Origin of the sequence: Aureimonas altamirensis (genome assembly GCF_001463885.1) — a bacterium.
Lineage (GTDB): Bacteria > Pseudomonadota > Alphaproteobacteria > Rhizobiales > Rhizobiaceae > Aureimonas > Aureimonas altamirensis.
Genome location: NZ_BBWQ01000018.1, coordinates 226,872 through 340,058, shown reverse-complemented (window position 1 = coordinate 340,058; position 113,187 = coordinate 226,872). Strand labels below are relative to the sequence as shown.

The following is a 113,187-nucleotide window of genomic DNA, read 5'->3' as shown; positions in this document are numbered from 1 at the left end:
TCAACTTGTTCCCCAGCGTCGGCGGCCATGCCCCGGATTACCCGTCCGCAGACATCTGCGTCGCATGGATTTGCCGAAGGTCAGGGGCCTGGCGATGGTCGGTGCGCGGGTTGGATTGAAGGCAAAAGTCCAACCCGGCTCCGGGCACCGACGAAGCGATTATTTTTTCTTGGCTGGCTGTGTACTGGAAATGCCGCCCTTGAGGCTTGGCGCCGCGGCTATGACCTTTTCCTTCACCTTTTTCGGCTTTCGGGCCTCTTTGGAACCGCGTGATTTCTCGCCCATTGGTCCATCCCTTTGCAAGTTGAGACTGATCCTTGCACAGATGCTGCAAGCCAACCCCATCAATTCGTCACAGCGCACCGGGAGCGGGGCTTTTTGATGGCCGCGCTACGCCCCTAGCGCGCACGTGATCGCAACGGTTCGTCGCCCCGCCTTGAGGGGGGCGTTCCGGGAAGCAATGTCGGTGAAGAGGAGAGTAGGGGCCTGGCATACTGCCCGGCGCTGACGCCGAATCAGCGCGGCGGTAAACCGTCCTGGCGCTGTTGCAACGAAATCATTTCAAAAGGGTGTCGGTCGTCACGCCGATCGCGGCGCAAATCGATCGGTGGCGATGCGCTGGACACCGCCACCGACCTTGAAACTAAAGGAGCTTAAGGTTTACGGCCTTATCGCCCTTGCCGCGACGATCCGGCTCGGTGTCGTAGGAAACCTTCTGGCCGTCGTTCAGGGCGTTGATCCCTGAATTCTGTACCGCCGAGATGTGAACGAAGGTGTCCGGACCCCCATTGTCCGGGGTGATGAAGCCGAACCCTTTGTCGGCGTTGAAGAATTTAACAGTGCCAGTAGCCATGAGTGTCTTTCGGTAACGACCGCGAACGTGCGGCAGACCTACAATGGCATGATTTTGTGGTCAGATACAAATTGTGGCTTGAATCCGTCATGAACCGTCCCAAGCCGCGCCGCACGCAAGCCATCGGACAGCAGAGTATTCCTGTAAACGATATCTGAAAAGATGAATCTTTCTGTACGGTAGTGTAATGCACTTTATACTCCATACATTCATCTTGCTTCCTTGCGCGAAAATTTACCCACGATCAACCCGGAAACACGCGTTTGTCATTACCGGCTTGCCTTGCGTGTTAATTTGTTGGTAACAATTTCCGCAGAGGGATGGCCGCGTTCCAGTTGGCCGGTATCTGCAGGCGTCACATCTGAGGGGACAAAAGATGAAAATGACTGCCGATGCGTCACGTTCCCGCGTGGCGCCTGTCGTTATCGCCGTATGTGCCACCGCGCTGCTGGCAGCCTGCCAATCCGGGTCTTCCACCCATGCGGAGCTGGCGCCCGAACCGGATGCGCCGGCCTTTACGTCCGCCGAATACGGCGTCGATGCAAGCCCGCGGGTAACCAACCTGAAACAGGTGCGCAAGGGCGGTGGCCGCGACCATGTCGGCAAGCCCTACAAGGTCAAGGGCAAGTGGTATTACCCCAAGGAAGACGAGGGTTACGCAAAGGCCGGCAAGGCTTCCTGGTATGGGGCCAATTTCCATGGCCGGCTGACGGCCAACGGCGAAGTCTACGACATGTACCATTTGTCGGCCGCGCATCCGACATTCCCGCTTCCGTCCTATGCCCGCGTGACCAACAAGAGCAACGGCAATTCCGTGCTTGTCCGCGTCAATGACAGGGGCCCGTTCTCCCACAACCGTATCGTCGACGTTTCGTCCAAGGCCGCCGATGTGCTCGGCTTCAAGAACGCGGGCATCGCCGACGTGCACGTCGAGTATGTCGGCCGCGCGCCCGTGGATGGAGACGACACCTCGATGCTGATGGCTTCGTTCCGCCCGGGTGGGCAGGGCGGAGAGCAGGATGGCCTGCCGCAAGGCGTCATGGTGGCCTCTGCCGAGCGCCCGAGCGACGAGATGCTCGTTGCCGCGGCCTTTGCCTCGGCCGGTCACGATGCGCCCGCCACCACGGCAGCCGCCGCAGGCAGCGGCGTGCCGGGCGTGCGGTCCATGCAAGCCATCCAGCAGGCTACGGCAGCAGAGCGCGCAGCGCGCAGCGAAGGCTTCGCAATGCCCGTCGCAGCCCCCGCGCCGTCGGCGCCCGCTTTTGCGCCCATGCCGACACCGCGCTCCGGCATGCTCTCCTATGCGCCGGCGCAAACGCAGAGCAACGCCTTCAGCGCCCTTGCCGCCATCGCTGCCGGCACGGAGACGATCGAGCTTGGGGTCCTGACCGACGCAACCGTGCTGGCTGGCGTAGAGGCTCTTGCCGCACAACACGGCAATGTGACGCGTGAGGCAGTACCGGCAGAGTTCGGCGGCGGCGTTTCCCTGACGCTGGCGCTAGCGCCCGGCGAAAGCGCCGACACCGTGTTGCAGGCCCTGTGGACCAGCGGCGCCGAGGATGCCTTCGTCGTCAAGGATTGAGTTAACGATACCGCGAAGCTTTTGAAGATGCGGCCGCCCTGTCATAGCGGTCGGCTCCGGGTTTGCTACACTGCCGGTTGAATACTTGCAGCGGAGGAACCCATGATCAGCTTCAGCGCGGCGCGTGCGCCGATCCTTTCCTGCATGTCCGCCCTGTTGCTGATCGCGCTTGCGGTGCCTGCCGCCGCGCAGGATGCGCAACCATCCTTCTTCAACCAGACCAAGGCACGCCAGGCGCTGATCGTCGACGGCGAAACGCGCGCCGTCCTGTTGGAAAAGAATGCCGACATCGCCTTCGGGCCTGCCTCGCTGGCGAAGCTGATGACGATGGAAATCGTCTTCGATGCGCTGAAGCGCGGCGAACTTTCGCTCACCGACAGTTTCACCGTCAGCGAACATGCCTGGCGTACCGGAGGCGCGCCTTCGCGGACATCGACCATGTTTGCGGCGGTCAAATCCAGCGTGACGGTGGATGCGTTGCTGCAGGGCGCCATCGTGCAGGCTGCCAACGACGCCTGCATCGTGCTGGCGGAGGGCATGGCCGGCTCCGAGGATGCCTTCGCCCAGCGCATGAACCGGCGTGCCGCCGAAATCGGGCTCACGGGCAGCCATTTCGTCAACCCGACGGGCCTTCCGGCCGAGGGGCAAAGCGTGACGGCGCGAGACCTGGTGACGCTGGCGCGGCATATCGAGACGACCTATCCCGAATACTACCGGCTTTATTCGCAACCCGAGTTCGAGTGGAACAAGATCCTGCAGCGCAACCGCAACCCGCTGCTGCGTCTCGATATCGGCGCCACGGGCATGGGCACCGGTTTCACCGAGGCCTCCGGCTACTCCCTCGTCGGGGTAACCGACCATGGTGGCCGCAAGACCTTTATCGCGCTCGGCGGCCTTGCCAGCGATGCGGAGCGCGCCCGCGAGGCTGAGACGTTGTTGAAGTGGGCCAGCGAGACATTCGAAAGGCAGGAAGTGTTTGCGGCGGGCGAGATCGTCGGCCATGCCACGGTATACGGCGGGACGGCGCCACGCGTTTCGCTGCGCACCGCCGAAGACGTCGTCGCCTATGTTCCGAATGCATCGCCCGATCTCGTCAAGGCTGTGATGATCTATGACGGGCCCTTGCGTGCGCCGATCGAGAAGGGGCAGAAGATAGGCCGGGTCGAGATGCGGATCGAGAATCAGGCCAGCATCGTGCGGGACCTGTTCGCCGGCGAAGACGTGCCGCAGGGCACATTCTCGAGCCGGGCACTGGATGCCGCGCACGAACTGGCCTTCGGCTGGATCCGCGCATTGTAGAAAGGCGCGACTTGGCGGGGCTGTTCATCACTTTCGAAGGCGGAGAAGGCAGCGGCAAGTCTACGCAGGTTGCACGGCTGGCCGAGGCGCTGCGAAAGCTTGGGCGCACCGTCATCACCACGCGGGAGCCGGGCGGCACCACCGGCGCCGACATGATCCGCGAGATGGTCCTTGGCGGCGACGCCGAGGCATTCGGAAACGATGTCGAGGCGGCCCTGTTTGCTGCAGCGCGCGCCGACCACGTAGACAGCGTGATTGCGCCGGCGCTTGCCCGTGGCGCGGATGTCATCTGCGACAGGTTCCACGATTCAACCAGAGTGTATCAGGGGCGTGGCGACAACACGCGCTATCTGGAAGCGCTGGAAGACGCCGCCATGGGCGATTGCCGCCCCGAAATGACCTTCATACTCGACCTGCCGGCGGAGGAAGGGCTGCGCCGCGCCGCGGCACGGCGCGAGAGCGCTGCCGCCGACCGCTTCGAGGCAGAGGCGTCGAGCCTCCACGAAGAGCGGCGCATGGCCTTTCTGGCGATCGCCACGCGCGAGCCGGAGCGCTGTCATGTGATAGACGCGCGGCGCCCGGCCGATATCGTTGCCGACGATGTATTTGCCCGCGTCGCCGAGCATCTCGGCCTGACGGAAGCCTGATCCATGCCGGATGCGGAACTGGTCGCGCAGCAGCGGCACGACGATATGGACGGCATTCCGCCGCCGGCGGCGCAACTGGATGTCGTCGGGCATGAGGCGGCGTTTGGCGCGTTGACGCAGGCGCTGGACGGCGGACGCATGCATCATGCCTGGCTGCTGCAAGGGCCGCAGGGCATCGGCAAGGCAACGCTTGCCTTTGCCTTCGCACGCACCCTTTTGGCCTCCACCGGCGAAGACCCCGTTGCGGTGGCGCGACAGGTGGCGCAAGGCAGCCATCCCCGCCTGATCCATCTGAGCCGCCCGCTGGCTGACAGGGGCGGTGGCTTCAAGACGCAGATCACCGTGGATGAAACGCGGCGGCTGATGCACTTCTTTCACACGACGGCGGGCCTCGGGTGGCGTGTCGCCATCGTCGATCCGGCCGACGACATGAACCGCAATGCCGCCAATGCGCTGCTGAAGATCCTGGAGGAGCCACCGGCGCGCTCGCTGTTTTTGATCGTCAACCACATGCCCGGCCGCCTGCTGCCCACCATCCGCTCGCGTTGCCGGGTTCTGCGGCTGGGTGAGCTTCAGGCCTCGGATATCGCGGCCCGGCTGCGTAAGGAAGTTCCCGACGCTTCGGACGACGAGATCGCACAGGCATCGGCGCAAGCCATGGGCAGCATGCGGACCGGCTTCCAGAATCTCATCGGTGGCGGCGGCGAGGTGAATGCGCAGGTGCGCCGCCTGTTCGCGCTGTCCACGCCGGACTGGGCCGGCATACAGGCACTGGCCGACGCCGTCACCGCAAAAGGGCGCGAGGCGTCCTACGGGGTAATGGTGCGCGAGTTGTTCCGGGCGCTGGGCGCGGAATCGGAAGCGGCGCTGGCCGCCGGAAACCTGCGTGCCGCCGAGCGGCTCGCCGCATTCTGGCAGTCGGAAGATGCCCGCTGGCGAGAGGGCGAGGCCTATAATCTCGATCGCAAGCAGATGCTTTTGACCTTCTTTACCGGGCTTTCCGCAGCGCGAAACGATTGAGCCCATGGCCCGGATGCATTATCTCGCTTGGCATACGACTTATCGCGACTGGATACCGGAACAATCATGGCCGAACGCTACTACCTGACGACCGCCATTTCGTACCCGAATGGCCGTCCGCACATCGGCCACGCTTACGAGTTGATCGCCACGGATGCCATCGCCCGTTTCAAGCGGCTCGACGGGGCGGACGTCCTTTTCCTGACCGGCACGGACGAGCATGGCATCAAGATGCTGCAGACCGCCCGCAACCTCGGCATCGAACCGCTGGAACTGGCTACCCGCAATGCCGACGAGTTCCGCGCCATGGGCCGCGCGGTCAACGCCTCCAACGATGATTTCATCCGCACGACCGAGGCGCGCCACAAAATTGCCAGCCAGGAGATCTGGCGTCGCATGGTAGATGCCGGCGATATCTACAAGGGTTCCTATTCCGGCTGGTACTCGGTGCGGGACGAAGCCTATTACGCCGAGGACGAGACCCGCGTCACCGACAATGGAACGCGCCTCGGCCCGCAGGGCAGCCCGGTGGAATGGGTGGAGGAGGAAAGCTACTTCTTCCGCCTGTCCGCCTTCCAGGATCGCCTTCTGGCACTCTACGAAGACAATCCGGGCTTCATCGCCCCGGCCGAGCGGCGCAACGAGGTCGTGTCCTTCGTCAAGTCGGGCTTGCGGGATCTTTCCATCTCGCGCACGACCTTCGATTGGGGCATCCCGGTGCCGGGAGACGAGCGGCACGTCATGTATGTCTGGGTCGACGCCCTGACGAACTATCTGACGGCGACCGGCTTCCCGAACGAGGGAGAGCGGAGTGGCTTCTGGCCAGCCGATCTGCATGTCGTTGGCAAGGATATCGTGCGCTTTCACACGGTCTACTGGCCGGCCTTCCTGATGTCGGCGGGCATACCGTTGCCCAAGCGTGTCTTCGTGCACGGCTTCCTGTTCAACCGGGGGGAGAAGATGTCGAAGTCCGTCGGCAACGTCATCGATCCGATGGCGCTGATCGACACCTATGGCCTCGACCAGTTCCGCTACTTCCTGCTGCGCGAAGTCCCCTTCGGGCAGGATGGTAACTATTCGCATGAAGCCATTGTAAATCGTACCAATTCCGAACTTGCAAACGATCTTGGAAACCTGGCGCAGCGCTCGCTTTCGATGATCGCCAAGCATTGCGAGGGCCTGGTGCCGCAGCCCGGCGAATTCACCGCCGAGGACAAGGCGATCCTGTCCGCTTCGGGTGCGCTGCTGGCGCAGGCGCGCGAGGCGATGGCGCGGCAGGAACTGCATGTCATGCTGGGGCAGGTGGTTGCCGTCATCTCGGAGGCGAACCGCTACTTCGCCGGGCAGGAGCCATGGGCGCTGCGGAAGTCCGATCCGGCGCGCATGGCGACGGTTCTTTATGTCACGGCGGAAGTCGTCCGCCGTGCGGCCATCCTGTTGCAGCCCTTCATGCCCGACTCCTGCGCACGGCTGCTGGATCTTCTGGCGGTGACGGCGGACGAGCGTGATTTTACGGCTCTATCCGAAGGGAAAGGCCTTAAGCCCGGCCGCGCGATGCCGGCGCCGCAGGGCGTGTTCCCGCGCTACGTGGAGGCGGAAGGCCAGGCGGCATCATGACCCTGCCATTCATCGTCGACAGTCATTGCCATCTCGATTTCCCGGATTTCGACGGGGAGCGCGATGCCCTGATCGCCCGCGCTGCCGATAAGGGCGTGCGCCTCATGGTGACGATCTCCACCAAGGTCGAACGCCTGCCGGTGCTGCTGGAGATCGCCGAGGCTTATCCCAACGTCTACGCCACGGTCGGCACGCATCCCAACAGCGCGGCCGAAGAGCCGGACGTGCCGACGGAGCGCCTGGTAGCGTTGAGCGCCCATCGCAAGATCGTCGGTATCGGCGAGGCGGGGTTGGACTACCACTACGACAAGGCCGGGCCCGCAGTGCAGGAGGCGGTGTTCCGCCGCCATATCGACGCGGCGCGTGAAACCCGCTTGCCGTTGGTCATCCATGCACGGGACGCAGACGCGGACATGGAGCGCATCCTTGCTGAGGAAACGGCAAGGGGCGCCTTCCCATTCCTGCTGCACTGCTTTTCGTCCGGCCCACGGCTTGCCGAGGCCGGACTGGAAATGGGCGGCTACATTTCCTTTTCGGGCATTTTGACCTTCAACCGCTCCGAGGAAATCCGTGCCGTCGCCGCGGCCAGCCCCATGGACCGGATCCTGGTGGAAACGGACGCGCCCTTCCTTGCGCCGCCGCCTTTCCGGGGCAAGCGCAACGAACCGGCCTACACCCGCTACACCGCCGAAGTCCTTGCCAAGGTGAAGGGCCTGACGCTGGACGAAGTCGCAGAGGCCACCAGCGACAATTTCTTCCGGCTGTTTGCAAAGACACCGGACCCGCGCGCAGCCGAGGCGGCGTGAGCGACCGATTGGAGTTCACCATCCTGGGTTGCGGCTCATCGCCCGGCGTGCCGCGCGTCAACGGCGATTGGGGCGCCTGCGACCCATCCCAGCCACGCAACCGGCGCAGGCGGGCTGCCGCCCTTGTGCGCCGGTACGGCGCGAGTGGTGTGACGACGGTTGCCATCGACTGCGGGCCGGATTTCCGCAATCAGATGCTGGATGCCGAGGTGCGACACCTGGATGCCGTCGTTCTGACCCATGCGCATGCGGATCATATCCATGGGATCGACGATGTGCGCGGCTATGCGCAGGACAGGCGCGGCCTCGTGCCGGTCTATGCCGACGAGCCGACATTCGCGCGGGTTTTCGAGGCGTTCGGCTACTGTTTCCGAACACCGGAAGGGAGCAATTATCCCCCCATCGTCGAGCATGTCCCGATATGGGCGGGGCAGCCTTTCGCCATCTATGGCGCCGGCGGGCCGATTACGCTGCGGCCTTTCCATCAGGTCCACGGCCGCATCCTGTCGCTCGGCTTCCGCATCGGCGACATTGCCTACTGCAGCGACGTTTCGGATTTTCCGGAGCCCGCCATCGCGGAGATTGTCGGCGCCCCGATCCTGATCATCGATGCTCTCCAGCGCCGGCCGCACCCGAGCCACCTATCGCTGGACGAAGCCTTGCAGTGGATCGGCCGCCTGGATGTGGGGCAGGCGGTGCTGACGCATATGCACACCCCGCTCGACTACGACACGCTGTGCGCGGAGCTGCCGCCGCATGTGCGCCCCGCCTATGACGGACAGACATTCACGATCCCGATCGGCTGAGCTGTTGCCCTGCCACGATGTTCCCTTTATGTTCCGTCTGGAGATAGACGGGAGGGGCAGGGATGAAGGGTAAGATCAGCATCGTCACACTGGGCGTAACCGACTTGGCCCGTGCAACAAATTTCTATGAAGCGCTTGGCTTCAAGCGCTATCCGTTCGACGCCCAGGGCGTTGCCTTCTTCGAGCTCGATGGAAGCTGGCTGAGCCTCTACCCGCGCGAGGCGCTGGCCGACGATGCAAGCGTTGCGCCCGCCGGAGTGGGGTTTCGCGGCATCACCCTTGCGCATAACGTGGCCGAGAAGGGCGATGTCGACACCGCCCTTGCCGAGGCGGAGCGCGTCGGCGCCCGCATCGTCAAGCAGGCGACCGACGTCTTCTGGGGCGGGCGTTCCGGCTACTTTGCCGATCCGGATGGCTTTCTGTGGGAAGTCGCCTGGAACCCGCTGATCGACCTGACCTGACGGTCAGTCGAAGATGACGCCCTTCTTCAGGATGAAGCAGCCGTAGGGGCGCGCTTCCGTCGTGCGGACGACGGCGTAGGCTTTGGCCGCCGCCTCGTAGAAGGCGAAGCGCTCTACCGTTTCCATACGGATGGGCCGCCCTTCGGCCTCGTCGATAACCTCTTGCATGGCGGTGTGGACCTCCAGCACGGCGCTGAAATCGTCCACCACGCCCATCCGCCGCACCGGCGCTTCCACGAAGGAGTCGAGCGGATACAGTTTCAGGATTTCGCGCGCGGCCTCGGTCGTGTCCACGTTGGACAGGCGGATGCAGCGTCCCGTGACGGTGGAAGCGGCCACCGACTCCGCCGGGAAGTTGCGGTCGGCAATGACGAGATCGTCGCCATGGCCCATTTCGGCGAGTGTCAAAAGAAGCTCGGGTGAAATGAGCGGCGGAATGAGTTTCAGCATCCTCGGTCGTCCTTTAGAGGCGCGTGGTCACGCGTGTGGCTTCTCTAAACCATGGACGCTTGCCGTACCATATCGGAGATTGCGCACACCTTTCGTCTGAGGCAAGGTAAGTTCATGTGGGCTTCATGCACCGCCACGCCGCACGGCCGGTGGCTGCAGGAGCGCATCCCTCGGCGATGATGGTTTCATGCACCTGGATCTGACGACCCTGCTGACTGCTGCTGGGCTTTCCAGCGCCGCGCTTGCGGTCGCCTTGCTGTCGTCGTGGATACTGTTTCGCAACGAGAAGCATCTGCTGGTGTGGGCCGTCGGCCTTGCAGCCATCATCACCTCGATCGTCCTGTATAATAGCGGCGATGGATACCCGACGCTGCTGCGCCTGCCGGCCATGGTGTTGCTGGTTGTCGGCTTTGTCGCCATCGACTGCGGTTCGAGCCTGTTTTGCGCGCGGCGGCTGTACTGGCGGCTGCCTTGCGCCATCGGCGTCGTCGGCGTCGTCGCGGTTACGCTTCTGTTCATGGAGGGTCTGTCCGGCCTCGCCACGGCATGCGCCAATGCGGCGGTCGCGATCCTGATGTCGCTGACGGGTTGGCGCTTCTGGGTGCATCGCCACGAGGCGCTGCTGGGTATGGGCGCAATTGCCATGCTGTATGGCGCAACGGCCCTGTCCTTTGTGGCATGCGCCGCCGTATTGTTTATCGAGGGGCCGGCCATACTGACGGCTCGCCCGTCGAGCTGGGCGGAAGAGTTCAACGCCGTTGCGTCCATCGTGGGGTTGACGAGTATCGGGGCGATCTCCTTTGCGCTCATGCAGTTCCGGACAAGTCAGCAGCATCGCCGCGCATCGTTGACCGACCCGCTGACACAACTTCCGAACCGGCGGGCGCTGACCGACAATTTTCTGGAAATGCACGCGGCGCCGGGCACCTGCCTGATCCTGTTCGACCTGGATCATTTCAAGCAGGTCAACGATCGGTATGGCCACGCGGCCGGAGACCTGGTCCTCGTCCATTTCGCCGGCATTCTTGCGCAACACGTGCCGGACGGCGCCATTGCGGCCCGCCTGGGCGGCGAGGAATTCGGCATCATGATACGCAACGCCGCCGCGCCACAGGCGCATGCGCTGGGCGAAGCGGTTCGCCGAACACTGGCTTTGACACCTGTTTCCAATGAAGGCGAAACGATTGCAGCCACGGTGACGGCAGGCTTCGCCATTGCCTCCGACGGCAAGGAAACCGGGGTAACCCTGTTCAGCCGTGCGGACCGCGCCCTTTACGAGGCGAAAAGGGCAGGGCGCAATCGGGTTCTGGGTGCCCAGCCGGAGCTTGTCCGCACCATCGGGGGGCTATCCGAAACCGCTTGACGGACCATCTTCCACTGCATCGGTTTTCTGGCCACGGGTACGGATTGCATGGGTGATGGTTCGGCAAGGGAGATGCCCGGCTTGATTGGCCGTCTCGGCCGCTTCGAAAAGGCAGCGATCGCCGCTCTCGCGGTCGGGATTGCCCTGTTTGCGTGGACATTCTGGTCATCGTCCCAGAAGACGGACGCGATCGCGGCGCAGGTACGCCTGATCGACGAGACGCAGAAGGTGCTGTCGACGCTTCTGTCGCTGGAATCCGGGCAGCGCGGATATGTTCTGACGGGGCTTGAGAATTTTCTGGAGCCTTATGAAGGCGCGCTGGCGGCGCTGGGCGCGCAGATCTCCCAGCTCGAGACCGCATGGTCCGACGCCCACGCCGACGGCGCGGCACTGGATGAGCTGCGATCCGCCATCGGCGCGCAGACGCAGTTTGCGGAAGAGGCGGTACGAACGCGCGCCGTGGACGGCTTCGAGGCAGCGGCCCAGATGGTCCGCTCGGGCGAAGGCAAGGCGCGCATGGATGCCGTGCGCGCCATCATCAATACCGTACAGGAAGGGGCATCGACGCAGATCGCCTCGATCACGATAGAGCGGCGGCAGGTCGAGCTTGTCTCCGGCATCGCGTTTGCAATCGCGGCCGTCGCGGCACTGGCGCTGGCCTGGCTGGCCCTGCGGCGGCAGGCGCGGCTTCGGGAGACCAACGCCCAGTTCGAGGCGCTGGCCGAGAATATCCCGCAGATGGCATGGATGGCTCAAAAGAACGGGGACATCTTCTGGTACAATCGCCGCTGGTTCGATTACACCGGTCGCTCCCTGGAAGACCTCGGAGACCATCGCTGGCTCGAGGCAGTGCATCCCGACCATATCGACCGTGTCCGGGCCGGGTTCGACGCTTCGGTGGCTGCGGCGCGGGAATGGGAAGACACCTTTCCGCTGCGCGGCGCCGACGAAACCTATGGCTGGTTCTTGACGCGCGCGGTGCCGATCCGTGGGGCGGATGGCGCCGTTCTGCGCTGGTTCGGCACCAATACCGACGTAACGCACCAACGCGCGCAGGAGCGCGAGTTGGAAACCGCGCGTGACATAGCCGAAAATGCCAACCGGGCGAAAAGCCAGTTCATTGCCAATATGAGCCACGAGCTTCGCACGCCGCTGACGGCCGTCATCGGTTATACCGAGATGCTCGAGGAAGAAGTGACCGACATGGGCGAGCAGAGTTTGCTTGCGGATCTCGGCAAGATCAACGCCAATGCTCGCCACCTTCTGAGCCTCATCAACGACGTGCTCGACCTGTCGAAGATCGAGGCCGAGCGGATGGAGGTCTATACCGAAAGCTTTTCCGTCGACACGGTCGTGGAAGAGATCGCGGCCACCGTCGGAAGCCTCATGGACAAGAAGGGCAACCGCTTCGTCATCGACGCGGGGCCTGGCCTTGGCGAGGCCCATACCGACCAGGTCAAGCTGCGGCAATGCGTCATCAACCTTCTGTCCAACGCGGCCAAGTTCACCGAAAACGGAACGATCATCCTTCGGGTGCGGCGCGAGGCGGCGGACAAGCGCGACTGGCTTGTCTTCGAGGTGCAGGATGACGGCATCGGCATGACGCAGGAAGAGCTGGGCCGGCTGTTCCAGCGCTTCACGCAGGCCGATGCCTCCACCACCCGCAAATTCGGCGGCACCGGGCTGGGCCTTGCCATCACCAAGGCGTTCTCCAAGATGCTGGGGGGCGACATCGCGGTTGTCAGCCGGTCGGGCGAGGGCACCACCTTCACCATCAAGATTCCCGCCATCGCGACGGCCAGCGTCGTGGAGGCGCCGGCCATGCAGCCGATCGCCGCGGCGGAGCGCAATTCCTCGTCCGGCGTGGTGCTGGCCATCGATGACGATCCGAACGCACGCGACCTTGTCGCACGCTTCCTGACGCGCGAAGGGTTTCTTGTCCGCACAGCGGCCGATGGTCTGGCGGGGCTGGAGATGGCGGCGCTGGTGCGCCCGGATGTCATTCTTCTCGATGTGACGATGCCGCGCATGGACGGATGGTCGGTGCTGTCGGCGCTCAAGGCCGATGCCGACCTGTCACGTATTCCGGTGGTGATGCTGACGGTGATCGACGAGCACAGCCTCGGCTATGCGCTGGGTGCTTCCGATTACCTGCTCAAGCCCGTGGAATGGGGGCATCTGCGCAAGGTTATGGACCGGTTCCGCACGGCCGCCAACGCGCTGGTTCTGGCTGTCGACGACGACGAGGATTTTCTGGCCCGCACGCGTGAAATCTTGGAGCGCGAGGGATATGGGGTCATGACGGCGTCCAACGGGCGCATGGCGCTGGACGCCCTGACCGAAAAGACACCCGACCTGATCCTGACCGACCTGGTGATGCCGCAGATGGATGGCTTCGCCTTCATCCGGGCTGCACGCGCCCGTCCGGAGACGGCGCAGACCCCGATCATCGTACTGACATCGAAAGACCTGACCCGGGATGAATTCCGCCGGCTTCGTGCCGAGACGGACGAGGTCATCGTAAAAAAGGAGATCGAGTTGCCGGAGCTTGCCGCCCAGATACGCGTTATCGTTTCGCCAGCACAGGAGACTTCCGAATGACGCGCATCCTGCTTGTCGAGGACCACGAGGAAATCTGGGATTTCCTGTCGCGTCGCTTGCAGCGCAAGGGGTATGAGGTGATCCTGGCCCATGATGGGCAGGACGGCATCGACAAGGCGCGCATCACCAATCCGGACATCATCCTGCTGGATATGAACCTGCCTATCGTCGACGGCTGGACAGCGGCGCGCACCATCCGCGCCGATGCCTCCCTGCCACGCATGCCGATTATCGCTTTGACGGCGCATGCTATGTCCGGCGACCGTGAAAAGACCATCGCCGCCGGCTGCGACGACTACCATGCCAAGCCTGTGGATTTTGCCAGGCTGCTTGGCCAGATCGAGGCGCTGGTGGAAAAGCAGGGCAGCGCCGCGCCGGCCGCGTAAGGGCCGCGCGTTACTTCGCGGCCAGCTTCTGTGCCTCCACCAACGCTGCCGAGAATGTGGTGACGAGTGCGTCCGTGTGCAGACGCGTGGCAAGCTGCGCCACCATGGCCGGATCCCGTTGACGCCATATGCCAACGAAGACGTGGGCCTTCGGGGCAATCCGGTGCACCTGGCGCACCATCATGCGCAGGTGCACGGTGGAAAGCGGCTCCAGGAAGGACAGGCAGACCAGTCGGACGTCCGACGCGTCAGTGGCGGAAGGCGGGTTTTTCGCAAGGTCAGCCCAGGCCACCGTCTCGGCCGTCAGGCCATGCCGCGTCAGCACCTGGGCCAGCATCGCCGCCACCGTCGCATCGAGCGGATCGTTGCCGGATATGCAAACGACGGGGCGGGCGACGCGCCATTCGGGCTTGAGGTCTTCCGGGCGCTGCACCACCAGCGCACCTGCTCTATCCGGCCCGGCGGCTTCCACCGCCGCCTTTGCCTCTGTCCGCACCACGCCGCCGCGCGGCAGGGGGCTTTCCACCCTGTCGAGCCGCTCCACCAGCGCCATCGCCGCATGCTGCAGCGTCTCCAGCCGTTTGCCCTGCACGGCAAGGCGCGCGACGTCGTCATGCGCAAGCCGGATGCCTTCCAGCGCCACTTCGTCGTAATAGGTCACCAGTGCCCGCTCGCGCAGGAATTCGCGTGCCTGCAGCCCCGCCTCCTGAGGCTCTCCGGCCAGCATCCGCTGGTAGAATATCTGATGCGGCGACAGGGCCGGCTTGTCGCCGAACATGATGTCGATGATGCCGAGCGCCGGCACATAGCGCGCCAGCACGACAAGGCAGATCGTCAGCGGTGTCGCCAGGATCAGCCCGACAGGGCCCCACAACAGAGCCCATATCAGCGCCGCAAGGATGATCGCGACCGGCGACAGGCCGGACGAATGCCCATACAGGATGGGCTCCACGATGTTGGACATCGCCGTTTCGACGGCGATGTACAGAAGGGCCGTCCACAGGATCATGTTCCAGCCGGGATCGACTGCGAAGGCCAGCATCATCGGCAGCCCCGCTCCGATGAACCCGCCGACATAGGGAATGTATCGAAGGATGCCGCCGAGAATGCCCCACAGGAACGGGCTCGGCACGCCGATCACGTAGAGGCCGGCTCCGGTGATGAGGCCGAAGGCCGCGTTCATGCCGAACTGGAACAGAAGCAGGCGCGATAGCCGCAGGGCGGCGTCGTCGATGGCCGCCGTCGTCTGCTGCAGGTCGTCCGTGCCGGCAAGCCTGATGAAGCGGTTCCGCAGATCTTCGCGCTGCAGCAGAATGAAGATGGCGAAGACGATGACGATACCAAGCGTCGTCAGCGGACCGAGAAGCGGAGAGATTACCGCTGCCGCCGTGGCCAGCGTGCCCCCGCCGGACGAGACGATCGTCACCGGCATTGGCCGCGCGACACCCGGAACGTCCGCATCTTCGGGGACGCTGCCGCCGATCTTCTCGATGTCCGATGCAATGCCCTGCAGGGCCTCCAGCGCGCGGCCGTACGGGCCGCTGGGCCGTGACTCACCCTCGGCGACGCTGTCCAGCTTCTGCTGGATCGTGGCGCGGTAGCCTGGCAGGTCCTCGGCGAGGTTGGCGACCTGCGAGAAGATCAGCAATATCAGCGCGACGATCGCGCATGTCGCCGTCAGGATGGCGGCGGAGATGGCAAGGCTGCGCGGAACGTTCAGCCTTTGCAGCCCGATCACGATGGGCGCCAGCACGAAGGACAACAATATGCCCAGGGCGAAGGGCACGAAGATTTCCCGGCCGAGATACAGGATTGCCGAGATGCTCAAGACGAGCACGGTTACCGCAAGGGCGGTCAGCAGCGGCAGAAGCTTCCGCATCTGCTGGGATGAGATGATATCCATGAAGTTAAAGCCCCGACGGTGTACATCGCGAAGATAGAGCGTGCGGCCGTTCGGGGGAGGAGGGGCCGGCAGCCCGAATTGGACTGCCGGCCGTAAGCGTCATTCGCCGAAGAAGGCGAACTTGATGGCAAAGAGCGCCGCGATGATCCAGGTTGCGGGATGCACTTCTCGGCCGCGACCCGTAACCAGCTTCAACACCGCATAGGAGATGAAGCCGAAGGCGAGGCCGTTGGCGATCGAATAGGTGAAGGGCATGGCCAGGGCCGTCAGCGCCGCGGGCGCGGCGGTGGTGACGTCTTCCCATTCCACCTCGACCAGCTCGCGCATCATCAGCGTGGCCACGAACAGCAATGCCGGCGCCGTCGCCGCAGCGGGAACGGCCGCCGCCAGTGGCGAGAAGAACATCGCCAGCAGGAACAGGACGGCGACGGTGAGGGCCGTCAGGCCCGAGCGGCCGCCGGCCTGCACGCCCGATGCACTTTCGACATAGGCCGTCGTGGACGATGTTCCGAGCACCGAGCCGGCCAGGATGGCCGTCGAATCCGCCATCAGGGCGCGGCTGAGGTTCGGGTTCTGGTGGGTGGGCCCTTCCTTCAGCAGGCCGGCGCGCTTGGCAACGCCGATCAGCGTGCCGGTGGCGTCGAACACCTCCACAAGCACCATCACCAGCACGACATGGATGATGCCGAAGCCAAGGGCGCCCCAGATATCCAGTTGCAGGAAGGTCGGCGCCAGGGATGGCGGCAGGTCGACGATGCCGGAGAAGGTGGTGTCACCGGTCACCATCGCCGCCAGCGTAACCACGATGATGCCGATCAGGATCGCGCCCTTGACGCGCAGCGCATCCAGAGCCGCGATCAGGAAGAAGCCGAATATGGCCAGAAGCGTCGTGCTGGCGGTCAGATCGCCGAGGGTAATCAGCGTGGCCGGGCTGGCGACGACGATGCCGGCGCTCTTGAGCGCGATGATGGCCAGAAACAGGCCGATGCCGGCGGCGATGGCGCTGCGCATCGACGCCGGTATGCCGGCGATCAGCCATCGGCGGATGCCGGTTACCGACAGGAACAGGAAGATGAGGCCGGAGATGAAGACCGCACCCAGCGCCTGCTGCCATGTGAAGCCGAGGCCGGCGACGACGGTGAAGGCGAAGAAGGCGTTGAGGCCCATGCCGGGCGCCATGGCTACCGGCCAGTTCGCCCACAGGCCCATGATGGCCGAGCCGAGCGCGGCGGCAAGGCACGTGGCCACGAAGACCGCCCCGTGGTCCATGCCTGTCGTCGCCAGGATTTCGGGGTTTACGAAGATGATGTACGCCATCGTCAAAAACGTGGTGACACCGGCGATTACCTCGGTACGGACATTGGTACCCAATGCCTCGAGGTCGAACCATTTCCCTGCCATCATTCCTCCCGGGGTGTCGGGTTCAATCCCGCTCATGCGGGCCAGAATACGGAGATCGCGGCAAGGCGATTAACCAGAACTCGCGGACTCAGTTTCTACAGATGATTGAAAATCATGCCGCCTCGACTGACAACAATCGCTGGTGGGCTTTCTTTGCTTCACGCACCGCGAAGTCCACAAAAACCTTCAACTTCGGATTGCGCATGCGGCTATGGGGGTACAACAGGCCAAATCGCGCCGGCGGCGGCGCGTGCCCGGACAGCAGTTCCACGAGCCTGCCTGCCGCCAGATCGGCGGCCACCTCGAAGCGCGGCCGGTTGACGATGCCGGCTCCGGCCAGCGCCCATTCCAGGAGCAGGCCGCTGTCGTCGGCGTCGAAGCTGCCCTTGACCAGCATCTTCTGCGGTCCGTCCGCACCGGTCAGCACCCAGTAATATTCCGAGGAGCGCGGATAGCGCAGCAGCAGGCAGTTGTGTGCGGCAAGGTCTTCGGGCCGTTCCGGCGTGCCGTGGCGTGCAAGGTAAGAAGGGGCGGCGCAGATGACGCGGTCGCAATCCGCGATATGCGCCCAGCTCAGGCCGGAATCGTGCAGTTCCCCCAGAAAGAAGACAAGGTCGAGACTGTCGTCGAAGACGTCGATGGTCCGGTCGGTCAGCCGTACCCGCAGCTCGATGTCGGGGTAGGCGTCGGCGAAAGCCGGAATGATCGGCCCGACGATTGTCTTGCCGGCCACAAGCGGCGCAGCCACGCGGATGGTTCCGCGCGGGCGTCCGGCATAGCCGGCCATCTGGGCGTCGGCCTCCTCGACGGCATCGACGATGCGCCGCGCATGTTCGTAGTAGAGCTGTGCCGCCTCCGTCGGCTTCAGCTTGCGCGTCGTGCGGTTGAATAGCTGGATGCCCAGCGCCTGCTCCAGCGCGCGGATGCGGTTGGAAGCGACGGCCGGCGTCATGCGCACATCGCGCCCGCCGGCGGTGATGCTGCCCAGTTCGACGACACGGATGAAAAGCCTCAGGCTGTCGATATGCGTCATGCGATGTCCGACCCTGATGATGGGAGAACCGCGATTATCTACGCGATCTATAAAGTCTTCATCGAAACGATGCCTGTCGGCAAGGGGGCGCTCGGACTTAGTCTCACCGCAACGCAAGGGAGGAAGCCGAATGCGCGACGCCGATGGGATACGGTTCATTCTCAACGATCGCGATATCGAGGTGCGCGACGGCGCACCCGATGCGACGCTTCTGGATTTCCTGCGCCTGCAACTGCGCCTGACGGGGACAAAGGAGGGCTGCGCCGAGGGAGATTGCGGCGCGTGCACCGTGCTTGTCGGCCGTCTCATGGACGGTCGCCTCGTCTACGAGCCGGTCAACGCCTGCATCCGTTTCCTGGCGTCCTGCCACGCAACCCATGTCGTAACCATCGAGCATCTGAGGGGTGCACAAGGCGGCCTGCACCCCGTGCAGCTGGCGATGATGGAGCACCATGGCTCGCAGTGCGGCTTCTGCACGCCCGGCATCGTCATGGCGCTGTACGGCCTGTGGATCGGTAATCCCAAACCCGATGCCGTCGCGGTGGAGACGGCGCTGCAGGGCAATCTCTGCCGCTGCACCGGATATGAAAGCATCGTGCGCGCTGCACTGGCCGCAGCCGCCGCGGGCGGACAGGCCTTCGACAGGCTTGCCGTCGAACGGGAAGACATCATGGCGCGGTTGGCGAAACTGGCCGGCAGCGGCGCGCGGCTGGAGGGCCCGTCCGGCCTTGGCGTGGTGCCGGCCGATCTCGATCAGTTCGCGCAGATCTATGCCGACATGCCGGAGGCTACGCTGGTAGCCGGCGCAACCGATGTCGGCCTGTGGGTCACCAAGTTTCTGAAGCCGATTTCGCCCGCCATCTTCATCGGCGGCCTCGATGGATTGAAGGGCGTTACCCAGGACGGCGAATGGCTGTCCATCGGCGCCGGCGCCACCTACAGCGAGGCAGAGGACACCATCCGGCGGCTGGTGCCGGGCGCTGCCGACTACTGGTCGCGCATCGGCGGCTGGCAGGTGCGCAATGCCGGCACGATCGGCGGCAACATCGCCAATGGCTCGCCCATCGGCGAGACGCCGCCGCTGATGATCGCGCTGGGTGCGGAGATTACCTTGCGCCATCGCGGGCAGCGCCGCCGGATGAAGCTCGAGGATTTCTTCATCGCATACGGAAAACAGGACAGGCAGAAGGGCGAGTTCCTTGAGACCATCCATGTGCCCTTGCCGGCGGGCCGCCTGGTGTCCGCCTACAAGGTATCCAAGCGCCATCATGCCGATATCTCGGCCGTCGCGGCAGGCTTCTGCATCACCGTGCGCGACGGCATCATAGAAGAGGCGCGCATCGCCTTCGGCGGCATGGCGGGCACGCCGAAGCGCGCGACGGGCGCCGAGGTTACCCTGACCGGCGCGCCCTTCTGCGAGCGCAGCTTCGAAGCGGCCGCAGCCGCCATACCGGAAGATTTCACGCCCCTGTCCGACTGGCGCGCCAGCGCCGACTACAGGCTGCTCGTGGCGGCCAATCTCTTACGCCGTTTCTGGCTGGAGCACGGAACCGGCGACGTCCATCGGCTGGATCGCGGCGTGGACGCGACCATCATGGGGAGGGTGGCATGAAGGACGACAACGCAGCCATCGCCAACCGCATCGCGGGGGGCGTCCACCAGTCATTGCGGCATGACAGTGCCCACAAGCACGTCACCGGTACCGCCGAATATACCGACGATATCATGGAGCCCGTGGGTACGCTGCATGCGTGCCTTGGCCTGTCCACCGTTGCGCATGGCCATATCGAGGCGATGGACCTGTCGGCCGTCGAGGCCGCGCCGGGCGTTTGCTGGGTCATGACCGCCGCCGACATACCGGGCGTCAACGACATTTCGCCGAATGGCCTGCATGACGACCCCATCTTCGCGACTGAGACGGTCGAGTTCTGGGGCCAGCCGCTGTTTGCCGTCGTGGCGCAAACGCGCGAGTTGGCACGCCGCGCGGCAAGGCTGGCCAAGGTGCGCTACCGCAAGCTGCCGCACGCGCTGGATATCGAGAGCGCGACGGCGGCAGGCTACCCCTATGTTACGGCGCCGCTGACGCTGCAGCGCGGCGAAGTGGATACCGCGTTGGCCGGCGCGCCGCACAGGCTGGCCGGACGCATGGTCGTCGGCGGGCAGGATCACTTCTATCTGGAGGGCCAGATCGCGCTGGCCGTGCCGGGCGAGGATGCCGAAGTCACCGTCCACGTGTCGACACAGCATCCCTCGGAAGTGCAGCACATGGTTTCGCACGCCCTCGGCGTGCCGGCCAATGCCGTCACCGTTTCGGTGCGCCGCATGGGCGGCGGCTTCGGCGGCAAAGAAACGCAGATGAACCTGTTCGCCTGCGTTGCCGCCATCGCGGCGAAGCGGCTGAAATGCGCGGTCAAGCTGCGGCCGGACCGCGACGACGACATGGTTGCAACCGGCAAGCGGCACGACTTCGCCATCGATTACGACGTCGGCTTCGACGATACGGGCCGTATCCAGGCGGTGCGCGGCGACTATGCGGCGCGGTGCGGCTTCTCGGCCGACTTGTCCGGCCCGGTCACCGATCGGGCGCTGTTCCACGCCGACAACGCTTATTTCTATCCGCATGTGCGGTTGAGCTCGCATCCCCTGAAAACCAATACGGTTTCCAATACCGCCTTCCGCGGTTTTGGCGGACCGCAGGGCATCATCGCCGCCGAGCGGATCGTGGAAGAGATCGCCTATGCGACGGGACAGGACACGTTGGCGGTGCGCCGCCGCAACCTGTACGAGAACGGCCAGCTAACGCCCTATCACCAGACCGTCGAAGACCAGATCCTGCCCCGCCTGATCGACGAGCTGGAGGCCAGCAGCGATTATCAGGCGCGCCGGCGCGCCATATTGGAGGCCAACGCACGCGGCGGGGTCATCCGCCGTGGCATCGCGCTGGTGCCGGTCAAGTTCGGGATCTCGTTCACTGCGACATGGTTCAACCAGGCCGGAGCGCTGGTGCATGTCTATTCCGATGGCTCGATCCAGTTGAACCATGGCGGCTGCGAGATGGGCCAGGGACTGCACACCAAGGTTGCGCAGGTGGTGGCCGATGCCTTCCAGGTGGATATCGACCGCGTGCTGATTACCCGGACCCAGACCGACAAGGTGCCGAATACGTCGGCAACGGCGGCATCCTCCGGCACAGACCTGAACGGCATGGCGGCAGAAGACGCCTGCAGGCAGATCGTGGATCGGCTGCGCGCCTTTGCCGTGGAGGCCTACGACATCACCCCGGACGAGTTTGCGCTGACACCGGCCGGCGTGGTGCTTGGGCAAAGGGTGATGGCCTTCGACGCCTTCATCCGCGCAGCCTACATGGCGCGCATCCAGCTTTCGGCGGCCGGCTTCTACAAGACGCCCAAGATCCACTGGAACAGGCAGACGGGGCAGGGCCGTCCCTTCTACTACTTCTCCTATGGTGCGGCGGTCGCCGAGGTATCGGTGGATAGCCTGACGGGCGAATACGTGATCGAGCGTGCGGATATCCTGCACGATGTCGGCAAGTCGTTGAACCCGGCGCTCGACAAGGGGCAGGTCGAGGGAGCCTTCGTGCAGGGCACCGGCTGGCTTACCTCGGAAGAGCTGTGGTGGAACGCCGAGGGCGAACTGCGCACCCATGCGCCGTCCACCTACAAGATCCCCCTGGCCTCCGACCGGCCCAAGGTGTTCAACGTCGCGCTGGCCGACTGGTCGGTCAACAAGGAGCGCTCGATCAAGCGGTCCAAGGCCGTGGGCGAGCCACCCTTCTGCCTCGGCATATCGGTTTTCGAGGCCATCGGCATGGCCGTCGCCTCGTTCGCGGATTATCGCATCTGCCCGCGTCTCGACGCGCCGGCAACACCGGAGCGGGTGCTGATGGCCATCGACCGCATGAAGCGTGGTGCATGACATGTTCGTGCGTGTCGCCATCGTGCGGGTCCGTGGCTCTGCCCCCCGCGAGTCCGGGACCTTCATGGACGTGCATGCCGATCGCCTCGTCGGGACCATCGGCGGCGGACAGCTCGAATACATGGCCATCGCGGAGGCGCGACGCCTTCTTGCGGCCGGCGGCGGCGCGCTGCGGATGGAGGTTCCGCTGGGGCCGGCCATCGGCCAATGCTGCGGCGGACACGTCACGCTGCAACTGACCGGCACCGAGGGCGAGGATGCCCCCGCACCAAACCTGCCGACGGTTCTGATCTTCGGCGCCGGGCATGTCGGACGCGCCCTTGCACGGGCCCTGTCGCTGCTTCCGGTTGCCTTCCGCGTCATCGATCCGCGCACGGATGAGCTTTCGCTGCTGCCCGACGGGATCGAGCGGGTGCTGACGCCCATTCCGGAGGCCGAGGTGCGCGCCGCGCCGGCCAACACGGCCTACGTGATCCTGACGCACGACCATGCGCTCGACTTTCTCCTGGCTGCGGAGGCGTTGGGGCGCGGCGATGCGGCCTATGTCGGCATGATCGGCTCTTCCACCAAGCGGGCCAGCTTCCGCTCATGGCTGCGTCGGTCCGTGCCCGGCCTTTCGGACACCGGGCTGACCTGCCCTATCGGCGCGGGCTTCTCCAGGGACAAGCGTCCGGAAGTCATCGCCGCGTTTACCGCCGCCGAGTTGATGGGGCTGTTCGGCCCCGCTGATATGAAGGAAGAAAACCATGAAGACGTTGCTGCGCGGACGCCTGCTTGATTTCCACGGCGATCCGGAGACGGACACGAACACTCACCGGTGGATCGAGGATGGCGCAATCCTGATCGAGCATGGGCGTATCGTCGCCAGCGGTCCTTTTTCCGATATGGACGGACGCGGTGCGCGCGTGGTGGATCATCGCCCGCATATCCTGATGCCCGGCTTCATCGACGCCCATATCCACTTTCCGCAGGTGCAGGTGGTGGCAAGCTGGGGCGAGCAGCTTCTCGACTGGCTCAACAGCTACGTCTTCCCGGAGGAAGGGCGTTTTTGCGATGCGGCCCACGCCCAGCGGATGGCGGAGTTCATCCTGGACGAATTTTCGCGCAACGGCACCACGACGGCGCTGGCCTTCGGCTCCAGCCACGCGACGTCCGTCGACGCGCTGATGGCCGCCGCCGAGGCGCGCAACATGTGCCTGGTGGCCGGAAAGACGATGATGGACCGGAACGCGCCGGACAGCGTCCTGGATACGGCGCAGTCCAGCTATGACGATAGCAAGGCCCTGATCGCCCGGTGGCATGGGCGCGGCAGGCTTGCCTATGCGATCACGCCGCGCTTCGCGATCACGTCGACGCAAGGCCAGCTCGAAGCGGCCGGCGCCCTGGCGCGTGAACACCCCGATTGCATCGTGCAGACGCACCTTTCGGAAAACCTTGCCGAGATCGCGTATACGCTGTCGCTCTATCCGAAGGCTCGCGATTATCTGGATATCTACGAAAGCGTCGGCCTCCTGTCGCCGCGCCTGCATCTGGCCCATGCCATCCATCTGGAAGAGCGGGAGATAGAGCGCATGGCGGAAAGCGGCGCGCGCGCCGTCCATTGCCCGACCTCCAACCTGTTCCTCGGCTCCGGCCTGTTTGCCGGGCGGACGCTGGAAGGGCGCGGTATCGTCAGTGCCATCGCCACGGATATCGGTGCAGGCACCTCCTATTCGATGCTGCGCACCCTCGCGGCGGCCTATGATGTGCGGCAGCTTCGCGGCGACAAGCTGGGCATTCTGGCCGGGTTCCACAAGGCGACGCGCGGCAACGCGCTGGCGCTCGGACTGGCACACTATATCGGCACGCTGGCCGATGGCAGCGCCGCCGATATCGTCGTTCTCGATCCGGCTGCCACGCCCGCCATGGCGCTGCGGGCGGAGCGTGCCCGCTGCCTGGAGGATGAGCTGTTCATCCTGCAGACCATGGGCGATGACCGTGCCGTCGTCGAAACCTACGTCGCCGGCAGGGCTCTCAAGGGTGGCGCAGTCGACCGTGTGGAAGCGGTCAGTGCTCTGCCACCTGCGCCGCGGCACGCAGATCCGCTTCCGTTGCGCCGGCACCGTTGAAGAACGCGTTCAACGCCACGGCCGATATGCTGGCCAGCAGGATGCCGGATTCGATCAGCGGGTGCAGCGCATGCGGCATCCACATCAGGAAATGCGGCGCGACCATCGGGATCATGCCGAAGCCCAGGCTGACCGCAACGATGAACATGTTGTGGCGGTTACGGGCAAAGTCCGCACCGGCGCCCAGGATGCGCACTCCCGTCGCCGCCACCATGCCGAACATGACGATGCCCGCGCCACCCAGGACGAAGGTCGGAATGGCTTCGGCGAGGGCGCCCATCTTGGGGACGAGCCCCAGGCATATCAGGATGACGCCGCCGGCGGCGCAGACATAGCGGGAGCGGATACCGGTAACGCCCACAAGGCCGACATTCTGAGAGAAGGACGTGTAGGGAAAGGTGTTGAAGATGCCGCCGATGACGGTTCCGAGGCCATCGGTGCGCAGGCCGGCCTCCAGCATGGGCCGGGTCAGCTTGCGCCCGGTCAGGTCGCTCAAGGCCAGGAACATGCCGGTGGACTCGATCAGGGTCACGATCATCACCAGCACCATGGTCGCGATCATGACCGGCTCGAAGATGGGCGTGCCGAAGCTGAACGGCGTGACGAAGGCGAACCAGCCGGCACTTCCCACATGGGAAAAGTCCATCATGCCGGCAAGCGCGGCCACGACGCCGCCGAGCACGATGCCGATCAGGACGCAGATATTGGACAGGAACCCGCGGCCATACCGGGCGATCAGCAGCACTACGACCAGCACGAGGGCCGAAATGGCGATGTGCGAGGGCTGGGCATAGGCCGGGTTGTCCACGGTCGCGGCCAGCCTCAGCCCGTCCGGCATTGCCGGGGCATTGGCGGCGGCGGCCTGCAGCCACGCCGCATGCGCCGGGTCCACCACCTGGGGTGCGGTGGGGCCGCGCTGAATGCCGAAGACCCAGTCTATGCCGACGCGCATCAGCGTCACGCCGATGACGAGGATGATGGAGCCCGTCACCACCGGCGGAAAGAAGCGCAGCATCCGCGCCACCAGTGGCGCCAGAAAGATGGCGATGAAGCCTGCGGCGATGATCGAGCCGAAGATCATGCGTGCGCCGTCGACGCCGGGGTTGGCCGTACCGATGGCGACCATCGGGCCGACCGCCGCGAAGGTGACGCCCATCATCACCGGCATCTTGATGCCGAACCAGCGTGTCGCGCCGAGCGACTGGATAAGCGTGACGATGCCGCAGACGAACAGGTCCGCCGAGATCAGAAGGGCCACCTGTGTCGGCGTAAGCTGCAAGGCGCGGCCGACGATAAGCGGCACGGCCACCGCGCCGGCATACATGACCAGCACGTGTTGCAGGCCCAGCGTGAACAGCTTGGGGGCCGGCAGCATCTCGTCTACGGGATGAACGCCCGTCTGCGGGCCGGCGGTATCGGCGCCAATGGAATTGGGGGTCATCAGGAACGGTCCTCCCTGTTTGTCCTGATCATGATGCGCCATGCGGCGCATCTCGGCCATGCCCCCGTTTTGTTGTTATCTGGGGCAGGGCCGATCACAGCGAGCCTACTCTGGGTTCCGCTCGCGCATTTCCGTCAGTCGGTTTGAAAGTCTTTACGACAAGGGAATGTCGTTGCCGGCCTTGGACGCCTGATACGTGCCCGAAAGCCCGTCATATGCCGAACGGATGGCATCCGCGCGGGCCCGCAGCCGGGGCCGTGCGCCATCGGGCGCCGCCTCCACCGCGCCGGCAAGGGCGGTGCTTGTCCAATAGGCGTTGGTGCGGCGGTAGCCGCCCGGCTCCAGCCCGAACACTTCCTTCAGGATGGCAAGGTCATGCGGGATGGCGAAGGCATCCCGTGAATCCTCGTGGCTGAAGAAGTAGGAGAAATTGTCGAACCCGGCCCAGGTGATCGCCGACAGGCAAAGGGTGCACGGCTCGTGCGTCGACAGGAAGACGCAGTCCCGCGTGTCGGGCCTGTCTTCCTTGCGCATTTCGTAAAAGCGCTTCAGCGCATGCATCTCGCCATGCCAAAGCGGATTTTCCAGCTCGTTGTTGGTTTCCGCCACCACCACCGACAGATCGTCCTTGCGCAGGATCGCCGCTCCGAACACCTTGTTGCCGGCGGCGACGCCGGCGCGTGTCCTGGGGACGATGTCCTGCTCGATCACGTCGAACAGCCGGTCGATCATCTCACTATTCATGGGCCATGTCCTTCGGAAGCGCGATTGTGAAGGGCTCGTCCAGGGTGAACTCTTCAAGATTGTTGCCGCTTCCGCCCCGGTCGGCCACGATGAAGTTCTGCGGTTGCCCAAGCGGCGTCAGCACGCCGTGCCAGACATTGCGATGGTAGTTGACCCCTTGTCCCGGGGCCGTCACGAACGCCTCCGGACGGCCGGGCCGGCCATCCTCGTCCGGGCAGACGACCACCAGGAAAGGCCGCCCGTCCATCGGCATGAAGGCCTGGCTACCCAGCGGGTGCCGCTCCACCAGCGTCAGGGTGAGGGGCATGTCGTAGGGTGTGCCGCAGAAGATCGACAGGATGGCCCGCGCATCCTCGCCGATGGTTTCGATGCGCGCCAGCTCGTGGAAGCGCTCGCAGCGGCCGGCATTGATCGGATAGTGATTCGTCCAATCGGTATCCAGCACATCGCCATAGGGGGCAAAGGCCGCGCGTGTCAGCGGCCTGGCCGTCACGACGGGGCTCATGCCCGGCCCCGACGCGGTAGCGCCATGTGGCGGTTGACGTCCTTGTAGAGAAGATAGCGGAAATTGCCCGGGCCGCCCGCATAGCAGGCTTGCGGGCAGAAGGCGCGCAGCCACATGTAATCGCCGGCCTCGACCTCTACCCAGTCCTGGTTGAGGTGGTAGACGGCCTTGCCCTCCAGCACGTAGAGCCCGTGTTCCATGACATGGGTTTCGGCGAAGGGGATGACCGCGCCCGGCTGCAACGTGACGATGGTCACGTGCATGTCGTGCCGAAGGTCGGCCGGGTCGACGAAGCGTGTTGTCGCCCACTTGCCGTCGGTGCCCGGCATGGGCGTCGGCGCAATCGAGGCTTCGTCGAGGAACAGCGGCTCCGGCACGTCGATACCATCGACCGCCTCGTAGGCCTTGCGCACCCAGTGGAACCGCGCAACGCGATCGCCTCCGTTGGACAGGGTCCAGTTGCTGGATGGCGGCAGATAGGCGTAGCAGCCGGCATGCAGGCGATGGGCTTCCCCGTCTACGCTGACGGTGATCTCCCCCTCGACCACGAAGAGTACGCCCTCGGCGTCCGGGTCGCTCTCGGGCCGGTCGGAGCCGCCGCCCGGCTGCACTTCCATGATGTACTGGGAGAAGGTTTCCGCAAAGCCGGACAATGGGCGCGACAATACCCACAGACGGGTTCCGGTCCAGTGCGGCAGAAGGCTGGTCACGATGTCGCTCATCGTGCCCTTCGGAATGACGGCATAGGCCTCTGTGAACACCGCCCTGTCGGTCAGCAGTTGCGTCTGCGGCGGCAGCCCGCCGGTGGGCGCGTAATAGCTGCGGTTCATCGTCTTTGCGTTCATTGCGGGAGGATCTCCTTGAGGCGCAGGGTCGCGATCCGCTCCACCTGCCGGCAGGCGGTGGCCAGTTCGCTGTCGCGGTCGTTCGAAAGGCGTTGCTCGAAAGCCGACAGGATGGACGCCTTGTCGTGGTCGCGCACGGCAATGATGAAGGGAAAGCCGAACTTGGCCACATAGGCCTCGTTGAGCTGCGTGAACTTCGCCCTTTCGTCATCGGTCAGGGCATCCAGTCCGGCCGATGCCTGCTCCCGCGTGGACTCGTCGGTCAGCCGCTTTGCCGCGGCAAGCTTGCCGGCCAGATCGGGGTGGGCCTGCAGAACGCCCAGCCTTTCCTCTGCGCTGGACGAACGGAAGGCGCGGGCCAGGGCGTTGGCAAGGCCGGCCGCGCTGTCATGCGCGGGCCCAAGCTCCAGGTCGAAAGCCCGTTCGGCGATGAAGGGCGAATGCTCGTAGATCGAGCCGAAGCGGGTGACGAAATCCGCCCGCGCCATCCGCGATGGCCGCAGCGACGGTGCCTGGTAGGGATGTCCTGCAATCCAGTGCCGCGCAATGTCGATACGCCGGGCAATCCAGACGTCCTCATGGCCCCTGACATATTCCACGAAGCGGCGGAGCGCGGCAAAGCGGCCCGGCCGCCCGATCAGGCGGCAGTGCAGGCCGATGGTCATCATCGACGGGCGGCCTTCCGCGCCTTCGGCATAATGCGTGTCGAAGGCATCCTTGAGATAGGTGAAGAACTGCTCGCCGGTGTTGAAGCCTTGCGGCGTGGCGAAGCGCATGTCGTTGGCGTCGAGCGTGTAGGGCAACACGAGCTGCGGGTCTATGCCATTGCCGTGGCCATCATGGTCGAGCCAGTAGGGCAGGTCGTCGTCATAGGTGTCCGATATCCAGACGAAGCCCTTTTCCGCTGCGGCCAGCCGCACCGACCAGCTCGATGTGCGGCCGAGATACAGGCCGGTCGGACGCTCGCCCACGACTTCGGTATGCAGCCGGATCGCCTCGTCCAGGTCTTTCGCCTCGTCGGCCTCGGCATGGTCGCGATAGTCGATCCAGCGCAGGCCGTGCGATGCGATCTCCCAATCGGCGGCCTTCATGGCCTCGACCTGCTCGGGCGAGCGGGCAAGCGCGGTTGCCACCCCGTACACCGTTACCGGCACGGCACTCTGCGTGAACAGCCGGTGCAGCCGCCAGAAGCCGACGCGCGCGCCGTACTCGTAGATGGATTCCATGTTCCAGTGGCGCTTGCCCGGCCACGGCGCCGCGCCGACGATCTCGGACAGGAAAGCCTCCGAAGCGGCATCCCCGTGCAGCACGTTGTTCTCGCCGCCTTCCTCGTAATTGACGACGAAGGATACGGCCACTTTGGCGCCCCCCGGCCAGCGCGCATCGGGCGGGTTTGGTCCATAACCCCGCATGTTGCGTACATAACGGTCGGCGGTGCCCATAGCGTCGTCTCCATTCCACTCGAAATCGAGGTTAGAATAGCTTGCCCGGCCGCATTCACCCCCACGAATTTGAAAGTCTTTCCTGCCGGACAGCATCCATGAGGTTTCGGTTCCGGCGTTAGGGTATCCTGTGCAAGTCGAAAAGAGAGAGGATCCCATGGCCGATACGACAGGACGGTTGACCACGCATGTTCTGGATACGGCAACCGGGCGTCCGGCCGCCGGCATGCGCATAGAGCTGTTCCGGCTGGACGGGGATAGCCGCGTTCACCTGAAGACGGTCGTCACCAATGATGACGGCCGGTGCGATGGGCCCATCCTGTCCGGCGCGGACTTCTCCACCGGTGTGTACGAGCTGCTTTTCCATGCCGGCGATTATCTGAAAAGCACCGCGCCCGGCCTTTCGGAACCGCTGTTCCTGGACCGTGTGCCGATCCGCTTCGGCATGGCAGAAGCGGCGCATTATCACGTACCGCTGCTGATCTCTCCGTTCAGCTACTCCACCTACCGGGGTAGCTGACGGCCTCGCCATCACGCGGCTGCCAGCGCATCGCGCACCATGCGCTGGCAGCGCGCTACCATGAACTCCAGAAACAGCCGCAGCTTGGGGTCCTGGAACTTGCGGTGCGGATAGACCGCCGCAAGCTGTACGGCAGGCGGGGGTGCCTGCGGTAGCACGACCTGCAGCCGGCCGGAGCGCAAATAAGGCTCCACCTCGAAGCGGGGCTTCATCACGATGCCGCGCCCGGCCAGCGCCCAGTCGGTCAGAACGTCGCCATCGTCCGAATCGAACGGCCCGCTCACATCCACCTTCTCCGGTCCGTCCGGCCCATGCAGCGTCCAGAAGAATTCCCGCGATCCCGGAAAGCGCAAGAGCAGGCATTCGTGCCCTCCGGTAACCAGCGCAGCGGGAACCTCCGGCACGCCCTTGCGCGCCAGATACTCCGCCGATGCCACCAGCACGCGCTCGCATTCCAGTATGCCGCGCATCCGGAGGCTGGAATCTTCCATGAGGCCAAGCCGGAAGGCCAGGTCGATGCCCTCCTTCATCATATCCACATTGTGGTCCGACAGGCGCAGCCGCACCTCGATCTCCGGAAAGCGATCGTGAAATTCGGGAATGCCGGAAGCGATGAAGCGGCGGCCGAAGCCCAGCGGCGCCGTAACGCGGATCACCCCGCGCGGCCTGTCCGACAGCGAGGCCACGTTGGCCTCCGCCTCCGCGACCGCATCCAGAACCTTCTTGGCGCCCTCATAGAAGGCGCGGCCATGTTCGGTCGGGCTGACCTGCCGGGTGGTGCGGTTGAACAGGCGTACGCCCAGATGCTTCTCGAGCTCCTTGATCCGGTGCGAGGCAACGGCCGGCGATATGCGCAGGTCTCGCCCGGCGGCGGAAAGCGTGCCCAGCTCCACCACACGGACAAAGACGGCGACATTGTCGAGATAGATCATCCGGCACGTTTCTCCCTGATGCAGTCCGGCCCGCTATCATTTTCGTCTTTCGTTTGAAAGTCATCCCGAATGCGGCATGATTTCGCCGACGGGGCGGCAGCGTAGAGTGTCCGTCCTAGCCGAGAGGGGGTGCCCGTGTACGAATTTGCGATCTTCTGGGAGTGGTTGGCCTTTGCCGCCCGCTGGCTCCACGTGGTGACGGCCATCGCCTGGATCGGCTCGTCCTTCTACTTCATCGCCCTGGATCTTGGCCTTCGCAAACGCGAGGGGCTTCCCGTCGGCGCCTATGGAGAAGAGTGGCAGGTGCATGGCGGCGGCTTCTACCATATCCAGAAATACCTGGTTGCCCCGGCCAACCTGCCGGAGCACCTGACCTGGTTCAAATGGGAAAGCTACGCCACCTGGCTGTCCGGCTTCTTCCTGCTGGCTGTCGTCTATTACACCGGGGCCGACCTGTTCCTGATCGACCGGAACGTGCTGGACGTTTCCGTACCGGTGGCGATTCTGATTTCGATGGGGTCTCTGGCCCTCGGCTGGGTGGTCTACGACCAGCTCTGCAAGTCGCCTCTCGGGCGGCACGATACGGCGCTGATGCTGCTGCTTTATGCGGTGGTGGTCTGCGTTGCCTACGGCTACACGCATCTGTTCACCGGCCGGGCGGCGCTGCTGCATCTTGGCGCGTTCACCGCCACGATCATGTCGGCCAACGTCTTCCTGATCATCATCCCGAACCAGAAGATCGTGGTGGCCGACCTGAAGGCCGGCCGCAAGCCCGACCCGAAATACGGCCGCATCGCCAAGCAGCGCTCGACGCACAACAATTACCTGACGCTGCCCGTGATCTTCCTGATGCTGTCCAACCATTATCCGCTGGCATACGGCACGGAGTTCAACTGGATCATCGCGTCGCTCGTCTTCATCATCGGCGTGCTGATCCGGCATTATTTCAACACCATGCATGCCACCGGCGCCAAGCCGCACTGGACATGGTGCGCATCCGCCGTGCTGTTTATCGTCATCATGTGGCTGTCGACCGCGCCGTCGATCCTGACCGGGCAGGAAAGGGTGTCGGCGCGGGCCGAAACGCTGATGGCATCGGCCGAGTTCAACACCGTCAAGACGACGGTCATGGGCCGCTGCTCCATGTGCCACGCCGCAGAGCCGGTTTGGGAGGGGGTCCACCGCGCGCCCAAGGGCGTGATGCTGGACAGCGGCGAGGCGATTGCCGAACATGCACGGGAAATATACGTGCAGGCCGGGCGCAGCCACGCCATGCCGCCGGGCAACATCACCTCCATGACGCCGGAAGAGCGCCAGCGCCTCGTAGCCTGGTACGAAGGTAGCTGACAGCACGCAGTTTCATGCAGCGCCAAGCCGCCGCGACACCTCGGTCGCGGCGGCTTTTACATGGGCGCCGATTTCGTCCAGGCGTTCCGTGCCCATGCGGTGCGTTGGCCCGGACACGGAAATGCCGGCAACCGCTTCGCCGTGATGATTGCGGATCGGCGCGGCCACACACCGCATGCCGGGTGACTTTTCCTCGTCGTCGACGGCAAATCCACGCTGCCGCGCCAGCGCTATGTCACGGGCCAGATCCTGCGCACTTGTCAGGGTCTTATCGGTAAAGCGCACCATCGGCACCGTTGCACAGAACGTCTCGAAGCGCGGCGCGTCGTAGGTGGACAACAGCGCCTTGCCGATACCGGAGGCATGCAGCGGCGAGAGCGTGCCCGGCGGAAAGAAGGCGCGGATCGCCTCATGCGTTTCCACCTGACTGAGGAACAGCACGAAGCCTTCCTTTTCCATGCCGAGGTTGGCTGTCTCTCCGCACAACTGCATCAGCTGGCGGAGCGCAGGGCGGCTCTGCTCCACCACGTTTGTCCGGCGCAGGAAGGACGACCCCAGCCGAAAGGCGCCGCTGCCCACGCGCCATAGTTGATCGTCCGCACCGCATTCGACGAAGTCGCGGTGTTCCAACGTTCCGAGCACGCGATGGATGGTTGCGACGGATTCGTCCAATTGATCTGCCAGGCGGCTGAGGCTGATGCCGTCCGATGCCGCGATGGCGTCCAGCACATCCAGCGCGCGGTCCACCGCCTTGACGCGTGCTTCCCCCTCCGGCTCGTTGAAAGCCTTCGGACGACCGCGCCTCCTGATTTCACCCGCCATCGCCGCCCCATTGTCTGAAAAACTGCAACACGCTGATTTCACTATAGAAAGCGTCATTCCGACACAAATGAAAATGTTTTTCAAGAAAATTTCCAATGCCGATCACCGGTGTTAGGCTGACAGCATCGTCGAGGAGGGCGTTTGCCGATGTACATGCAGAACCCCGTTTTCATACCCGGCCCGACCAACATGCCGGAAGTGCTGCGCCGCGCGGCGGATATGCCGACGCTGGACCACCGGTCGCCGCGCTTTGCCGAAATCCTGCATCCGGCGCTGGCCGGTGTGCGCAAGGTCATCAAGGGCGCCTCGTCCGAGGTTTTCGTGTTTCCGTCCACCGGCACCGGCGGGTGGGAGACGGCCATCACCAACACGCTCAGCCCGGGCGATACGGTCCTTGCCGCCCGCTTCGGCATGTTCAGCCACCGCTGGATCGACATGTGCCGCCGCCACGGCCTGAATGTCGAACTGGTCGAGGAGGCATGGGGCAACGCGCTTCCCATCGAGGCTTATGAAGCGCGCCTGCGCGCCGACCGGCAGCATCGCATCAAGGCCGTTCTGGCCACGCACAACGAAACGGCCACCGGCGTTCGCTCGGACATCGCGGCGGTTCGCCGCGCGCTTGATGCCGCCAACCATCCGGCGATGCTGTTCGTGGATGGGGTAAGTTCCATCGCGTCGATGGATTTCCGCATGGACGAGTGGGGTGTCGATATCGCCGTCACCGGCTCGCAGAAGGGATTCATGCTGCCCGTGGGCCTTGCCATCGTGGCCTGCTCGCCGCGCGCGATGGACGTGATGGCGGATGCGAAACTGCCGCGCACCTTCTTCGACATCGCCGACATGCGTGCGCGCTACGCCGACGGCGCCTATCCCTATACGCCCAGCGTCGGCCTGTTGAACGGGTTGAAGCTGGCGACCGAGATGCTGCTGACCGAAGGGCTCGACAATGTCTTTGCTCGGCATCGGCGGATCGCCGAGGGTGTCCGCGCGGCGGCAAGGGCCTGGGCGATGCCGCTCTGCGCCACGCGTCCGGAGATCGCCTCCGATACGGTCACCGCCGTCATGACGCCGCAGGGCTTCGACGCAACGCGGCTGGTGGCCCATGCCAGCACCAAGTACGACGTCGCCTTCGGCGTCGGCCTCGGCGAAGTGTCAGGCAAGCTGTTCCGCATCGGGCATCTCGGCAGCCTCAGCGACGTCATGGCGCTGTCCGGCATAGCGACCGCCGAAATGGCGATGGCCGATCTTGGATTGCCGATCACGCTGGGCAGCGGCGTCGCCGCCGCACAAGAGCATTATCGCAGCACACAAGCCGCCGAAGCCCGGCTCGCCGCCTGACGGGGGAAACACAATGACCATACCCAGCTATCAGGACATGCTTGCGGCGCGCGAGCGGATCGCGCCCTACATCCATCGCACGCCCGTCCTGACATCGCAGCATATCGACGGCCTTGCCGGCGCCAGCCTCTTCTTCAAATGCGAGAACATGCAGAAGGCGGGGGCTTTCAAGGCACGCGGCGCATCCAACGCCGTTTTCGGCCTCAGCGACGAACAGGCCGCGCGCGGCGTTGCGACCCACTCGTCGGGCAATCACGGCACGTGCCTGGCCTATGCCGCCGGGCGGCGGGGCATTCCCTGCACCGTCGTCATGCCGCGCACCGCGCCGCAGGCCAAGAAGGATGCCGTACGCGGCTACGGCGCCGAGGTGGTGGAGTGCGAGCCGTCGACCACCTCGCGGGAGGCCGTCTTTGCCGAGGTCGTGGCGCGCACCGGTGCCGAGTTCGTGCATCCCTACAACGATCCGCGCGTCATTGCCGGGCAGGGCACCTGCGCCCTGGAGCTGAACGACCAGATCGACGGCCTCGACGCCGTGATCGCGCCCATCGGCGGCGGCGGCATGGTGTCCGGCACCTGCCTGACCTTGTCCACGCTGGCCCCGCATATCCGCATCTATGCTGCCGAACCGGAGCAGGCGGACGATGCCTACCGAAGCTTCAAGGCCGGGCATATCATTGCCGACGACGCTCCGGAAACCATCGCCGACGGCCTCAAAGTACCCCTAAAGGACCTGACCTGGCATTTCGTCAGCCGCAACGTGACCGATATTCTGACCGTTTCCGAGACGGAGATCGTCGATGCGATGAAGCTGATCTGGAAGCGGCTGAAGATCGTCATGGAGCCTTCCAGCGCCGTGCCGCTGGCGGCCATACTGAAGAACAAAGAGCTTTTCGCCGGCCAGCGTGTCGGCGTCGTGATCACCGGCGGCAATGTCGACCTCGACAAGCTGCCCTGGAACCAGCCGAACGCTCAGTGAGGAGAGAGCCCATGGATACGGAAACGAAATTCGCCGGCCTCGAGGTCGGTTACGACATTCCCGCCCTGCCGGGCATGAGCGCGGACGAAATCCAGACACCCTGCCTGATCCTGGACCTCGACGCGCTGGAAGCCAACATTCGCAAGATGGGCGACTACGCCAAGGCGCATGGCATGGCGCATCGCGCGCATGGCAAGATGCACAAGTCGGTCGATGTCCTGCGCCTGCAGCAGGAGCTGGGCGGCGCCATCGGCGTCTGCTGCCAGAAGGTTTCGGAGGCGGAGGTCTTCGTGCGGGCCGGCGTCAAGGACGTGCTCGTGTCCAACCAGGTGCGCGATCCGGCCAAGATCGAGCGGCTGGCGCGCCTGCCGCTGCATGGCGGCCGCGTGATCGTCTGCGTCGACGATGTGGCCAATGTCGCCGATCTGTCGCAGGCCGCACAGCGCAACGGCACGGTTCTGGACTGCTTCATCGAGATCGATTGCGGGGCAGGGCGCTGCGGCGTCACCACCACCCCGGCAGTGCTGGAGATCGCGCGCGCCATCGCCGGCGCACCAAGCCTTCGCTTCACCGGCATACAAGCCTATCAGGGGGCCATGCAGCACATCGACAGCTACGAGGAGCGCAAGGCCAAGCTGGATGCCGCCATCGCCCAGGTGCGCGATGCGGTCGAGGCGCTGAAGGCCGAGGGGCTGGAGCCGCAGATCGTCAGCGGCGGCGGCACCGGAAGCTATTATTTCGAGAGCAATTCGGGCCTGTACAACGAACTGCAATGCGGCAGCTATGCCTTCATGGACGCCGACTATGGGCGCATCCACGACAAGGACGGGAAGCGCATCGACAAGGGCGAATGGCAGAACGCGCTGTTCATCCTGACCAGCGTGATGAGCCACGCCAAGCCCGACAAGGCCATCTGCGATGCCGGCCTGAAGGCGCAATCGGTGGATTCCGGGTTGCCGTTCATTTACGGGCGCGACGATGTGAAATACATCAAATGCTCGGACGAGCATGGGGTCATCGAGGATGCAAACGGCGTTCTGAAGATCAACGAAAAGCTCAAGCTCGTGCCCGGGCATTGCGATCCTACCTGCAATGTCCATGACTGGTATGTCGGCGTGCGCAACGGCGTCGTCGAAACCGTGTGGCCGGTCTCGGCGCGCGGCAAGGCCTATTAAGCGGAGCGCATCGACTTGATTATCGTACCCGAACGCGACATTGCCGGCCTGATCGGGCCGGCAGACTGCTTTGTGGCCGTGGAAGGCGTATTCGCCGCCATGGCACGGCGCACCGCGCGCAACTTCCCGGTGGTGCGCGAGGCGCTCGGCCACGCCGACGCCCTCTACGGTTTCAAATCCGGCTTCGACGGCGAAAGCCTGGCGCTTGGCCTCAAATCCGGCGGCTTCTGGCCGGGCAACATGGCGAGGGGGCTGACCAACCACCAGTCGGCCGTCTTCCTGTTCGACGCCGATACCGGCCAATGCCGGGCCATCGTCGGCGGCAACCGGCTGACGGCCCTGCGCACCGCCGCCGCGTCGGCCATCTCCATCAAGTATCTGGCGCGCCAGGATGCCCGAACCCTCGGCATCATCGGGGCAGGGCACCAGTCCACCTTCCAGCTTGAGGCCGCGCTGGAGCAGCGCGCCTTCGAGAAGATCGTCGGCTGGAATGTCGAGCCGGAGATGCTGTCGAAGCTGGAAGAGGTTGCGGCCCGGCGCGGCCTGCCGTTCGAGCGCGTCGACCTCGACGGCCTCGGTGCGCAGGCCGACGTGATCATCACCATCACCTCGTCCTTCGCTCCGATCCTGAAGGTCGCACAGGTGCGGCCCGGCACGCACATCGCCTGCATGGGCACCGACACCGTCGGCAAGCAGGAGGTGGAGGCGGAGCTGGTTGCCCGCGCGAGCGTCTTTACCGATGAGGTGGCACAGGCGGTGACGCTGGGCGAAAGCCAGCACGCGGTTGCCGCCGGCCTTGTCGATGCCGGATCGATCGTAGAGATCGGCCAGGTGGTTACGGGCGGGCATGCCGGCCGCACCACGCCGGAGGAAATCACCCTCTTCGACGGAACCGGCGTCGGCCTGCAGGATCTGGCGGTCGCATCGGCAATCGTGGACCTGGCCGTGCGCAAGGGCATTGCGACAGAAGTGGAATTCTGACGCCCCTGCCGCGCGACCCTGGTCGCGCGGCGACAATGGATGCAGGCAAGTGCGTTCAGTACCGCGGGAAGTTCGCCTGCGTGAAGACGCCGCCGTCCACCCAAAGCGTCTGGCCGGTGACGAAGCCTGCGGCGTCGCTTGCGAAAAACAGCACCGGCCCGGCAATGTCTTCCACCGTGCCGACGCGGCCGAGCGGCGTGATGGCGCCCCAGCTTCCGGCATAGTCGCCCGTTTCCGCCGCAGTTCGCTCGTTCAGGATCGCGCCCGGCGCAACGCAGTTGACGCGGATGCCATAGCGGCCAAGCTCGACGGCGGAGACTTTGGTGAACTGCTCTATGCCGCCCTTTGACGCCGTGTAGGCGACAAGGTTGGCGAAGGCCAGCTTGTTGCAACCGGACCCGATATTGACGATCGCGCCGGCAATGCCGGCTTCGATCATCTTCTTGGCGGCCTCGCGCGTGTTCAGGAACGTCCCTTTGACGTTGGTGCGCAGGACCAGGTCCCAGTCATCCGAGGTCGTTTCGAGAAGGGGGCCCCAGGTCTGCACGCCGGCATTGTTGACCAGAAGATGCGGGGCCGTGCCGGCCCATTCCTGCACCGCGTCATAGAAGGCGACGACATCCCCCTCCTGGCCGACATCGCATCTGTGCCCGAAGCCGCGACGCCCTGTGGCTTCCACCTCGGCGATGAGGCTTTCGGTCATGTCGGGGCGGTCGATCCACGAAAAGGCAACGTCGTAGCCCGCGCCGGCCAAGGCCGTGACGAGGTGGCGGCCGATGCCGGTATTGCCGCCGGTGACGACTGCAAGTCTGCTCATGATGACAAAGCCTCTTTTCTCAATCCACCATCGCGCCGGGCCCCGGCTTGGCCCCCGGCGGGCATTTGCCCAGAATGATCATGCCGAGGACCTCGTCCTTGGTGACATCGGAGGTCAGCGCCTCGCCGACGACCTTGCCGTTCTTCATGACGACGACCCGGTCGGCAAGGTCGAACACGTCATGCAGGTCGTGGCTGATGAGGAAGATGCCGATACCGTCCTTCTTCAATTCCTTGACCAGTTCGCCCACCTGCGCCGTTTCCTGCGGGCCGAGTGCTGCTGTCGGCTCGTCCATGATGAGGATGCGGGCGTTGAACAGGATGGCCCGAGCGATGGCCACCGATTGGCGCTGGCCGCCCGAAAGGGCTTTCACCGGCTCTTTGAAGCGGCGGAAATTCGGGTTCAGGCGCCCCATCACCTTGCGCGCCTCGGCCTCCATGCCCGCATCGTCCAGCGTGCCCCAGGGCGTCAGCATCTCGCGCCCGAGGAACAGGTTTGCCGCCGCATCGACATTGTCGGCCAGCGCCAGCGTCTGGTAGATCGTCTCGATGCCGTGGGCCTTGGCATCGCGCGGATTGGTGATGGACGTAGCCTCCCCATTGACGCGGATTTCGCCGCTGTCGCGCCGATACGCCCCGGACAGGATCTTGATGAGGGTCGATTTGCCGGCGCCGTTGTGGCCCAGCAAGGCCACGACCTCACCCGGATACAGGTCTACCGAGGCGCGCTCCACTGCATGGATGCCGCCGAACGCGATGGAAATGTCTTCCATGGCCACCAGCGGCGCGCCGGACCGGTCGATGGCATCCGAAGTGCCGCGCCCATGGTCGGCGATATCCTCGATCGTCGTCGCGATCATGCCGTCCTCCTGCGGTAGACGCCGTCGATCCAGACGGCAATGACGAGTACGATACCCACGATGATCGCCTGCAGGGGCGAATCTATACCCAGCAGGACCATCCCCGATTGAAGTGACTGCATCACCACCGCGCCGATCATCGCGCCGGCCACCGTGCCGACGCCGCCGGCCAGCGACGTGCCGCCGATAACGGCTGCCGCGATCACGTACAGTTCGTCCAGCGTGCCCTGGGCATTGGTGGCGGCGTTGAGGCGCGCAGTGGAGATCATCGCGCCGAGGGCGGCAAGGCCTCCCATCAGCATGAACACCTTCGTCAGCACCCAGCGGGTGTTGATGCCGGCCAGCTCCGCGGCTTCCGGGTTGCCACCGATGGCAAAGACATAGCGGCCGAACCGGGTGCGCGTGGTCACGAAGGTCATGACGATGCCAACCACCACGGCGATCAGCACCGGAATGGCGATGCCGTAGCCGATGGACAGTCCGCCATCCGGCACGGTGATGCCGTTGGCCTCGGCATAGCGGTTGGCGATTGCCGATGGCCATTTGTAGGCGTTCAGCACCGCCGCGCTGACCAGGATGCCGCCGCAGGCGACACCGCCCAGCAGCAGCTCTGCCCAGATGGGGCGCTGCGGAAAGTTGAAACGGCGGCGGCGCCGGCGGCCGGCGACGAACGAGATACAGACGACCACGCATGCCAGCGCCGCGATGACCCAGGTCCACGTTTCGCCGAGCGAGCCGTCCGCTCCGCCACCCATCAGGCGGAACGTCGAATCCATCGGCGCGACCGTCTTGCCGGAGGTCAACCACCACGCCCCGCCGCGCCAGACCAGCAGCCCGCCGAGCGTGACGATGAAGGCCGGCACGCCGGCATAGGCGATGATGACGCCCTGCAATCCGCCGATGGCCACACCCACCGCCACGCCGGCCAGGCTGGCGATCAGCCAGTTGAACGGTCCTTCGAAGCCCAGAAGCGGCGGCAGGTACTGCACCTGCGTGACCGCCATGATCATGCCGGTGAAGCCCAGGATCGAACCGACCGACAGGTCGATGTTGCGGGTTACGATCACCAGCACCATGCCCGTCGCCATGACGGCGACGGACGCTGTCTGTACCGACAGGTTCCACAAATTGCGGGGCGTCAGGAAGATGCCACCGGACAGGACATGGAAGACCAGCCAGATAACCAGAAGAGCACCGAGCATGCCGAGCATGCGCGTATCCACTTCCGTGGCGCGCAGCGCGCGCGTCAGCAATCCGGCGCCGCCATCACGGCGGCGCTCCACTGTTGCATCGGACATGCGATCGGACTCCTCGTTACGTACGACCGTGAAGCGGCCGGCTTAGTCGCAGGCCGGCACGGAGCCGCTCGCGACACCCTGGCAGACGACATCCTTGGAGACCCAGCCGGAGTCGATGATGGTGCCGAGATTTTCCTTGGTGATCGCAACGGGCGTCAGGAAGAGCGAGTTCATTTCCACCCCGTTCGGACCGCCGTTGAAGGTGGTGGCGCCCTCGACATCGGTCATCGCCGTGCCGTCGGCCAACTGAAGGGCGATTTCGGTCGCCTCGCGTCCGAGCTCGCGGGAGTCCTTCCAGACCGATACCGTCTGCGTGCCGCGTGCGATGCGGTTGAGCGCGGCATGGTCGGCATCCTGGCCGGAAACCGGCACCGAGCCTGCAAGGCCCTGCGCTTCCAGTGCAGCGATGGCGCCGCCGGCCGTGCCGTCGTTTGCAGCCACCACCGCAGCGACCTCGTTGTTGTTGGCCGTCAGGAACTGCTCCATGTTGGCCTGCGCGTTTTCAGGCAGCCAGCCATCGGTATAGGCTTCGCCCACATTGACGATCTCGCCGGAGTCGATCTTCGGCTTCAGCACTTCCATGGCGCCGGAAAACAGGAAATCGGCATTGGGGTCGGCCGAGCTGCCCTTGATGAACACGTAATTGCCGGTCGGGGCGACCTTCTCGACCTCGCGGGCCTGGATGCGGCCGACCTCGACATTGTCGAAGGTGATGTAGAAGGCATCCGGATTTTCGATCAGCCGGTCATAGGCGATCACCGGGATGCCCTCGTCGACCGCGCGCTGCACGGCCGGGCCGATGGCGCTGGAATCCTGTGCCAGAACGATCAGGGCGTCCGCACCCTGGCTGAGCAGGCTTTCGACGTCCGTCAACTGCTTTGCCGCCGAAGACTGCGCGTCGGCGGAGATGTACTTGGCGCCGGCTTTTTCCAGCGCTTCCTTGATAGCGCCTTCGTCGACCTTCCAGCGCTCTTCCTGGAAGTTGGACCACGATACGCCCACGGTCTTGCCTTCCTGGGCCGAAGCGACCGAGCCCAGCACAAGGGAAAGCGCCGCGCAGCCAAGCGCGATACGAATGGTCTTCATCTGATCCTCCCATGCCGCCGATCCGGCGGCGAACCTCTCCCGACGAGTTTCCCAGCTCGTCACGCCTTTTTTCCACGGCGCGGAAAAAAGCTGACAGACTATTCCGCCTGTGTCAACTTGCGCTTAAGCACCGTCGAGAGTGCAGGGGATCGAAGGGGGGAGAGCCGCATGTTGCCGAAGGCTGATTCGGAGGCCGTCAGGCGTCAGAACCGGCGCATCGCGCTGGAGCATGTGCGGCGATGGCAGCGCTCTACCCGCCGCCGGCTGTCGCAGGAGACCGGGCTGTCCATGTCCGGCGCGGCGGCCATCGCCACCGATCTCGTCCGCGAAGGCTTGTTGAAGGAAAGTCTTGCGGTCCAGCAGGGCGCACGCCGGGGCCGGCCCGAGATCGAGCTGTCCGTCGATGGCGGCGCGGCGCGTATCGCTGCGATCAAGATCGCCGTCGGCGAGGTTTCGGTATCGGTGGCCGACTATGCGGGTTGCGTCCTTGCCACGCGCCACGTGTCGGTCGACTTGATGCCCATGGACGGGGACGGGCTCGTGGATGTCGTCGCCGGGCTGGCGGCGGCGGCCATCGCCGAGACGGCGGGGGGGCCTCTGAAGCTGGTCGTCGTTGCGGTGCAGGGCGTTTCGGATGCCGAAAGCCGGCGTCTTCTATGGTCGCCCATCGTCGGCACCCGCGACATAGACCTGGGTGGGCCGCTGCGGGACCGCCTTGGCGCTCCCGTCGTGGTGATGAACGACTGCGGGCTCATGCCCGAGCGTTTCCGCTGGTCCAGCGACGGCGCCATGCGCGACTTCGCGACGCTGTTTATCGGCTTCGGCGTCGGCATGGGGCTGCGCCTCGGCGGCACGACGTTTCGCGGCTCCCATTCCTCGGCGGTCGAGTTCGGCCACATGAACCATGTCCCGGGCGGCGCGCCGTGCCGCTGCGGCAATGCGGGATGTATCGAGGCCTATGCCGGCGACTATGCCATCCTGCGGGCGGCGAGGGGCGAAGACGCCGGGAAGGGGCTTTCGCGCCGTGTCAGCGACAGCGAGATGCAGGAGCTGGCAGACGCAGCCCGTGCGGGAGACGCGCGTGCACGCGCCGCATTCGAGCGTGCCGGCGAGGCGCTGGGCTATGGCCTTGGCCGCCTGTTTACGCTGATCGATCCGTTGCCCGTCGCCTTTGTGGGCTCAGGCGCGCATGCGATGGACCTGATCGAGCCGTCCATCCGGCAGGCGATTGCGCTGAGCGCCATCGAGGGCGTCGGCGCCGACATCCCGTTTCTGGTTTTTCCCGATGTCGACGCCATCGTGCTGGAGGCGTCCATCGCCTTCGGCCTTGCCGCCGTGGACGACCGGCACGCGGTGCCCGGCGCTCTAGAGACGGCCTGACGCAAGGCGGCCTACATGTCGCCGATCCGCTCCAGAGGTGCGGTCAGCTCGGCGACGAGGCCTTCGGGCCGGAAATCCATTTCCGCGTGGCCACTGCCCATCAGCCCCATCTCGATCAGGCGGGAGCCGAAGCCGCGCCGTGTGCGGGCAAAGACGCCGGGGCCGCCCTTTTCGGTCCAGCGGAAAACGAACGTGTCTACGTCGTTCCGCACTTCCGTCCACCAGCGGATTTCCACCGTGCCGTCGCTGTTGGACAGGGCTCCGTATTTCAGCGCATTGGTTCCGAGTTCATGAAGCAGCAGCGACATCGACAAGGCAACGCGCGCGCCCAGATGCAGCGGCGGTCCGTCTATGTCCAGCCGGTCCACCGCCTCGATGCTGGCAAGGGCCGCGCCGACGACATCGGCCACGGGCGCGCCGGACCAATTCTGTTGCAGCAGCACGTTATGCGCGGACGCCAGCGCGTGCAGCCGCTGCATGAACACATCGACCGCGGGTTCGTCCGCCAATCCCTTCAGCGTCCGCGAGGCGATCGCCTGCACCATGGCCAGCGTGTTTTTCAGCCGGTGGCTGAGCTCCTGGTTCAGCACATCCTGCTGCCGCCGTGCATTGGCGCGGCTGATCGAGGCCTGCGTCCTGTCGCCGACCTGCCGGATGAAATCCAGATCCTCGCTCGATAGCTCGCGCGCGTCCGGAAAATGGGCGAAGACGACAAGTTCCAGGACGCCATGCTCGCGGATCGGAACATTGACGAGAGCGCTGATGCCGATGGCCTTCAGCGCCTTGGCGGAGGCGCCGGTGCGAGGATCTTTCGCAACGTCCCCTATGATGACGGTCTGTCCCGCCTTCAGATCTTCGATGAAGGATCCATAGTCGCGGAAACGGTGCATGCCCATGACGGGCGCAACGCCTTCGGCGCACCAGTTGGGATGCATCAGCACGGTTTCACGCGCAGCGTCGACGGTGCCGAACCCCGCGCGCGATGCGCCGATCACACGGGCTACGATCTCGGCTGCCGCCTGGGCGATCGCCGGGACATCTTCCAGGTCGCGGATCCGGTCTCCAAGTTCGATCACCGCAGCCTGCCGCCTGACCTGAAGAACGCGGGCGGTGACATCGAAGCCTTCGACGAAGATGCCCTCAACCTTGCCGTTTTCGTCGACCATCGGCTGAAAGACGAAGTCGAGGTACAGATCGAGGATCGGGCCGTCCGGATTGCGCTGCTGACGGAAGCGGGAGCCCGATGTGCGGTAGGGAAGGCCGCTCTCGTAGACGCGGTCGAGAATGTCGACATAGCCCTGCGCCGCCGCGTCGGGCAGGGCATCCGCCACGCTCAGCCCGATGATGGGCCGGTCGCCCACGATATCGAGATAGGCCGGATTGGCAATCTCGAAGACATGCTCCGGCCCCCGCAGCAACGCCATGAAGCTCGGCGCCCTGTCGAACATGAAGCCAAGGCGCTCCAGCGCTTCAAGCCGCCTGCGTCCGGCATCGTCGAATTGCATTGGCAAGGAACTATCCAAACGAAGTGTGGGCGGGCGTCCTCTCTCCTAATGAGTCTCCGATGCCCTGTCGAGCCACTACGACCGGTAGAAGTCCGGAGCCTCGACCGCATCGATCGCCACGATCTGTCCCGTTCTCTTGGCTTCCACGCAGGCATCCGATGTCACGGCGGCGAAGTAGCCGTCCCATGCCGTCGGGCCTGTCACGCGGCCCTGGCGCGTGGCATCCACCCATTCCTGCAATTCGACGTCGTAGGAGTCGATGAAGCGCAGCTTCCAGTCCATCATGATGGCGCTGGAGGCCATCGAGGCCTGCCGCATCGGCACGGCGGGCGGCTCCGGCAGGCTGGCGGCGCCGTCCTCGCCAACCACCTGGCACTGGATGTCGTAGCCGAACTGGCAGTTCACGAATATTTCCGTATCGATGACGATGCCGGACCGCGTCTTGAGGATGACGAGGTACGGATCTTCGAGGTCCGGGCCCGCATGCCGGCTTTTGCGCCCCTTGATCACCTGCGCCGACACATAATCGTTACCCACCAGCCAGCGCAGCACGTCGATCTCGTGGATGAACGTATCGGTGATGCCCATGTCGCCGGTATAGTGCGCCGGTACGGTCGGGTTGCGGTGGGCGCAATGCAGCATCAGGGGTGCGCCGATGCGCCCGGTGGAGACGATCTCCTTCAGCATGCGGTAGCCGGCATCGTAGCGGCGCATGAAGCCCACCTGCACCAGCGGACGACCGGCGGCAACCTCTGCTTCCACGATGCGAAGACAGGCCTCTGCCGTCGTCGCCAGCGGCTTTTCGCAGAAGACGGGCTTGCCCGCGGCAATGGCCGCAAGCACGAATTCCTCGTGGCTCGGTCCCCAGGAGGCAACCACCACGGCCTTCACCGCCGGATCGGCTATGAGGGCCTGTCCGCTGTCGTGCAGCCTTGCTTCCGGACACAGGGCTGCCCCGGCAGCCCGTGCGCTGTCGCGGTCCATGTCGTTCAACGCAACGATGCGTGACCCGGCAAGCTTGCCGTGCAGCCGTGCGATGTGTTCCCGGCCGATGGCGCCGGTTCCGATAACGCCGATATCAAGTGTCATTGTTTCGATCCGAGTTCGATGCGGTTTCAAACGGCAACCCAGGCGCGCTCGGAATGCGAGCGCGCCATGGCGTGGACGGTATCCTCGATGGCCAGCCCCATATCGAAATCGACGATGCGGGCGGGTTTGCCTTCGATGGCGGCCATCACCTCATGCGCCTCGACGACCTTCAGGTCGTTGAAGCCCAGCCCGTGGCCGGGCGCCGGTACGAACCGGTCGTAAGGCGGGTGGATGGGGCCGGACAGGATGGTGCGAAAACCCTGCGTGGCCTCTGGCCCATCGCGGGTGAAGAGCTGAAACTCGTTCATGCGCTCCTGATCGTAGAGCATCGTCCCGCGCGATCCGAAAAGCTGTATGGCGATGCGTCCCTTGCGGCCCCATGCCGCCCGGTTGGCCACCAGCAGTCCCGACGCCCCGCCGGCCAGTTGCAGCAGGCTCGTCGCGATCTCGTGCGTTTCCACGGGCCGGTTCGAACGGCTGGCATAGGGGCGCGACTGATATGTCATCACCGCCGATACCGGCCCGGCCAGCCGCCACAAAAGCGACAGCGGATGCACGGCGAAATCGTCCAGCGCGCCATAGCCCGAATGCGCCTCGTTCTTGTAGGCGAAGGGGGCCTCCGCATCGGCCATGAAGTCTTCGTCCATCTCCAGCCGGACATGGTTGATCGCGCCGATGACGCCGCCCTCGACAAGGGCCTCCATCTGGCGGATCGCCGGGTTCTGGATGTAGTTGTAGCCAAGCGCCGCCACGCGGCCCGTTGCGGCGGCGGCGTCGCGCATCGCCTTGGCGTCGGCGCGGGTGGTGGCCATCGGCTTTTCGCACCAGACGTGCTTTCCCGCCTCGAGCGCCGCGATGGCGATGGCGGCGTGCAGCGGATTGGGCGCGGCGATGGAGATCACGTCCACCTCCGGATCGTCGATCAAGGCGCGCCAATCGCCGCTGGCCTTGGCGAAGCCGAGTTCCGCCGCCTTCTGATGTGCCAGGTCCGAGTCGGCCTCCGCCACATGCACCAGACGGGGACGCAGCGTTTCCGAGAAAGTTGCGGCCACCGCGTTCCATGCCAGCGCGTGGCATTTGCCCATGAATCCTGTACCGACAAGGCCAATGCCGAGCGTGGACATTCTGCTGCTCCTCCCCGCGACGCAAAATAGAAGTGGTCTATCACTTTCGCAACGGTTTGGAACGTGTATTCTTTCCGTGTTGCATTTTGGAATGGAGTTCATGGCCGAAGACGATGCTTCACCGCCGCGCAATTTCGCGGAACTGAAAGAGCGCCTCTCGGGCGGGCAGGTTCGGCTGCCGAAACGTCTGCGCCAGGTTGCCGGCTTCGTGATGTCGCGTCCCGACGATGTGGCGCTGGGCACCACGGCGCGGATCGCGGAGGAGGCCGGCGTCCAGCCCTCGGCGCTGGTGCGCTTCGGCCAGGCCCTTGGCTTCGCCGGCTTCACCGACATGCAGGCGCTGTTTCGCGAAAGGCTTCGCAACCACGTTTCCAATTACGACGAGCGCATGCTGGCGCTGCGCACCGGCGAGCTTGCGAAATCGGGTGCCGGCTCCGTACTGGATGGGCTTTGCACCGCCGCCGGCAAATCCGTGTCCGGCCTGCACGAGCGTACCGACCTCGACCTGTTGGACAAAGCGGCCAATCTGCTGGCCAAGGCGCAGACCATCTACCTTATCGGCCAACGCCGGTCGTTTCCGGTCACCTCTTACATGAGCTACGCGCTCGGCAATCTCGGGGTGCGCAATACGCTGGTCGGATCGGCCATGGGCACCGACCCGGAGACGATCTCGTTTGCCGGGCCGGGCGATGCTGCCATTGCGGTTTCGTTTACGCCCTATGCGCCGGCAACGGTGGAATGGGGCCGCAACCTCGCCAAGGCGGGCGTGCCTCTCGTCGCCATAACCGATAGTCCTTTCAGCCCCTTATGTGCCGATGCGGATATCTGGCTGGAAGTCGTCGAAGGCGACTTTCGCGGCTTTCGCTCGCTGGCGGCCACGATGACGCTCGCCTTGACGCTCGTGGTCACCCTGGCTGACCGTCGCGGCGGGTAACAAAAGGTTTTTCTGTTCCATTTTTATAAAAATGAAATGCTTGTATTGATTTCATAGCAGGGCGTGATACTGATTCCGGACGTGCCGCAAGCGAGCTGCAAAAGCCGCAGGCAGTTATTAGCGGGCCGAAACGGCTGCGCATTCGGGAGGAATGTCATGAAACGCTTCATCAAGGCGCTCGTCGTCGGCGCCGCCATGGCGGGCGCACTGGCCGCTACCGGCCAGGCGAGCAGGGCGCAGGACGCCGTCCAGATCATCGCAGTGACGCATGGGCAGGCGTCCGATCCGTTCTGGTCCATCGTCAAGAACGGCATGACGCAGGCCGCGGAAGACATGGGCGTCTCGGTCGACTATCGCGCCCCGGAAACCTTCGACATGGTGCAGATGGCGCAGCTGATCGAAGCCGCCGTCAACCAGAACCCGGCCGGTATCGTCGTTTCCAACCCCGATCCGGACGCGCTCGGCCCCGCCATAGAGCGCGCGGTGGCGGCCGGCATCCCCGTCATTTCCATGAATTCGGGCATCGCGGCGGTTCAGCAGCTCGGCATCCGCCTGCATGTCGGACAGGAAGAAGCGGCTGCGGGGCAGGCCGTCGGAGCGCGCTTCGAAGAGATGGGCCTGAAGAACGTTCTGTGCGTCAACCATGAAGTCGGCAACGCGGCGCTGGACCAGCGTTGCGCCGGTGTCACGGATGGGCTCGCCGGCGGCAAGGTCACCGTCCTGCCCACTACCACCGACCCGGCCGAGACGGAGGCAAAGATCCAGGCCGCGCTGTCCAGCGACCCGTCCGTCGACGCCATCGTCGGCCTGTCGGCGCCGCTGGTGGGCGAGCCCGCCGTTGCCGTCACCGAACGGCTGGGCCTGACCGGCAAGGTGCATGTCGCGACCTTCGACATGTCCCCGGGGTTCCTGCAGGCCATCGCCGACGGCAAAGCCGATTTCGCGGTGGATCAGCAGCCCTATCTGCAAGGCTATCTGCCGGTCTCCTTCCTGGCGCTCAACGCGCGCTACGGCACCATACCGGCCGGTAACGTGGCCTCCGGCCCGAGCTTCGTCACCAAGGATACGGCTTCCGAAGTGATCGAAAACGCAGCCAAGGGCATCCGCTGATGTTCGACGAAGACGAGCGTCTCAAGCGCACCTCCTTCGCCACGGCGCTTCTGCGCCGCCCCGAACTTGGCGCGGTCGCGGGCCTCGTGCTTGTGACGATCTTCTTCGTGCTCTACGCCAACCCGGCCATGTTCACGCTTGCCGGCGTCATGAACTTCATGGCTCCGGCGGCGCAACTGGGCATCCTCGCCATCGGTGCGGCGCTGTTGATGATCGGAGGAGAGTTCGACCTTTCCATCGGCTCGATGGTGGCTTTTGCCGGGCTGGTCTTCGGTGCGGCGCTCGTCGTCTGGGAGCTGCCGCTGCCGCTGGCCATACTGGTGGCCTTCGGCTTCGCCATTCTGGTCGGCAGCGTCAATGCGCAGATCGTGCTGCGTACGGGCCTGCCGTCCTTCATCGTCACATTGGCATTCCTGTTCATCCTGCGCGGGCTGACGCTGGTCGGTCTCAAATGGGCCAGCGGCGGCTCCACCCAGTTGCGCGGCATGCGCGAGGCGGCGTCTGGCAGCGTGCTGGCGCCCATCTTCTCGGGCGATGCCTTCGGCGGGCTTTTCCAGTGGCTGGCGGCACGTGGCGCAATCGCTGCCTTTCCCAACGGGCAGCCGACCGTACCGGGTGTACCGGTTGAAATTCTGTGGTTCGTGCTGTTCGCCATTCTTGCGACATGGCTTCTGCTGCGCACCCCGTTCGGCAACTGGATCTTCGCATCCGGGGGCGATCCGCGCGCCGCGCGCAAGGTTGGCGTGCCGGTGGACCGGGTCAAGACGATCCTCTTCATCATCACCGCTTCCTGCGCCACGCTGGTCGCCATCCTGACGGTGCTGGATGCCGGCTCCACGGATGCGCGTCGCGGCTTCCAGAAAGAGTTCGAGGCCATCATCGCAGCGGTCATCGGCGGGTGCCTGCTGACCGGCGGCTATGGCTCGGCGATCGGCGCCTTCTTCGGCTCGATTGTCTTCGGCATGGTCCTGATCGGGCTGACCTATACGAGCATCGACCAGGATTGGTACCTGGTCTTCCTGGGTGGCATGCTGCTTCTGGCTGTCGTGTTCAACAACGTCATCCGCAAGCGCGTTACGGGGGAGCGGTGATGTCCTCGGCTACGACGCCACTGATCGAGGTTCGAAACCTCGTCAAGCATTACGGCTCCGTCATCGCGCTCAACGGCGTGTCCATGCATGTCAGCGCCGGCGAGGTGCTGTGCCTGCTGGGCGACAACGGGGCCGGCAAATCGACACTCATCAACACGCTGGCCGGGGTGCACCGCCCCACCAGCGGAGATTTCCTGATCGACGGCAAGCCACGCATCTTCACCAGCCCGCGCGATGCGCTGGAGGCCGGAGTTGCGACCGTCTATCAGGATCTGGCGATGATCCCGCTGATGTCGGTGACGCGCAATTTCTTCATGGGGCAGGAGCCGACAAAGGGCTTTGGACCGTTCCGCCGCATCGACCTCAAGACGGCCGACGACATCACCCGCACGCAGATGAAGCGCATCGGCATCGACGTGCGCGAGCCGCAACAGGCCGTCGGCACGCTTTCCGGCGGCGAACGGCAATGCGTGGCCATCGCCCGCGCCGTGCATTTCGGCGCCAAGGTGCTGATCCTCGACGAGCCCACCTCGGCGCTCGGCGTGGCACAGACGTCGATGGTGCTGAAATATATCGGGCAGGTGCGCGCCGCCGGACTGGGTGTCATCTTCATTACCCACAACACCCGCCATGCCATGGCGGTGGGCGACAGGTTCACCGTGTTGAACCGCGGCAAGACGCTGGGCACCTTCGCCAAGGGCGGCATCACGACCGAGGAGCTGCAGAACCTGATGGCAGGCGGCAAGGAGCTTCAATCCCTATCCGAAGAACTTGGCGGAACGGTCTGAAGTCATGAACAGATCGCTAGACGTCATCACCATCGGCCGCTCCAGCGTCGATCTATATGGCGCCCAGGTCGGCGGCCGCCTGGAGGACATGGGCTCGTTCCGGAAGTATATCGGCGGCAGCCCCACCAACATTGCGTGTGGCGCGGCGCGGCTGGGCCTCAGGAGCGCCGTCATAACCCGTGTCGGCAACGAGCATATGGGCCGCTTCATCATCGAGCAGCTTGCGCGGGAAGGGGTCGATACACGGGGTGTCATCACCGATGCGCAACGGCTGACGGCCCTGGTGCTGCTGGGCATCCGCGACGAGGATTCGTTTCCGCTGATCTTCTATCGCGAAAACTGTGCCGACATGGCGCTCGGCGAAGACGATATCGACGCGGATTTCATCGCGCAGGCACGCGCCGTGGTAGCCACCGGCACGCATCTTTCCAACCCGAAGACGGAAGCCGCCGTCCTGAAGGCGCTGGACATCGCCCGCACAAGCGGCGCACGGACAGCTCTCGATATCGATTATCGACCAAATCTCTGGGGCGTTGCCACCCATGGCGACGGGGAAAGCCGCTTTGTGGAAAGCGCGCGCGTCACGCGCAAGCTGCAATCGACGCTGCATCTCTTCGACCTGATCGTCGGCACGGAAGAGGAATTCCATATTGCCGGCGGAACAACCGATACGCTTGCGGCGCTGCGCGCCGTGCGCGCGGCAACCGAAGCGACACTAATCTGCAAGCGCGGCGCAAGCGGCGCGGTCGCCATCACCGGCGCAATTCCGGACAGCCTGGATCTGGCGCAATCCGGGCCCGGCTTTCCCATCGAGGTCTTCAACGTATTGGGGGCTGGCGACGGCTTCTTCGCCGGCCTGCTGCTGGGCTGGCTCGGCGATGAATCATGGCCGCGCACTCTGGAATACGCCAATGCCTGCGGCGCCTTCGCCGTGTCGCGGCACGGCTGCACGCCGGCCTATCCCAGCCGGGGCGAGCTGGACTTCTTCCTGCGGCGCGGCGTCGTCAGGCCGGACTTGCGCAACGACGCGGAGCTGGAACAGCTTCACTGGTCCACCAACCGGGCGGGCGAATGGCCGACCCTCAGGGTTTTCGCCTTCGACCATCGTATCCAGCTCGAAGACATGGACGGCTATACCGTGGCCAGGGGCGGCGCCTTCAAGCGGCTCTGCCTTGCAGCCGCCCAGCGGGTTGCCCATGGCGGGGCCGGATACGGCATTCTGTGCGACGATCGGATCGGCCGGCAGGCATTGCAGGCGGCTTCAGGCACCGGGCTGTGGGTCGGCCGCCCTTGCGAGTGGCCAGGCTCTCGCCCCCTGACGCTGGAGCCCGAGCTGGGCCCCGATTGCGGCGGGCTGGAAGAGTGGCCACGCGCCCAGGTGGCCAAGGTGCTGTGCTTCTGCCATCCGGACGATACGGCAGAGATGCGTGCCACGCAGGAGGAAACGGTCACCCGCCTGTTTACCGCCGCGCGGCGCAACGGGCTGGAATTTCTGCTGGAGATCATCCCATCCAAGGTCGGCCCCGTCGACGAGGATACCAATGCGCGGCTGATAGAGCGCTTCTACCAGATCGGCGTCTTTCCCGATTGGTGGAAGCTGGAACCCCTGCAATCCCCATTGGCATGGGAGCGGGCGATTGCCGCCATCGAGCGGCACGACGCAAATACGCGCGGCATCCTCGTGCTTGGGCTGGATGCGCCGGAGGAAGAGCTTGTCGCCTCGTTCAGGGCGGCAGCATCCTTTCCGCTCGTGCGGGGATTTGCCGTCGGCCGGACGATTTTCGCAGATGCTGCCCGCGCCTGGTTGAAGGGCGCGATGAGCGATGAGGCGGCCATCGATGCGATGGCCGAACGATATGGCCGCCTGTGCGGGCTATGGGACGAGGCCCGCTCGGGCCGGCGCGAGGTTGCATGAGCGAGATTGGAAACACGATCCGCCTGACGGCGGCGCAAGCCATGGTGCGGTGGCTGGCCGCCCAGCGCAACGAAGACGGCGCGCGCTTCATCGCCGGTGTCTGGGCCATCTTCGGGCACGGCAATGTCGCGGGCCTCGGCGAGGCACTGGAAGGTGCGGGCGATAGCCTGCCGACCTGGCGCGGCCAGAACGAGCAGACCATGGCGCATGCAGCCATCGCCTACGCCAAGGCGAAAGCCCGCCGACAGGCAATGTGCGTGACATCGTCCATCGGCCCCGGGGCAACCAACATGGTCACGGCCGCCGCGCTGGCCCACGTGAACCGTCTGCCGCTGCTGCTGGTGCCGGGCGACGTCTTCGCCAACCGCCGGCCAGACCCGGTCCTCCAGCAGGTCGAGGATTTTACCGACGGCACGGTCAGCGCCAATGACTGTTTCCGGCCGGTGAGCCGCTATTTCGACAGGATCGCCCGGCCCGAGCAGCTTCTGACGGCCTTGCCCCGCGCCATGCGGGTGATGACCGATCCCGCCGAATGCGGCCCGGTTACGCTGGCCTTCTGCCAGGATGTCCAGGTAGAGGCGTATGACTGGCCGGCATCTTTTTTCGAGGAGCGGGTCTGGCGCATCCGCCGGCCCGAGCCGGATGCCGGCGAGCTTGCCGAGATCGCATCGCTGGTGCGCAGCGCACGCGCGCCCGTCATCGTCTGCGGTGGCGGCGTCATCTATTCCGGTGCGCAAGCGGCTCTGTCGCAGTTTGCCGAACGGCATGGCATTCCCGTTGTGGAAACACAGGCCGGTAAGTCCGCGCTGCCGCAGGCCCACGAGCTTAATTTCGGCGCGGCGGGCGTGGACGGCGCGGCCAGCGCCAACCAGCTATGCGAAGCTGCCGATCTCGTCATCGGCGTCGGCACCCGCTTCCAGGATTTCACCACCGGCTCGTGGACCCTGTTCCAGGCGCCGGGACGCCGCCTGGTGTCACTCAACGTGCAGCCCTACGATGCTGCCAAACACGGCGCCGTGTCGCTTGTCGCGGATGCCAGGGTAGGGCTGGAACGGCTCTCCGCCGCCCTTGGCGACCACCGGTCCAACTGGTTCGACCCGGCCCGGCGCAGCGCGTGGCTGGCGCAGGTGGATGCGCATTGCGCCGCGCCCGACGGCGCGAGCGTCAACAGCCTGCCCACCGATGCCCAGGTGATCGGCGCGGTGCAGCGGGCGTCAGGCCCGCAGACGACGGTGCTGTGCGCCGCCGGCACCATGCCGGGTGCGCTCAAGCTGCTCTGGCAGGCATCGGCGGGCGGCTATCACATGGAATACGGCTATTCCTGCATGGGCTACGAGCTGGCCGGCGCGCTGGGCACCAGGATGGCCATGCCGGACAGGGAGATCGTCTGCTTCACGGGCGACGGCTCCTACATGATGGCCAATTCGGAACTGGCGACCGCCGTGATGATGCGGGTGCCCTTTACCGTCGTCCTGACGGACAATCGCGGGTTCGGATGCATCAACCGCCTGCAGGCCGCTTCCGGCGGCGAGCCGTTCAACAATCTCTACCGCGATTGCCAGGGCATGGCCGAACCGGAGATCGATTTCGTTGCGCATGCGGCCTCGATGGGCGCGCACGCCGAAAAGGTGGATGGCATCGCGGCGCTGGAGGCGGCGGTGCGCGCGGCGCGCGGGCGTGACCGCCCCAGCGTGATCGTCATCGACACAGATCCCGCGCCGGGCCCGGGCGAGGCCGGCGGCGGCCATTGGTGGGATGTCGCCGTGCCGGAAGCGCCGCGCAGCGCGAAGGGCGAGGCGGCCCTTGCGTCCTACGGCGACAACCGCGCGCGACAGAACCTCGTCGACTAGACCATCCGGAGCATGACGCATGATCCTCTACGGCACCAACCCCATCGCATGGTCCAACGATGACGACCATTCCATCGGCGCGCATCTGACGCTGGAAGACTGTCTGTCCGATTGCCGGCGCATCGGCTTCGACGGCATAGAGCGCGGCCACAAGATGCCCGCCGGCGGTGCCGACGTCAGGGCGGTGCTCGGCGGATACGGACTCCGCTTTGCCGGCGGGTGGCACTCGACCAACCTGCTCGTCAACGACATCGACACCGAGAAGGCCGCGTTGCAGGCTTTCATCGATTTCGTAAAGGCGGCTGGCGGAGACCGCATCAATGCCTGCGAATGCTCCAACACGGTGCATGGGCGGGACGATATCGCGGTCAACGACAGGCCGATCCTGAACGACGCCGAGTGGGAGCGCTTTTCGGCCGGATACGAGGCGCTCTCGGAATTTGCCGCCGGGCAGGGCGTCCTGATGGCCTATCACCATCATATGGGCACCATCGTCGAATCCGCAGATGACATTCACCGCTTCATGGAGATGGCGGGCCCGTATACGCGTCTTCTGCTGGATACGGGCCATTGCACCTTCGGCGGCGCCGACCCAGCAGACATCGCGGCGCGCTACATGGACCGCGTCACGCACATCCACGCCAAGAATGTGCGCCGCCCCATCATGGAAAAGGTGCGAGCAGAAGGCTTGAGCTTCCTGGAAGGCGTTCGTCAGGGTGCCTTCACCGTGCCGGGCGATGCGGAAGGCTGCGTCGACTTCCAGCCCGTTCTGGAGATCGCCGCGCGGCACGGCTATCAAGGCTGGCTGGTGATCGAGGCGGAGCAGGACAGCCTGGTGCGCGATCCCTTCACCTACCAGGATATGGGGCTGCGCTCCTTGCGGGCCATGGCTTGCGAAGCCGGCCTGGACACAGCCTCCGCCTGATCGAGTTTCGTCAAGGAATTACAATACGATGGCGACCCTTCTTAACAAGCCGTTCGGCACGCATGGCAAGGTCCACCAGATCACGCCGGCTTCTGCCGGCTGGCGTTATGTCGGCTTTTCCCTGTACCGGCTGCGGGCCGGCGAGCTGGTCTCCGAAGCGACCGGCGGCAACGAAGCCATCCTTGTCATGGTAGAGGGCAAGGCCGCGTTCAACGCGGCTGGCCGGGATTGGGGCGTGCTTGGCAACCGCATGGACGTGTTCGAACGCACGCCGCCGCATTGCCTTTACGTGCCGAACGGGCATGAGTGGCAGGCCCGTGCCGAAACGGATTGCACGCTGGCGGTCTGCCTTGCACCGGGGCATGGCGGCCACGAGGCGCGCCGCATCGGGCCGAACGGCATTACGCTGACCGAGCGCGGCAAAGGGACGAATACGCGCTATATCAACAACATAGCGATGGAGGCCGACGATTGGTGCGACAGCCTCCTGGTGACGGAGGTGTTCACGCCGGCCGGCCATTGGTCGAGCTATCCCAGCCACCGCCACGACGAAGACGATTACCCGCGCATCACCTATCTGGAAGAGACTTACTATCACCGGCTGTCGCCATCCAATGGCTTCGGGCTGCAGCGTGTCTATACCGACGATCGCACGCTGGACGAGACGATGGCCGTCGCAGATGGCGACGTTGTTCTGGTGCCGCGCGGGAACCATCCATGCGCCGCGCCGTATGGCGTCGACATGTACTATCTGAACGTCATGGCAGGGCCGCTGCGCAAATGGCGTTTCGTGGCCGATCCGGACCTCGAATGGATCATGAAGCGCGACGCGTGAGACTTGTCAGCCGATCCAGCCCATTGCCGCGCATAAATAGCCAACCCATTTTGGTTCCATAATCTATCTTATGCCATTTTGGTACTGTGCCGTTGCCACGGTGTATCGTTCCATGCCACTTGCCCCACACGATATGCTCTCGCCCGGACAGAATGCCATGCTCGATATCAAGATCGACGACCTGACACATGAGCAGACGCGCTGCCTCCTCGCTTTGCATCTTGCCGGCATGCACGCGGAGTCCCCGCCGGAAGCTGTCTTTGCGCTGGATCTTTCCGGGTTGCAGTCACCGGACGTCACCGTGTGGACAGCATGGTCGGCAGACCGCGTAGCCGCCATCGGCGCATTGAAACTGCTTGGCAGCGGCATGGCCGAAGTCAAATCGATGCGCACGCATCCCGACTTTCTGCGCATGGGCGCCGCCGCGGCAATTCTGGATACGATCATCCAGACGGCGAAATCCAGTGGCGTGCGTCGATTGAGCCTCGAAACCGGCATGGGCCCCGCGTTCGAGCCGGCCATCGCGCTGTATCGCCGGCGCGGTTTCGTCGATGGCGGCCCCTTTGGCGCCTATACGGAAAACGGCTTCAGCCGCTTCATGCATCTCGATCTGGCCTGAGGACGCTCGTCCGTCGGCCTGACGCGCCGACTGGTCGCGCAAAGTTGATCGACGATCGCGGCGCCTGACGCGGCAGCCACGCCATGATGCCTCCAGAACACGCAACGCTCGTCTCAGGCAATTGTGCCCAAGCGCGACTGCGCGCTTTTCTATTGAGCGCCGGGACCCGAATTTTGCATATAATTTGAGCTTCAACCCGGGTTGACTACCATTTCAGCAATAGTGAGGATTACCTTGCGATGCGAAATAATCGTATCGCACAGCGATATCCTATTCTTCAAAGTACGGTCTTGCCGCCGTCGAGCAGGAGTTTTGAATGAACTTCTCCAGTCATCGCGTTTCGAGGGTTCTGGGCCTGGCGCTGGGCGCAAGTATTGCGACGATCGCTTTGCCGGCGACAGTCGGCGCGCAGGAAGTGCGTGCCGTCATGCATTCGGCGATCCGGGTGCTGGATCCGATCATCACCACGGCGCACATCACGCGCAACCATGGCTACATGATCTACGACACATTGCTTGGCATGGATTCGTCGTACCAGCCGCGTCCGCAGATGGCCGACTGGACCGTGTCCGACGATGGCCTCGTCTACCGCTTTACCCTGCGTGAGGGCCTGACCTTCCACGACGGCGCACCCGTCACGGCAGCCGATTGCGTGGCATCGCTGCGCCGCTGGGCAGAGCGCGATGCCGGCGGCCAGATGATGATGGAGCATGCGGCAAGCCTTGAAGCAGAGGGTGACGACACCATCGTCCTGACACTGGAGCAGCCGTTTACCTATGTCGCCGAACTACTGGCCAAGCCGTCCTCCGTGCCGGCCTTCATCATGCCCGAGCGGATCGCCAATACGCCGTCTACAGAGGCGATCGGCGAGCATATAGGGTCTGGCCCCTTCCGCTTCGTGGCCGACGCTTTCCAGCCGGGCGTGCAGGCCGTGTACGAGAAATTCGCCGAATATCGGCCACGCGATGAGCCGCCAAGCTGGACCGCCGGCGGCAAGACGGTCAATGTCGATCGTGTGGTCTGGGTGGCGATGCCCGATGCCCAGACGGCGATCAGCGCGCTGATGGGCGGTGAGATCGACTTCATGGAAGCCGTACCGACCGACCTTCTCCCGATCCTGGAAACAAATCCCGAGCTGACAGTCGGCGTGATCAACGAACTCGGCTCGCAGACCATGGGCCGGATGAATTTCCTGTACCCGCCCTTCGACAAGCCTGAAATTCGCCGGGCCGCCCAGAAGGCGCTCAGCCAGGAAGCGACGCTTGCCGCACTGATCGGCAATCCGGAATACTATTCCATCTGCGGCTCCTTCTACGGTTGCTCGTCCCCGTTGGCATCCGAGCCGGACCCCGCCTTTGTCGCTTCCGGAAACGCAGAGGAAGCCAAGGCCATGCTGGAGGCCGCAGGCTATGACGGAACGCCCGTCGTGATTTTGCAGCCGACCGATGTCGTGACGACGTCCGCCCAGCCGGTCGTCGCGGCCCAGTCTCTGCGCGCCGCCGGCTTCAATGTGGATATGCAGCCGATGGACTGGCAGACGGTGGTCACCCGCCGGGCCAGCCAGGAGCCGCCCGCAAGCGGCGGATGGAATATGTTCTTCACCAACTGGGTGATCCCGGAGGTCTGGAACCCGGTCGTTAACCCGATGCTGGGTGGCGGAGGCCGCGAAACGGGTTGGTTCGGCTGGCCGGGCGATCCCAAACTCGACGACATGCGCCGGGCCTTCGCTTCGGCGAGTTCCGATGACGAGCGCAAGGAGATCGCCACGCAGTTGCAGAACTATGCGCTCGAGAACGTCACCTACGTCCCACTTGGCGAATATCGAAGCCCCAGCGCCTGGACGGCCTCCGTCAACGAGGTGATCCGCTCTCCCATTCCCGTCTTCTGGGGCATGACCAAGAGCCAGTAGGAGCCTCAGCATGATGGCTTATGTCTCCCGCCGGCTTCTGGCAGCGATCCCCGTTCTTCTGGTCGTAGCCGTCTTCGTGTTCTCGCTGCTGCGCTTTTCGGGCGGCGATCCGGCGGCCATCATCGCCGGTGATATGGCAACGCCTGAACAGCTAGCTGCAATCCGGGCCCAACTGGGCCTGGACCAGCCCCTGCCCGTTCAGTTCGCCACCTGGACCGGGCAACTGCTGACGGGAGATTTCGGGACATCGCTCATCTCGCGTACGCCCGTCACCACCCTGATCGGCCAAAGGCTGGAGCCGACACTGTCTCTGGCGCTGGTGGCGATCGTCATCACGGTCCTGATCGCCGTGCCGCTGGGCGTGCTGGCAGCCTGGCGTCAAGGCGGTATCATCGACAATGTCGTCTCCGCCGCAACCGTGCTCGGGTTCTCCGTGCCGGTCTTCGTCGTCGGCTATGTGCTGATCCAGATATTCTCGAACGAGCTTCGCTGGTTTCCCGTGCAGGGGTTCAAGCCGATCTCGCAGGGCCTGGGGCCTTTCTTGTCGACCACCATCCTGCCCGCTCTGACCCTGTCTTCCATCTATATCGCGCTGATTGCGCGCATGACGCGGGCCTCCATGCTGGACGTCCTGAACGAAGATTACGTGCGGACCGCGCGTGCCAAGGGCCTTTCCGAGCGCCTCGTTCTCTTCCGGCATGCGCTGCGCAACGCCGCGGTGCCTATCCTGACCGTCATCGGCACCGGTTTCGCATTGATGATCTCCGGTGTCGTCGTGACCGAAAGCGTCTTCAACCTGCCTGGCCTGGGGCGGCTGACGGTGGATGCCATCCTGGCACGTGACTACCCGGTCATCCAGGCGCTCATCCTCCTGACCAGCCTCGTCTATGTGGCCATCAATCTGCTGATCGACCTGTCCTATGCCGTGCTGGACCCGAGGATCCGTTACTGATGAGCCTTGCGATGAAGACAAGCGGCGCGACCGGGGCCTCCGGGCGCGGCCTTTCGCTCCGCAAGGTGGGCCGGGCAATTGCGCCGGTGCTGGCCGGGCTTATCCTGGCAACCGTGATCCTGGCGGCCTTGCTGGCCCCGTGGATCGCTCCGCACGACCCCATCGCCATGTCGCCCATGGACCGGCTCAAGCCACCCAGTGCCGACTTTATCCTCGGTACGGATGCCTATGGACGGGACCTCTTCTCGCGCATCCTCTACGGTGCGCGAACCTCGCTCGTGGTCGGCGCCGGGGTTGCCGTCGCCGCACTGCTGATCGGCCTGCCGCTCGGCATCCTGGCGGGCTTCTTCCGGCCGGTCGATGCCGTACTGATGCGCCTCATGGACGGGCTCATGGCCATACCGGGCATCCTTCTGGCCATTGCCATCGTGGCGCTCGGTGGGTCGTCCATCCAGACGGTTCTCATCGCCATCACCATTCCCGAGATCCCGCGGGTGGTGCGGCTGGTGCGATCGGTGGTTCTGACCACGCGTGAGGAGCCCTATGTCGAAGCGGCCATCGCCCTCGGCACCAGCCTGCCGCGCATCATGTGGCGACACCTGATGCCGAGCACCTTCGCGCCGCTCATCATCCAGGGAACGTACATCGCCGCATCGGCGATCCTGACAGAGGCGATCCTGTCCTTCCTGGGGGCCGGGATCGGGACTGAAACCCCGTCCTGGGGCAATGTGATGGCCGAGGGCCGGTTGTACTTCCAGCTCAAGCCATCCCTGATCCTGTGGCCGGGTCTTGTCCTGTCCCTGTGCATCCTGTCGATCAACATTCTGGGCGACAAGGTTCGGGATCTGCTCGATCCACGCCAGAAACTCCGGGGAGCTTGACCCATGACGCGTTCGAGCGATCCAGTCCTGTCCATCCGCAACCTCGATGTGCGCACCACGGCAGATGTGCCCAAGACCATCCTGCGCGGCGTCGACCTGGACATAGCGCCCGGCGAAACCCTCTGCGTCGTCGGCGAAAGCGGTTCGGGAAAGTCCGTGACGTCCCTTGCCGTCATGGGGCTTCTGCCGCCCCGGAGCCTGGCCCTGCACGGTGGCTCGATCCGGCTGCTCGGGGAAGAGATCGCGCATGCCGGTGCGGCACGGCTGCGCAGCCTGCGCGCGACACGGATGGCGATGATCTTCCAGGAGCCGATGACAGCGCTCAATCCGGTCATTGCCGTCGGTCCGCAGATTGAGGAAGTGCTGAAGGCGCATTCCGATCTGGGTGCGGCAGCGCGCCGGGCGCGCGTCCGGGAGATGATGGAAAAGGTCCATCTGCCCGACGTCGACCGGGTCTATGGCGCCTTCCCGCATCAACTCTCCGGAGGACAGCGCCAGAGGATCATGATCGCCATGGCGCTGATCATGCAGCCGCAGCTTCTGATCGCCGACGAGCCGACAACGGCCCTCGACGTAACGACGCAGCGCCAGATCCTTTCGCTTATCGACGAGCTGCGGCGCGAGCAGGGAACGGCCGTTCTCTTCATCACGCACGATATGGGCGTGGTTGCCGACATTGCCGACCGCGTGGTCGTCATGCGCGCCGGTGCACCCGTCGAAACCGGGCCCGTCATGCAGATCCTGGAGCAGCCGCAGGCCGATTACACGCGTGAACTGCTGCGGGCGGTCCCTGCCCTAGCACCGCGTCCGGCACGTCCGGAGCGCGATCCGCAAGTCGTTCTCGAGGCGATCGATCTGACGAAGCGCTACGCCGAGAAGCGCATGTTCAGACCGGCCCGCGTCACGGTCGCGGCCGAGGAAGTGAGCTTCCGCCTGAAGCGGGGCCGAACCCTCGGCATCGTGGGCGAAAGCGGCTCGGGGAAATCCACCGTCGCCCGCTGCGTCATGCGCCTTGTCGATCCCACGTCGGGAAGCGTCCGCGTCAACGGCCATGACATATCCGAACTCGGCCGGTCGGCGCTGCGCCCGCATCGCCGACGCATCCAGATGGTGTTCCAGGACCCGAACCGGTCGCTCAATCCGCGTATCCCCGTCATCGACAGCATCATCGAGGGGCCCTTGAACTTCGGTGTGCCAAAGGCGGACGCAGTAAAACGGGCTTACGAACTTCTGGAGCTCGTCGGGCTTCCATCCGACGCGGGGAAGCGCCATCCCCATGAATTCTCGGGCGGGCAGCGCCAGCGCATCGCCATTGCCCGGGCTTTGGCCATGGACCCAGAAATCATCGTCGCCGACGAGGCCGTATCGGCGCTCGACGTGTCCGTCCAGGCGCAGGTCCTCAAGCTTCTCTCCGACATCCAGGAAAGGCTTGGCGTCGCCATCTTGTTCATCACCCACGACTTGCGGGTGGCTGCGCAGATCTGCGACGATATCGTCGTCATGCGCAAGGGATGCATCGTCGAGGAGGGTGCCGCAGGATCGGTCCTGTCCCAACCCACTCAGGCGTATACACGCGCCTTGTTCGAGGCGGCGCCGGGGCGTCACTGGGACTTTCCCAACTTCCGCCCGCTTACAGCCATGCCAGCCTCAGGAGCAGCTTCCGCATGACCGCTGACCGCATTGCCATTGCCGGATTTCTGCACGAAACCAATACATTCGCTCCGACCAGGGCAAGTCTGGATGCCTTCCGCAAGGGCGGCGGCTGGCCCGCACTTTCGCTGGGCGAAGAGGTTCTCGACGCCGTCAGAGACACCAATGTCGGGGCATGCGGCTTCATCGAGGCAGCGCGCGAGCGTGGCTGGGAAACCGTGCCGCTCATCTGGTGCGCGGCGAGCCCGTCTGCGCAGGTTACCCGTGAGGCGTTCGAATGGATCGCTCAGGAGTTGCTGCAACGCCTTCAGCAGGCTTTGCCGGTCGACGCCGTCTATCTGGACCTGCATGGGGCGATGGTGGCGGACCATCTCGACGACGGCGAAGGCGAAATCCTGGCCCGCGTGCGCTCGCTTGTCGGGCCCGAGGTGCCGATCGTGGCGAGCCTCGACCTGCATGGCAACGTCACGCAGCGGATGGTCAGCGAAAGCGATGCGCTCGTCGCCTTCAGAACCTATCCGCATGTGGACATGGCCGACACCGGACGACGCGCCGCGACGCTGGTTGCGGATCTTCTGGCCGGACAGCGCTTTACGAAGGCGTTTCGTCAGTGCCCCTTCCTCATTCCCATCGCCTGGCAGGGAACCGGTTTCGAGCCGTGCCGGACGCTTTACCGCGATCTAGCAGCGCTGGAAGGCAGCGGCGTCGCTTCGGTATCCTTCCTGCCTGGCTTCCCGGCAGCGGACTTTGCCGATTGCGGACCAAGTGTCGTCGCCTATGGGACGAACGCGACAAAGGTTGCACACGCCGCCGATACGATGGCCGAGGCGGTGATGGCGGCGGAGCCGATGTTTGCAGGCCGTGCATTCGAGCCGCAGGACGCGGTGGCCGAGGCGCTGCGCCTCAGCGCCGCGCAGAGCGGCCCGGTGGTGATCGCCGACACGCAGGACAATCCGGGCGCGGGCGGCAACTCCGATACGACCGGCATGTTGCGGGCGCTCGTCGCCGCCAATGCCCAGCATGCGGCGATCGGGCTGATCGTCGACGCGGACGCCGCGTCCGCCGCCCATTCGGCAGGGGTCGGCGAGACGGTCGATCTGACGCTCGGCGGACGGTCCGGCATTCCCGGCGACGCGCCCTTCAGCGGCCGGTTTGAAGTGGAAGCCCTGTCCGATGGGCGGTTGATCGCTCCCGGACCGTTCTACGGGGGTGCCCGGCTTCGGCTTGGCCCGTCCGCGTGCTTGAGGATCGGCGGCGTTCGCGTCATCGTCGCATCGTCCAAGACGCAACTGGCCGACCGGGAGATGTTCAGGTTCCTTGGCGTCGTGCCCGAAGAGCAGCGCGTTCTGGTTGTCAAATCGTCGGTTCACTTCCGCGCCGATTTCGAGCCGATCGCCGCTGCAATCCTTGTTGCCACGGCGCCTGGGCCGATGCCGCTCGATCCGGCTAGTCTGCCCTTCCGCCGCCTTCGGGATGGGCTTCGCCTGTCGCCTCGCGCGGTCGCCTCTTAAACTCAACGTCAGACAAAGGATACGACATGGCGGTACTGCCCCGGATTGAGGAATTTGCCGGTGATCTCGAGCGAATTCGCCACGATCTGCATGCGCATCCGGAAATCGGCTTCGAAGAGCACCGTACGTCCGACATCGTCGCAGCAGAGCTCGAGCGCATGGGTGCGCAGGTGCATCGCGGCATCGGAGGGACGGGCGTCGTCGGGCTGATCGCTGGCAAGCATTCCGGTACGGGAAAGATCGGTCTCAGGGCGGATATGGACGCTCTGCCCATGGACGAGGAAACCAACCTCACCTACCGCTCCACGACACCCGGACGCTTCCACGGCTGCGGGCATGACGGCCACACGACAATGCTCCTCGGGGCTGCTCGTTATTTGGCCGAGACACGGGATTTCGCCGGAACGGCGGTGTGCATCTTCCAGCCGGCGGAAGAGGGTCTTGGCGGCGCACGGGCCATGCTGGCCGACAAGCTGTTCGAGCGCTTTCCCTGCGACGAAATCTACGGCTTGCATAACGCCCCGCAACTGGCGCTCGGAGAGGTCGCCATCTTTCCCGGAAAGGCGATGGCCGGCGCCAGCTTCTTCGACATTCATATCCGCGCACGGGGCGCGCATGGCGCGCAGCCCCATAATTCACGCGATGCGGTGCTGATCGCCACCATGCTGGCCCAGAACCTGCAGTCGATTGTCAGTCGCAACGTGACGCCGATGGAGCCGGCGGTTCTGTCGATCACGCGGATCGAGTCCGGCTCGGCCTACAATGTCATTCCGGCCGAAGCCCGGATGAGCGGAACGATGCGATACTTCGACCGGGCAGTCGGTGCGCTGATGGCGCAGCGCATGCGCCAGATTGCGGGCGGAATGGCGCAGGGGTTCGAGGTGGAGATCGATGTGGACGTGCGCGATGTCTTCACCGTGCTGGAGAACGCCCATGCCCCGACCGCCTATCTGACCGAGGTGGCCGAAGAGATCGTGGGTCGCGAGGGCGTGCTGACGGAGCCCAAGCCGGTTACCGGCTCCGAGGATTTCGCGGATATGCTTTTGTCGGTGCCGGGTGCCTACTGCTGGGTCGGCCATGGTGGCGACGTGCCGGTCCACAATCCGGGCTTTATTCTGGACGATGCGATCCTGCCGATCGGCTCCTCGCTTCTGGCGCGGATCGTCGAAAAGCGGCTCGCCGCATGAACGAAGCTGTCCTGCCTCACGGCGCCGGCGCCCTGGCGTCGCCATTTAACGCGGACGGAGGCTTGCTGCCGCCATCCGCCATCGAGCCGCCCTGTACCGTCACCGCGCTCGGAGCGCGCGCGCTGGCCGAGGCGATCCGCCAGCGTCAGCTTTCCGTACGTGCGGTCGCGACGGCGTTCCTGGACCGGATTGAGCGGGTCAACCCCGCGCTCAATGCCATCGTGGCATTGCGGGATCGCGCGGACGTGTTGAAAGAAGCAGACGCGGCGGATGCAGCCCTTTCGAGGGGCGAGCCGACCGGGCCACTCCATGGCGTTCCGATTGCCATCAAGGATCTCGTTCCGACGCAGGGTCTCACCACGACCTTCGGCTCGTCGCTCTACACGGATTTCGTGCCGGATGCGGATGGGCTGAGTGCCGCCCGCATCCGCGCCGCCGGTGCGCTCATCATCGGCAAGACCAATACGCCGGAATTCGGCCTTGGATCGCACACGTACAACACGGTCTACGGCACGACCCTCAACGCATACGACCAGAGCCTGTCGGCGGGCGGCTCCAGCGGCGGCGCGGCTGTCGCGCTCGCGGCCCGGCTGTTGCCGGTGGCCGACGGAAGCGACATGGGCGGCTCTTTGCGCAACCCGGCTGCCTGGAACAACGTCTACGGGCTGCGTCCGACCATCGGCCGCGTGCCGCAGCCTGCACAGGACGATCTGTTTTCCGTACCGCTTGCAACCGACGGGCCGATGGCGCGCAGCGCCGGCGACCTGGCCCTGCTGCTGGACGTCATGAGTGGGCCCGATGTCCGTGCCCCCTTCGGCCTGCCGAAGCCCGATACGCCGTTTTCGTCGATCGCGCCTCTGGATCGCCCGCTCCGCATGATGTGGATGGGTGATCTGAATGGCCATCTCCCATTCGAACCGGGGCTCATGCCCGCGGCGCGGCAAGCGGCGCGCGGTCTGGAAGAAGCCGGGCACCATTTGCGGGACGGTGTGCCCGACTTCGATTTCGAATCCCTGTGGCAGGCTTTCGTGGTTCTGCGCCAGCACACCATCGCCACCCGTTACGCCGAACTTCTGCCCCACCCCAGGGCCACGCAGATGAAGCCGGAGATGCGGTGGGAAATCGAGGAAGGCCTGGCGCTCGACCTAACCCGCCTGCGCAAGGCGCTGCGGACGCGCTCCGCCTGGTATCGCACGCTGATGGGTCTGTTCGAGGAGACCGATATCCTGCTTCTACCCTCCACGGCCGTCTGGCCGTTTCCTGCCGAGCGGACATGGCCGGACAGGATCGGGGAGCACGCCATGGACAGCTACCATCGCTGGATGGAGATCGTCGCCGGCCCCACACTGGCCGGCCTTCCGGTACTGGCCCTTCCGGCAGGCTTTTCCAACGGGCTACCGCTCGGCATCCAGGCCATCGGGCGCCCGGGCAGCGAGGCACTTCTTCTGTCCCTCGCCAAGAGCGTCGAGGATGCGGCGCAGACACGGTGAACCGCGGTTCTGCAAACAAGGCCGACACGCCGTTCAGCCGGCTCCTTCGCCGCGACGCTGCGCGAGGTTGATCCGCCCATACCATCGCGCCAGCAGAAATGGCGTCAGGTACATCGGGATCTGGAAGCAGCCGACGAACAGCAGGACATCATCCACGGTTGCAGCCGGCAGGACGCTGAGAAAAAGCGCCATGTTGCGATTGCCTGCCGTAATGCCGATGGCCGCGGCCGCATCCGGATCGCTTCGGCGCGCCAGCCCGCTGGCCAAAAGCTGCGGCGCGAAGCCGACGATAAAGGCCGCGCCAAGCGTTGCCACGAAGATGGACGGCCGATCCAGCAACGCAGGCCCGATTGCCGACATCAGCCCCACCACGACGGCACCCAGCAGGAAGGCCGCAGAGGCGTCCATGACCAGAAGCGCGGCCGGCGTACCCCGCACCAGCCTGAAGTGCCTGAGTGCAAGCGCCGCCGCACCTGCCAGCGCGATCAACGCCAGCAGTTCGACGGCAGAGCGCATGACCGCCTGCGGCGAGCCGAAGGCCGGCACCATCAGGAACACCGGGACGATCGTCAGCGGCAGCAGCAGTGTGCCCACCACCAATTGCCGCAAGGCCGGACCGGGCTGTCCGCCCACCATCAGCGTTATGTTGGCGCTGCCGGTGATCGGCGGTGCGGCCAGCGCCAGCACGCACCCCATCGCAATCGGGTGAGCCAGCACACCGGCTGCAGTAAAAAGGGCCGCGACGGCCACCGGGACGGCCAGTTGAAAGACAAGGGTTCTGCCGATGGCGTCGGGCAACCCCCGCAGGCCAGCCAATACGCCCTCCGGGCCCATGCGGAGCACGGCGATGAACAACAGCAGGATGACCGTCGGGCCTACCGCCGGGCGCAGCAACTCGGCAAGGCTCGGGGCCAGGATGCCGACGACGAGCCCTGCAACAAGAACCAGCCGCGCATTGCGCGCCAGAAAAGACGCGACCAACATGCCCTACAACGACGCCGCGGCGCGCGACGCCTGGTCATAGGCGCCGGAAAGCGCCCGCATCAGCGCCGCCACGCGTGACAGCTCGCTTGCCTCGAAACCAAGCTGGCGTGCCGTCTGCACGACGAGCGCCTCCCGCACCTCGCGGTAGCGACGGCACAGCTCCGCGCCCTTGGGGGTAATCGAGACCGTCTTTTCCTTGCCGTCGCGCCCCGTCGCGACCAGCCCGTGCGCCACGAGTTTCTTGATCGCGTAGCTGGCCAGATGCGTATCCTCGATATTCAGCACAAGGCAGATATCGGCCAGCGTCTTGGGCCGGGCGCGGTGATGCACGAGATGCGCGATCAGCACTTCCATCGGCGACATGGTCGGGCCCCCGGCCGCCGCCGTGCAACGGACGATCCAGCGCTGGAAGGCATGGCTGGACATGGTCAGCGCAAACTCGAACTCCGACAAAGCCGGCAGGTCGGAATCGGCCAGATGCGCCGACGAGACGACCGGCCCGATGCCGACGCTCGCCGTCAATTGCTCATCATCGTGCCCGGAAGCCATAGCGCAATTCCCGGAAAGATCGTGATGATGGCGGTTGCCAGCACCAGAAGGAAGAAGAAGGGCAGCGCATAATACGCGATGCGGAAAATATTCTGCCCGGTGATCGACTGTATGACGAAGAGATTGAACCCGACAGGGGGCGTTATCTGGCTCATCTCCACCACCAGCACCAGGAAGATGCCGAACCAGATGGGGTCGATCCCGGCGGCAAGAACCATCGGCAGGATGACGGATGTCGTCAGGACCACGATGGAAATGCCATCCAGGAAGCAGCCGATGATGATGAAGAACACCAGAAGCACAGCGATCAGCGCATAGGGCGACAGGCCCATCTCGCCGATCATGCTGGCAAGGCTGCGCGGAATTCCGGTGAAGCCCATCGCGATCGTCAGGAAGGACGCGCCCGCCAGGATGAAGGCGATCATGCAACTGGTGATCGCCGCGCCGCGCAGGGCCGAAACGAAGCTTTCCCTGTCGAGCCCGCCCGACAGGCCGGCAATGAGGAGCGAGCCGACCACGCCGATGACGGCAGCCTCCGTCGGCGATGCAAGGCCCGCATAGATGGAGCCGATCACCGCTGCGATCAGAAGCACGGTCGGCAGCAGCATGCCCAGCGCCCGCCCCCGTTCGGCCCAGCTTGGCGCCGGCTCGGGCGGGGGCAGCTTGTCGCGATTGAGGCTCGCCCAGATCATCACGAAACCGGAAAACAGGATGGCCAGAAGGATGGCCGGACCGATTCCGGCCAGGAACAGCCGGGCGATGCTCTGCTCCGTCGCCGCGCCATAGACGATCATGATGATCGACGGGGGGATCAGGAAGCCGAACGTGCCCGACCCGGCAAGGGTGCCGATGGCGAGCGAATTATCGTAGCCCCGGCTTTTCAGCTCCGGCAGCGACATGCGCCCGACGGTGGCCGTCGTGGCCGCCGAGGACCCCGACACACAGGCAAAGAGCGCGCAGCCGAGGACGTTGACGTGCAGGAGGCCGCCGGGCAGCCGGCGCGTGAAAGGCGCCAGCCCACCGAACAGGTTGGCCGACAGGCGCGACCGGAACAGGATTTCTCCCATCCAGATGAACATCGGCAACGCCGTCAGGTCCCATGAGTTCATGGACCCCCAGACACGCCGCGCAAAGACGGAGGCGACAGGCGCGGACAACGCGATCTCCATGGCGACGAGGCCAACCGCCATCAGCGCGAAGCCGACCCAAAGCCCGCAAAGCAGCAGGCCGAACAGGACGACGACGAGAATGAGCGAAAGCAGACCGATATCCATCAGTGGGCCCCCTCGCCGGTCTCACGTTCCTTTTCGATGCGGCGGAAGGCAGGCTCCTGGCCCGACAGCGCCGTGACCAGCTCGTCCAGAAGGGCGATGACGAAGATCGTCAGGCCCAGCGTCATGACGGCTTGCGGAATCCAAAGCGAAATCGCGACCAGCCCATAGGAAACCGAACCGCGCTGGAAGGAGGCGAAGGTCTGGACGCCGATCGCCCAGGCGGCGAAGGCGGCAAGGCAAAGGCCGACGACCAGGACGAGGATGGACATGACCCTGTCTCCCCGGTCGCCGAACAGGCGCAACGCCAGCGTAACGCGGACATGTCCCGCCGAGCGCAGCGCGGCGGGCAGCGCCAGAAATGCCGAGGCCACGAACAGGAAGCCGCCGATCTCGGCCAGAGAAGGGATGGCAAAGCCGTATCGCGCCCCTCCGAAAAGCACGGCGGCCCTGTCCACAACCCGCCCCAGAACCTGGACGGAGACGAGAGCCGCAATCAGCACCATCGATAGACAGGCGCCGATAAGAGAGACGCCGTAGAGGGCGTCGAGTGCCTTGCGCATAGGGATGTCGTCTCCAGCAGGGGTCAGGGCTCGGACGGCCCGCAGGCCGCCCGCACGCTGAAATCAACGGTTGCGATAAGCCTCGACCACGGCGCGGCCTTCGTCGCCCGCCTGTTGCTCCCACTCGGCCGTCATCGTGGCGCCGACCTCCTGCAGCTTCGCGGCCAGTGCCTCGGACGGCTGCGACACGACCATGCCGCCGGCCTCGAGCTCGGCGATCTTCTGGTCGTTCTCGGCCCGCGACAAATCCCAGCCGCGGGTTTCCGCCGCAGCCGCCGCCGCCAGGATGGCGTCCCGGTCTTCCTGGTTGAGCGCGTCGAACATGTCGGTGTTGACCACGACGACATTCTTCGGCAGCCAGGCCTGAACGTCGATGAAGTTGCTGACGAAATCCCATGCCTTGGCGTTGGCGCCGGTGGACGGCGAGGTGATCATCGCCTCGACGCGGCCGGTGGAGAAGGCCGTTGCGACATCGGTTTCCTCCACCTGCGTCGGTGTCGCGCCGACAAGCGTGGCGAGGCGCTCGGTGGCAACGTTGTAGGCGCGGAAATTAAGCCCCTGGAGCTGCGCCGGATCGGTGATTTCCTGCTTGAGATACAGGCTCTGGCCGGGCCAGGGCACGGCATAGAGCAGTGTCAGCCCCTGCTCTGCCAGCTTGGCCGAAACGGCCTCGCGCGAGGCCGCCCACAGCGCTTCGGACTCCTCATAGGACGAGGCGAGAAACGGGATCGAGTCCAGCGCGAAGATCGGATCTTCGTTGGCCAGGCGCGACAGCAGAAACTCGCCGATCGGCACCAGCCCGTCGCGCACCGCATCGCGGATCTCGGCATGGCCGAACAGCGAGTTGGCCGAATGGACCGTGATGGTGACATCGCCATCCGTCGCCTCGCCCACGTCGGCCGCAAACTCCGCTATGTTCTGCGTGTGGAAGATGCCGTCTGCATAGGGCGTCGGCATATCCCAGTTTTCTGCCCGGGCGGAGGCCGCACCGAGGGTCAGGCAGGCGGCGCCGATGAGGCCGACACGAATGAGATTGGTCATGCGTTGCTTCCCTGTTCCGATGGATGGGGCACCCGGCGTCGTCGCCGATTACCAAATGTGCATGCTTAAAAACAGAGCTTGACTTACACGTCCGCATTTTGTCAACAAATTATCGACGTGATGTCGGCAGGTGGAGATTGGGGCTATGTCAGAGCGCATGTGGGATTTCTGGATCGACCGCGGGGGCACCTTCACCGACGTCATCGGCCGCGCGCCATCGGGCGAACTGCATCCGATGAAGCTCCTGTCCGAAAACCCGGAGGCCTACGAGGATGCAGCCATCGAGGGCATCCGCCGCCTGATCGGCGTCGAGGCCGGAGCCCCTATTCCAGCCGGGCGCGTCGGCACGGTGCGCATGGGAACGACGGTCGCCACGAATGCGCTTCTGGAGCGCAAGGGCGAGCGCACGCTCCTGCTGATCACGGAGGGGCTGCGCGACCAGCTCCGGATCGCTTATCAGGCACGGCCCGATATCTTCGCCAAGGAGATCATCCTGCCCGAGCAGCTCTACGAGCGGGTCGAGGAGGTGCCTGAGCGGCTGATGGCGGATGGCACGGTGGAGCGCCCGCTCGATCTGGATTCGCTGCGCCCGGCATTGGAGGCCGCGCGCAAGGATGGCTTCGACGCCGTTGCCATCGTGCTCATGCATGCCTGGACGAACCCGCAGCACGAGGTTGCCGTGGCCGAGCTTGTACGCTCGCTCGGCTTTGCGCAGGTTTCGGTCAGCCATGAAGTGTCGCCGCTCATCAAGCTGGTCGGCCGGGGCGACACGACGGTTGTCGACGCCTATCTATCGCCGATCCTCGGCCGCTATGTCTCACGCGTGGCGCGCACGCTGGGCGCCACTCCGGCCGGAGAGCCCGGCCCCACGCTGCAATTCATGATGTCTTCCGGCGGGCTGACGGCCGCCGACCGGTTTCGCGGCAAGGACGCCATCCTGTCTGGCCCAGCCGGCGGCGTCGTCGGCATGGTGCGCACGGCAGGCCAGGCCGGTTTCTCGCGCGTCATCGGTTTCGACATGGGCGGCACTTCCACCGATGTCGCCCATTCGGCCGGCGAGTATGAGCGCGCCTTCGACACCGAAGTCGCCGGGGTGCGGATCCGCGCGCCGATGATGCGCATCCATACGGTAGCCGCCGGAGGCGGCTCGATCCTGCATGCCGAAAAGGGCCGCTTCCGCGTCGGGCCGGATTCCGCCGGCGCCGACCCGGGCCCGGCCGCTTATCGGCGCGGCGGGCCTTTGACGGTGACCGACGCCAACGTGATGCTGGGCAAGCTCAATCCGCGGTACTTCCCTTCGATCTTCGGGCCAGGGCAGGACCAGCCCCTAGACCGCGAGACGGTCGCATCCAAGTTTGCCGAAATCGCCGCCACGGCCGGCGAAGGACGCTCGGCCGAAGAGGTGGCGGAAGGCTTCCTGACCATCGCCGTCGAAAACATGGCCAACGCCATCAAGAAGATCAGCGTCCAGCGCGGCTATGACGTGACGCGCTATCTGCTCAATTCGTTCGGCGGCGCGGGTGGGCAGCACGCCTGTCTCGTTGCCGATGCGCTGGGCATGGAGCATATCCTGCTGCATCCCCTGTCCGGCCTGCTTTCGGCCTATGGCATGGGCCTTGCCACCGTGACCGCCAGCCGCCAGCAGGGGCTTGTCCGGCCCTTCGGTGCGGCCAGCCGCGAGGCCGTTGCCGCCCTTTCGGGCGAGTTGCGCACAGCCGTCCTGACCGAACTTGCCGAGCAGGGCGTGCCAACCGAGGCAACGCAGACGCGCACCAAGCTGCACCTGCGCTACGACGGAACCGACACGACGCTGGACGTACCCTTCGATGGCGACGAGGACGCCGCCAGAACTGCTTTCGAGGCGATGCACAAGGCGCAGTTCGGCTTCATCACGCCGGGCAAGCCCATCACGGTCGAGGCCGTCGAGGTGGAAGGCTGGGACCGGCAGGCCGAGGACAGCGTGGCCGAGGCGGGGTCGGATGCCGAGCGCGAGGCGCATAGCGACGAGCGCGCCCGGTTCTTTTCCGGCGGCGCATGGCACGAGGCCGGGATCTTCCGCCGCGAGGGCCTTGCCGCCGGCGACGCCGTGCGCGGCCCTGCCCTGATCATCGAGCCGAACCAGACCGTGGTGATCGAACCGGGCTGGACGGCGCGCCTGACGGCGGCCGACCACATCGTGCTGAAGCGGCACGAAAAGATGGTGCGGGCCGGTGCCATCGGCACCGAGCAGGCAGACCCGATCCTGCTGGAAGTGTTCAACAACCTTTTCATGGCCATCGCCGAGCAGATGGGCGTGGCGCTGCAGAACACGGCCCACTCCGTGAACATCAAGGAGCGGCTGGATTTCTCCTGCGCCGTTTTCGATGCCGGCGGCGCGCTCGTGGCCAATGCGCCGCATATGCCGGTGCATCTGGGTTCGATGGATCGTTCGGTGGAAACCGTGATCCGGCTGAACGAGGGCGCGATCAGGCCGGGCGACGTTTACGCGCTGAACGCCCCCTATAATGGCGGCACCCATCTGCCCGACATCACGGTGGTCAGCCCGGTCTTCGACGATGCCGGAAAGCGGATCATCTTCTGGGTCGCCTCGCGCGGTCACCATGCCGATGTCGGCGGCACGGCGCCCGGTTCGATGACGCCGCTGGCCACGACCGTGGACGAGGAAGGCATCCTGATCGACAATTTCCGGCTTGTCGCGGACGGTGTCTTCCAGGAGGACGACCTGCGAAAGCTGTTGACCGAACATCCCTACCCGGCCCGCAACCCGGCGCAGAACATTGCCGACATGAAGGCGCAGATCGCCGCCAACGAGCGCGGCGCCGCGGAACTGCGCCGCATGGTGGCCGAGTTCGGCCTGCCTGCCGTGGAAGCCTATATGGGCCATGTGCAGGACAACGCCGCCGAAGAGGTGGCGCGGCTGATCGGGCGGCTCGACGACTGCGAATACAGCTACGACACCGACACAGGACAGACCATCAAGGTCAGGATCACCGTCGATCGCGACAGCCGTACCGCGACCGTGGACTTCACCGGGACATCGGACGCCATCGCCAACAATTTCAATGCACCGGAGCCGGTTACACGCGCCGCCGTCCTGTACTGCTTCCGCGTCATGGTGGAAGCGCCGATCCCGATGAATGCCGGGTGTCTGCGGCCAATCCGCATCATCGTGCCGGAAGGCTCGATGCTCAAGCCCGCCTATCCGCGCGCGGTGGTGGCCGGCAATGTCGAGACCTCACAGCATGTCACCAACGCCATCTTCGGCGCGCTGGACGCGATCGCCAACAGCCAGGGCACGATGAACAACCTGACTTTCGGCAACAACGAGTACCAGTATTACGAGACGATCTGCTCGGGCTCGCCCGCCGGGCGCACCAATGACGGGCGCGGCTTTTCCGGAACGTCGGGCGTGCACGTGCACATGACCAACTCGCGCCTGACCGACCCGGAAATTCTGGAAATGCGCTATCCGGTGATGCTGGAAAGGTTCGGCCTGCGCCGGGGTGAGCGCGGCGACAGCGCCTTCGAACCCGGCCAGGGCACCACGCGCACCATCCGCTTCCTGCAACGCATGGATTGCGCAATTCTGTCCTCGCATCGCTCCATCGCGCCGAATGGCATCATGGGTGGCGCTGCCGGCGAATGCGGGCGCACCGAGGTGCGGCGGCTGGATGGGTCGATCGAAGTGCTGAAGGCCTGCGACCAGACGGTGCTGGAGGCCGGCGAGGCGGTGACGGTCGTCACGCCCATTGCCGGCGGGTTCGGCGCCAGCAAGCGCTGACCGGCGTTTCAGGATTCCTGGTGTGCCGACGGCCGAAGCATGAACTGGTGCTGCACCAGCCTGTCCGCCGGACGTGTCGGCTCGACGTCCGCGTCGGTTATCGGCCGCCCGGCCGCAACCGCCTCGTAAAGCACCAGCATGCGGCTGATCTTGTCGTCCCAGTCGAAGTTGCGCAGCGCCCTGTTGCGCCCGGCCTGCCCCATGGCGGCACGCCGCTCCGGCTGGGAGGCCAATTGCCCTATGGCCGCGGCAAAACCGGCCACGAGATCGTCGCGGCTGGTGGGCTCGATCAGGATACCGCAGCTTGCATCCAGATAATCCAGCGGCCCTCCCCACGCGGTGGCGATCACCGGAACGCCCGCCGCCATAGCCTCCAGCACCACCGCGCCTCCGCACTCGTAGAGGCTCGGCAAGACGAGCGCGTCGGCGTTGCGCATCGCCGCGGCGCATTCGGGTTGCGGCAGGAAACCGTGGAAGCGGACCCGTTCCTTGAGGCCGAGTTGCTCCGTGAGAGCCTGCAGAGGCTGGCGCATGGGCCCATCGCCGATGATATCCAGCGTCACGCCGCCATGCGGCGGCAGACGCCCCACCGCTTCCAGGACGATGTCCACCGCCTTCCAGTCCACCAGCCGGCCAAGAAACAACAGGCGCATGCCTCCCGCTGTGCCGGACAAGGCCACGCTTCGCGGTTGCCAGAGTTCGGTGTCGATGCCGTTCTCCACCAGTTCCACCACCGCGCCACGGCATTTCGGCGGCAGGCCCAGGCGCGTACGCTGGTTGGCCACAAGAAGCAGCGCGGCCTCGCGCTTGCCGCGCATCAGGCCATGCACATGGTTGGAAAGGGTCCGTGCCGAGCCCAGTATCTTCTGCACCGCGCCCCCGGCCTTGGCCTTCATCGCCGGCGGGTAGGACATGTTGCCGTTCATCGGCCCCATCACCACCGGCGCCCCGACATCGACCATCAGCGACGGCTCGCGCGGGGATACGGGAATAGGCTGGTGGACCACGCCGATGCCATGCTCGCGTACGAGACGGCGCACGATGCGGCGCGCCTCGATCTGGTTGGCGATGCGGCTGGCGTAGCCGAAGGTGATATCGCCAAGCTGGGCCGGCATCTTCGCCCCCATCTTCCAGCAGACGATGTTGAAGCGGTTGTCCGGAATGAAATGGATACGGTCCAGCGCCTCCGGCGCCAGGCGCGCAAGCTCGGCGCGGGTGCGCTCGTGCACGACCAGCCACGTATCGACGCCCCGTCCCCGCAGCCGGGTAAAATAATGCCACGGCAACGACGCCTCGCCGCCGAACATCATCGACGCATTTTCACTGACGATCAGGACTTTCGGCTTCGTCTTCATGGGCATCCCGGCGCGCTTCTTGCCCGCCATCCTGTGCGGATCGCCCGCCACCATCAATTCGTCAAATGCGCCAGAGGCCTAATCAAAACGGGTGCGTCCCCCGCGGTATTCCGGCTTGGAATGGCCTGGCGAACATCCATCGCTTGTCGGCTGCGCACAGGCGCGCCAAGACGGGCCGCCTACCCTTTCGACACAAGAAGGAGTCGCCATCCATGACATCCGGCGTTTTCATGCCCGCTGACGAAATCCGCGCCGGTTTCTCGCGCGCGATGTCCGACATGTACCGGCAGGAGGTGCCGCAATATGGCACGCTCATGCAGTTGGTGGCCGAAGTGAACTCCGGCACACTGAAGGCGGACGCAGACCTTGCGGCCCGGTTGGACCGCGCCGGAGAGCTGGATCGCCTGTCGGACGAGCGGCATGGCGCCATCCGGCTCGGCACCGAGGCCGAACTCTTCGACATCGGGCGCCTGTTCGCAGTGATGGGGATGTATCCGGTGGGGTACTACGACCTTGCCGTGGCCGGCATCCCCGTTCATTCCACGGCATTCCGGCCGGTGGACGATGCGGCCTTGGCGAAAAACCCTTTCCGGGTCTTCACCTCGCTGCTGCGGCTGGACCTGATCGAAGACGCGGCGCTGCGCGCGAAGGCCGCCGCCATCCTGGCCAGGCGTCGCATATTCACGCCGAAGGCTCTGGAGCTGGCATCGCTTCACGAGGCGCAGGGCGGGTTGACGCCCGACCAGGCGAAGCTTTTCATCGCACAGGCGCTCGAAACTTTCCGCTGGCATTCAGAGGCGACGGTGGATGCGGCCACCTACGCCGCGCTTGCCGCCGAGCATCGCCTGATTGCCGATATCGTCTGCTTCAAGGGACCCCACATCAACCATCTGACGCCGCGCACGCTGGATATCGATGCCGTGCAGGCTGGCATGCCGGCGCAGGGCATCGTGCCGAAGGCGGTGATCGAGGGCCCGCCGCCGCGCCGTTGCCCGATCCTCTTGCGGCAGACAAGCTTCAAGGCGCTGGAGGAGGATATCCTGTTTCCCGAGGCGGATGGCCACGCCGCCGGGCGGCACACCGCCCGTTTCGGCGAGATCGAGCAGCGCGGGGCGGCCCTGACGCCGAAGGGGCGCGCGCTTTACGACACGTTGCTGGCCGAGGTTCGCAAGTCCGGCTCGCTCGACGCTGCCGGCACCGGCGCGTCGGGGTACATTGCAAGCCTTGCCCGGCACCTCAGTGCCTTTCCGGACGACTGGCAGACGATGCGGTCCGAAGGATTGGCGTTCTTTCGCTACTCCCCAACCGATAAGGGCCTCGCCGCCGCCCGGGCCGGGCAAACCGCCGGGGATATCGAAAGCCTTCTGGCGGCCGGCCATGCCGTCTGCGACCCGATCGTCTATGAAGACTTCCTGCCCGTATCGGCAGCCGGCATCTTCCAGTCCAACCTTGGGACGGACGCGCAGTCGGACGCCGCCGCCAGCGGCAGCAAGGCCGCATTCGAACAGGCACTCGGCCGGCCCGTCCTGGACGAGATGGAGCTTTATCGCGCCAGGGAGATGCAATCGCTGCAATCCACCCTCGCAACATTGGGCGCCCGCACCGCCGCCTGACAGGCGGGCTGCATTGACTGCAATGCCTGAGGCCCCATCTGCTGGCGTCACCTTGCCGCCACCCATGGAGCCCGCTCAATGACCTTGTCCATCGCCGCCAGATGCCCCCGAACCAACCAGTTCGGGGTGGCGGCAGCGACCGAGATGCCGGCAGTCGGCAAATTTCTGTCCTACGCCTATCCGGGCTTCGGGGCTTTTGCGACACAGGCTCTGGTGAACCCTTATCTCGGCATCGATGGCGTCAAGCTTTTGTCGCTGAGCGTTTCCGCGCACGGAACGGTGGAAACCGTGCTGGATGACGATGCGGAGCGCCACAAGCGGCAGGTGGCCGCCATCGACAAGGAGGGCCGCGCCTATGCCTTCACAGGAGAGGACTGCCTTCCCTGGGCCGGCCACAGAACGGACCGCAACGTCAGTGTGCAGGGCAACCGGCTTGAAGGCCCGAGCGTGCTGGAGGCCATGCTGCAGGCATTCGAGCAGGATGCCGGAGCCGAGCTGGTGCACCGGCTGATCGCCGCCATCGCGGCCGGCGTGGCAGCCGGCGGCGACCGGGCAGGAGAAAGGTCGGCGAACGTCTATATCGTTGGTGCCGAGGAATATCCCCTATGGGACATCCGGGTGGATGACCACCCGGATGTCGTGTCCGAGTTGCGACGGCTGGAAACCGTGTTCCGCAAGGAACTCTACCCTCACGTCCTGGAAATGCCGCCGCGTCGTCGCGGCTGATGCCGATCAGGCGGCAGCCGTCACCACCACCTCGATCAGGACGTTCTTGCCAAGATCGGCAACGCCGATCGTGGCGCGGGTGGGCAGGTCGGCGGCCTCGATCCAGGACGTCCAGGCCTGGTTCATCTCGGCCTTCTGGCCCATGTCCGTCACGTACAGCATGGCGGAGATGAGCTTGCTCTTGTCGGTGCCGGCCTCGGCAAGCAGCTTGTCCAGCTTCTGGCAGATCTGTGCCGTCTGGCCGCCCATCGTCTGTGTTAGATCGTCGGCGATGAGACCGCCAAAGGCGATGAAGCCGTTATGCTCGACGAAGCGATGCATGATCGGGGTTTGAAGGCTACGCTTTACCATACCAATATAACTCCTTGTCTGGAATGGATTTTCAAGGTGTGCGAAGCGCAAGCGCTACGCGGCGAAACGGGAGATCGAGAAGGCGGCGATCGGCAGGTTCGACTGGCCGTTCTGGATCAGGTCGGCCAGCACCACGCCGGTTACCGGCCCAAGCTGAAAGCCGTGCAGCGAATAGCCGAAGGAATGGAACAGGCCCTCGGCCACGGCCGATGCGCCGATGACGGGAATGCCGTCGGGCATCCGCGCCTCGATGCCCGCCCATGCGCGCACGATGCGGGCGTCGCGCATGATGGGAAACAGGTCGTGGACGGTGCGGGCATTTTCCGCCAGCTTCCGATAGTCCAGTTCGGTGCGGTTGGTATCGGTATCCGGCCGTCCGAGATAACCACCGCCGATCAGCACCGTGCCGTTGGCGAACTGCTTGAAAGACAATGTCCGGGACGTGGCGCCAACAACAGGCCTCAAGAAAGGAGCCCGGCGCTCGGTGATCATCAGCATCGGGGCGACGGCTTCCACCGGCGCGCGGTCGCCCGCCATCTCCGCCAGGCGTCCGGCCCAGGCACCGGCGGCATTGATGACCACCGGCGCCTCGAGGCGCGTTCCCGCATCGGTGGTGGCGGTCCACACCTTGCCCGTGCGGGCAAGGGAAACGACACGCTCGCCCTCGATGAAGCGCGCGCCAAGCGCCTTCGCCTTGTTGCGGAAGGCAAGCACCGTGCGGAAAGGCAGCGCGGCGCCATCGCCACGGCTGACGAGACCGCCGACGCAATGATCGGCGATATGCGGCACCAGTGTCCGCAACTCGTGGCGGTCGATCACCTCTTCATGCGTAAAGCCTTCCGCAACGAGGGTTTCACGCCGGGCGCGGCAGGTCTCCATGTCCGCCTCGCTTTCGGCAACCTTGACCTGCCCTTCGGATTCGAAGCCGCAGCCATCGTCGACGAGCGTTTCGATGTCGTGCCACATTTCCATGGCGCGCAGGCTCAGCGGAATTTCGGGCAGGGCCCGGCCCAGCCGCCGCACGCCCCCGGCATTGACGCCGGAAGCGTGGCGGCCGGGATAGTCCTTTTCCACCACCGTCACGCGCGCGCCGCGCATGCTGAGTTGCAGGGCTGCCGAACAGCCATGCAATCCGCCGCCGGCAATGATCACGTCGCTGGTCGTCCGGCCCTCAGCCACGCGCCACCATGCGGACTTCCTCATCCGCCTTCTCAAGCGAGGCAAGCTCGGCCAGCGTGATCGGCTTGATGGGCGCCCGCAACCGGTAGTAACCGACCGCCTCCGGCGAAACGCCCCGCGCCTCGGCGATGGTCTCGGTGATGGTCAGGCCGCAGAGCCGCCCCTGGCACGGCCCCATACCGCACCGCAGGAAGGATTTGAGCTGGTTGGGCCCGGTGACGCCAAGCCGTGTCACGGCATCACGCACCTGCCCGCCCGTCACCTCCTCGCAGCGACAGGCGATGGCATCGTCTGCCGCCACCCGGAATTGCGGGGCCGGTCGATAAAGCGCGTCGAGGAAACCGCGGCCCTTGTCGTAGCGGTTCAGCACCGCACGGATGGGCCCGGCCGCTTCGTCGCGCTGCACGGCCGTGATCCGGCCGAGGGCGGCCAGCGCCCCCAATGCGGCAAGCCGGCCACGTTCGGCCGCAGCTTCCGCGCCGGCAATGCCCGCACCGTCGCCGGCGATGGCGAAGCCCTCGATGCTCGTTTCCCCGAAGCCATCCACCTTGGGGCAGAAGGCTGCCTGCACATCGTCCCAGACGATCTCGCAGCCCATGGAACTGGCCAGATTGACATTGGGCACGACGCCCTGATGCAGCAGGAGATGGTCCACGGGAATAACCGTCTCCCGGCCGCCGCTGGTGTAGCGCACCGTTTCCAGCCGTGCATGGCCCAGCGCCTCGATGGCCGTGACGCCCGAAACGACCTTGACCGAACGGCGCACCTTCAAAAGCAGGCCGAGGCCCTTGCGCAGATAGGGCGATGTCGCGAAACCGGCGATGCCGCCCACCGCATGGCGCCAGTTGCCGCGCGGGGTTGTATCCAGAATTGCCTCGATGGGCCGGCCCGCGGCCAGATACTGTGCCGCGATCAGCCATAGCAGGGGGCCGCTGCCGGCCAGCACTACGCGGCCGTCCATGGCGATCCCGCTTGCCTTGAGAAGCGTTTGCGCCGCGCCCGCCGTCATGACGCCGGGTAGCGTCCATCCAGGAATGGGGAACGGGCGCTCAAGGGCCCCCGTCGCACCGATCACCCGGCGGGCATGGATCATGCGCGTTTTGCCATGTGCCGAAATGCCAAGCTCGAAGCCCTTTGCCGCCTGCCAGACGGTCGCGGACGGCAGATAGGCGGCTTCGCTGTTGCGGAAGGCCGTGGCGATGGCATCTCCGCGCCAGTAATCGACGCCCAGAAGCGCCTTTTCCTGAAGCGGCGTTGTCGTGATGCCGCGATAGATCTGGCCGCCCGGCCCCGGATTTTCGTCGACAAGGAGCGTCGACGCCCCCTTGCCGGCGGCCAGTGTGGCGGCCGCCATTCCTGCCGGGCCGGCCCCGATGACGACCAGATCGTAGCTGTCGGCAAGGGCCGTGACGTCGCCCAATGGTGTCATCGTCCCAACTCCCGCTTGCCGTGTCCGATCTGCGTTTCCACGCGCATGCCCTCGGCCAGGGGCACGAGGCACCCCTGCCGGTTGCCCACACCGTCGATGGTGACGAGGCATTCGAAGCACACGCCCATCATGCAGTAGGGCGCACGCGGAACTCCGCCGACCGCACTGGTGCGGCAGGTTTCCACGCCGGCCGCAAGCAAGGCGGCGGCCACGGTATCGCCCCGCCGGCCGGTGTGGCGCTTGCCGTCGACGGTGAAGGCCACGCCTTCGACGCCGATGTCCTCAAGCCGCTTGAACATGGAACCTCCTGATACCGAAATCCTGGAAAGCATCGCCCAGCCGCCCGCCGGCCAGGGCCGGGGCAAGCACGTCGGCGTGCGCTGCCGCAAGGGTGACACCGCTGTGGCAGGCGGCGGCGAATGCGCCCGGATGGCTGACCGACTGCTCGTAGATCGGGAAACCGTCCGGGCTCATGACCCGCAGCGCCGACCATGTCCGCACGACGTTCAGCCCGGCGAGGCGCGGAAACATGCGGATGGCCCTGTCGGCCATCACCGCGTGGATGCCCGGCCGCATGACGTCATAATCGGAAGCCTCTTCCTGGCTGTCGCCGATCATGACGCCGCCCTCGTCGGTCTGGCGGACGGTGGACAGGGGCATGTCGAGGAAGGGTTCGGTCTTCTCGGTCACGATCACCTGCCCCCGCAAAGGGCGCAGCGGCAGGTCCATGCCGACCATTGCGCCGAGGCGCGGATTATCGAGCCCGGCTGCCAGAAGGATACGCGCGGCGCCGAAGCGCCCCTTCCCCGTGACAAGGCCGAAGCCGTCGGCACCCGGCTCGATCCGCTCTACCAGCGCTTCCGCCCTGTAGGTTCCGCCGAGACGCACGAAGGCACTGTGAAGAGAGCGCAGGAGCTTCAGCGAATTGACGTCGCCGTCCAGCGCGCAATAGGTGCCGCCGGCAACCTCGGGCCCGACTTCGGGCAAGCGGCGGCGGATTTCGTCGCCGTCCAGAACGTCGATCCTGTAGGGCACAGCATCGGCCTGGTTGTGCAGGCGGCGGATGTTTTCGGCGCGGCGGTCCAGCTCGTCCTGCGATAGGCACAGATGATAGCCGCCGGGCCTGCGATAGGCGATGTCGAAACCGCCTTCCTCGCCGACCCGCTCCGCGAAGTCGGGATAGAGATCGGAAGACTGGCGCGTCCAGCGCGCATAGGCGGGCATGCCCAGCCCCTTGCTCTGCACCCAGACCAGCGCGAAGTTCCCGCGCGAGGCACGGCGCGCCACATCCCCCTCGTCCAGTACCAGAACCTTCAGGCCCTGCCTTTGGAGCCCATAGGCGCAGGCAGCACCGACCAGCCCCCCGCCGATCACGGCGAAGTCGTATTGGCTATCCATGATTATTATTGCCTCCTGCGGTCAGTTCCGGCCGGGGCCGACAAGCAACCGTTCCATTCCGAAAATGCGATCCAGGACAACCATCACCACCACCGTCAGTGCGATGAGGATGGCCGATACGGATGCAACCAGCGGGTCGATATTGTCCTGGATGTACAGGAACAGGCGAACCGGCAGCGTCGTCGTCTGCGGCGTCGAGATGAAGACGCTCATCGTCACCTCGTCGAAGCTTTGAATGAAGGACAGCATCCAGCCCGAAATGACGCCCGGCAGGATCAGCGGCAGCGTGATGCGCCGGAACGTCGTCCACCGCGATGCGCCGAGCGAGACTGCCGCGTTTTCCACCAGCCGGTCGATACCCACCGACGCTGTCAGCACCAGGCGCAGCGCGAACGGGAACACCACCACCAGATGGCCTGCCACCAGCGTGGCGGACGATACGCCCAGCCCCGTTTCGGTGAAGAAGCGCAGGAAGGCGATGCCCAGCACCAGATGCGGGATCATCAGCGGCGATTGAAACAGGTTCAACAGCGCCGCCCGCCCGATAAACCGATGCCGTGCGATGGCAAGAGCCGCCGGCACCGCCAGCACGACCGCCAATGTCGACGCGACGGCCGCCAGCCACAGGCTGTCCACGAACGACCGGACGAATTCCGGCCGGTCGGCGATGGCGCGGAACCAGCGCAGGGAAAAGCCGGACGTCGGCAGCGACAGATAGCCGTTGGGCGTAAACGCGACGATGCAGACGGTGACGATGGGCGCCAGCGTGAAGATGACGACGAAGGTATGGAAGGCGAGCGCCAGGAAGCCGTTGCGTCTCATTCGAACACCTCAGCATAGCGTCTTTCGACGAGCCGGTTGCAACCGACGATGATTATGATGATGGCCACCAGAAGCAGCATCGCGATCGCCGCGCCGAGCGGCCAGTTGAGCGTCGACAGGAACTCGTCATAGGCCAGCGTCGCTGCCACCTTCAGCCGCCGGCCGCCGATGATGGCGGGTGTCGCGAAGGCCGATGCCGCCAGCGCGAAGACGATGATGCAGCCAGACAGGATGCCCGGCATGATCTGCGGCAGCACGACACGCCGGATGACGGTGCCGGGCTTTGCGCCCAGGGACACGGCGGCATTCTCGACCTGCGGGTCAAGCTTCTGCAGCGAGGCCCAGACGGAGATCACCATGAAGGGCAGCATCACATGCGCCAGCGCGATGATGACGCCGGTTTCGGTATACATGAACTTGAGCGGCGTGCTGAGAATGCCGATGCCCATCAGCCCCTGGTTGATGATGCCGTTGGAGCCGAGCAGCATCGCCCAGCCCAGCGTGCGCGCGACGACCGAAATAAGCAGCGGGCCCAGCATGACCAGCAGGAACAGGCTGCGCCAGGGCGCCCGCATGCGATGCAGGATGTAGGCTTCCGGCGCGCCCATCAGCATGGCCAGCAGGGTGACGAAGGCCGAGATGCGCAACGTCCGCAGGAAGATGTCGTGGAAATACGGGTCGCCGAATATCTCGACGTAATTGGCCAGCGAGACGTCGTCCGTTACCCCGGTATACATGCCGAAAGAGTGCAGCGACAGCATCGCCGTCATGGCCAGCGGCACGATGATCAGCGTACCGACGACCGTAAGGGCCGGCAGGCTCAGCAGCAGCGGAGCGAAGCTGCGTCGCCTGCGGGCGGCAGCACCGGCGGCGGGCGCCGGCAATGTCGCGGTGCGGCTCATCGTGCATCACCCTCATGCACGGGCAGCACCCGCATGTCGGCCTCGGCCCATGTCAGGCGCACCGGCTCGGACACTGCGGGCAAGGCCCTGCCGCCATTCGGTGCGATCACCGACACGTCGCCGACCTCGCTCTCGATCTGGAAAGCCCATTGGCTGCCCTGGAAAACGCGCTTGCGCACAACGCCCCGCAGCCCCTGTCCATCGCTGAAGGCGATCCGTTCGGGCCGCACGGTGATCAGCACCCTGCCCTTCAATTCGGGCCGGGCCACCGGCCAGTTCTGGTCTTTCAGGGACACCGAAGTTCCGGTGGAATGCCCCTCGAGCGTGTTGGTGCGCCCGAGGAAGCTGGCGACGAAGCGCGTTTCGGGTACCTGGTAGGCCGCTTCCGGAGCGCCGACCTGCTCGATCCGTCCCTTGTTCAAGACGACGACGCGATCGGACAGTGCCATCGCTTCGTTCTGGTCGTGCGTCACGAGGATAGTCGTCAGCCCCGTGCGCTCCTGGATGTCGCGCAATTCGCTTTGCATCTCTTCGCGCAGCTTGGCGTCGAGGTTCGACAGGGGTTCGTCGAGAAGCAGAAGGCTCGGCTCGATCACCAGGGCCCGCGCCAGCGCGACGCGCTGCTGCTGGCCACCGGACATGCGGCGCGGATAGCGCTCCGCAAAGCCTGAAAGCCCGACGAGATCCAGTGCCGCGGCCACCTTGCGGTCGCGCTCGGCCCGGCCCACCTTGCGCATCTCCAGCCCGAAACCGACATTGTCGGCAACGGTCATATGCGGAAACAGCGCATAGCTTTGGAAGACGATGCCAAGGCCGCGCCGGTCGGGCGGAACCTGAGACAGGTCCCGCCCCTCCAGCATGATGCGCCCGGATGTGACGTCGACGAAGCCGGCGATCATCTGCAGCGTGGTTGTCTTGCCGCAGCCGGACGGCCCCAGCAGAGACACGAACTCGCCGCGTTCGACGCTGAGCGAAATTCCGTCCACGGCAGTCACGCCGTCATAGATCTTCGTCAGCCTTTCCAGGACAAGGAAGCTCATGGCTCAGCCTTCGACCTCGCGCGTCCAGCGCGTGTTCCACTCTTCGCGAACCGGGTTGACGTAAGACCAGTCGATCACACGCAGCTTGCCCACCTGCTCCGGTCCGTAGGGGATTCCCACCGCCTCTTCGTCCGTCAGCTTGGCGTTCTTGTTCACCGGCCCGTAGCCGTAGTCGCGCGCGATCTCTTCCTGCACCTCGGGCGAGAGCATGTATTCGATCAGCGCCTGCGCCTCCGGCTGGTTCTTGCCGGCAACGGGGCAAGCCACGATGCCCAGGGCGACGGCGCCTTCCTTCGGATAGACCATCTCGACCGGGAAGCCGGTGTTGGCGAGCGAGTTGATGCGCGCCGAACCCCATACCGACAGCACGGCCTGGCCGCTCTGGAACAGGGCGGTCATCTGGCCGGGTGACGGCTCGTAAGCCAGGACATTGCTGTCGATCGTGTCGGCAAAGGCGGCAAAGCCCGGGTCGATGTTGCGCTCGTTACCGCCGTCGAGCTCGGCTTCCATCACCAGCGCGTGCAGACCATAGGTGTTGGACAGCGGCGGCACGATCAGCTTGCCGGCATATTTGGGGTCGCGCAGGTCGGCCCACGATGTCGGCGCATCCCAACCCTGCTCGGCGAAATAGTCCTTGTTGTACATCAAGCCGGTGGCGACGACGCCGATACCGGTGGCCTGGTTACCTTCGATCTTGGCCGTGTCGAACAGGTCCGCGAAGACCGGGGCATCGTCGAGATCGCGGCACAGGCCCAGCGCGAGCGCCTGATACATCGGCCCGTCGTCCATGATGGCGACATCGACCTGGGGGTTGGAGCGCATGGCGACGAGGCGCGCGAGCGTATCGGTGGAGTTGCCGGCCAGATACTCGATGCGAACGTTATGTTCGGCCTCGAATTTCGGGAAGACCTTCTCCCGCATGGTCTGCTCGTAGGAGCCGCCATAGGCGGCGACATACAGCACTTTTTCCTGGGCGCCGGCGGTGCCGGCCATCGTCAGGCAGGAAATCGCCACGGAGGCGAAGAGGGTCGTACGCGCTCGTTTGCTCATTGTTGCGTCCTGTTCAGAATTGCGTCACTTGGCAACGTTCTAAAATTCGGCTCTATACGTCAAATCAGATTTTAGGGTCGTTCCATGTGGAAATGTTATGATCACGCATAGGCAGGTCGAGGCGTTCCGCGCCGTCATCCTTGCAGGCTCGGCAACCGGTGCCGCACAGCTCATGTCTTTGACGCAGCCTGCCGTCACGCGCCTGATCCAGGACATCGAATACCGGTTGCAACTGACGCTGTTCGAGCGTCGAGGCGGCAAGCTGGTTCCGACAAGCGATGCGATAACGCTCTATCGCGAAGTCGAACGGTCGTTTCAGGGCCTGGAGCGGATCGAGCGGCAGGCGGCGGACCTGCGTGAGCGCCGGGTGGGACGGCTTCGCATTGCTGGCCTGCCGGCACTGGCGGTGGACTTCCTGCCGGCCTTCGCGGCGCGCTTTCTGGCAGCGCGGCCGACGCTGGAGATCACCGTTCTTGGCCCGACATCGCCGCTGGCGCTCGATTGGGTCTCATCCGGCCAATGCGATCTTGCCGTCGTCCACGAGCAGTTTCAAAGCACCGCCGTCAGGACAACGCCTCTGCCGCCGTTCGAGGCGGTCGTCGCCTTGCCCCGCTCGCATCCGCTGGCGTCGAAACACGAAATCCATGCGACGGATCTGCATGAGCAGGATTTCATCACGCTGGCCGCCCCATCGCTGATCGAGCATACGATCTCCAGCGTCTTCGCCGCACATCGTGTCCGGCCCAGGCTTCGGGTCGAATCACCCCTCACCATGATGGCCTGCCGGATGGCGGCCGAGGGCATCGGCATTACTCTGGTGGACCCGTTCACCGCCGATCACTATGCCGGGGAAAGGTTGGTCGTGCGGCCGTTCCGACCTGCCATCCTGTTCGAATGGGCAATCATAACGCCGTCATTCACCCCGGTCGCGCCCCTGGCGGAAGAGTTCATGGCCGGTTTCATCGCCGAGTTTGCCGCGCGCATCGCCGTCAATCGAACCGGTTGACGCCGCCACCCTGACGCTTTCCCTCGTACAGGCGCGCATCCGCCCTGGCCAAGGCAGCATCGACGCCGGCGCTGCCGACGGATGCTCCACCGATGGTAGCGCCGATCTGCACACTATGGCCGCCGCCAAGATCGACCGGAAGTCGGGCCGCCTCACTCAGCCGGGCCGCAACCTCTGCCGCCTCGCAGGCGGTTGCCGGAGAAAGGGCGATGACGAACTCGTCACCGCCGACGCGGCCGATCTGCCCGGATGCGCCCACGGCATCGCGCAGGCGGCCTGCGACGGTGCGCAACACGAAGTCGCCCATCTGGTGTCCGAACCTGTCATTGATCGGCTTGAAATCGTCGAGATCGAGATACAGCACGTATGGACGTTCCGGCAGGCCATCGGCCGTCGCATCCCGTGCCATGTTCTCGATGGCACCGAGAATGGACACCCGGTTGGCCAGGCCGGTGAGATCGTCGTTCATGGCAAGAAAGGCATTGCGCTTCTGCGTCGTAATGGTTGCCGCGACGCTTTTGTGCGTCGCCTTCACGAGATGCATGATCCCCAGAATCCAGATCGGGCCAAGAGCCAGTATGACCGGCATTTCAGCTATGCCGGTAAACAAGCTGGCCAGCAGAAACGGCACACCGACGATCAGAACCTGCGTGCGGGCCAGCCGTGGTATGCCGGCGTTGTTATAGGCCGACGTAAAGGCAAACCCCGTCATGGTCAGCGCCGCGACCGTCGTCAGCACGATTTCTCCCGTCAGCATGCAGAGCGCGCAGATGAGCCCGACGGTCGAGGCCCAGGCGATGCCCGACAGGACAACCAGGTTGGACGCGGCAAGGCCGTGGCGGGCGCGGTGCAGGCCCACCATTCGTGCCGAGGACGAGGCCGCTACCAGAAGCAGCAGCGGCATTGCCTGCGCCGGCTTGTGATACGCATAGATCGCAACCTGCAGCGTCAGGCATACGCAGCCGAACATCACGACGGCGACCCCGCCGGATGTCGAGCGCAACAGGTCTTCTACGATGGATGCGTCTGTCGACGCATCGGGTTTAAGGAACCAATCGACCAACGGAACGGTGACACGTGCATCGACGCGTTCTGCGATGCCTCTCAATGCAGTACCCCCTGCTGAAGCCGGCCTGGCGGTACCGGTGCAGTCGCATGTCATGTCCCTTGTAAATTGCGTTAACCAATAGTTTCAGGCTCGGCAAGATCGTTGCTTAGGCAGCCAAGCATGCCGTGCTGCAGCGCCGCATCGTACGCGGCCTCTTGACGGAAACGTGATCGCGGGGGCAATAGGTGTACCAATCGTTACGCCTGCTATCAGAGACACGATCGGCTGGATTATCATGCGCCTGCGCCTTCCCATCGACCGGCAAACGCTTCTCCTTCTGGGTGCGGTGGCCATCGCCGTCGTCCTACCGGCACGGGGGCAGGCGGCAGAGATCTTCGAGTGGGTCGTCTACGGAGCGATCGCCCTGCTCTTCTTCCTGTATGGCGCGCGGCTGTCGCCAAAGGCCGTTTGGCAAGGGCTGCTTCACTGGCGCCTTCAGGGGCTTGTCTTCCTGTTCACCTTTGCGGTCTTTCCGGTGCTTGGCCTATTGGCGGTCCTGGTGCTGGGGCCGGTGATGTCCGATCCGCTGGTGGCCGGCATCCTGTTCCTGACGCTGCTGCCCTCGACGGTACAATCCTCCATCGCCTTCACCTCGATCGCCGGGGGCAATGTCCCGGCCGCGCTGACAAGCGCGTCGCTCTCCAACCTGGTCGGAGTGCTCGTGACACCGCTTCTGGTGGTGGCGCTTATGCACTCGAGCGGATTGGGCTTCGGCCTAGACCAGATCCAGAAGATCGCCCTGCAGATCCTGGCGCCGTTTGCCGCCGGCCAGGCGATGCGTCCGCTGATCGGCGCCTTCCTGACGCGCCACCGGCCGCTGACGGCCTTCGTGGATCGCCTGTCTATCCTGCTGGTCGTCTATGCCGCCTTCAGCGAAGGCATGAACGCCGGCGTCTGGTCTACCATTGGCTGGCAGGACCTCGCGCTCACGGTGCTGGCGTGCTGCGTCATCCTGCTGATCGTTCTGGCAGCCACCACATGGACAAGCCGGAAGCTCGGCTTCAGCCGCGCGGACGAGATCGCCATCGTGTTCTGCGGCTCCAAGAAAAGCATGGCGACGGGCATTCCGATGGCCGGCATCCTGATGCCGGGCCCCGCCCTGGCCATGATGGTCTTGCCGCTGATGCTCTTCCATCAGATCCAGCTATTCGCCTGTGCCTGGATGGCGCAGCGCTATGCGGAGCGGGCGTCGGCGGATGCATCCGATGTGGTCGATGCGCCTGTGGTCCAGGCGCGGCGCTGAAGCGCCGACAAGGCGGCCACCACCGCGGCGGGCCGCTCCAGCGGCAGGAGATGGCCGCAGCCTTCCTCTACCGACAGCTCGGCATCGCTATAGACGGTCATGTTCGTTGCCCTCTGCCCGGCTTCGCCGAGGTCGCCATCTTCTGTGCCGACGAGAATCGCACAGGGCATGTCGAGCCCGCCCACCCGGCTTGACCAGTCTTCCCTGCTGCCGGATTCCAGCCACGCCGTCCATGCCGCGGCCGAACTGGCCATGACGTCTGCAACGGCAAGTCTTGCCGCGTCTGCCGGCAGGGGCGCGCCGACATTGGCCGAAACGAACGCGGTTGCTTCGCGCTCATCGATGTGGCCATCCGCCGCCCAGGCGATCATCTCGGCTCTTCTGTCCTCGCCCATCGGCTCCGGCGAAGGCGGCGACCCCGCCAATAGAAGAACGCCCCGCGCCGGCGAAAGGCCGCCGATTTTGCCGGACGCGAGAATGGTGGCGAACTTGCCGCCCATGCTGTGCCCGGCGACGATCCAGCCTTCGCCGCCGACCTGCTCGGCAATGTCGCCGGCCAGGGCGGCGACCGTGTCGCCGACGCTCAGCGCGCCCTGCCCGGCCGCGCTTCCGAAGCCCGGCAGATCGGGTGCGAAAATGTCGAATGTCTCTTCGAAATGCGGGGCGATATCGCGCCACGCATGTCGGCTGGAGCCGAAGGCATGCAGCAGTACCAGAAGCGGCTTCTCAGCGATCTTGCAATTCGTCACGGGAGCGCCTCTTCTGCCTGGGTCCCGGACAAACGACCGGGGGATTATTCGAGTTGCACAGAGTATGGTATCCGATGACATCCAGGTATTTTTCCCTCGCCATCTTCCTGCTGATCGCCGTGGGCGGGGGCCTGCTGATCGGCGCCAACAATGTGCCCGGCGCGTGGTATGAGGGCTTGCAGAAGCCGTGGTTCAACCCGCCCAACTGGATCTTCGCGCCCGTCTGGACCGTGCTCTACGTGCTCATCGGTATCGCCGGATGGCTCGTCTGGCGCAGGCGGGATCGCCCCGCGCTGACGCTGTGGTTCCTGCAGATGGGCCTGAACTTCATCTGGACACCGGTTTTCTTCGGCGCAAACCTGCTCGGCCCGGCACTCGGCATCGCTCTTGGAATGCTGGCGGCGGCCGTCGCGTTCACCGTCCGTGTGTGGACGGTGGAGCGCCGTGCCGCATGGTGCTTCGTGCCTTATGTCGCGTGGGTGGCCTTCGCCAGCCTGCTCAATGGCGCCTTGTGGCAGTTGAACGCTTGAACGCTCAACCGACCGGGGGCGCATAGGCGGAGGGCGCCACCATGGCGGGTCGGCCGGGCAGGCTCAGTTCGGCGCGGCGCGGCTCGGCCCGGCTGATCAGCCTGCCGCGCCGGTAGACACGCAGTCGCGGGCTGCGAAGGCGCACCGCCTCGATGGCGTCCGCCGCATCCAGGATGACCAGATCGGCATTGCAGCCTTTTTCCAGCCCATAGGACTCCAGCCCGAAAGCCGATGCCCCGGCGCGCGTCACCGCGTCAAAGCACCTTGTGACAGCGTCGCGGCTGGTCAGGTGCCCGGTATGGACGGCCATATGCGCGACATCCAGCATGTCGGCATTGCCCATCGAGTACCATGGGTCCATGCAGCTATCCTGCCCGAAAGCCACGTTGACACCCAGTGCCCACAATTCCGGCACGCGCATCATGCCGCGTCGCTTCGGATAGGTGTCGTGCCGGCCCTGCAGGACGATGTTGGCAACCGGGTTCGGCACACAATGGATCTGCGCCTCCGCGATCAACGGCAGCAACTTGGAGACATAGTAATTGTCCATCGAGTGCATGGAGGTCAGATGCGAGCCGGCCACCCTGCCCTGAAGCCCGAGGCGCACGGTTTCCGCTGCCAGGGTCTCGATATGGCGCGACATGGGGTCGTCCGTCTCGTCGCAATGCAGGTCCACCATCAGGCCCCGCTCTGCGGCGATCTCGCAGAGCCGGGTAACCGACCGGGCGCCGGCTTCCATCGTCCGCTCGAAATGCGGGATGCCGCCGACCACATCGACGCCCATGTCCAGCGCACGCAACAGGTTCGCCTCTGCGTTGGGAGCGCGGAACAGGCCGTCCTGAGGAAAAGCCACCAGTTGCAGGTCCAGATAGTCGCGGACCGTATCCTTGACTTCGAGCAGCGCCTCGACGCCCACCAGCCTGTCGTCGCACACATCGACATGGCTGCGGACCGCAAGCAGCCCCTGCGAAACCGCAAGATCGCAATAGCGCAGGGCCCGCTCCACGACCGCGTCCTTCGTCAACAGCGGTTTCAACTCGCCCCAGAGCTGGATACCCTCCAGAAGCGTCCCGCTGCGGTTCAGGCGCGGAATGCCGAGCGACAGCGTCGCATCCATATGGAAATGGATATCCACGAAGGGCGGCGAAACCAGATGTCCTTCGGCGTCGACTACCTCGCCGGCTTCCGCATCCACGCCCGCCTCGACGGCCTCGATCCGGCCGTTGCGGACCGCGATATCGATGCCGCGCCGTCCGTCCGGCAGGGTTGCATTGCGGATGATAAGATCGAAACTCATGCGGGGTTTCCTCGCGCTGCGGGAAATGGGAATCAAGGGGGTGCCGAGGACGCGTTTTTGTCCGGTCGGCCGGATGATGAGTGCCATCGATTTGTACCGGCTTTCCCTCCGATGTCGAATCGATGGAATGGGTAATCAGGGGATATCGAGATGCCGGGCAATGACGCCACGAAAGAGCCGAAGGGTTGTCTCGTCGCGGTGGTGGGCCCCAGCGGCGCCGGCAAGGACACCGTCCTGGCGGCTGCTGCCGAAAGGGCAAGCGGCGCTTACGGCGTCCTGTTCGTGCGGCGTGTCATCACCCGGTCCGAGGGACCCAACGAAGACAACGAAGCGATGACGCCGGGGGCGTTCCAGGCCGCACAGACGGCGGGCCGGTTCTGCCTGTCCTGGAGCGCACACGATCTTTCCTACGCCCTGCCCGCCTCGGCGCTGGCGCATACGCTTGCCGGTGGTGTCGCGGTTGCCAATCTGTCACGGCGTGCGCTTGCCCCTGCCGCGACGATATTTCCGTGCCTTGCCGTGATCGAGATCACCGCGCCCGGCGAGGTCCTGCGTGCCCGGCTTCTGGCGCGAGGGCGCGAGACGGAGCGGCAGGTGGATGCGCGGCTGGCACGGGCGGTGCCTCTGGATGTTCCGGGTACGGCCCGCCTTCATGTGCGGATCGACAATTGCGGGCCGCTTGCCGACAGCGTCGATCGCTTCGTCGATGCCCTGGCGCTGCTGCGCCAGCCGGAAACCATTTGAAGCCGCGCACAACCGTGAAGGCGGCATCTGGAAATACGCACGAAGCTATCGTATAGGGGCATGTCCGTGCCGGAATCGATTGCGTATCCGGCAAGGTGCACCGTGCGGGTGTGGTGGAATTGGTAGACGCGCCGGACTCAAAATCCGGTTCCGAAAGGAGTGTCGGTTCGACCCCGACCACCCGCACCACCCTTCAACCTTGTCACTGACCTTGCAGCGGCTCATCTGCCTCGATAACCGACCTCAGGAACCGGGCAATCGTCATTGCAGCGGGCGAGCGGTATGCGTCGGAGCGATAGAGCAGGCCGAAGGAGCGGCGGTACGTCGTTTGCTCGCACTTCAGTTCGACGAGGTCGGACGCGGCCAGGCGCTCTCCGGAGCAGAAGCTGAGAAGATCGCTCTTGCCTACAAGGCGCGGCATAAGCACGAGCGAGTTGACCTCCACCTGAACACGCGGCTTGCGTAGCCCCGCACGCTCGAACGAATGATCCAGCCAGCGCCGCAGCACAACCGAACTGGACGGCAAAATCCAGTCGTAGTCGAGCATCTCCTCCATGCGACCTTCCCGACCGGCAAGTGGATGGCCGGCACGCGCCACCACCACGACGTCGTCCGAGATCAGCGGTTCATATTCGAACTCGTCACCACCCGGCGCGGTCGGGCTGACCAGCATGTCCAGCCGGTCCTCGCGCAGCGCGTCGCGCAGGACGTCGTTCATGCCGGTCATGAGGTCGAGCGTGATGCCGGGCGCCTCCCGCACGATCAGCTCGATCACCTTCGGCAGGAGCGTCTCGGTCATCGTCGCCGCCGCACCAAGCCTGACATGCCCGCTGACGCCGGTGGCATGATCGCTCACTTCTCGCCGGGTCTCCTCGATCCTCTGCAGGATCGCCTTTGCCCGCTGGTGGAAGACCAGGCCGGCCGGCGTCGCTTCGACATGGCGTCCCTTGCGCGTCAGGAGTGGCGTGCGCAGGGCATCCTCCAGCCGGTCGACGCACTTCGTCACGGCAGGTTGCGTAACGCCGAGGCGGGCGGCCGCGGCCCCGATACCGCCGCTCTCCATGACGGCAACGAAGTAACGCAGGTCTCGCTCGTTCATTCCATTCCCTGCAGTTATGTTTGGAAGAAATTTATCTATTAGACAGAATGAGTCTGCAATGGTTCGTTATGCCTCGTTCTGGGAGGATCATCGAACATGCCGCGCATCGTTCTCGTCACAGCCCCTTCGCTTGCGCCAGCGGGACGCGCCGTCCTCGACGCGGCCGGCTGCGACGTCCGCCACGTCTCCGACTTCAGCGACACCGAAGGTCTGCATCGGATTCTGTCGAGCCATCCGGTGGAGGTCATCATTTCGCGGACCATGCATTTGTCCGCCGAAATGATGGACGCCTGCCCGACGCTGCGGGTGATATCCAAGCACGGCACGGGCACCAGCAATATCGACATGGATGCGGCAAGCGAACGCGGCATCGCCGTTTTCTCCACGCCCGGCGCGAACGCGCGCGCCGTCGCCGAGTTCACGATCGGTGCGATGATCGCCGCCATGCGGCGCGTCGCACGCTTCGATCGAAGCGTGCGGGCCGGCGAATGGGTTCGCAGTGGCGACGGGGCCGAATTGTCGGGGCGCACGCTGGGTCTGGTCGGCTTTGGCCGCATCGGGCGTCAGGTCGCGGTCGTTGCCCAGGCGCTCGGGATGCGGGTTCTCGCCTATGATCCGATGATCGATCCGTCCATCGCCACGCTCGAAGGCGTGCTCCTGGTCCATGACCTCGACGTGCTCGTCCAGCAGAGCGACGTCCTCAGCCTGCACTGCCCGGCCGTGCGCGGCGCCCCGCCGATCCTGGACGCGCGCCGTCTGGCGCTGCTGCCAGCGGGCGCGGTCGTCGTAAACACCGCCCGCGGTGAACTCGTCGACGAAGCCGCGCTGGCCGAGGCGCTGGCGGCGGGTCACCTTTCGGCCGCCGCGCTGGACACATTCACGCAGGAGCCGCTCGCCGACGGGCCATTGCGGCGCAGCCCCAACGCCGTGCTGACGCCGCACATTGGCGGATCGACGCCGGAGGCGCTTGCCGAGATGGCCGCGCAGGCCGCACGCAACGCCGTCGCCTATCTTGACGCGCTGGAAGCCGACTTGCCGCTGGCCGGAGAGGTTGCGGCGCTCTGCCTCAATCGCACCGTTCTGGGAGGACGGATCGCACATCCGCATGGCGCAACGGCTTGAATAACGGCCGCCCAGGCCGCATCGAACAACAAGGGGAGGAACATATGAGCAAGTGGAAGAGGACGATCTCGGCCATCGCGTTGGCCGCGGCGACGATAGTTGGCGGGCCGAGCGCCGCGAGCGCGGAGGAGATCCGCATCGCCGCGGGCACCGGCATCCTGTTCGCGCCCTTCCACGTCATGAAGGAAGCGGGCCTGATCGAGAAGCACGCCGAGGCGCTGGGCGTCGATCTCGAACCCGAATATCTGAGTTTCCCGTCCGGCTCTGCCGTTACAGATGCGCTGATATCCGGCAATGTCGACATCATCGGCGTCGGGCTGTCCAACGCGCTGCTGCTCTGGTCCCGCACGCGGGGCGACATCAAGTCGATCGCTGCGGTCAGCGGAACGGAAAGCGTGCTGGTCACGAAGGACCCGGCGGTGCAGAGCCTTGCCGACTTCAAGCCCACGAACCGCATCTCGGTGACGTCGCTGCGCGTCTCCAACCAGGCGATCTACCTGCAGATGGCGCTGGATAAGGAATTCGGCGAGCCGAACCGCCTGGACGCGATGATGGTGCAGCTTGGGTTCACCGACGCGGTGCAGGCCATGGTAACGCCGAACGGCGCGATCGACACCATGTTCGCCGGCCCGCCCTATTACCAGCAATTGCTCGCCATGGAGGGGATGCACCCCGTCCTCAGCACGCTCGACGTCGCAGGCCCTACGACGAACCTCATGGCGGTCGCCCGCACGGCCTGGCACGACGAGAGCGAGCAGGAGCGTCAGGTCTTCCTTGCCGCGCTTGCCGAGGCGCAGGAGATCATCAACACCGACCCTCAGCGTGCGAGCGAACTCTACCTAGCCTCGACGCAGGAACGCTTCGATCCCGCCGAGTTCGCGCAGATGCTCTCTGACGACGGCAACATCTTTCAGTCGTTGCCGAAGGGAACGTTCCAGACCGCGGCGTTCATGGCCAAGATCGGCCTGATCCGTGAGGCCCCCGCCGACTGGCGGGACTATTTCTTCGACGATCTGAAGGGCCGGGAGGGCTCGACCGAAGCCGACTGAACGAAGACGCGGGCTGCTCCGCGTGGGAGGATGGAATGAACATGATGACGAGACCGCTCGGCGCAGACCCGCAAACGGCCAAAGCGGGGCCGATCCTCGAAATCGAGGACGTAACGCTCCAGTACGTGGCGGGAGGCCATTCGGTGATGGCGACCTACCGCGTCAGTGCCGATATCCACACCGCCGACCGCTTCGTGCTTCTGGGCCCGTCGGGATGTGGCAAGTCCACCCTCCTGAAGGCCATCGGCGGTTTTCATAAGCCCGCCGACGGCGAGATCCGGCTGAACGGCAAGCGCGTCGTCCAGCCCGGCCCCGACCGGATGATGGTCTTCCAGGAGTTCGACCAGCTACTTCCCTGGAAGACTGTGCAGCAGAACGTCATGTTCCCGCTTCTTTCCAGCCGGCGTTGCGCGAACTGGAAGGAGGCCGCCGAGCGGGCGCTGCATTATCTCGACAAGGTCAATCTTTCGCGCTTCGCTGACAAATACCCGCACATGCTGTCGGGCGGCATGAAGCAGCGCGTGGCCATCGCCCGCGGCATGGCGATGGAGCCCGACATCCTCTTGATGGACGAGCCCTTCGCCGCACTCGACGCGCTGACGCGCGCCAAGATGCAGGACGAGCTCCTGGAGCTGTGGGACGACACCCACTTCACCGTCCTGTTCGTTACGCACTCCATCGCCGAAGCGATCAAGATCGGTAACCGCATCCTTCTCCTCTCCCCGCATCCGGGGCAGGTGAAGGCGGAGCTCAACGGGCTCGACCGCTCGCAGTTCGGCACGGCACGCGCCGCCGAGCTGGAAGCCGAGATCCACGATCTCTTGTTCGCCCAGCCCGTCGAAGCCGCACGAGGTGCACAATGAGCCAGGCAATCTTCGATCCCGCCGCCGCCGCCGCTCCCCCTCGCCCCGAAATCCATCGCGAGCCGCGTCCCGCATCGGAATTCGGCCTCGTCGAGCGCCGGCTATCGGTCTGGGAAACGGTTTGGGGCTCGACGGCCTTCCGCAAGGCGTTGATCCTCGTCGCGCTGGCCGCGATCTGGCAAGCCTATGGGCTCTATGTCGGCAACGACCTTCTGTTTCCCACCTTCGGGCAGACGGTCGCCGCGGTCATCAGCGGTATCTCGACCGGCGAACTGCCGGCCCGCATCTGGGGCTCGCTCCAGGTTCTGGTCGTCGGCTACGCCATCGGCATCGTACTGGCGGGCCTACTGACGGTGCTGGCCATCGGAACGCGGATAGGCGAGGACCTGATGGTCACGCTGTCTTCGATGTTCTCGCCGCTTCCCGCGATCGCACTCCTGCCGCTCGCCCTCATCTGGTTCGGCCTCGGATCGGCCAGCCTCGTCTTCGTGCTCGTCCATTCGGTGCTCTGGGCCGTGGCGTTGAACACCTTCTCGGGTTTCCGCTCCACCTCGACCACCTTGCGCATGGTGGGGCGCAATTACGGGCTCCGCGGCTGGCGCTTCGTCTCGCAGATCCTGATACCGGCGGCCCTCCCGTCGATCGTCACCGGCCTCAAGATCGGCTGGGCCTTCGCCTGGCGCACGCTGATCGCGGCCGAGATGGTCTTCGGCGTCTCATCGGGCTCGGGCGGGCTCGGCTGGTTCATCTTCCAGTCCAAGAACATGCTCGACATCCCCTCGGTCTTCGCGGGTCTCCTGGCAGTCATCGTCATCGGCCTGATCGTCGAGGGCGTGTTCTTCAAGATCCTCGAGGACCGCACCATCCGTCGCTGGGCGATGTCGTCCTGAACCTGACAAGGCCGACGCCCACCGAGCGGGTCGGCCGTATTCCGCAATCGAAGGAACTCACATGAATATCGCCACACGGCCAGACGCCATCGCCCCGGAGACCGTCGAGACGGTCGCCGCCTATTTCCGCTCCGAGCATTGGGGCCGCGTCATCGAGGCACTGCAGATCGACGACGAGCCGGTCTACCACCTGCACGCCTATATCGAGACGCAGATCCACCCGATGAGCCTCGAAGAGGTGGTGAAGGGCTATTTCGCCAAGATCGGCCGCCCTGTCCATCGCAAGATCGAGATCTTCACCTCGGGTCAGGTGGCGGATTCGGGTTCGATCCACGGCATCGAGCCGCATGGCATGCCGCATTTCGACCTTCTGTGGAAATGGTCCGCCGACGCGCTGATCAAGCCTGCCGACAGGCCCGAGAATGTCGAGTGGTGGGGCGCCTCCTACATGGCCGGCTTCTACGAGAAGTATCCGTTCCGCACCGAGGTGACGGCCGAGGCGCAGGCCGAGATCGACGCGTACTTCGCCGGGCCTGCCTGGGCAAAATACTGCGAGCTCAACGAGCACCGCGACGTCGTCCACATTCACGCCAATGTCGAGACCAGCTACCATCCCGACATCATCCGCGAGGCGGCCTTGAAGGCCATGGCCGCGCGCGGCTGGGAGATCGAGGAGGCGGTGCCGGTGGCCTTCCAGATGCGGGGCCAGATGCACGGCAAGATCGTCTTCATCGGCAACGTTCCGGAGAAGATCTTCGACATCGCCTGGTGCTTCAACCCAGCCGTGTCGCTGATCGCCTCGACGCGCTACTGGCTGACGACGGAAAGCCCAACCTACGACGCGCGGACGATGGCCGAACTTCCGCTTCTCCTGAAGCGCGACCCCTACCGCATCCTCTCGCTCGCCGAGATCGAAGCGATCGTGGAGGCCATCTGATGCTCGACCTTCCCGTGCGACATTTCGATAGCGCCGCCGGCACGGGCGGGCGCGTCATCGCTGCCCGCATCCATCCGGGCCGCGATCTTCTGGAGAGCTTCGAGGCGGTCTGCCTCGCCCATGACCTGTCCTGCGGCGTCATCACGACCTCGATCGGCTCGTTCCGGCGCCTTGCCATGCACTATGTCGATCGCGTCGAACCGACGAAGGAAGAGGGCTACACCCGTCGGTTGGTGCTGGACGGGCCCTTCAGCCTCATCGCCGGCCAGGGGCTGGTCTCGCCAGGCGACGAGCCGGGGCGTCTGAACATCCACTATCATTGCGTGGCGAGCGGCAAGGACAACCTGTTCTACGGCGGCCATGTCGAGCCCGGCACGATCACGCTGACGACGCTCGACCTCGTGATCCAGGAAATCCACGGCATCGACATCGTGCGCGGACGCGATCCGCAGACGGGGGTCGTCGTCACCAGCATCCGCGAGAAGGAGACAGGACTATGAAGGTCTTCATCACCCAGCCGCTGGAGCAGGAAGCCATCGATCTTCTCGAAGCCGCCGGCATCGAGGTCACGACGTCGGGGGTGAACCGCCCGCTGACGCGCGAAGAATTCCTCGAAGGCATCAGCGACGCGGACGGCGCGATCTTCGTCTGGCACACCGAGCAGCTCGACGCCGACGCGATGGCAAAGGCCCCCCGGCTAAAAATCGCGGCAAGGCGCGGCGTCGGCTACGAGAACTTCGACCTCGATGAAGCCAAACGGCGGGGCATCCATGTCACGGTCACGCCGGTCCACACGCACACGATCGCCGATCTCACCTTCGGGCTGATGATCAACGCGGCGCGCAAACTGCATCTGGCCGACCAGTTCGTGCGCAGCGGGCAATGGACCGAGGCCGGGACGTGGGTCGCGAAGCGCTTCATGGGCTACGACGTCTCCTACAAGACGCTCGGCATCATCGGCTTCGGCAAGATCGGCAAGAACATGGCCAAGCGCGGCCGGGGATTCGACATGGAGATCCTCTACAACGATCCCGTGCGCCAACCCGAGGCCGAAGCCGAACTCGGCGCCACCTGGGTTTCCCTCGACGAGCTTTATGCCCGCTCGGACTTCATCTCGGTCAATTGCGCGCTGACGGAGAGCTCGCGCCACATGATCGGCCGTGAGGCGATCGCCAAGATGAAGGATACCGCCGTGATCGTCGTTTCGGCGCGCGGTGGCATCGTCGACGAGGCTGCGCTCTACGAGGCGCTGACGACCGGCAAGCTTGGCGCTGCCGGGCTTGACGTTTTCGAGGAAGAGCCGGTCGATCCGAAGGCGCCGCTTTTGCAACTGGAGAACGTCGCCCTGTCGCCGCATCTTGGAACCAGCGTCCAGGAAACGCGGGTCAAGATGGCCGTGACGGCCGCCGAGGACGTCATCCGGGTGCTGCGTGACGAGGCGCCGGCCTATCCGCTTTTCAAACTCAGCGCCTGACGGGAAAACGAACCGATGAACGAGACGATCAAACCCGCCGCCGCGGGCTGGCCCGCCGGCTTCCGCGTCAACCCGCGCGTCGACGCCTTGCCACGCGACCTCATCGAGGCCTATCGCACCGTGCCCTCCTGCCACGCGGGCGACGTGATGGGGCGCCACACCGGCTCTCGCGGCCTGGTGCCCTATCATCGAGATCTGTCCGCGGTGATGTGCGGGCCAGCCGTGACGGTGCGCATCCGGCCAGGCGACAATCTCATGATCCACCTTGCCATGATGATGGCCGAGCCCGGCGATGTCATCGTCATCGACGGCGGCGGCGACCTCTCGACCGCGGTGATCGGCGGTCTTATGCGGACCACGGCTCTGGCGCGCGGGATCGGCGGGTTCGTCCTCGACGGCGCGCTGCGCGACCTGGCCGAATGGGCCGAGGGCGGCATCGCCGCCTATGCCATGGGCAACACGCTGCGGGGGCCCACCAAGGACGGTCCGGGCGAGGTCAACGTGCCGGTCTCCTGTGCCGGGATGAGCGTCTCGCCGGGCGACCTGATGCTCGGCGACGGCGACGGGGTGATCTGCATTCCGGCCGCACAAGTTGCAGCCCTCCTGCCCCTTTGCCTGGCGCACAGGGAGAAGGAAAAGGCGATTGCGGCCTCAAACGCGACTGGTCGGCTGGATCGAGAGCGCTTCGATGCGCTTCTTCGCAACAAGGGCTGCCCCGTCTAGTCGACGAGGGTGGACAGAACGCGCGCGTCCCAGCCCATCATTGCGGTCTCGGCGATGCTTTCCAGTTCGGCGCGGGTGATGCCATCACGCGCCAGCACCGACATGCCGTTCTGAACGCTCTGGATAAAGCGGGCGAGCGCGTGAACGTCGACCGTGGCGGGTATCTCGCCGTCATCGACGCCGCGCCGCAGCCGGGCCTCCAGCCGTTCCAGCGCAGTGTTGCGGGCTGACACGACCAACGCGCCAAGCTCCGCGTTTCCCTCGCAGCCGACCGAAGACAAGGTCACCATGCAGCCTGCCACGGCCTGGCTGAGGCCGGCTGCAGAGTCCATCAGGAACGACTGGACGGCGCCGCGTGCCGTGTCGGCCGCAAAGAACCCGCCCCATGCCGTCGCCTCGTTCTCGCTTCGATAGTGATCGAGCGCCTCGGCATAGAGCTGCTCCTTGGAGCCGAATGCGGCGTAGAGGCTGGGCGAGCCGATGCCCATCGCCGCCGTCAGATCGGCTATCGATGTAGCCGAATAGCCCTTCCTCCAGAACAGTCTCATCGCGGCATCCAAAGCCGCCTTGCGGTCGAACGCGCGTGGCCGACCGCGTCCGCGGGTCTCGCATTCATTCGTCGCTGTCGGATCTTTTTGCATCGATCGATATATAATCCATTGACAGAAGATCGCAACATTCGCATCTATTCTGTATCGATTGACACAGAAAGGATGTGACGATGAGCGAACTGGCTGGCAAGCGGGCATTGGTGACAGGTGGATCGCGCGGGATCGGCGCGGCGATTGCGTTGGCGCTCGCGGAAAAGGGCGCGGCCGTCGCCATCACCTATGAGCGCTCGGCGGATCGTGCGGCGCAGGTGGTGGATGCCATCGCAAACAAGGGCGGCAAGGCGGTGGCGATCCAGGCGGATAGCGGCGATCCCGCAGCGATCCAGCGTTCAGTTGACGAGGCGGTGGAAAAGCTGGGCGGGCTCGACATTCTCGTCAACAATGCCGCCATCGCGCGCTACAGCCCGATCGCCGACTACCCGATCGAGGATATCGACGCGCAGTTGGCGGTGAACATCCGTGGGCCGATCCTGGCATCGAAGGCCGCGATCCCGCATCTGCCTGCTGGTGGACGCATTATCAATATCGGCTCGGCCGGCGCGGAGCGTATCGTCGGATCGCCCGGCACTGTCTATTACATGACCAAGTCGGCGATCCAGTCGCTGACGCGCGGGCTTGCGCAGGAACTGGGGCCGCGCGACATCACGGTGAACACGGTGCAACCGGGTTCCACCAACACCGACATGAACCCGGAGACCGGCGAATTTGCCGACCTCCAGCGCACGCTCATCCCGCTCGGCCGCTTCGGCCAGCCGGAGGATGTCGGGGCGGCGGTCGCGTTCCTGGCCTCACCCGCCGCGCGGCAGATCACCGGCACGATCCTGACCGTGGACGGCGGCGCGCTGAGCTGAGGCATCCACGACGGCCGGGCGGAGCGACCAAGGTTGCTCCGCCTTCACGCCCAGATGCTTCGCGCAAGCATCTCGCCGCCCAGCAGCAGAAGGCAGATCAGGAAACCGCGCCGGAATGCCGTAGGGCTGATCCGCTTGCGCAATGTCTGGCCGAGCGCCATGCCGGCCAGAGCCGGCAGAACAGCCAGCACCGACAGGCCGATATTGCCGAACTGCAATCCGCCATGCATGCCTATGCCGAGCGCAAGCGCGATGGTGGAGACGGTAAAGGACAGGCCGAGCGCCTGCACCAGATCGTCCCGCTCGAAGCCGAGTGCCTGCAGATACGGAACTGCCGGAATGACGAAGACGCCGGTCGCCCCCGTTACCAGCCCTGTGACGAAGCCGATGAGCGGCGAGAGCCACGGCTCGTGCCGGCGTGGCACCGTGATCTGGCGGGCGAGCAGGGTATAGCCCGCATAGAGAATCAGGGTCGCACCCAGTGCGGCGGTGGCCGCGCCGGTGCCCGAACCGGTGATGATGCCGGCGCTTGCCAGCGTTCCGGCCGCCACGGCCAGCATCATCGTCCACAGGCGTGCGACGATGGCGGACAGGTTTGCGCCGTTCAGCAATTGCCAGGCATTCGTGACGAAGGACGGCACGAGAAGCAGTCCGGCGGCGGCCAGCGGCGAGATCAGCGCGCCGAGAATACCCATCGCGACTGTCGGCAGGCCCATGCCGGTAACGCCCTTCACCAGCCCGGCGATCAGGAAGGTGGCGGCAAGCACAAGGACAAGGCTGAAGGAAGGATCGCTCATGCCCTATCGATGCCCATCCGGCTGCCGATCGGCAAGCGGCAAGTGATATGGAGCGGCCAGCAGACCCGGCCGCTCCTTAAAAATCAGGCAATCCAGAAGATCAGTCCGGCGATGGCAAAGCCCATCAGGCCGACGATCGTCTGCATCACGGTCCAGGTCTTCAGCGTCGTCTTGACATCCATTCCGAAGAATCGGCCCACCAGCCAGAAGCCGGAATCGTTGACATGGCTGAGCATGACCGACCCGGCCGCCAGGGACAGGACGAAGGCTGCCAGTTCGACATTGCCATAGCCTGCGGCGGCCACGGCAGGCTGGACGAGGCCCGCAGAGGTGATCAGCGCAACCGTTGCCGACCCCTGCGCGATCCGAAGCGCCGTCGAGATGATGAAGCCGGCCACGAACAACGGCATGCCGATGCCGTCCAGCGCCGAGGCAAGCGCGTCGCCGATGCCCGACGCGCGCAGCACGCCGCCGAACATGCCGCCCGCGCCGGTGATCAGGATGATCGAGCAGACCGGGCCCAGGGCCGAATCGAGAATACCCTCGATCTTCTTGCCGTCCTGTCCACGCCGGATGCCGATGACGTAGGCGGCGACAAGAACGGAGATCAGCAGCGCGACGGGCGTCGCCCCGATGGTGCGCGCCAGCGCGAACCAGGCGGCCTCTCCGTCGACCCACCCTGCGGCACGCGCATAGTCTAGACCGGTATTCAGGAAGATCAGCAGCAGCGGCAACAGCAGCAGCAGGATCACGGTCGAGGGCTTCGGCGCAGGGCCGGCGCTGTCTTCGCGCGGGCCGCCGGACAGGATGTCCGGAACGGGCAGCACGATGCGACGGCCGATCCATTGACCGAAGATCTGGCCCGCGACGATCCAGATCGGCACGGCAACCAGCAGTCCGACCACGATCAGCATGCCGACGTCCGCACCCAGCAGCTCGGATGCCGCGACGGGCCCGGGATGCGGCGGCACGAAGACGTGCATCACCGAGAAGGCCGCCGCCACCGGCATGCCGTAGAGCAGCAGGCCGCCGCCGAGACGGCGGGCAATCGTGAAGACAACGGGCAGCATGACGACAAGCCCGGCATCGAAGAAGATCGGGAAACCGAAGATCAGGGATGCAATGCCAAGCGCAAGCGGCGCGCGCTTCTCGCCGAACTTTGCCACCAGCGCGTTGGCCAGCGATTCCGCGCCGCCGGAAATTTCCAAGAGACGCCCAAGCATGGCGCCCAGTGCGACCAGCAGCGCCACCCCGCCAAGGGTCGACCCGAAGGCCGCAGTCAGCGTCTGGACGATGGCGGCGGTCGGAATGCCGGCAACCAGTGCCGTTAGCAGACTGACGAGGACCAGCGCGATGAAGGCATGAATATTGAACCGTATGATCAGGACGAGCAGCAGCGCTATCGCCCCTGCCGCGATGGACAGGAGAGTGCCCGCCCCCAACGTTTGCTCGAAACCTTCCATTCCAACTCCTGTAAGCCACTGGCCCGAACCATTGCGGGCACAACCTAAAGTGGATGCCCTATTTGAGTGCCGCCGAGGTGACAACCGCATTGGCGACATTTATCTACAAAGCATGACGACTCGTACCGGTGAAACCATAGCCGCACGCATCGAGCGGACACTGGCCGAGCGCATCGTCGCCGGTGTGCTGAACGCCGGCGAAAAGCTGCGGCAGGAGCATGTGGCCGAAGAATTCTCGGCCAGCCATGTGCCGGTGCGGGAGGCGTTCCGACGGCTGGAAGCGCGGGGCCTTGTGGCAAGCGTGCCGCGGCGCGGCGTGCGCGTCGCCGGCTTCACGCAGGCCGAGGTGCGCGAAGTGGCCGAAATGCGGGCTGCGCTGGAAGCGCTGGCCCTGCGGCACGCGATCCCCCATCTGACCCGCGCCATCCTGGACCGGGCCGAAGAGATAAACCAGGCAGCCGAGGCCGCGGGCGACGTGCATGTGTGGGAGGAGTGTAACCGCCGCTTCCACCGAACGCTGATAGAGCCGTGCGGCATGCCGCGCCTTCTACGCTCCATCGACGACCTGCAGGCCGCCAGCGCGCGGTTTCTGTTTTCCGGCTGGCGGGCAGAGTGGGAAGCCCCGACCGACCGGGACCATAAGGCGATCCTGAACGCCCTGCGAACGGGCCGGTCCGAGCTGGCGACGACCCTTCTGGCGAAGCACGTCAACTGGACGGGTTGATGCGGCTTACGCGGGCCGCGTCATGCGGCGCGCACTTGTCCTCTATCATTATGCCCTAGGTGTCGTCTGGCCGGCCCCCTTTTCGCCGCAATTGGCATTGGCCCGAATACAGGATTTCCGCATCGGCATGAGCCCACAGACGACGACCATCAACAAACCCGTCTTCTTCATTTCAAGCGCGATCATCATCGTCATGGTGATGATCGGCATCGTCTTCCCGACAGACGCGGACAGGATATTCAAGACAGCGCAAGCCTGGGTGCTGGATACGTTCGGCTGGTTCTACCTCCTGTCCGTCGGCATCTTCCTGTTCTTTGCGCTCTACCTTGCCATCAGCCGCTATGGCGACCTGAAGCTGGGCAGTGACGATGCCGACCCGGATTATCCCTATCTGACCTGGCTTGCGATGCTGTTTGCCGCCGGCATGGGCATAGGACTGATGTTCTATGCGGTGGCGGAGCCGATCCTGCATTATTCCGTGCCGCCGGAAGCCTCGCCCGGCACCTTTCAGGCGGCCCGTCAGGCGATGGCAATCACCTACTTCCACTGGGGTGTGCATGCCTGGTCCATCTACGCCGTCGTCGGTCTGTCGCTGGCGTACTTTTCGTTTCGCTACAACCTGCCGCTGACCATCCGCTCCGGTTTCTATCCGCTGCTGCAGGAGCGGATCAACGGACCGCTGGGCCATGCGGTCGATATCTTCGCAATCTGCGGCACCCTGTTCGGCATCGCCACCTCGCTGGGGCTTGGCGTGCTGCAGATCAATGCGGGCCTGAACTACCTTCTCGGTGTACCGCAAACCGCGACGATCCAGGTTATCCTGATCGTCGTCGTCACCGCCATGGCCACGCTGTCCGTGGTCTCCGGCCTCGATGTCGGCATCCGCCGACTGTCGGAAGGCAATCTGATCCTTGCCATCATTCTGATGCTCTTCGTGCTGGTGATGGGCCCGACGGAATTCATCTTCCGCGCCTTCGTGCAGAATATCGGCACCTATCTCGATACGATCCTGGAGCGTACCTTCACGCTCTACGCCTACGAGCCGCGAGACTGGGTCAGCAACTGGACCCTGTTCTACTGGGCCTGGTGGATTTCCTGGTCGCCCTTCGTCGGCATGTTCATCGCCCGCATCTCACGCGGGCGGACGGTACGCGAATTCGTCGTCGGCGTTCTTTTCGTCCCCTCGGCCTTTACCTTTTTCTGGATGGCCGTCTTTGGAAACACCGCGATAAGCCTCGACATGGGGGTGGCAAACGGCGCGATTTCCGCTGCGGTGGGCGCCGATATCTCGGTGGCGCTGTTCCAGTTCTTCGAGTACCTGCCCCTCACGGCCCTGACCTCGACGCTCGGCATCATCCTCGTCGCCGTCTTCTTCGTGACCTCGTCGGACTCCGGATCGATGGTGGTGGATACGATCGCGTCGGGCGGCACCGAGGAAACGCCTGTCTGGCAGCGCATCTACTGGTGCGGGCTGGAGGGGCTGGTCGCCGCCCTGCTGCTGCTGGCAGGCGGGCTGACGGCCCTGCAGACGATGACGCTCATCAGTGCGCTGCCCTTTGCCATCATCCTCCTGCTGCTCTCTTTCGGCCTGCTCAAGGGCATGAAGGCGGATGTCGCCCGCGCAACCATGCGCAAGCATGCGCGGCCGGCCATTCCGGCACGCAGCATGAACTGGCAGGAGCGCCTGCAGTGGATGCTGACAGACCCGACCCGGGACGACGTGTTGCGGTTCATCGACAAGACGGTCGAGCCGGCTCTTCAAGATGTGAAGAACGCGCTCAACGTGCGCGGGGTCGATGCCGAGGTCAACCGCTCGCCGGACGATGGCGGCGTCATGCTGACGGTCACGTCCAGCGCGACGCGCAATTTCCAGTACGGCGTCCATCCGGAAACGCATCTGGCCGTCGCCTTCTCGGCTGCCGAGGTGACACGGCCGGAGCGGAAGCGCTCGCAGGTCTGGCTTGCCCGCACCTTCTTCTCCGATAACAGTCGTGGCTACGACGTCATGGGCTTCCGGCGGGAGGAGATACAAGCCGATGTGCTGGCCCAGTTCGAGGCGTACCAGCTTCTGACCAGCGCGCCGGCCACGGCGCTGTATGCCAGCGCGCCCGACCCCGAATAGGTCAGCGCAACGCCCGCTCCAGGCTGGCGAATATGCTGTCGTCGCCACATTGGGCGACGTTGAACCGCATGAATTGCGATGCTGCCCCGGTGAGGCTGAATGCGTTGCCGGGGGCCAGCACGACCCCATCGCCGAGGCACTGCGCGGCCACGTGCCCGGCATCCGCCCCCTGCGGCAGCCGGCACCAGACGAACATTCCTGCCCTCGGTCGCAGTTCTGCGGTAAACCCCAGCCGCTCCAACCGAGCGATGGTCCGGTCCATGGCGCGGCCGAGCTTGCGGCGCACCTCCTCCATGTGGCGGCGGTAGGCGCCATCGGACAAAGTCTCGTAAAGCAATGCGGCGGCCATCCGCCCGCCGCCGAAGCTGGTGGCGATCTTCATGTCGATCAGGCCGTCCAGCCAGTCGGGCCGAGCCGCGACATAACCGCAGCGGACCGAAGCCGACACGCTCTTGGAAAAACTGCCGATGCAGATGACGCGGTCCAGTCCGTCCAGCGCGGCAAGCCGCGTTGCCGGCTCCTGCTCGAAATCGCCGAAAATGTCGTCTTCCACGATCGTCATCCGGGCTTTGTCGGCAAGCGACAGAACCTTGTGCGCCGTGGCGGGGGAAAGGGTTGCGCCCGTCGGATTATGGATCGCCGAATTGGTGATGTAGAGGCGCGGCCGCTCCTGCGCGATAATCGTCTCCATCGCCTTAGTATCCGGCCCATCCGGGCCATATGGCACGCCGACGATGCGCGCGCGATGCGCCCGCAGCAGAGCGTGGAAATTGAAGTAGCAGGGATCGTCCACCAGAACTGCGTCGCCGGGTTCGATCAACAGGCGGCAGACGAGGTCGATCGCCTGCGTCCCCGACTCCGTCAGCATGATCCGGTCGGTCGCGGCCGGGATCGAAAGCGCAAGCAGACGCCGCGCCAGCAGCGCGCGCAACGGCTCAAGGCCAAGCGGCGAGCCATAATCGGCCAGCTCCACGGCATTACCGCGTGCGACCTTGCGCAAGGCACGGCGCAACCCGCCTTCGAACATCCATTCCGCAGGCAACCATCCGCATCCCGGCATCGAAGTTCCGGGGGCCGCCTCCAGCGACTGGCGCGATATCCAGAAGGGGTCGATCGCCCTGTCCCAACGTGGCGCGACAGCCTTCAGCATCAGAGGCGCGGCAGATGCCGACACATAGAAGCCTGAGCCCGGCCGGGACCGGATAAGCCCTTCCGCGACCAGCCTCTCATACGCCTCCACGACAGTCGAAACGGAAACGCCGGATGCCCTCGCCTCCGCCCGCACCGATGGCAGACGGGCGCCCGGTGCAAGGCTGCGTCCCTCGATGTGCGCGCGCACCGCATCCATCACCTTCGCCGTCTGCCCACGCGCCATCTGTGCTGCCCTCTGAACCAATACAGTTCTGTCAAACCGTACCGTATTGTGTCTGTGCCGCCTGTGCCAGCCCCGCTATTGCGGGGCGAACGGCAGGAAGGGGATGTTCATGCACGGAGATCGGTTACAGGGCCTCGTCAACGGCTTCATCGGCGTTGCCATCTTTTCCGGCTCGCTGCCCGCTACACGCATTGCGGTAACGGCCTTCGACCCACTGTTTTTGACCACGGCGCGCGCGTCCATCGCCGGGCTTCTCGCCTGTGCCCTGCTGATACTGTCCCGGGCACCCACACCGCAGAAGAGCGACATCGCCTCCCTCGTCATCGTGGCCTTGGGTGTCGTTATTGGCTTTCCGCTTTTGACCGCGCTGGCGCTCGGCACGGTGACGTCGGCCCATTCCATCGTCTTCATAGGGTTGCTGCCGCTCGCCACCTCGATCTTCGCGGTGTTCCGGGCGGGCGAGATGCCAAAGCCGGCCTATTGGCTCTTCGCGTGCCTCGGCAGTGCCTTCGTTGCCGGGTTCGCCCTCATGCACGGCGCGGCAGAGCTGTCCCGTGCCGATGGCTACATGGTCGCGGCGGTCGTTCTGTGCGCGCTTGGCTATGCCGAAGGGGCCCGGTTGGCCCGCCGCATGGGCGGCTGGCAGGTCATCTCATGGGCGCTGGTTGTGGCGCTGCCGCCGATGCTGGTGGCAACGGCGATGCGGTGGCCGGCCAGCCTTGCCGGCATATCGCCGGCGGCCTGGACAAGCCTTGGCTATGTTTCGCTGTTCTCGATGCTCATCGGTTTCGTCTTCTGGTATCGCGGCCTTGCACAAGGCGGCGTCGCCGCTGTCGGGCAGTTGCAGCTTCTGCAGCCCTTCATGGGGTTGGCGCTGGCTGGCCTGCTGCTGGGTGAAGCCGTAAGCCCGGCCATGTGGCTGGCCACCATCGGCGTCGTGCTGTGCGTTGCGGGCGCGCGGCGTTTCGCAGCCTGAGGCTCAGCATTTGTCCATTCGTGCGACGACACCCGCAATGATGCGCGCGGTTTCGTCCCAGCCGGTCAGGGCCGCGCCGTGGCGATGCGCGGCACCGGCCATGTCGTGGCGCAGCGGCTCGTTCTCGAGCAACAGGCGCAAGGCCGCAGCAAAGGCAGGCGGATCGTCCGGCGGCACCAGAAGGCCGGCCCCCTTCGGCACGGTTTCGGGTACCGCGCCGACATGGCACGACACGATGGGCAGGCCGGACCGCATCGCCTCTCCAAAGACGATGCCGTAGCCCTCATAGCGCGTGGCCAGCGCAAAAATGGACGCCGCGCCGTACAGGCGGGCCAGTTCGTCATCGGGAACCTCGCCGGCGATGCGCACCCGGCCCGCAAGTCCGAACGCGTCACGCAGCGCCTGAAGCTCGGTTGCCGTTTGCGGATCGTGCGCACGTCCGGCAAGCACGGCCTGCCAGTCGAGGTCGGTCAGCGCGCCAAGCGCGGCCAGTAGAACGTCGTGCCCCTTGCGCCGGGCAAGAATGCCGACCGAGAGGATCAGCGGGGGATGCGCCGCCCTTCGCCCGCCAGAAGCCGAATTATCGAAGCCGGGCCGCGCAACGGTTACCCTGTCTGCGGGAACGTCGAAGTGCCGACGCAGCATATCTGCCGTATGCGCGCTCGGCACGATGACATGCCGCGCGTGTTGCAGATTGGCGCGCTCCCGCGCAATCAGCATGCGGGCAAGGTCCGGCGGCAAACCCGCCTCCAGCCCGATGGGATGATGCACCATGGCGATCATTGGCCGGTGCAGCCGCGCAAGCTCGGCCGTATCCAGAGCCCCGAAGGCGAGGCCATCGACGATCAGCGCCTCATCGCCCGGCACCGCACTCAGCGGCGATATCGCCTCGCGCATCTGTGTTGCGGACGGATTGGGGAAGGCGCCCGGCAGTGAGATGGTGCGCGCATCCCAGCCCTGCCTCGACAGCGCCTCGACGACCCGCAGGTCGTAGATCGTCCCGCCGGTGCGCTGTTCCAACCCGCCCGGTATGGCGAAGGCAAGCTTGTGCGAGGCCATCAGGATGCCCCTTTCCGCATACCGAAGGCCGCGATGAACCGATCGCGAAACGCCTCCATCGGCCACGCCGTTTGCGCTGCGTCGGGCCTCAGGCCCGGTGCCCAACGCCACGCGCTCATCCGCGCAAGCAGATGATCCGGGCCAAAGACGTGCATCGGCACGTCCATTGAATCGATCTGCGAAATAAAGCCGGCAGGCGCATGGTCCCCCACCACGATCACCAGCCTGCCCTGCTGCGCCTGGCGCGTCGCGAACGCGAACGCGACGGACAGGGAATAGCCGAGCGCGTCGCGGTACTGGTCGCGGACACGCTCCGGGTCCCGCCAGACGACATCGGGCGGATCGCCGGAATTGGCCCATCGATCGAATATGCGTCCATCGCCGATCTGCTCGCGCGGCAGGATGGGAGCTATCGGGGTAAACGGCGCATGCGAGGAGATCAGCACGATCTGGCTGAAGCGCGGCCCAGGCAGCCCGCATGAAATCCGCTCGAACGCCTCAAGGGTGAACTGGTCCGGCATGGTCACCCAGTTGAAGCTCTGCCCCTCGTAGCCAAGGTCGTCGCTTGCGAACAGGCGGTCGAAGCCGATGCGCCGGCTTTCGGGCCATGGCATGGTGATGGCCGGCATGTAGGCCGCCGTATGATACCCGGCCTGTGCGGCGACCTGGAAAAGGGATTGCCGGTCACCGGCAAGAAGCCGCTCGTAGCGCCATTGGTCGCCGATGCGCAGTCCGAATGCCAGTGTCGCATGGGCAAGCCAGCTTTGGCCGCCGGATATGGGCGCGGTCAGCCAACCGGACATCATCGCGATGTCGGCCGCCTCTCCCGCAGCCTGGGCGACGGCGCGGATACCATCATGGGCACCGGCGTAGCGCGGGTTGTCGTAGCTGGCGCGCCCATAACTTTCCACGAACACCAGAATGACGTCGCGCCGCTTCAATCCGCCCAGCGCAGCCGTGTCGAACTGCTTTGTGTCCTGCGCAGCAGCATCGAAAGCCGTCATCTCGGCGCGGAAAGCCGATAGCTCGGCCAGCCTTGTTCCGATCGCGGCCGCGCCCCCGGGCATCAAGAACAGGGCAAGGGCGGCGGTAAGGCCCGCCAGCGCCGCCGCTGCGCGTACGCGGCGGGTGGGTGCCGCATACCGCGTCGCCGCCGACAGAACGGCCCACAGAAGCAGGAATACCGAGACCGGAGCCACGATGCCGGCCAGTATGACCACCAGAATGAGCGGAAGCCCGAGCATTCCGGCAAGAAGGCGCGCACCGGCCTCTGCCAGATGCCCGTCGACGAACGGGTTGAAGGCGCGCCCATAGGCCGCCCCGACCGCAAGGTCCGCAAGGTGGAAACCGAGCAGAACCAGAAGCACCAAGGCGATGACGGGCGCGGCCGCGCGGCGCCCGGTGCGTGACGGCACGAGAACAAGGCAGAGCGCGAGAATGAACCAGACCGCGCAGAGAGCCATCAAGCGCGACGACGCCAAAGATGGACGATATCGACGGCAAACGATGCGTAAAGGCATCCACCGGCCAGCAGCGCCAACCCGCCGGCGACCTCGCCTATGGGCAAGGGCACGATCAGGACGATCAGCGCAGCGATCTGCAGGACGCAGCAGGCCTTGCGCCGAACGCTGTGGGGCAATGGGCCCCGCAGAAAGGGCAAGAGGGCCGCGGCCAGCATGAAGCCATAGCGTGGCAGCCCCAGCAGCAGCACCTCCGCACCCCAGCCGGCAGAGCACCAGGCCACCAGGGCGAGCATCAGGGCTAGAAAGCTGTCGACCTCCATGTCGTAGCGCGCGCCAAAGCTGGAAACCAGGCCGTCGCGGCGCGCCAGCCATCCGTCGACACCGTCCAGAAGCAGGCTGACGGTCGCAATCGTCACGGCCATCCATGCTGCATGATCCGCAAACGGATGGAGAAGACCGGCAGAAAGCGAAACGGCCATCGCCGCCCGCAATTGCGTCACCAGATTGGCGCGGCCCAGCCGGTCGTGGGGATAGGCGGACCAGAGGCCGTATCCTGCAATTCCCGTGGCGGCGCCGTGAAGCACGATGACGATCAGCGTTACCATGCCCGGTCGGCTCGGCGTCAGCAGGTCCGCCAGAAACAGCGCAAGGGCCAGCAGCGGAAGGCTGGCCTGCAGGAAGCGGACAAGCACGGCCCGCGCCACCGCATGGCG

103 protein-coding genes and 1 tRNA gene (1 of these 104 cut by a window edge) are annotated in these 113,187 nt (G+C 65.1%); 58 read left to right on the top strand and 46 right to left on the bottom strand.

Annotation, left to right across the window (positions count from 1 at the left end; all coding sequences use genetic code 11):
• Positions 1-159: 159 nt before the first annotated feature.
• Together AUL31_RS20810 and AUL31_RS14395 are read right to left on the bottom strand one after the other, a co-directional pair.
• Positions 160-285, bottom strand: a complete 126-nt coding sequence (locus tag AUL31_RS20810) for a hypothetical protein (RefSeq protein ID WP_280137913.1) — start codon at positions 283-285, stop codon at positions 160-162.
• A gap of 358 nt (positions 286-643) precedes the next feature.
• On the bottom strand, positions 644-853 hold the full coding sequence (locus AUL31_RS14395) for a cold-shock protein (protein ID WP_039195727.1): 210 nt from the start codon (positions 851-853) through the stop codon (positions 644-646).
• A 376-nt stretch (positions 854-1,229) separates the two neighbouring features.
• Here AUL31_RS14395 and AUL31_RS14390 point away from each other — a divergent pair, with 376 nt between their 5' ends.
• The 8 genes from AUL31_RS14390 (at position 1,230) to AUL31_RS14355 (ending at position 9,091) form a co-directional block, all read left to right on the top strand.
• Positions 1,230-2,435 (top strand): septal ring lytic transglycosylase RlpA family protein, encoded by a 1,206-nt coding sequence (locus tag AUL31_RS14390; protein ID WP_073469266.1) that lies wholly within the window; start codon positions 1,230-1,232, stop codon positions 2,433-2,435.
• A gap of 102 nt (positions 2,436-2,537) precedes the next feature.
• On the top strand, positions 2,538-3,734 hold the full coding sequence (locus AUL31_RS14385; protein WP_143190219.1) for a D-alanyl-D-alanine carboxypeptidase family protein: 1,197 nt from the start codon (positions 2,538-2,540) through the stop codon (positions 3,732-3,734).
• Positions 3,735-3,745: 11 nt separating this feature from the next.
• Entirely contained in the window at positions 3,746-4,381 is a 636-nt protein-coding gene (gene tmk / locus AUL31_RS14380) for a dTMP kinase (protein ID WP_060607906.1), read from the top strand.
• Between the two features lie 3 nt (positions 4,382-4,384).
• The gene (locus tag AUL31_RS14375) at positions 4,385-5,401 is read left to right on the top strand and encodes a DNA polymerase III subunit delta' (protein WP_060607903.1); all 1,017 of its coding nucleotides are present in this window, start codon (positions 4,385-4,387) and stop codon (positions 5,399-5,401) included.
• A gap of 66 nt (positions 5,402-5,467) precedes the next feature.
• Entirely contained in the window at positions 5,468-7,018 is a 1,551-nt protein-coding gene (gene metG / locus AUL31_RS14370) for a methionine--tRNA ligase (RefSeq protein WP_060607899.1), read from the top strand.
• Complete coding sequence (locus tag AUL31_RS14365) at positions 7,015-7,824, top strand: TatD family hydrolase (protein WP_060607896.1); 810 nt, start codon at positions 7,015-7,017, stop codon at positions 7,822-7,824. The genes metG and AUL31_RS14365 overlap by 4 nt, the downstream gene beginning before the upstream one ends.
• Positions 7,821-8,630 (top strand): MBL fold metallo-hydrolase, encoded by an 810-nt coding sequence (locus tag AUL31_RS14360; RefSeq protein ID WP_060607893.1) that lies wholly within the window; start codon positions 7,821-7,823, stop codon positions 8,628-8,630. Before AUL31_RS14365 ends, AUL31_RS14360 begins: the two co-directional genes overlap by 4 nt.
• Before the next feature lie 62 nt (positions 8,631-8,692).
• The gene (locus AUL31_RS14355; RefSeq protein ID WP_060607890.1) at positions 8,693-9,091 is read left to right on the top strand and encodes a VOC family protein; all 399 of its coding nucleotides are present in this window, start codon (positions 8,693-8,695) and stop codon (positions 9,089-9,091) included.
• A 3-nt stretch (positions 9,092-9,094) separates the two neighbouring features.
• Here the strand turns inward: AUL31_RS14355 and AUL31_RS14350 are convergent, their stop codons facing one another.
• On the bottom strand, positions 9,095-9,541 hold the full coding sequence (locus AUL31_RS14350) for an RbsD/FucU family protein (RefSeq protein ID WP_060607887.1): 447 nt from the start codon (positions 9,539-9,541) through the stop codon (positions 9,095-9,097).
• A 187-nt stretch (positions 9,542-9,728) separates the two neighbouring features.
• On the opposite strand from AUL31_RS14350, the gene AUL31_RS14345 reads away from it, so the two are divergent.
• The 3 genes from AUL31_RS14345 to AUL31_RS14335 all read left to right on the top strand — a co-directional run bounded on the left by AUL31_RS14345 (position 9,729) and on the right by AUL31_RS14335 (position 13,891).
• Positions 9,729-10,904, top strand: a complete 1,176-nt coding sequence (locus AUL31_RS14345; protein ID WP_060607886.1) for a GGDEF domain-containing protein — start codon at positions 9,729-9,731, stop codon at positions 10,902-10,904.
• A gap of 81 nt (positions 10,905-10,985) precedes the next feature.
• A complete protein-coding gene (locus tag AUL31_RS14340; protein WP_159439803.1) occupies positions 10,986-13,505 on the top strand; it encodes a response regulator in 2,520 nt (839 codons plus the stop codon).
• Positions 13,502-13,891 (top strand): response regulator, encoded by a 390-nt coding sequence (locus AUL31_RS14335; RefSeq protein ID WP_060607881.1) that lies wholly within the window; start codon positions 13,502-13,504, stop codon positions 13,889-13,891. Before AUL31_RS14340 ends, AUL31_RS14335 begins: the two co-directional genes overlap by 4 nt.
• Before the next feature lie 10 nt (positions 13,892-13,901).
• Here AUL31_RS14335 and AUL31_RS14330 read toward each other — a convergent pair whose 3' ends face one another.
• The 3 genes from AUL31_RS14330 to AUL31_RS14320 form a co-directional block, all read right to left on the bottom strand.
• Complete coding sequence (locus tag AUL31_RS14330; protein WP_060607878.1) at positions 13,902-15,794, bottom strand: AI-2E family transporter; 1,893 nt, start codon at positions 15,792-15,794, stop codon at positions 13,902-13,904.
• Between the two features lie 99 nt (positions 15,795-15,893).
• Positions 15,894-17,195 carry an NCS2 family permease gene (locus AUL31_RS14325; RefSeq protein ID WP_060608168.1) on the bottom strand — a complete coding sequence of 434 codons (1,302 nt, stop codon included), beginning with the start codon at positions 17,193-17,195 and terminating at the stop codon, positions 15,894-15,896.
• Positions 17,196-17,307: 112 nt separating this feature from the next.
• Positions 17,308-18,228, bottom strand: a complete 921-nt coding sequence (locus tag AUL31_RS14320; protein ID WP_060607875.1) for a LysR family transcriptional regulator — start codon at positions 18,226-18,228, stop codon at positions 17,308-17,310.
• A gap of 130 nt (positions 18,229-18,358) precedes the next feature.
• Between AUL31_RS14320 and xdhA the strand changes: the two genes are divergently transcribed.
• Genes xdhA through guaD form a run of 4 tightly spaced genes read left to right on the top strand, consistent with a single transcriptional unit; the run spans position 18,359 to position 24,272 of the window.
• Positions 18,359-19,840 (top strand): xanthine dehydrogenase small subunit, encoded by a 1,482-nt coding sequence (gene xdhA / locus AUL31_RS14315; protein ID WP_060607871.1) that lies wholly within the window; start codon positions 18,359-18,361, stop codon positions 19,838-19,840.
• Positions 19,837-22,164 carry a xanthine dehydrogenase molybdopterin binding subunit gene (gene xdhB, locus AUL31_RS14310; RefSeq protein WP_060607868.1) on the top strand — a complete coding sequence of 776 codons (2,328 nt, stop codon included), beginning with the start codon at positions 19,837-19,839 and terminating at the stop codon, positions 22,162-22,164. The genes xdhA and xdhB overlap by 4 nt, the downstream gene beginning before the upstream one ends.
• Position 22,165: 1 nt before the next feature.
• Complete coding sequence (gene xdhC, locus AUL31_RS14305; protein WP_060607864.1) at positions 22,166-22,942, top strand: xanthine dehydrogenase accessory protein XdhC; 777 nt, start codon at positions 22,166-22,168, stop codon at positions 22,940-22,942.
• Positions 22,911-24,272, top strand: coding sequence for a guanine deaminase (guaD, locus tag AUL31_RS14300; RefSeq protein WP_073469269.1), 1,362 nt, complete (start codon positions 22,911-22,913; stop codon positions 24,270-24,272). The genes xdhC and guaD overlap by 32 nt, the downstream gene beginning before the upstream one ends.
• Here the strand turns inward: guaD and AUL31_RS14295 are convergent.
• The 5 genes from AUL31_RS14295 to puuE all read right to left on the bottom strand — a co-directional run bounded on the left by AUL31_RS14295 (position 24,211) and on the right by puuE (position 29,249).
• The gene (locus AUL31_RS14295) at positions 24,211-25,713 is read right to left on the bottom strand and encodes a nucleobase:cation symporter-2 family protein (protein ID WP_060608165.1); all 1,503 of its coding nucleotides are present in this window, start codon (positions 25,711-25,713) and stop codon (positions 24,211-24,213) included. The two genes, guaD and AUL31_RS14295, sit on opposite strands and share 62 nt — an antisense overlap.
• 153 nt (positions 25,714-25,866) lie before the next feature.
• On the bottom strand, positions 25,867-26,457 hold the full coding sequence (locus AUL31_RS14290) for a deaminase (RefSeq protein WP_060607861.1): 591 nt from the start codon (positions 26,455-26,457) through the stop codon (positions 25,867-25,869).
• Positions 26,450-26,962: an ureidoglycolate lyase gene (locus tag AUL31_RS14285; protein ID WP_060607855.1), complete on the bottom strand. Its 513-nt coding sequence runs from the start codon at positions 26,960-26,962 to the stop codon at positions 26,450-26,452. The genes AUL31_RS14290 and AUL31_RS14285 overlap by 8 nt, the downstream gene beginning before the upstream one ends.
• Positions 26,959-27,792, bottom strand: coding sequence for a bifunctional allantoicase/(S)-ureidoglycine aminohydrolase (locus AUL31_RS14280; RefSeq protein WP_060608159.1), 834 nt, complete (start codon positions 27,790-27,792; stop codon positions 26,959-26,961). Before AUL31_RS14280 ends, AUL31_RS14285 begins: the two co-directional genes overlap by 4 nt.
• A gap of 11 nt (positions 27,793-27,803) precedes the next feature.
• Positions 27,804-29,249, bottom strand: a complete 1,446-nt coding sequence (puuE, locus tag AUL31_RS14275; RefSeq protein ID WP_244489414.1) for an allantoinase PuuE — start codon at positions 29,247-29,249, stop codon at positions 27,804-27,806.
• Between the two features lie 157 nt (positions 29,250-29,406).
• Between puuE and uraH the strand changes: the two genes are divergently transcribed.
• Positions 29,407-29,769 (top strand): hydroxyisourate hydrolase, encoded by a 363-nt coding sequence (uraH, locus tag AUL31_RS14270; RefSeq protein WP_060607852.1) that lies wholly within the window; start codon positions 29,407-29,409, stop codon positions 29,767-29,769.
• 11 nt (positions 29,770-29,780) lie between these two features.
• On the opposite strand, the gene AUL31_RS14265 is transcribed toward uraH, so the two are convergent.
• A complete protein-coding gene (locus AUL31_RS14265; protein ID WP_060607849.1) occupies positions 29,781-30,701 on the bottom strand; it encodes a LysR family transcriptional regulator in 921 nt (306 codons plus the stop codon).
• A 135-nt stretch (positions 30,702-30,836) separates the two neighbouring features.
• On the opposite strand from AUL31_RS14265, the gene AUL31_RS14260 reads away from it, so the two are divergent.
• Positions 30,837-32,048: a urate hydroxylase PuuD gene (locus tag AUL31_RS14260; RefSeq protein ID WP_060607846.1), complete on the top strand. Its 1,212-nt coding sequence runs from the start codon at positions 30,837-30,839 to the stop codon at positions 32,046-32,048.
• Between the two features lie 12 nt (positions 32,049-32,060).
• Here AUL31_RS14260 and bhcR read toward each other — a convergent pair whose 3' ends face one another.
• Positions 32,061-32,870, bottom strand: coding sequence for an HTH-type transcriptional regulator BhcR (bhcR, locus tag AUL31_RS14255; RefSeq protein ID WP_060607843.1), 810 nt, complete (start codon positions 32,868-32,870; stop codon positions 32,061-32,063).
• 147 nt (positions 32,871-33,017) lie between these two features.
• On the opposite strand from bhcR, the gene bhcA reads away from it, so the two are divergent.
• From bhcA to bhcD, 4 genes are read left to right on the top strand one after another with little or no spacing between them, the layout of a single operon-like run.
• The gene (gene bhcA / locus AUL31_RS14250; RefSeq protein WP_060607840.1) at positions 33,018-34,208 is read left to right on the top strand and encodes an L-aspartate--glyoxylate aminotransferase BhcA; all 1,191 of its coding nucleotides are present in this window, start codon (positions 33,018-33,020) and stop codon (positions 34,206-34,208) included.
• A gap of 13 nt (positions 34,209-34,221) precedes the next feature.
• Positions 34,222-35,184, top strand: coding sequence for a beta-hydroxyaspartate dehydratase BhcB (gene bhcB / locus AUL31_RS14245; RefSeq protein ID WP_060607837.1), 963 nt, complete (start codon positions 34,222-34,224; stop codon positions 35,182-35,184).
• A gap of 11 nt (positions 35,185-35,195) precedes the next feature.
• Positions 35,196-36,359 carry a 3-hydroxy-D-aspartate aldolase BhcC gene (gene bhcC / locus AUL31_RS14240; protein ID WP_060607833.1) on the top strand — a complete coding sequence of 388 codons (1,164 nt, stop codon included), beginning with the start codon at positions 35,196-35,198 and terminating at the stop codon, positions 36,357-36,359.
• Between the two features lie 15 nt (positions 36,360-36,374).
• Positions 36,375-37,340, top strand: coding sequence for an iminosuccinate reductase BhcD (gene bhcD, locus AUL31_RS14235; RefSeq protein WP_060607831.1), 966 nt, complete (start codon positions 36,375-36,377; stop codon positions 37,338-37,340).
• A 55-nt stretch (positions 37,341-37,395) separates the two neighbouring features.
• On the opposite strand, the gene AUL31_RS14230 is transcribed toward bhcD, so the two are convergent.
• The 4 genes from AUL31_RS14230 to xylF all read right to left on the bottom strand — a co-directional run bounded on the left by AUL31_RS14230 (position 37,396) and on the right by xylF (position 41,400).
• Positions 37,396-38,157: an SDR family NAD(P)-dependent oxidoreductase gene (locus tag AUL31_RS14230; RefSeq protein ID WP_060607828.1), complete on the bottom strand. Its 762-nt coding sequence runs from the start codon at positions 38,155-38,157 to the stop codon at positions 37,396-37,398.
• A 19-nt stretch (positions 38,158-38,176) separates the two neighbouring features.
• Positions 38,177-38,929, bottom strand: coding sequence for an ATP-binding cassette domain-containing protein (locus AUL31_RS14225; protein WP_060608155.1), 753 nt, complete (start codon positions 38,927-38,929; stop codon positions 38,177-38,179).
• A gap of 83 nt (positions 38,930-39,012) precedes the next feature.
• Positions 39,013-40,314, bottom strand: coding sequence for a sugar ABC transporter permease (locus AUL31_RS14220; protein WP_060607825.1), 1,302 nt, complete (start codon positions 40,312-40,314; stop codon positions 39,013-39,015).
• Positions 40,315-40,356: 42 nt separating this feature from the next.
• Positions 40,357-41,400, bottom strand: coding sequence for a D-xylose ABC transporter substrate-binding protein (gene xylF / locus AUL31_RS14215; RefSeq protein ID WP_060607821.1), 1,044 nt, complete (start codon positions 41,398-41,400; stop codon positions 40,357-40,359).
• A gap of 168 nt (positions 41,401-41,568) precedes the next feature.
• On the opposite strand from xylF, the gene AUL31_RS14210 reads away from it, so the two are divergent.
• Positions 41,569-42,780: an ROK family protein gene (locus AUL31_RS14210; RefSeq protein WP_060607818.1), complete on the top strand. Its 1,212-nt coding sequence runs from the start codon at positions 41,569-41,571 to the stop codon at positions 42,778-42,780.
• 11 nt (positions 42,781-42,791) lie between these two features.
• On the opposite strand, the gene AUL31_RS14205 is transcribed toward AUL31_RS14210, so the two are convergent.
• The 3 genes from AUL31_RS14205 to AUL31_RS14195 form a co-directional block, all read right to left on the bottom strand.
• Positions 42,792-44,285 carry a sensor histidine kinase gene (locus AUL31_RS14205; protein WP_060607815.1) on the bottom strand — a complete coding sequence of 498 codons (1,494 nt, stop codon included), beginning with the start codon at positions 44,283-44,285 and terminating at the stop codon, positions 42,792-42,794.
• Between the two features lie 75 nt (positions 44,286-44,360).
• Positions 44,361-45,374, bottom strand: coding sequence for a Gfo/Idh/MocA family protein (locus AUL31_RS14200; RefSeq protein WP_060607812.1), 1,014 nt, complete (start codon positions 45,372-45,374; stop codon positions 44,361-44,363).
• A gap of 26 nt (positions 45,375-45,400) precedes the next feature.
• Complete coding sequence (locus AUL31_RS14195; RefSeq protein WP_060607802.1) at positions 45,401-46,498, bottom strand: Gfo/Idh/MocA family protein; 1,098 nt, start codon at positions 46,496-46,498, stop codon at positions 45,401-45,403.
• Between the two features lie 100 nt (positions 46,499-46,598).
• On the opposite strand from AUL31_RS14195, the gene AUL31_RS14190 reads away from it, so the two are divergent.
• From AUL31_RS14190 to AUL31_RS14115, 16 genes are all read left to right on the top strand, one after another.
• Positions 46,599-47,432 carry a MurR/RpiR family transcriptional regulator gene (locus AUL31_RS14190; RefSeq protein ID WP_060608152.1) on the top strand — a complete coding sequence of 278 codons (834 nt, stop codon included), beginning with the start codon at positions 46,599-46,601 and terminating at the stop codon, positions 47,430-47,432.
• A gap of 168 nt (positions 47,433-47,600) precedes the next feature.
• On the top strand, positions 47,601-48,542 hold the full coding sequence (locus AUL31_RS14185) for a sugar ABC transporter substrate-binding protein (RefSeq protein WP_409359973.1): 942 nt from the start codon (positions 47,601-47,603) through the stop codon (positions 48,540-48,542).
• Positions 48,542-49,633 (top strand): ABC transporter permease, encoded by a 1,092-nt coding sequence (locus tag AUL31_RS14180; protein ID WP_060607796.1) that lies wholly within the window; start codon positions 48,542-48,544, stop codon positions 49,631-49,633. The genes AUL31_RS14185 and AUL31_RS14180 overlap by 1 nt, the downstream gene beginning before the upstream one ends.
• Positions 49,633-50,421: an ATP-binding cassette domain-containing protein gene (locus AUL31_RS14175; protein ID WP_060607793.1), complete on the top strand. Its 789-nt coding sequence runs from the start codon at positions 49,633-49,635 to the stop codon at positions 50,419-50,421. Before AUL31_RS14180 ends, AUL31_RS14175 begins: the two co-directional genes overlap by 1 nt.
• 4 nt (positions 50,422-50,425) lie before the next feature.
• On the top strand, positions 50,426-52,336 hold the full coding sequence (locus AUL31_RS14170; RefSeq protein ID WP_060607789.1) for a bifunctional 5-dehydro-2-deoxygluconokinase/5-dehydro-2-deoxyphosphogluconate aldolase: 1,911 nt from the start codon (positions 50,426-50,428) through the stop codon (positions 52,334-52,336).
• The gene (gene iolD, locus AUL31_RS14165) at positions 52,333-54,186 is read left to right on the top strand and encodes a 3D-(3,5/4)-trihydroxycyclohexane-1,2-dione acylhydrolase (decyclizing) (RefSeq protein WP_143190221.1); all 1,854 of its coding nucleotides are present in this window, start codon (positions 52,333-52,335) and stop codon (positions 54,184-54,186) included. The genes AUL31_RS14170 and iolD overlap by 4 nt, the downstream gene beginning before the upstream one ends.
• A 19-nt stretch (positions 54,187-54,205) precedes the next feature.
• Positions 54,206-55,111 (top strand): myo-inosose-2 dehydratase, encoded by a 906-nt coding sequence (gene iolE / locus AUL31_RS14160; protein WP_060607786.1) that lies wholly within the window; start codon positions 54,206-54,208, stop codon positions 55,109-55,111.
• 28 nt (positions 55,112-55,139) lie between these two features.
• The gene (gene iolB, locus AUL31_RS14155) at positions 55,140-55,946 is read left to right on the top strand and encodes a 5-deoxy-glucuronate isomerase (RefSeq protein ID WP_060607784.1); all 807 of its coding nucleotides are present in this window, start codon (positions 55,140-55,142) and stop codon (positions 55,944-55,946) included.
• A gap of 157 nt (positions 55,947-56,103) precedes the next feature.
• The gene (locus tag AUL31_RS14150) at positions 56,104-56,565 is read left to right on the top strand and encodes a GNAT family N-acetyltransferase (RefSeq protein WP_060608144.1); all 462 of its coding nucleotides are present in this window, start codon (positions 56,104-56,106) and stop codon (positions 56,563-56,565) included.
• A gap of 316 nt (positions 56,566-56,881) precedes the next feature.
• The gene (locus AUL31_RS14145; RefSeq protein WP_060607781.1) at positions 56,882-58,474 is read left to right on the top strand and encodes an ABC transporter substrate-binding protein; all 1,593 of its coding nucleotides are present in this window, start codon (positions 56,882-56,884) and stop codon (positions 58,472-58,474) included.
• Positions 58,475-58,484: 10 nt separating this feature from the next.
• A complete protein-coding gene (locus AUL31_RS14140) occupies positions 58,485-59,426 on the top strand; it encodes an ABC transporter permease (protein ID WP_060607778.1) in 942 nt (313 codons plus the stop codon).
• On the top strand, positions 59,426-60,307 hold the full coding sequence (locus AUL31_RS14135; protein WP_244489413.1) for an ABC transporter permease: 882 nt from the start codon (positions 59,426-59,428) through the stop codon (positions 60,305-60,307). The genes AUL31_RS14140 and AUL31_RS14135 overlap by 1 nt, the downstream gene beginning before the upstream one ends.
• Positions 60,308-60,310: 3 nt before the next feature.
• A complete protein-coding gene (locus AUL31_RS14130) occupies positions 60,311-61,975 on the top strand; it encodes a dipeptide ABC transporter ATP-binding protein (RefSeq protein ID WP_060607775.1) in 1,665 nt (554 codons plus the stop codon).
• Positions 61,972-63,468, top strand: coding sequence for a M81 family metallopeptidase (locus AUL31_RS14125; protein WP_060607770.1), 1,497 nt, complete (start codon positions 61,972-61,974; stop codon positions 63,466-63,468). The genes AUL31_RS14130 and AUL31_RS14125 overlap by 4 nt, the downstream gene beginning before the upstream one ends.
• A gap of 26 nt (positions 63,469-63,494) precedes the next feature.
• A complete protein-coding gene (locus tag AUL31_RS14120; RefSeq protein ID WP_060607767.1) occupies positions 63,495-64,655 on the top strand; it encodes a M20 aminoacylase family protein in 1,161 nt (386 codons plus the stop codon).
• A complete protein-coding gene (locus tag AUL31_RS14115; protein WP_082646950.1) occupies positions 64,652-66,145 on the top strand; it encodes an amidase in 1,494 nt (497 codons plus the stop codon). Before AUL31_RS14120 ends, AUL31_RS14115 begins: the two co-directional genes overlap by 4 nt.
• 33 nt (positions 66,146-66,178) lie before the next feature.
• Here the strand turns inward: AUL31_RS14115 and AUL31_RS14110 are convergent, their stop codons facing one another.
• The 5 genes from AUL31_RS14110 to AUL31_RS14090 form a co-directional block, all read right to left on the bottom strand.
• Positions 66,179-67,129, bottom strand: a complete 951-nt coding sequence (locus AUL31_RS14110; RefSeq protein WP_060607764.1) for a GumC domain-containing protein — start codon at positions 67,127-67,129, stop codon at positions 66,179-66,181.
• Positions 67,130-67,132: 3 nt separating this feature from the next.
• Positions 67,133-67,678 (bottom strand): winged helix DNA-binding protein, encoded by a 546-nt coding sequence (locus AUL31_RS14105; RefSeq protein ID WP_060608135.1) that lies wholly within the window; start codon positions 67,676-67,678, stop codon positions 67,133-67,135.
• Positions 67,648-68,952, bottom strand: coding sequence for a TRAP transporter large permease (locus AUL31_RS14100; protein WP_060607761.1), 1,305 nt, complete (start codon positions 68,950-68,952; stop codon positions 67,648-67,650). The genes AUL31_RS14105 and AUL31_RS14100 overlap by 31 nt, the downstream gene beginning before the upstream one ends.
• A complete protein-coding gene (locus tag AUL31_RS14095; protein ID WP_060607757.1) occupies positions 68,952-69,512 on the bottom strand; it encodes a TRAP transporter small permease in 561 nt (186 codons plus the stop codon). The genes AUL31_RS14100 and AUL31_RS14095 overlap by 1 nt, the downstream gene beginning before the upstream one ends.
• A gap of 63 nt (positions 69,513-69,575) precedes the next feature.
• Positions 69,576-70,553, bottom strand: a complete 978-nt coding sequence (locus tag AUL31_RS14090; protein WP_060607754.1) for a TRAP transporter substrate-binding protein — start codon at positions 70,551-70,553, stop codon at positions 69,576-69,578.
• Between the two features lie 145 nt (positions 70,554-70,698).
• Between AUL31_RS14090 and AUL31_RS14085 the strand changes: the two genes are divergently transcribed.
• Positions 70,699-74,334 carry a hydantoinase B/oxoprolinase family protein gene (locus tag AUL31_RS14085; RefSeq protein WP_060607751.1) on the top strand — a complete coding sequence of 1,212 codons (3,636 nt, stop codon included), beginning with the start codon at positions 70,699-70,701 and terminating at the stop codon, positions 74,332-74,334.
• Between the two features lie 8 nt (positions 74,335-74,342).
• Here AUL31_RS14085 and AUL31_RS14080 read toward each other — a convergent pair whose 3' ends face one another.
• Positions 74,343-75,689: a glycosyltransferase family 4 protein gene (locus tag AUL31_RS14080; protein WP_082646959.1), complete on the bottom strand. Its 1,347-nt coding sequence runs from the start codon at positions 75,687-75,689 to the stop codon at positions 74,343-74,345.
• Between the two features lie 212 nt (positions 75,690-75,901).
• On the opposite strand from AUL31_RS14080, the gene hglS reads away from it, so the two are divergent.
• Positions 75,902-77,302 carry a 2-oxoadipate dioxygenase/decarboxylase HglS gene (gene hglS, locus AUL31_RS14075; protein WP_060607748.1) on the top strand — a complete coding sequence of 467 codons (1,401 nt, stop codon included), beginning with the start codon at positions 75,902-75,904 and terminating at the stop codon, positions 77,300-77,302.
• Between the two features lie 78 nt (positions 77,303-77,380).
• Complete coding sequence (locus AUL31_RS14070; protein WP_060607745.1) at positions 77,381-78,028, top strand: DUF1028 domain-containing protein; 648 nt, start codon at positions 77,381-77,383, stop codon at positions 78,026-78,028.
• A 6-nt stretch (positions 78,029-78,034) separates the two neighbouring features.
• Here the strand turns inward: AUL31_RS14070 and AUL31_RS14065 are convergent, their stop codons facing one another.
• The 9 genes from AUL31_RS14065 to AUL31_RS14025 are packed head-to-tail and all read right to left on the bottom strand — an operon-like array spanning position 78,035 to position 86,199.
• Positions 78,035-78,379 (bottom strand): RidA family protein, encoded by a 345-nt coding sequence (locus AUL31_RS14065; RefSeq protein WP_060607742.1) that lies wholly within the window; start codon positions 78,377-78,379, stop codon positions 78,035-78,037.
• 54 nt (positions 78,380-78,433) lie between these two features.
• Complete coding sequence (locus AUL31_RS14060; protein ID WP_060607739.1) at positions 78,434-79,582, bottom strand: NAD(P)/FAD-dependent oxidoreductase; 1,149 nt, start codon at positions 79,580-79,582, stop codon at positions 78,434-78,436.
• A complete protein-coding gene (locus AUL31_RS14055; protein ID WP_060607735.1) occupies positions 79,551-80,987 on the bottom strand; it encodes an FAD/NAD(P)-dependent oxidoreductase in 1,437 nt (478 codons plus the stop codon). Before AUL31_RS14055 ends, AUL31_RS14060 begins: the two co-directional genes overlap by 32 nt.
• Positions 80,984-81,286: a (2Fe-2S)-binding protein gene (locus AUL31_RS14050; protein WP_060607731.1), complete on the bottom strand. Its 303-nt coding sequence runs from the start codon at positions 81,284-81,286 to the stop codon at positions 80,984-80,986. Before AUL31_RS14050 ends, AUL31_RS14055 begins: the two co-directional genes overlap by 4 nt.
• Complete coding sequence (locus tag AUL31_RS14045) at positions 81,270-82,385, bottom strand: NAD(P)/FAD-dependent oxidoreductase (RefSeq protein ID WP_060607729.1); 1,116 nt, start codon at positions 82,383-82,385, stop codon at positions 81,270-81,272. Before AUL31_RS14045 ends, AUL31_RS14050 begins: the two co-directional genes overlap by 17 nt.
• Positions 82,386-82,406: 21 nt before the next feature.
• Positions 82,407-83,207, bottom strand: a complete 801-nt coding sequence (locus AUL31_RS14040) for an ABC transporter permease (protein WP_060607726.1) — start codon at positions 83,205-83,207, stop codon at positions 82,407-82,409.
• A complete protein-coding gene (locus tag AUL31_RS14035) occupies positions 83,204-84,109 on the bottom strand; it encodes an ABC transporter permease (RefSeq protein ID WP_060607723.1) in 906 nt (301 codons plus the stop codon). The genes AUL31_RS14040 and AUL31_RS14035 overlap by 4 nt, the downstream gene beginning before the upstream one ends.
• On the bottom strand, positions 84,106-85,149 hold the full coding sequence (locus AUL31_RS14030; RefSeq protein WP_060607720.1) for an ABC transporter ATP-binding protein: 1,044 nt from the start codon (positions 85,147-85,149) through the stop codon (positions 84,106-84,108). The genes AUL31_RS14035 and AUL31_RS14030 overlap by 4 nt, the downstream gene beginning before the upstream one ends.
• A 3-nt stretch (positions 85,150-85,152) precedes the next feature.
• Positions 85,153-86,199, bottom strand: a complete 1,047-nt coding sequence (locus tag AUL31_RS14025) for an ABC transporter substrate-binding protein (protein WP_060607717.1) — start codon at positions 86,197-86,199, stop codon at positions 85,153-85,155.
• 97 nt (positions 86,200-86,296) lie between these two features.
• On the opposite strand from AUL31_RS14025, the gene AUL31_RS14020 reads away from it, so the two are divergent.
• The gene (locus AUL31_RS14020; protein WP_060607714.1) at positions 86,297-87,205 is read left to right on the top strand and encodes a LysR substrate-binding domain-containing protein; all 909 of its coding nucleotides are present in this window, start codon (positions 86,297-86,299) and stop codon (positions 87,203-87,205) included.
• Here AUL31_RS14020 and AUL31_RS14015 read toward each other — a convergent pair.
• Positions 87,189-88,313, bottom strand: coding sequence for a GGDEF domain-containing protein (locus AUL31_RS14015; RefSeq protein WP_159439804.1), 1,125 nt, complete (start codon positions 88,311-88,313; stop codon positions 87,189-87,191). The genes AUL31_RS14020 and AUL31_RS14015 overlap by 17 nt on opposite strands.
• Before the next feature lie 235 nt (positions 88,314-88,548).
• Here AUL31_RS14015 and AUL31_RS14010 point away from each other — a divergent pair, with 235 nt between their 5' ends.
• On the top strand, positions 88,549-89,556 hold the full coding sequence (locus AUL31_RS14010) for a bile acid:sodium symporter family protein (RefSeq protein ID WP_060607708.1): 1,008 nt from the start codon (positions 88,549-88,551) through the stop codon (positions 89,554-89,556).
• Here the strand turns inward: AUL31_RS14010 and AUL31_RS14005 are convergent.
• The gene (locus AUL31_RS14005) at positions 89,487-90,305 is read right to left on the bottom strand and encodes an alpha/beta fold hydrolase (RefSeq protein ID WP_060607704.1); all 819 of its coding nucleotides are present in this window, start codon (positions 90,303-90,305) and stop codon (positions 89,487-89,489) included. The genes AUL31_RS14010 and AUL31_RS14005 overlap by 70 nt on opposite strands.
• A gap of 74 nt (positions 90,306-90,379) precedes the next feature.
• On the opposite strand from AUL31_RS14005, the gene AUL31_RS14000 reads away from it, so the two are divergent.
• Positions 90,380-90,835, top strand: coding sequence for a TspO/MBR family protein (locus AUL31_RS14000; RefSeq protein ID WP_060607701.1), 456 nt, complete (start codon positions 90,380-90,382; stop codon positions 90,833-90,835).
• 4 nt (positions 90,836-90,839) lie between these two features.
• Here the strand turns inward: AUL31_RS14000 and AUL31_RS13995 are convergent, their stop codons facing one another.
• On the bottom strand, positions 90,840-92,132 hold the full coding sequence (locus AUL31_RS13995) for an amidohydrolase family protein (RefSeq protein WP_060607698.1): 1,293 nt from the start codon (positions 92,130-92,132) through the stop codon (positions 90,840-90,842).
• A 150-nt stretch (positions 92,133-92,282) separates the two neighbouring features.
• Here AUL31_RS13995 and phnN point away from each other — a divergent pair, with 150 nt between their 5' ends.
• Positions 92,283-92,876, top strand: a complete 594-nt coding sequence (gene phnN / locus AUL31_RS13990) for a phosphonate metabolism protein/1,5-bisphosphokinase (PRPP-forming) PhnN (RefSeq protein WP_060607696.1) — start codon at positions 92,283-92,285, stop codon at positions 92,874-92,876.
• 104 nt (positions 92,877-92,980) lie between these two features.
• Positions 92,981-93,065, top strand: a tRNA-Leu gene (locus AUL31_RS13985).
• A gap of 13 nt (positions 93,066-93,078) precedes the next feature.
• Here AUL31_RS13985 and AUL31_RS13980 read toward each other — a convergent pair.
• Positions 93,079-93,975 carry a LysR family transcriptional regulator gene (locus tag AUL31_RS13980; protein ID WP_060607693.1) on the bottom strand — a complete coding sequence of 299 codons (897 nt, stop codon included), beginning with the start codon at positions 93,973-93,975 and terminating at the stop codon, positions 93,079-93,081.
• Between the two features lie 96 nt (positions 93,976-94,071).
• On the opposite strand from AUL31_RS13980, the gene AUL31_RS13975 reads away from it, so the two are divergent.
• The 8 genes from AUL31_RS13975 (at position 94,072) to AUL31_RS13940 (ending at position 101,033) form a co-directional block, all read left to right on the top strand.
• Positions 94,072-95,097, top strand: coding sequence for an NAD(P)-dependent oxidoreductase (locus tag AUL31_RS13975; RefSeq protein WP_060607690.1), 1,026 nt, complete (start codon positions 94,072-94,074; stop codon positions 95,095-95,097).
• The gene (locus AUL31_RS13970; RefSeq protein WP_143190222.1) at positions 95,094-96,146 is read left to right on the top strand and encodes an ABC transporter substrate-binding protein; all 1,053 of its coding nucleotides are present in this window, start codon (positions 95,094-95,096) and stop codon (positions 96,144-96,146) included. Before AUL31_RS13975 ends, AUL31_RS13970 begins: the two co-directional genes overlap by 4 nt.
• A 41-nt stretch (positions 96,147-96,187) precedes the next feature.
• On the top strand, positions 96,188-97,009 hold the full coding sequence (locus AUL31_RS13965; protein ID WP_244489412.1) for an ABC transporter ATP-binding protein: 822 nt from the start codon (positions 96,188-96,190) through the stop codon (positions 97,007-97,009).
• Positions 97,006-97,899 (top strand): ABC transporter permease, encoded by an 894-nt coding sequence (locus tag AUL31_RS13960; RefSeq protein ID WP_060607684.1) that lies wholly within the window; start codon positions 97,006-97,008, stop codon positions 97,897-97,899. Before AUL31_RS13965 ends, AUL31_RS13960 begins: the two co-directional genes overlap by 4 nt.
• A gap of 61 nt (positions 97,900-97,960) precedes the next feature.
• Positions 97,961-98,836, top strand: coding sequence for a hypothetical protein (locus AUL31_RS20525; protein ID WP_060607683.1), 876 nt, complete (start codon positions 97,961-97,963; stop codon positions 98,834-98,836).
• A complete protein-coding gene (locus AUL31_RS20520; protein WP_060607680.1) occupies positions 98,836-99,336 on the top strand; it encodes a PPC domain-containing DNA-binding protein in 501 nt (166 codons plus the stop codon). Before AUL31_RS20525 ends, AUL31_RS20520 begins: the two co-directional genes overlap by 1 nt.
• Positions 99,333-100,310, top strand: a complete 978-nt coding sequence (locus tag AUL31_RS13945) for a 2-hydroxyacid dehydrogenase (protein WP_060607677.1) — start codon at positions 99,333-99,335, stop codon at positions 100,308-100,310. The genes AUL31_RS20520 and AUL31_RS13945 overlap by 4 nt, the downstream gene beginning before the upstream one ends.
• Positions 100,311-100,325: 15 nt before the next feature.
• Positions 100,326-101,033 (top strand): RraA family protein, encoded by a 708-nt coding sequence (locus tag AUL31_RS13940; protein ID WP_060607673.1) that lies wholly within the window; start codon positions 100,326-100,328, stop codon positions 101,031-101,033.
• On the opposite strand, the gene AUL31_RS13935 is transcribed toward AUL31_RS13940, so the two are convergent.
• Positions 101,030-101,674, bottom strand: a complete 645-nt coding sequence (locus AUL31_RS13935) for a TetR/AcrR family transcriptional regulator (RefSeq protein ID WP_060607670.1) — start codon at positions 101,672-101,674, stop codon at positions 101,030-101,032. The two genes, AUL31_RS13940 and AUL31_RS13935, sit on opposite strands and share 4 nt — an antisense overlap.
• A gap of 80 nt (positions 101,675-101,754) precedes the next feature.
• Here AUL31_RS13935 and AUL31_RS13930 point away from each other — a divergent pair, with 80 nt between their 5' ends.
• Positions 101,755-102,495 (top strand): SDR family NAD(P)-dependent oxidoreductase, encoded by a 741-nt coding sequence (locus AUL31_RS13930; RefSeq protein WP_060607667.1) that lies wholly within the window; start codon positions 101,755-101,757, stop codon positions 102,493-102,495.
• A gap of 44 nt (positions 102,496-102,539) precedes the next feature.
• Here AUL31_RS13930 and AUL31_RS13925 read toward each other — a convergent pair whose 3' ends face one another.
• Positions 102,540-103,292 carry a sulfite exporter TauE/SafE family protein gene (locus AUL31_RS13925; RefSeq protein ID WP_060607664.1) on the bottom strand — a complete coding sequence of 251 codons (753 nt, stop codon included), beginning with the start codon at positions 103,290-103,292 and terminating at the stop codon, positions 102,540-102,542.
• Positions 103,293-103,375: 83 nt separating this feature from the next.
• Entirely contained in the window at positions 103,376-104,755 is a 1,380-nt protein-coding gene (locus AUL31_RS13920) for a GntP family permease (RefSeq protein ID WP_060607660.1), read from the bottom strand.
• 112 nt (positions 104,756-104,867) lie between these two features.
• Here AUL31_RS13920 and AUL31_RS13915 point away from each other — a divergent pair, with 112 nt between their 5' ends.
• Positions 104,868-105,479: a GntR family transcriptional regulator gene (locus tag AUL31_RS13915; protein WP_060607656.1), complete on the top strand. Its 612-nt coding sequence runs from the start codon at positions 104,868-104,870 to the stop codon at positions 105,477-105,479.
• A gap of 127 nt (positions 105,480-105,606) precedes the next feature.
• Entirely contained in the window at positions 105,607-107,601 is a 1,995-nt protein-coding gene (locus AUL31_RS13910; RefSeq protein WP_192842527.1) for a BCCT family transporter, read from the top strand.
• 1 nt (position 107,602) lies between these two features.
• Here AUL31_RS13910 and AUL31_RS13905 read toward each other — a convergent pair whose 3' ends face one another.
• Positions 107,603-108,976 (bottom strand): aminotransferase-like domain-containing protein, encoded by a 1,374-nt coding sequence (locus AUL31_RS13905; protein ID WP_060607653.1) that lies wholly within the window; start codon positions 108,974-108,976, stop codon positions 107,603-107,605.
• Between the two features lie 109 nt (positions 108,977-109,085).
• On the opposite strand from AUL31_RS13905, the gene AUL31_RS13900 reads away from it, so the two are divergent.
• On the top strand, positions 109,086-109,952 hold the full coding sequence (locus tag AUL31_RS13900; protein WP_143190223.1) for a DMT family transporter: 867 nt from the start codon (positions 109,086-109,088) through the stop codon (positions 109,950-109,952).
• Positions 109,953-109,955: 3 nt separating this feature from the next.
• On the opposite strand, the gene AUL31_RS13895 is transcribed toward AUL31_RS13900, so the two are convergent.
• The 3 genes in view from AUL31_RS13895 to AUL31_RS13885 are tightly spaced (each overlapping or abutting the next) and all read right to left on the bottom strand, a layout consistent with a single transcriptional unit that may run on beyond the window.
• Positions 109,956-111,011, bottom strand: a complete 1,056-nt coding sequence (locus AUL31_RS13895; RefSeq protein ID WP_060607647.1) for a glycosyltransferase family 4 protein — start codon at positions 111,009-111,011, stop codon at positions 109,956-109,958.
• The gene (locus AUL31_RS13890) at positions 111,011-112,474 is read right to left on the bottom strand and encodes a sulfatase-like hydrolase/transferase (RefSeq protein ID WP_060607644.1); all 1,464 of its coding nucleotides are present in this window, start codon (positions 112,472-112,474) and stop codon (positions 111,011-111,013) included. The genes AUL31_RS13895 and AUL31_RS13890 overlap by 1 nt, the downstream gene beginning before the upstream one ends.
• Positions 112,474-113,187, bottom strand: partial view of a CDP-alcohol phosphatidyltransferase family protein gene (locus AUL31_RS13885; protein WP_060607641.1) — the 3' portion only. 42 nt of this gene lie beyond the right edge of the window; only the last 714 of its 756 coding nucleotides appear in the window; the start codon falls outside the window, past its right edge — the gene reads right to left on this strand; it ends in the stop codon at positions 112,474-112,476. The genes AUL31_RS13890 and AUL31_RS13885 overlap by 1 nt, the downstream gene beginning before the upstream one ends.

What these genes read in the sequence shown, in the direction of transcription:
- AUL31_RS20810 (WP_280137913.1), bottom strand. Translation starts at nt 285, where the DNA reads ATGGGCGAGAAATCACGCGGTTCCAAAGAGGCCCGAAAGCCGAAAAAG.
- AUL31_RS14395 (WP_039195727.1), bottom strand. Translation starts at nt 853, where the DNA reads ATGGCTACTGGCACTGTTAAATTCTTCAACGCCGACAAAGGGTTCGGC.
- AUL31_RS14390 (WP_073469266.1), top strand. Translation starts at nt 1,230, where the DNA reads ATGAAAATGACTGCCGATGCGTCACGTTCCCGCGTGGCGCCTGTCGTT.
- AUL31_RS14385 (WP_143190219.1), top strand. Translation starts at nt 2,538, where the DNA reads ATGATCAGCTTCAGCGCGGCGCGTGCGCCGATCCTTTCCTGCATGTCC.
- AUL31_RS14375 (WP_060607903.1), top strand. Translation starts at nt 4,385, where the DNA reads ATGCCGGATGCGGAACTGGTCGCGCAGCAGCGGCACGACGATATGGAC.
- metG (WP_060607899.1), top strand. Translation starts at nt 5,468, where the DNA reads ATGGCCGAACGCTACTACCTGACGACCGCCATTTCGTACCCGAATGGC.
- AUL31_RS14365 (WP_060607896.1), top strand. Translation starts at nt 7,015, where the DNA reads ATGACCCTGCCATTCATCGTCGACAGTCATTGCCATCTCGATTTCCCG.
- AUL31_RS14355 (WP_060607890.1), top strand. Translation starts at nt 8,693, where the DNA reads ATGAAGGGTAAGATCAGCATCGTCACACTGGGCGTAACCGACTTGGCC.
- AUL31_RS14350 (WP_060607887.1), bottom strand. Translation starts at nt 9,541, where the DNA reads ATGCTGAAACTCATTCCGCCGCTCATTTCACCCGAGCTTCTTTTGACA.
- AUL31_RS14345 (WP_060607886.1), top strand. Translation starts at nt 9,729, where the DNA reads ATGCACCTGGATCTGACGACCCTGCTGACTGCTGCTGGGCTTTCCAGC.
- AUL31_RS14335 (WP_060607881.1), top strand. Translation starts at nt 13,502, where the DNA reads ATGACGCGCATCCTGCTTGTCGAGGACCACGAGGAAATCTGGGATTTC.
- AUL31_RS14330 (WP_060607878.1), bottom strand. Translation starts at nt 15,794, where the DNA reads ATGGATATCATCTCATCCCAGCAGATGCGGAAGCTTCTGCCGCTGCTG.
- AUL31_RS14325 (WP_060608168.1), bottom strand. Translation starts at nt 17,195, where the DNA reads ATGGCAGGGAAATGGTTCGACCTCGAGGCATTGGGTACCAATGTCCGT.
- AUL31_RS14320 (WP_060607875.1), bottom strand. Translation starts at nt 18,228, where the DNA reads ATGACGCATATCGACAGCCTGAGGCTTTTCATCCGTGTCGTCGAACTG.
- xdhA (WP_060607871.1), top strand. Translation starts at nt 18,359, where the DNA reads ATGCGCGACGCCGATGGGATACGGTTCATTCTCAACGATCGCGATATC.
- xdhB (WP_060607868.1), top strand. Translation starts at nt 19,837, where the DNA reads ATGAAGGACGACAACGCAGCCATCGCCAACCGCATCGCGGGGGGCGTC.
- xdhC (WP_060607864.1), top strand. Translation starts at nt 22,166, where the DNA reads ATGTTCGTGCGTGTCGCCATCGTGCGGGTCCGTGGCTCTGCCCCCCGC.
- guaD (WP_073469269.1), top strand. Translation starts at nt 22,911, where the DNA reads ATGAAGACGTTGCTGCGCGGACGCCTGCTTGATTTCCACGGCGATCCG.
- AUL31_RS14295 (WP_060608165.1), bottom strand. Translation starts at nt 25,713, where the DNA reads ATGACCCCCAATTCCATTGGCGCCGATACCGCCGGCCCGCAGACGGGC.
- AUL31_RS14290 (WP_060607861.1), bottom strand. Translation starts at nt 26,457, where the DNA reads ATGAATAGTGAGATGATCGACCGGCTGTTCGACGTGATCGAGCAGGAC.
- AUL31_RS14285 (WP_060607855.1), bottom strand. Translation starts at nt 26,962, where the DNA reads ATGAGCCCCGTCGTGACGGCCAGGCCGCTGACACGCGCGGCCTTTGCC.
- AUL31_RS14280 (WP_060608159.1), bottom strand. Translation starts at nt 27,792, where the DNA reads ATGAACCGCAGCTATTACGCGCCCACCGGCGGGCTGCCGCCGCAGACG.
- puuE (WP_244489414.1), bottom strand. Translation starts at nt 29,249, where the DNA reads ATGGGCACCGCCGACCGTTATGTACGCAACATGCGGGGTTATGGACCA.
- uraH (WP_060607852.1), top strand. Translation starts at nt 29,407, where the DNA reads ATGGCCGATACGACAGGACGGTTGACCACGCATGTTCTGGATACGGCA.
- AUL31_RS14265 (WP_060607849.1), bottom strand. Translation starts at nt 30,701, where the DNA reads ATGATCTATCTCGACAATGTCGCCGTCTTTGTCCGTGTGGTGGAGCTG.
- bhcR (WP_060607843.1), bottom strand. Translation starts at nt 32,870, where the DNA reads ATGGCGGGTGAAATCAGGAGGCGCGGTCGTCCGAAGGCTTTCAACGAG.
- bhcA (WP_060607840.1), top strand. Translation starts at nt 33,018, where the DNA reads ATGTACATGCAGAACCCCGTTTTCATACCCGGCCCGACCAACATGCCG.
- bhcB (WP_060607837.1), top strand. Translation starts at nt 34,222, where the DNA reads ATGACCATACCCAGCTATCAGGACATGCTTGCGGCGCGCGAGCGGATC.
- bhcC (WP_060607833.1), top strand. Translation starts at nt 35,196, where the DNA reads ATGGATACGGAAACGAAATTCGCCGGCCTCGAGGTCGGTTACGACATT.
- AUL31_RS14230 (WP_060607828.1), bottom strand. Translation starts at nt 38,157, where the DNA reads ATGAGCAGACTTGCAGTCGTCACCGGCGGCAATACCGGCATCGGCCGC.
- AUL31_RS14225 (WP_060608155.1), bottom strand. Translation starts at nt 38,929, where the DNA reads ATGGAAGACATTTCCATCGCGTTCGGCGGCATCCATGCAGTGGAGCGC.
- AUL31_RS14220 (WP_060607825.1), bottom strand. Translation starts at nt 40,314, where the DNA reads ATGTCCGATGCAACAGTGGAGCGCCGCCGTGATGGCGGCGCCGGATTG.
- xylF (WP_060607821.1), bottom strand. Translation starts at nt 41,400, where the DNA reads ATGAAGACCATTCGTATCGCGCTTGGCTGCGCGGCGCTTTCCCTTGTG.
- AUL31_RS14210 (WP_060607818.1), top strand. Translation starts at nt 41,569, where the DNA reads ATGTTGCCGAAGGCTGATTCGGAGGCCGTCAGGCGTCAGAACCGGCGC.
- AUL31_RS14205 (WP_060607815.1), bottom strand. Translation starts at nt 44,285, where the DNA reads ATGCAATTCGACGATGCCGGACGCAGGCGGCTTGAAGCGCTGGAGCGC.
- AUL31_RS14200 (WP_060607812.1), bottom strand. Translation starts at nt 45,374, where the DNA reads ATGACACTTGATATCGGCGTTATCGGAACCGGCGCCATCGGCCGGGAA.
- AUL31_RS14195 (WP_060607802.1), bottom strand. Translation starts at nt 46,498, where the DNA reads ATGTCCACGCTCGGCATTGGCCTTGTCGGTACAGGATTCATGGGCAAA.
- AUL31_RS14190 (WP_060608152.1), top strand. Translation starts at nt 46,599, where the DNA reads ATGGCCGAAGACGATGCTTCACCGCCGCGCAATTTCGCGGAACTGAAA.
- AUL31_RS14180 (WP_060607796.1), top strand. Translation starts at nt 48,542, where the DNA reads ATGTTCGACGAAGACGAGCGTCTCAAGCGCACCTCCTTCGCCACGGCG.
- AUL31_RS14175 (WP_060607793.1), top strand. Translation starts at nt 49,633, where the DNA reads ATGTCCTCGGCTACGACGCCACTGATCGAGGTTCGAAACCTCGTCAAG.
- AUL31_RS14170 (WP_060607789.1), top strand. Translation starts at nt 50,426, where the DNA reads ATGAACAGATCGCTAGACGTCATCACCATCGGCCGCTCCAGCGTCGAT.
- iolD (WP_143190221.1), top strand. Translation starts at nt 52,333, where the DNA reads ATGAGCGAGATTGGAAACACGATCCGCCTGACGGCGGCGCAAGCCATG.
- iolE (WP_060607786.1), top strand. Translation starts at nt 54,206, where the DNA reads ATGATCCTCTACGGCACCAACCCCATCGCATGGTCCAACGATGACGAC.
- iolB (WP_060607784.1), top strand. Translation starts at nt 55,140, where the DNA reads ATGGCGACCCTTCTTAACAAGCCGTTCGGCACGCATGGCAAGGTCCAC.
- AUL31_RS14150 (WP_060608144.1), top strand. Translation starts at nt 56,104, where the DNA reads ATGCTCGATATCAAGATCGACGACCTGACACATGAGCAGACGCGCTGC.
- AUL31_RS14145 (WP_060607781.1), top strand. Translation starts at nt 56,882, where the DNA reads ATGAACTTCTCCAGTCATCGCGTTTCGAGGGTTCTGGGCCTGGCGCTG.
- AUL31_RS14140 (WP_060607778.1), top strand. Translation starts at nt 58,485, where the DNA reads ATGATGGCTTATGTCTCCCGCCGGCTTCTGGCAGCGATCCCCGTTCTT.
- AUL31_RS14135 (WP_244489413.1), top strand. Translation starts at nt 59,426, where the DNA reads ATGAGCCTTGCGATGAAGACAAGCGGCGCGACCGGGGCCTCCGGGCGC.
- AUL31_RS14130 (WP_060607775.1), top strand. Translation starts at nt 60,311, where the DNA reads ATGACGCGTTCGAGCGATCCAGTCCTGTCCATCCGCAACCTCGATGTG.
- AUL31_RS14125 (WP_060607770.1), top strand. Translation starts at nt 61,972, where the DNA reads ATGACCGCTGACCGCATTGCCATTGCCGGATTTCTGCACGAAACCAAT.
- AUL31_RS14120 (WP_060607767.1), top strand. Translation starts at nt 63,495, where the DNA reads ATGGCGGTACTGCCCCGGATTGAGGAATTTGCCGGTGATCTCGAGCGA.
- AUL31_RS14115 (WP_082646950.1), top strand. Translation starts at nt 64,652, where the DNA reads ATGAACGAAGCTGTCCTGCCTCACGGCGCCGGCGCCCTGGCGTCGCCA.
- AUL31_RS14110 (WP_060607764.1), bottom strand. Translation starts at nt 67,129, where the DNA reads ATGTTGGTCGCGTCTTTTCTGGCGCGCAATGCGCGGCTGGTTCTTGTT.
- AUL31_RS14105 (WP_060608135.1), bottom strand. Translation starts at nt 67,678, where the DNA reads ATGGCTTCCGGGCACGATGATGAGCAATTGACGGCGAGCGTCGGCATC.
- AUL31_RS14100 (WP_060607761.1), bottom strand. Translation starts at nt 68,952, where the DNA reads ATGGATATCGGTCTGCTTTCGCTCATTCTCGTCGTCGTCCTGTTCGGC.
- AUL31_RS14095 (WP_060607757.1), bottom strand. Translation starts at nt 69,512, where the DNA reads ATGCGCAAGGCACTCGACGCCCTCTACGGCGTCTCTCTTATCGGCGCC.
- AUL31_RS14090 (WP_060607754.1), bottom strand. Translation starts at nt 70,553, where the DNA reads ATGACCAATCTCATTCGTGTCGGCCTCATCGGCGCCGCCTGCCTGACC.
- AUL31_RS14085 (WP_060607751.1), top strand. Translation starts at nt 70,699, where the DNA reads ATGTCAGAGCGCATGTGGGATTTCTGGATCGACCGCGGGGGCACCTTC.
- AUL31_RS14080 (WP_082646959.1), bottom strand. Translation starts at nt 75,689, where the DNA reads ATGAAGACGAAGCCGAAAGTCCTGATCGTCAGTGAAAATGCGTCGATG.
- hglS (WP_060607748.1), top strand. Translation starts at nt 75,902, where the DNA reads ATGACATCCGGCGTTTTCATGCCCGCTGACGAAATCCGCGCCGGTTTC.
- AUL31_RS14070 (WP_060607745.1), top strand. Translation starts at nt 77,381, where the DNA reads ATGACCTTGTCCATCGCCGCCAGATGCCCCCGAACCAACCAGTTCGGG.
- AUL31_RS14065 (WP_060607742.1), bottom strand. Translation starts at nt 78,379, where the DNA reads ATGGTAAAGCGTAGCCTTCAAACCCCGATCATGCATCGCTTCGTCGAG.
- AUL31_RS14060 (WP_060607739.1), bottom strand. Translation starts at nt 79,582, where the DNA reads ATGAGGAAGTCCGCATGGTGGCGCGTGGCTGAGGGCCGGACGACCAGC.
- AUL31_RS14055 (WP_060607735.1), bottom strand. Translation starts at nt 80,987, where the DNA reads ATGACACCATTGGGCGACGTCACGGCCCTTGCCGACAGCTACGATCTG.
- AUL31_RS14050 (WP_060607731.1), bottom strand. Translation starts at nt 81,286, where the DNA reads ATGTTCAAGCGGCTTGAGGACATCGGCGTCGAAGGCGTGGCCTTCACC.
- AUL31_RS14045 (WP_060607729.1), bottom strand. Translation starts at nt 82,385, where the DNA reads ATGGATAGCCAATACGACTTCGCCGTGATCGGCGGGGGGCTGGTCGGT.
- AUL31_RS14040 (WP_060607726.1), bottom strand. Translation starts at nt 83,207, where the DNA reads ATGAGACGCAACGGCTTCCTGGCGCTCGCCTTCCATACCTTCGTCGTC.
- AUL31_RS14035 (WP_060607723.1), bottom strand. Translation starts at nt 84,109, where the DNA reads ATGAGCCGCACCGCGACATTGCCGGCGCCCGCCGCCGGTGCTGCCGCC.
- AUL31_RS14030 (WP_060607720.1), bottom strand. Translation starts at nt 85,149, where the DNA reads ATGAGCTTCCTTGTCCTGGAAAGGCTGACGAAGATCTATGACGGCGTG.
- AUL31_RS14025 (WP_060607717.1), bottom strand. Translation starts at nt 86,199, where the DNA reads ATGAGCAAACGAGCGCGTACGACCCTCTTCGCCTCCGTGGCGATTTCC.
- AUL31_RS14020 (WP_060607714.1), top strand. Translation starts at nt 86,297, where the DNA reads ATGATCACGCATAGGCAGGTCGAGGCGTTCCGCGCCGTCATCCTTGCA.
- AUL31_RS14010 (WP_060607708.1), top strand. Translation starts at nt 88,549, where the DNA reads ATGCGCCTGCGCCTTCCCATCGACCGGCAAACGCTTCTCCTTCTGGGT.
- AUL31_RS14000 (WP_060607701.1), top strand. Translation starts at nt 90,380, where the DNA reads ATGACATCCAGGTATTTTTCCCTCGCCATCTTCCTGCTGATCGCCGTG.
- AUL31_RS13995 (WP_060607698.1), bottom strand. Translation starts at nt 92,132, where the DNA reads ATGAGTTTCGATCTTATCATCCGCAATGCAACCCTGCCGGACGGACGG.
- phnN (WP_060607696.1), top strand. Translation starts at nt 92,283, where the DNA reads ATGCCGGGCAATGACGCCACGAAAGAGCCGAAGGGTTGTCTCGTCGCG.
- AUL31_RS13980 (WP_060607693.1), bottom strand. Translation starts at nt 93,975, where the DNA reads ATGAACGAGCGAGACCTGCGTTACTTCGTTGCCGTCATGGAGAGCGGC.
- AUL31_RS13975 (WP_060607690.1), top strand. Translation starts at nt 94,072, where the DNA reads ATGCCGCGCATCGTTCTCGTCACAGCCCCTTCGCTTGCGCCAGCGGGA.
- AUL31_RS13965 (WP_244489412.1), top strand. Translation starts at nt 96,188, where the DNA reads ATGATGACGAGACCGCTCGGCGCAGACCCGCAAACGGCCAAAGCGGGG.
- AUL31_RS13960 (WP_060607684.1), top strand. Translation starts at nt 97,006, where the DNA reads ATGAGCCAGGCAATCTTCGATCCCGCCGCCGCCGCCGCTCCCCCTCGC.
- AUL31_RS20525 (WP_060607683.1), top strand. Translation starts at nt 97,961, where the DNA reads ATGAATATCGCCACACGGCCAGACGCCATCGCCCCGGAGACCGTCGAG.
- AUL31_RS20520 (WP_060607680.1), top strand. Translation starts at nt 98,836, where the DNA reads ATGCTCGACCTTCCCGTGCGACATTTCGATAGCGCCGCCGGCACGGGC.
- AUL31_RS13945 (WP_060607677.1), top strand. Translation starts at nt 99,333, where the DNA reads ATGAAGGTCTTCATCACCCAGCCGCTGGAGCAGGAAGCCATCGATCTT.
- AUL31_RS13940 (WP_060607673.1), top strand. Translation starts at nt 100,326, where the DNA reads ATGAACGAGACGATCAAACCCGCCGCCGCGGGCTGGCCCGCCGGCTTC.
- AUL31_RS13935 (WP_060607670.1), bottom strand. Translation starts at nt 101,674, where the DNA reads ATGCAAAAAGATCCGACAGCGACGAATGAATGCGAGACCCGCGGACGC.
- AUL31_RS13930 (WP_060607667.1), top strand. Translation starts at nt 101,755, where the DNA reads ATGAGCGAACTGGCTGGCAAGCGGGCATTGGTGACAGGTGGATCGCGC.
- AUL31_RS13925 (WP_060607664.1), bottom strand. Translation starts at nt 103,292, where the DNA reads ATGAGCGATCCTTCCTTCAGCCTTGTCCTTGTGCTTGCCGCCACCTTC.
- AUL31_RS13920 (WP_060607660.1), bottom strand. Translation starts at nt 104,755, where the DNA reads ATGGAAGGTTTCGAGCAAACGTTGGGGGCGGGCACTCTCCTGTCCATC.
- AUL31_RS13915 (WP_060607656.1), top strand. Translation starts at nt 104,868, where the DNA reads ATGACGACTCGTACCGGTGAAACCATAGCCGCACGCATCGAGCGGACA.
- AUL31_RS13910 (WP_192842527.1), top strand. Translation starts at nt 105,607, where the DNA reads ATGAGCCCACAGACGACGACCATCAACAAACCCGTCTTCTTCATTTCA.
- AUL31_RS13905 (WP_060607653.1), bottom strand. Translation starts at nt 108,976, where the DNA reads ATGGCGCGTGGGCAGACGGCGAAGGTGATGGATGCGGTGCGCGCGCAC.
- AUL31_RS13900 (WP_143190223.1), top strand. Translation starts at nt 109,086, where the DNA reads ATGCACGGAGATCGGTTACAGGGCCTCGTCAACGGCTTCATCGGCGTT.
- AUL31_RS13895 (WP_060607647.1), bottom strand. Translation starts at nt 111,011, where the DNA reads ATGGCCTCGCACAAGCTTGCCTTCGCCATACCGGGCGGGTTGGAACAG.
- AUL31_RS13890 (WP_060607644.1), bottom strand. Translation starts at nt 112,474, where the DNA reads ATGGCTCTCTGCGCGGTCTGGTTCATTCTCGCGCTCTGCCTTGTTCTC.